The following is a 115,343-nucleotide window of genomic DNA, read 5'->3' on the forward strand; positions in this document are numbered from 1 at the left end:
AGCGCGCTGTCGCAGGCAGGGTCGAGGACGACGCCGGAGGGAAGCTCAATTTTCCCGCCGGAAAAAGACGCGTGGACTATCGGCTTCACGTTCTCGCCGGAAACTTCCTCAACCGTATCGATATGCGCGAGCAGCGCGACCGGCTCGGCGTCTTCCATCCCGCTCGTGGCGGGAAGTTTTCCGTAGACGTAGCAATGCTCCGTGACAGCGACATCGGAAAGCCCGATTTTCTTCATCTCGTCCGCAAGCAGATTCGCAAAGTCGAACTGGCGGGCAGTTGACGGCTGCACGCCGCCGTCCGCGCTCTCTGAATCAGACGTGGACCAAATCCTCACATAGCGAAGGAAACGCTCCAAAAGCATTTCTTCCATTTCCATTTCTCCATAATTAGTTGTTTCGATTTCGGCTGCAAAGTATAGCACGGATTGGCTTTTTTGAAATCGCCCGCGCCCGTTCCCTTCCCGAGCGAAGCCGACGACGAATCAAAAGACAACAGGGCGGGGATTGTGGTATAATCACGGCACTATGCAAATAATTCCAGTCGCAAGCGGAAAAGGCGGAGTCGGAAAGAGCCTCCTGTCCGCAAACTTAGCAATCGCACTCGGCAAGGCAGGAAAGAAAGTCGTGCTTGCCGACCTCGATCTCGGCGCGTCGAACCTGCATCTGGTCATCGGTCAAATGTCGCCAAAAAAGGGAATCGGGACGTTCCTCACCGGAGAATCGAAATTCGAGGACATAATAGAAAAAACGGAGTACGAGAACGTCAGCTTCATCGCGGGCGACTCCGAAATCCCGGGCTTGTCATCGCTCAAATTCGCGCAGAAAAATTCACTGATAAAGCATTTCCAGAACGTGGACGCCGATTATCTCATCCTCGACCTCGGCGCGGGAACGCACCTGACGATACTCGACCTCTTCCTTCTTTCACCGCAGGGAATAATCGTGACCGCCCCGACCGTAACGGCGACGCTCAACGGCTACCTCTTCCTGAAGAACGCCGTGTTCCGCCTTATGGCCGCCACATTCAAGAAGGGAACGAAGGCGAACGAATACCTCGCCAAACTCAAGAACGATTCCGCGTCCCTCCAGCGCCTCTACATCCCGAAACTGATAGAGACGATTTCCGGAATCGACCCGGAATCCGCGGAAAAATTCAAGAACAGGATACGGAAATTCCACCCGCGCCTAATCATGAACATGATTGACGAGCCGAAGGACGCGGACAAGGCGCAGAAAATCCGCCGCTCGTGCCAGCAGTACCTCGGGCTTGAGGTCGAGTCGCTCGGCATAATGTACCGCGACACGATGCAGGACAAGGCTCTCTCGTCACGGCTTCCCGTCTCCGTCTACAAACCGAACGCCGTCCTGTCGCAGGCGATTTTCAGGATTGCGGAAAAAATCATGCAGAGCGAGACGATTGCGTTCGACCTTGAGTCGGCGGACGATTCGTTCGACATCGCAACGGAAGAGGCGAACGACGACTTTGCCTCGAAGATGTCGTTCGTCGAGGACCTCGTGGGAACGGGAGCGCTCAGCGTGAACGAGCTTGCGGAAGTCGTCAAGCAGCAACAGTACGAGATTACGACCCTGAAACGGGAAAACACGCTCCTGAAGTCGAAGATTGTCAAAGCGGCAGCGCTCGGCTTCAAGGTCTGACAGGAGAGAAAAGCGATGCCTCTCTATATCGACTACCCTTCTTGGATTCATCCGGAGATTTTCCCGAACGTTCCCGTGCTCGGACTTGTCCGCTGGTACGGGCTCATGTACATACTCGCGTTCTCGACGGCGTTCCTCGTCCTCAAAAAAGTCATGAAGGAGGGCGCGCTCGACTCGGACGGAACGAAGGCGACGGAAGACGACATCTTCTCGTTCATCGCGACAGGAATCATCTTCCTGCTTATCGGCGCGCGCGTCTTCTCGACGCTCGTATACGACACGACCGGCGACTACCTGAAAAAGCCGTGGCTCATATTCTGGCCGTTCAAGAACGGGCATTTCACGGGCCTTGCGGGAATGAGCTACCACGGGGGATTCATCGGCGGGCTTCTCGGCATGATTTTCTGGTGCTGGAAGCACAAACGCCCGACGATGAGATGGATTGACGCGATGTGCACCGCGATTCCCCTCGGATACACGTTCGGGCGCATCGGGAATTTCATGAACGGAGAGCTTTACGGAAGGATTACGACAATGCCGTGGGGAATCGTGTTTCCCGGAGTACCCCGCGCGGAACGGTTCTCCTCAAAAATCGAATGGGTTTCGGCCTTCATGGAAAAAATCGGAATGGAGGCGACGGGCGGGCTTGTAAACCTCCCGCGCCACCCGAGCCAGCTCTACGAGGCCCTTTTCGAGGGAATTCTCCTGTTCTGCATTATATGGCTCGTCCACAAGAAGAAGCCGTTCGACGGATTTATCGGCGGTCTCTACACAATCGGATACGGAACAGTGCGGTTCTTCATCGAATATTTCCGCGAGCCTGACGCGGACATCGGCTACCGGTTCAGCGTCGACGGAGCGCAGATTTACGAGAACACTTCGCTCTTGAACATCTCGACTGGGCAGATTCTCTGCTTCCTGATGATTCTCGGCGGAATCGGAGTCCTTGCGGTCTGCTTCCTCCTCGACAAAAAGCGGCGGCGAAAAACTGCCGGACAAAAATAGACAGATGAAAAGCGGAGCCGAACAGCCCCGCTTTTTTGTTCACCGGTACCGTATCTCGTATTTCGCGGAGAGGTTCTTACGCTTCATCCATTCCTCTATAACGCCCTTGTACCTCGGAAGAATCGGACCGTTGCAGGCTCCGCTCGCCTGGACAATCTCATACGCGAACGTCTCATTGTTCTGGCGGATTTCGAAGCACGCGCGAAGTTTTTTCAGATGCGAGAGGACGACAATCGCGCACTCCCCGGAAAGAACCTTGCTTCTGTAAAGATAGCCGACGCAATTCCTCAGCTCGGTGCTTATCTCGTACATCTCGTCCGTCGTCCTCGGAAGGATGAAGAAGAAGTCGCCGTCATTCCCCCGTTTCATGAGATTCGAGCCGAGCCCCGTCTTCCGCTGTATTTCGGGCAGCTCAAGCTCCGCCTCAAGAAAAGGCTCATCGTAGTCGTCGCCGTCTTCGGAAACGCCATCCTCCATCATGTCGTCGTCAAGTTTTTCCGCCATCCGCGCAGCCTTCGCCATCATAAGCTTGTTTTTCCGAACGTCCTCGCTCGTGTATTCGATATTCTCAAACCCTTCGGCAACTTCATCTTTTCGGATTATCTCCTCAAGCCGCTCCGTTTCTTTTCCGTATTTTATATCCTCGTTCACGACATGCGGCTCGTTGCTCGTGTAGCCGCCCCAGAAATCGGGCTGGAAAAGCTCGAGCATCTGGTCGTGCATCTGAGCGGTCATCCCCTCCTTGAGGATTCTCTCGTGGAGCGGAACGGGCAAATCGCGCGCGTTCTTGTCGTACAGCTCCACGGCGTCCTTCATAATGTCGAACGGCTCGGACGACATGAATTTCACGAACCGCTTCGCGACGACAATCTGCGTTTTGTCAGTGAGCGCGTTCTGAACCCAAAGCCGGAGCCCGTTGAGCATGTTGAAATTGTACGACACGCCGTGAACGGAATAGAAAGCGTCGCGCACGTAGACGCAGCGTCGGACGATTGAGAACCGGAGCTGCCCTTTTTCGGCGAAACGCTTGTACAGACTCTCGTTTCCCGCAATTACCTTGATTGCGTTCGCGTCCCTGAACCCGACAAACTGCGCCATCGCATGGAGGAGAATCGCCCGCGGTTTTTTCTGGAAATCTCGGCGGAGCTGCTTGCTCTCGCGGATTTTCATTATCGCGCAGAAATCCTTGAACAAATTTATGTCCGTCCTGAACGAAAATTTCCCGATTCCGTCAACGAGCGGCGCAATTTCCGAAAACTGCGGGCACGACGGAAAGCGCACGAACTCGGCAAAAAGACCTTTCGGGACGTGCAGCTTCACGCCAAAAAGCCGCGCGCAGAACGTCTCGAGGATGCACTCGATGCGCCGCTGGAGGAATTCCGGGATGTCGGTAAAATCGAAATCGCGCCGGTGATAAATCCGCCCGCTCATAAAATCGAAATACTTGGTGAACGAATTGTTTATCTGATAAATCCTGCCGTCGTGTATGTCCGAATAGCTCATCAGCTTGCTCGCGCTCAAAAAGAACGCGTCCGGATTCGACTCAAGAATCATCTGGTTGTCAGTCCACGCGCGAAGAAGGGAGAGATGCCCCGCCACGGGAAATCCGCATGAGAAAACGCTTTTTCCGCCGACAATCGTCACGATTTCCCATTTTCTGTGGACGGCACACCAGCCGCTTTTCCGAATATTGTCGAACGGAACGAACGCCTGCGGAACGGCGATTCCCGCGACCGGCTCGTTCCATCTGTTTTTTTCGGTGTCGAAATTGTAGAACACGTTCATGATATGAATGATATGGCATTTTCGCGGAATCGTAAAAAAAATCCCGCCGAATCCGACGGGATTTTCCATCCAGCGAATCATCAAATGCGACGATCCGCCTTTTTTGTTTTACGACTCGATAAGCGAGGCGAGTTTTTCCGCGGTGAAGCCGAGCGACTCTGCGACTTTCTTTGCGGGGCCGCTCTCGCCGAACCTGTCGATTGTGAACAAGTCCTTGCGGTCAGAAACGTAGAATTCCCAGCCGTTTCTCACTCCGGCTTCCACCACGATTTTCCGCGACGACTTTCCGAGAACGGAATCCCTGAACGAATCGTTCTGGCGCTCGAAGAGCGTTTTGTCGAGAACGGAAACGACGCGGACGCTTTTTCCGGAAACCTTCGCGGCAGCTTCCAGCGCCATCGAAACCTCGGAGCCGGTCGCGATAACCGTCACGTCGGGGTTGTCGCCGCCCTTCTTCACGACGTACGCGCCGCGGACAGCATTCTCCTTCCATGACGAATCTTCCTTCGCGTAGACGGGAACGTTCTGCCTCGTGAGCGCGAACACGACCGGATGGTCTTTGGACGCCATCGCCATGTTCCACGCGACGACAGTCTCCTCCGCATCGCCCGGACGAAGAACTTGGACGTTCGGAATAGCGCGGAGTGAAGAAAGATGCTCTATCGGCTGATGAGTGGGGCCGTCCTCGCCGACGTAGATGGAATCGTGCGTCAAATCGTATATGACGGGCTGCTTCATCAATGCGGCAACGCGGATTGATGGGCGCATGTAGTCGGAGAAGACGAGGTATGTCGCGACGAACGGCCTGATTCCGCCGTGCGCGCTCATTCCGAGGGCGATGCTCGCCATTCCGAATTCCCTGATTCCGTACTCGATTGAGCGTCCCGCGCGGTTATCGGGCGTGTACGTTCCGCCGTCGCACTTCATGCCCGACTTGTTCGAGCCCTTCAAGTCAGCGGAGCCGCCGACGAGATATGAATAGCGGAGCCCCATGGCGTTTATCATGTCGCCGGAAGCGGTTCTGGTCGCAACAGACTTTCCGACCTCGTATTTCGGGTCATCGGCAGTTCCGTCCTCAGCCCCATCGAAGCTGGCCTTCCACTGTTTCGCAAGCTCCGGATTCTCTTTCGCCCAAGCGTCGAACTCTTTTTTCCAGTCTTCCTCTTTCTTCGCGAAATCCGCCTTCTTGCCTTCGAAATATTTGTACGCTTCCGGGTCCACCTGGAAGAATTCGTCAGGATTCAAGCCGAGGTTCTTCTTTGTGGCGGCAACGTCGTCGACGCCCAACGGCTCGCCGTGGACAGAAGGAGTTCCCTGCTTCGGAGCGAATTTGCCGATGACGGATTTGAGCATGATGAGAGTCGGCTTCTCGGTCTCGGCTTTTGCCTGCTCAACAAGCTTGGCGATGCCTTCGACATCGTACATGTCGCCCCTCAAAACCTGCCATCCGTACGCCTCGTATCTCTTTCCGATGTCCTCGGTAAACGTGATGTCGGTGGAGCCGTCTATAGAAATTTTGTTCTGGTCGTAGAATACGATAAGTTTTCCGAGTTTGTTATGGCCCGCAAAAGAAGACGCCTCGGAAGAAACGCCTTCCTCAAGGCATCCCTCGCCGGAAAGAACATACGTGTAGTGGTCTACAATCGTGCGCTTTTCGGTATTGAATTTCGCGGCAAGCATCGTTTCTGCGAGCGCCATTCCGACGCCGATCGCGATTCCCTGCCCAAGAGGTCCCGAGGTATTCTCGACGCCGTCAGTCCATCCGAATTCCGGATGTCCCGGGCATTTTGAGCCGACTTGACGGAACGACTGTATGTCATCAAGGCTGACTTTGTATCCGCTCAAGTGAAGAATCGAATACAAGAGCATAGAACCATGTCCCGCAGAAAGAACGAAACGATCGCGGTCTGCCCACTTTGAATCAGCCGGATTGTGTTTCAGGATTTCTCCGTACAAAACAGCAGCCAGCTCTGCGCATCCGAGCGGAAGTCCAGGGTGGCCTGAGTTCGCCTTCTGGATGGCATCGATTGACAGGCTGCGGATAGATTTTGCAACAGCAGCAATTCCATTCAAGTCCATAAAAAACTCCATAAAAACAAAAATAAAACCGCAGAGAAGGCGGAAGCTCCGCCCCCGAACGGCTTTTTGCATGAGGAAGCACACGCATTGCCCGAAACCCGCGTTCCGGGATGGATTCACGACAAAAGGGAAAATCTTCCGCGTCTCACGCGCTCATACGATTCAAGAAGGACAGGGCGGATGTCGTAGAATGAAAATTCCATCCCCTCCAAAGAAATCTGCGCGGAGCTCATCTCCTCATCCGAAGGCTCTTCCCCATCGGGATCGCCCGCCTCGTCAATCAGGTCGAGCAAATCCATCGTGTGCGAGTACAATTGGGCGAGCATCACGAATTCATCGCGCGGGAACGACTCGAATTCCGATTCGGTGCAATCGAAACTGAAAAACAAGTCCCGAATATCGGAATACAATGCGATGGAACGGTGCCGGAACTCACCAAATGCGAAATCCGCAAACCAATTGTAAGATTTTCGTAGTTTAGCACGTCTATTTTCGATTTGCAACGAATATGTTGACTGCATCCGCGGCGACAAATCCATCGATTCCGGTATTATCCGCTCGATAAGCTCCTTGTCGGAAATGTTCTCCTTGCTGAAAAGCGAATCCATGATGAACGAATCTATGACGAAATCCGGGACATCGTAAAACGGCGTGACGATGCTGTTCACGTCGATTTCCACAATCTCCCCTTTCCGCCACAGACGCCTCTCGACGCCGTAAAACTCGATTCCAATCTTGTCGGTCCATTCCAGGAATTCAGCAATCGAGCCGCCGAGCGGGACGCACAGCCTGTTCGCGTTCTCAAAGAAAACGAGCATAAGCTGCATGTCGATGCTCTCGCACGGCCCGTGCCTGTCGAAGCTTTCAAGAAGGAGTTTTTCCAGAAGCTCGAACCACGACTTTTTCGCCAGTTCCAAATCAATCCGGCTCACGTTCCCCATGCGCCGCTCGAAAAAAATCTTGAGAGGAAGAATTTCGACGATACCGCGATCCCAATCGCTGACGTACGCGAGCATCCTGTCGCCGGGCCGGAATTTCGTAATCCTGAAAATCTCGCCGAAATCGAATCCGGTCATGCCGAAATTGTACGGCAACATGTAATCCATGTCGGCGATATGGAGATTTCTGTTCACGGGATCCGCGTCGAGATACTGCGAGAATATGTCGATATCGGTCAATGAAAAATAATCATAGACGGAATTCGCATCGACTTCGAGTTTCTTTTCCGGAAGGACGTTTTTGTTGAATGAGAAGATTATGTCGCACGGAAAAAGCTTCTGGTCTACAAACGGGATGCACCTATCCCCGGGAACGACGACCCCCTGCTCTATTTCCTGCACCGTCGGAACGAAAGTAAAGAACTGCCCGGAAAAAGCCCCCGCACGAGTGATATACTGACCGTCCTCAAGGGGAATCGAATAGCAATCGGACTCAAGGCATTCCTCAACTTCCTCCGACGTCGTTCTGATACCGCCTTCACGGAACATTGCGACGACGTCGCTGACAGAAAAAGTCTCCAGATAGTTGCGCATGAACCTGAGATATGCGCTGTCAAACAAATCTGTTGAATACATGCCGTCAAATATAACACAAAAAGAGAACCTCGCCCTTAAAATGGACTGCGCCCCGACGGCAACGACACCCGCAAAAAAAATAAAGCCACCCTTGAAAAAGGGTGGCATGAACAAAACAAAATGCGATTACGCCTGTTCTGTTGCAGCAGCTTCGGCCTTCACGGCGCGAGCTTCTTTCCTGGCAATATTCTTCAATGCGGCATTGCAAACCTTACAAATCTTCACAGAATTGCCATCGATTTCTTTTTCATAGAGAACTTTTACGTTCTCGTTTCCACAGCGTGGGCATTTTCCACGACCGTGATTGACTTCGCTACGAATACCTGTTCCGCGATGTGCCTTAGACATTTCTCACCCCTTATTTTGAAGCTTCAGCTGACTCTGCTTTTGGCGCAGCCTTCTTTGCCTTCTTAGCAGGCTTCTTCTCTGCCTCGACATTCTCATCAGACGGCAACTTGTAGTCAACCAACTCAAGGATGACGACATCAGCCGCATCGCCCTGCCTGAAGCCGAGCTTGAGGATGCGAGTATAACCACCGTTGCGCTCCTTCATGCGAGGACCAACTTCCGTGAACAATTTGTTCAAGATTTTCTCGTCCTGTATGAATTTTGCAACGATGCGGCGGTTGTGAACACTGTCAACCTTCGCACGGGTAATCAGCTTCTCAGCTGCTTTGCGAACTTCCTTAGCTTTTGAGCTTGTTGTCGTGATGCGTTCAAATCTAAGGAGTGAAGTAACCATATTACGCGACATAGCACGGCGGTGTGCTGTTGAGCGTGAAAGTGGATTAAAACCATTCTTATGATTCATTAGAGTTTTCCTTTTGTGCAGGTTTTGAATTGACGATGCTCTTCAACTGGCTGTAGTCAGTCATGCCGAGCGACAATCCTTCCCTAGCAAGTCTCTCCTTGATTTCCTCAAGGCTTTTCTTACCAAAATTACGGGTTTTTGCAATTTCCTCTTCTGTTTTCTTCGTCAACTCGCCAAAAGTGCGGATATTCGCATTTTTGAGACAATTCGCGGAGCGAACAGAAAGCTCAAGTTCCTCGACGGACCTATTGAGGAACTGACGAACTTTCTCATCGTCCTCATCCAAGTCATCGCTCGACGAAACATCAGAGTCGTTGAAATTGACAAAAATCGAAAAATGCTCTTTTGCAATTTTCGCGGCTTCAGCCAAAGCATCTTCCGGCTTTATCGTTCCATCAGTCCAAATCTCAAGAACGAGCTTGTCGTAGTCATTTCTCTGACCGATGCGGCAAGGCTCAATCTGATACTTGACCTTATGGACAGGAGTAAAGATTGAATCCATGGGGATGGTACCGACCACCTCGCTATAGTGCTCATGCACCTCAGCGGGAACATACCCTCTTCCCAAATCAACCTGAACCTCGATATCCAAACGAGCGTTCTCCATCATAGTGAAGATAGGAACATTCTCGGAAAGAATCTCAAGCTGACCTTCTTTTGCGAAATCATTGCTGCAAACAGTTCCCGGACCCTTGAATTCGAAATCAAACGTACCGTGTTCCGCATCGTCAGCAAGGCGCAAACGAAGCAACTTCAAGCTGTTCAAAACTTCCAAGGTATCTTCTGAAATATCCGGAATCGCTTCGAATTCACTCGAAATGCAATGAGGAACCTCATCCGCATCATACCAAGTAATTCTCACCGCAGATATAGCATACCCCTGAATCGAGGACAACAATACGCGACGGAGAGTGTTCCCAATCGTCGTACCGAATCCAGTCTCAAACGGAGAAGCTTCAAATTTCCCGTAGTTAGGATTATTTTCAAGATGATCAAACTGTATGCTCTTCGGCTTTTTGAAGCCCTTGAGCAGATTTTGACGAGCCATCCGAACCCCTTTTATGTTGTTATAAAACCAAAAATGAATGAAGACAAAGTTGCAATCGTCCGCATTGCATGCGAACGAGAGACTTCGCTACATACGGCGAGTCTTTCTTGGTCTACATCCATTATGAGGAATAGGAGTTACATCCGAGATGGATTTCACCTTCAATCCCAAAGCGCCCAATGAGCGAACAGCATTCTCGCGACCGACACCAGGTCCCTTCACGAAAACATGAACCTCGCGGATACCATAGCTGACAGCCTTCTGAACAGCAGTTTCCGTAACGGTCTGAGCTGCGAAAGGAGTTGACTTCTTAGCGCCGCGGAATCCAAGTCCACCTGATGACGCCCAAGAAAGCGCATTTCCTTTCATATCTGTAATGGTCACAATGGTATTGTTGAACGTAGCCTGAATATAAACGTTACCTTCGTATACGCTCTTCTTTTCCTTTCGTTTCTTTACGTTAGGCATTTACTCTATCCTCCAACTACTCAGACTGCCTTTTTCTTGTTAGCAACAGTCTTTTTCTTACCCTTGCGAGTACGAGAATTCGTGCGAGTCCTCTGTCCACGAACAGGGAGACCCTTGCGATGCCTCAATCCTCTGTAACATCCGATATCCATAAGTCTCTTGATATTGAGACCAATCTCACTTCTCAGATGTCCCTCAACCTTGTACTCCTCATCAATGATAGTACGAAGTTTCGCCTGCTCATCCTGATCCAAATCGTTCAACATTTTGTTCGGATCAATTTTCGTCTTCTCGCAAATAAGTTTTGCAGATGACCGACCAATTCCGTAGATGTAGGTCAACGCAATAACAACATGCTTATTCGGAAGATCAACTCCTGCTATACGAGCCATCAATCACTCCTCAACCCTGTCTCTGTTTATGCTTCGGATTAGTGCAAATGATACGAATGATACCATTTCTCTTAATAACCTTGCATTTATCACAGATGGGCTTAACACTTGTACGAACTTTCATAAAGTCCCCCAGATAAATAAAAATACAACCAAACCATAGCGACTTGCAATAAGTCACAATTTGGAAGTTTAGTTTACCATAAAACGAGAGATTTGTTCTACACTTATCATGCAAAACAAATCTCTTTTCTTAGTCAGAATAATGAAAAACACGCAATTTTACAATCGGTGAGATTTCAAGCTACCCTTCTTCACCAATCCATCAACATGATGCATTTTCAAAACAGCATCAACCTGATTCATCGTATCAAGGTCAACACCGACAAGAATCAGCAAGGAAGTTCCGCCCATCAACATCGCTATCGACTGCGGGAATTCAAAAATATTCTGAATGATAGTAGGCAAAACCGCTATCAAAGCAAGATACAGCGAACCGGGAAGAATCAAGCGATTCAAGACGCGCTGCATATACTCTTCCGTTTTATCAATCCTGATACCGGGAATCGAACCGCCATTCTCGCGAATCTGCTTCGCAATTTCCGTCGGATTCAACGTAACCTGCGTATAGAAATACGCAAAGAAGATTATCAGAAGAACCAAAAGGATATTGTACCACCAGCCTGTCGGAGTCAAAATCACTGAAAGCTTTGAAATCCAACGAGCCGATGCCTGATTGTTACCGATGCTGGAAACAATCTGAAGCGGGAACGTCAAAAATGAAGATGCAAAAATAACAGGAATCACACCGGACGGATTAATCTTGAACGGTATGTACGTGCTTTGACCACCATACATTTTTTTACCGACCACGCGTTTCGCATAATGCACAGGAATACGACGCTCACCACGCTGTTCGAAGACAACCAAGGCGATGATACCTGCAAACATCAACAAAACGACAATAACGAAAACAGCATTGATTTCGCCCTTACTAACCTTGTCACCAAGCTCAATAACGGCATTCGGGAGACGCGCGACGATACCAGCGAAAATAAGCATCGAAATACCGTTGCCAATTCCGTGTTCCGTAATCAAATCTCCCAACCAAACTGTCACCATCGCACCCGTGGTCACAGTGAGCATTGCCAACAATCTGAATGCCAGATGATTCTCGATGATAATCGCACCGGGAATGCTGTCCGCATAAACAGTCACAGCGAGGGACTGGATAAGACATACGAAAACCGTACCAATCCGAGTCCACGCTGCAATTTTTCTCTGACCTCCGTCTTCTTGAGCAATCCTCTTCAAAGACGGAAAAATAATCAGTGCTAGCTGCAATATAATCTGTGTTGATACATAGGGCATAACCCCAAGCATAAACACAGAAAAATTAGAGAATGCTCCACCGGCAAAAAAGTCCATATAACTGGCAAACGCATTTTTATTCTGTTTTACGAGCTCATCAAAGTAAGTAATCAACGCGCTTGCATCTATGCCTGGAATGGTCAAGACGCATCCCAAGCGAAAGACTACAAAAATCACAAAAGTAAAGAACAACTTATTGCGAAGTTCCTTAATTTTGAAAATGTTTACTATAGGATTATTTGCCATCAGAATCCCCAACGCTACCTTTATTTGGCCTCGGTTGAAGAAACGACACTACCACCAGCGGCTTCAATCTTAGTTTTTGCAGATGCAGAAACCTTGTCGACATTAACCGTAAGTTTCTTTGTCAATTCACCGTTTCCGAGAATCTTCACGGCAACCTTAGCAGAGTCGATCAAGCCCTTTGAAACCAAAGAATCTTTGTCTACGGTCTCTCCAGACTCGAAAACCTCGTTAAGGATGCAGACGTTGATGATTGAGAATTCCTTCTTGAACGGGTAGTTAGAAAAACCGCGATGAGCGATTCTTCTGTAGAGCGGCATCTGTCCACCTTCGAAACCGACATAGGTTTTTCCACCTGAACGAGACTGCTGTCCCTTGTTACCCTTTCCTGCTGTCGTACCATTTCCAGAAGAAGAACCGCGTCCAACAATAAACTTTTTCTTGTTAGCACCCTTCGGCGCATTCAAAATAAAATCTGCCATTAGTTTGACTCCTCTACTTTCACAAGGTGAGCGACAGCCGCAACCATTCCGCGAATGACGGGTGTATCTTCCTTGACAACAGAAGAATTGAGCTTCTTGAGACCGAGACTGCGAACGGTAGCCTTTTTCTCCGGCTTCTGTCCAATCGGGCTCTTAACAAGCGTAACTTTAATCGTCTTTGCCATGATCAACCCCACATATCCTGCAAAGACTTGCCCCTGTTAGCAGCGACAGCCTTCGCATCCATCAACTTTGAAAGAGCGTCGAAAGTCGCCCTTACAACGTTGACCGGACTACAAGATCCCAATGACTTCGAGATGACATCAGTGATTCCGATTGAATCCATAATTGCGCGAACCGTACCACCAGCGATGATTCCCGTTCCAGCGCAAGCCGGCTTCAAAAGGATTGATGAGCTCTTGTAGTTACCGACCATATCGTGCGGCAATGTTCCGTTCTTCACGGGAACATTTATCAAGTTTCTCTTCGCACGATCAATACTCTTCCTGATAGCCTCAGACACGTCGTTTGCCTTGCCGAATCCGTATCCAACGCGACCTTTTCCATCGCCGACAACAGTCAACGCTGAGAAAGACATTCTGCGTCCACCCTTCACAGTCTTCGCAGTGCGATTCAACTTGACGAGCTTCTCGACGAATTCCTTCTGGTCTTCTTTTCTATCTCTATCGAATTTATTCTGGCGTTCCATAGAATCTCCTAGAAAATGATTCCCGCTTTGCGAGTTCCATCAGCAAGGGCCTTTACAACACCATGATACAGATAACCGTTGCGATCAAAAACGACAGTTGTGATGCTCTTATCCTGCAGGCGTTTTCCAAATGCCTCACCGAGTTTTGCAGCCCCTTCAGTGTTCGGTTTGATGTCGGCAAACTCTTTCTCCAATGTAGAGATTGAAGCGAGGGTCTTACCTTCCTCATCATTGATAACCTGAACATAAAGGTTTGTGTTGCTGCGAGTAACAGTCATGCGAGGTCTCTCAGCAGTTCCGTAAACTGACTTACGAATGTGAACCTTACGATGCAAACGCTTTCTAGCTTTATCATTAAGTTTCTTAAACATGTGTTACACCTTATTTTACGCCAGTCTTACCGACTTTGCGTCTGATAACTTCAGTCTCGTAACGAATACCCTTGCCTTTGTACGGCTCCGGCATACGCAACTTTCTAATCTGAGAGCTGAACTCGCCGACCAACTGCTTGCTGATACCGCTGATGGTGATTTTTCCCTGAGAATCAGCGACAACAGTAAGACCTTCGGGAATGATTGCGATGAATTCGGAAGAGTATCCAAGGTTCATCACGAGATTCTTTCCCTGAACTTCAGCACGGTAACCGACACCAGTGATGATGAGGGACTTTGAGAAGCCCGTCGTCACGCCAGTAACCATGTTCTGAATAAGGTTGCGGTACAAACCGTGAGCAGCATTCGCCGCCTTTGAATCGTTAGCAACCTTGACGCAAAGCTCACCGTCTTTTGTCTCGACAGTAACCAAATCTCCAATTGACTGCTTCAATTCGCCCTTGGGACCTTTAACAGTCACAAGACCAGAATTCACAGAAACTGTAACTCCTGCCGGAATAGCAACAGGAAGTTTTCCGATTTTTGACATCTTTTACTCCTATTACCACACTTTGCAGATAACTTCGCCACCGACCTGCTTCTCAGCGGCCTTCTTTCCAGTCGTTACACCGATTGACGTTGAAACAATCAGAGTACCGAAACCGTTGTAAACGCGGGGCAAATCTTTATATCCAGAATACACACGGCGACCAGGTTTTGAAACCTTCTCAAGACCGTGGATTACGGAAGCATTCGAATCATCGTATTTCAAAACGATACGGATGAGATTTTTATTCTCCTCCTGAACCTTCTTGAAATTCTTAATATAACCTTCTGTCTTCAGGATTTTAACAATTTCCAGCTTGAGTTTTGATGTCGGAACATCAACATTCTCGTGGCGAGCCTGAACAGCGTTACGAACCTTAGTCAGCATGTCTGCGATTGGGTCTGATACACTCATTTCTTTTCCTCCACTACCAGCTAGATTTTGTTACGCCTGGCAACAGGCCTTCACTTGCCAACTTGCGGAAGCAAAGACGGCACATTTTAAACTTGCGCAAATAACCGCGGGGGCGACCACAAATCTGACAGCGATTGTACTCGCGTGTCTTATACTTGGGAGTGCGGTTCGCCTTGATAATCATTGATTTCTTAGCCATGACTTCCTCACTACTTTCTGAACGGCATTCTGAACTTAGTAAGAAGAGCACGAGCTTCAGCATCTGTACGTGCACTTGTAACGATAGATATATTCATACCAGCAATCTTTGTGATCTTATCAAAATCAATTTCTGGGAAGATAATCTGTTCAGTAATACCAAGAGAGAAATTTCCGTGTCCATCAAAACCAGTAGCTTTGATTCCGCGGAAATCCTTTACACGGGGCAATGCAACATTTATAAGGCGGTCCAAGAATTCATACATGACATTACCGCGCAATGTAACCATTACACCAACTTCATTACCCTCGCGGAGCTTGAAGTTCGCAATGCTCTTCTTCGCTCTTGTTTTTACCGCATGCTGCCCAGTGATCTGAGTAATATCAGCAACTGCGGCATCAAGGAGTTTCTTGTTTGCGAGAGCTTCGCCGACACCCATGCTCACGACCACCTTTTTGATGACCGGAATCTGCATCACAGATGTGTATCCAAGTTCCTTAAAGAGCTCGGGAGCGATAGTTTCTTTGTAGACTTTCTTAAGCCGTGGTACGTAATTATCCATTACAGAGCTTCTCCACATTTACGGCAGACGCGAATCTTCTTGTCGCCGTCAAGTTTATAACCAACTCTTGTAGGACCGCATTTCTTGCACACGATCGCAACGTTAGAGATATGCAAAGGAGCTTCGATTTCGGCAATGCCGCCCTGCTCCTGCTGGCTACGTCTTTTCATCGTCTTCTTGACGATATTAACACCCGATACAATAACTGCATCTTTCTTGGTAAGAACGCGAACGACAGTTCCGCGCTTACCCTTATCTTTTCCTGCAATTACCTGTACCGTATCATCCTTACGGATTTTGAATTTTGTGTCCATCTCAAATCCCCTTATACGAAATACAGAAATTACAGAACCTCAGGAGCCAATGAAACAATCTTCATGTAATCCATATCACGAAGTTCACGGGCAACAGGTCCAAAGACACGTTTTCCCTTCGGGTTCTTATCTCCATCGACGATAACGCACGCGTTGTCATCGAAGCGAATATAAGTTCCATCCGGGCGGCGGTATTCCTTCGACACGCGAACGATTACAGCCTTCTCAACTGAACCTTCCTTTATTGTAGACGTCGGAATCGCTTCCTTGACAGCTACAACAACAACATCACCGATACTGGCATAGCGGCGGTGAGAACCACCAAGCACCTTGATTACCTGAACAAGTTTAGCGCCAGAGTTGTCGGCAACAACCAGATTTGACTGCATTTGAAGCATACTTAACTCCTAGCTTATTTAGCACGTTCAATAATCTCGGCAAGCCTCCAGCATTTATCTTTGCTGATGGGGCTGCACTCAACGATACGAACGGTATCTCCAATGTGAGCCTCGTTCTGCTCGTCGTGAGCTTTGCACTTCTTAGTACGTGTAACGTACTTCTTGTAAAGAGTGTCCATTCTCTTTGTATCGATGGATACAACAATCGTTTTATCCATCTTATCGCTTGTAACGATACCTACAAAGGAACGCTTTCCACCCTTAGTCTGAACAATCTGTTCTTCCACGGGTCAACTCCTATTTATCCAATCCCGAAATTTCTTTTTCGCGGATAAACGTATTAAGTTTTGCAATCTGGCGGCGCAACAAACGCTTCTGCATCGGATTATCAACATGTCCAATCACTGACTGGAAGCGAAGATCCATGTACTCCTGCTTCACTTTGTTGCGCTCAGCAATCAACTCGGCGTAAGACAAATCCTTTACATTCTTCTTCTTTGTATCAGCCATTTCTTACTCCTAGTCTTTCGTCGGTTTGAAGGCGATTCTCGTTTTGATGGGGAGCTTGCTTGCAGCAAGCTTCAAAGCCTGCTCAGCGAGATTGATATCAACTCCACCAACCTCAAAAAGAATCACGCCGGGCTTTATGACAGCCGCCCAAAACTCCGGTGCTCCCTTTCCCTTTCCCATGCGGGTGTCAGCAGGCTTCTTAGAAACCGGCTTATCCGGGAAAATCCTCAACCAAACATTACCTTTTCTTTCAAGTTTGCGGTTGATAGCGACACGAGCAGCTTCGATGTGCTTAGCGTTGAGCCAAACCGGTTCCATAGCTACGAGAGCAATATCACCGAAATCGATGTAATTCGCACGTGTTGCACAGCCATTAATTCTACCGCGCTGGACTTTGCGGTGAATAACTCTTTTAGGACTAAGCATTTACATTACTCCTTAGAAGTATTTTCTGCAACATCTACAGCACGATTTGTCTTTCTTGTTCTGCTCCTGTCGGAATCAGAACGATCATGGCGAGGTCTGCGAGCGAGCTGACCAGCATCGTCATTCTGCTCATGACCATATTTCATTCCGTTGTAGACCCACACCTTGACACCTATCTTTCCATAAGTTGTGTGAGCTTCGAACGTACCATAATCGATGTCAGCACGAAGCGTGTGAAGAGGAACCCTGCCCTCTTTGTGCTCTTCGCTGCGGCGCATATCCGCACCACCAAGACGACCAGACAAACGAATCTTGATTCCCTGTGCGCCGTTCTTCATAGCGTTTGAAGAAGCCTGCTTCAACGCCTTTCTGAAAGAACCTCTTCCAGCCAACTGACGACCAACATTCTGAGCAATCAAAGAAGCGTTGATGTCCGCCCTCTTGATTTCCTTAATCTTGATCTGAACTTTCTTCGTCAGCTTCGACTGAATCTCAGCAGAGATTTTCTCGATATTCGCACCTTTTACGCCAATGATGACGCCAGGGCGTGCTGTGTGAACGACAATAGTAACGCGCTGAGGATGCCGAACAATCTCGATTTCAGCGATATCAGCATTCTGGCATTCCGGCAAAGACCTAACCAACTCGCGAATCTTCAAATCTTCCAAGACCCAGTTCGCATAATCTTTCGGAGCCGCATACCAGCGAGACTGCCACGTTTTATTGATTCCAAGACGCAAACCAATAGGATTTACTTTCTGACCCACTTTATTCACCCGCCTTTTCAGCAACGATAACAGTAATGTGACACATACGGCGCAAAAGCTGATCAGCACGACCGCGCGCCCTGAACCACACTCTCTTCAGCCTCGGACCTTCGTCGATACGAATTTCCTTCACATACAGAGAATCCTCGTCGAGGTTCTTGTTCGCATACAACGCATTAGCAATTGCAGATTTCAAAGTATTCTTGATCAAAGAAGCACCTTTCTGGGGCATATTGTCAAGAATAGCCAAAGCCTCTGTACAATTCCTTCTACTTACGACGTGAGCTACAGGACGAACCTTTGTAGGTGACGCGATAAGGAATTTTGTAGTGGCTACATAACCTTTTACTTCAGCCATAATATCCACCCTCATTTACCAGCAGACTTGTCTGTTCCGCCATGTCCCTTGAAAGTACGGGTCGGAGAGAATTCGCCAAGCTTGTGACCAACGAGGTTCTCTGTTACGTACACGGGAATCCATGACTTTCCATTGTAGACCGAAATAGTGTTTCCAACCATTTCAGGAATGATAGTAGAGCAACGAGAATATGTTTTTATCATCTTCTTATCACTCTCCTTGTTCATCTCAATAACCTTTTTATAAAGGCTCTTCGCAATGAAAGGGCCTTTTTTAACAGATCTTGACACCGTTAACTCCTATCTTACTTCTTGCGACGTGAAACAATAAAGCGGCTAGAAGTCTTTCTCTTGTTACGAGTTTTGTAGCCCCTACACGGCTGACCCCACGGAGTAACAGGAACATGTCCCTTACCGGCACCTTCACCACCACCGAGCGGATGGTCAACAGGGTTCATAGCCATACCACGAACAGTCGGACGAATACCAAGCCATCTCTTGCGACCTGCTTTACCCAACTGAGTATTCATTCTCTCTTCGTTGCCAACGACACCAATCGTCGCATAGCACTTTCCGAGAATGCGCCTTGTCTCGCCAGAAGGAAGGCGAACGATAACGTAATCGCCATCTTTTGCAGCTACCAATGCGCTTGCACCTGCAGAACGAACCAACTGTCCACCGCGACCCAAAGTGAGCTCGATGTTGTGGATTGTGAATCCGACAGGAATCGTATCGAGCGGAAGTGCATTTCCGACAACCGGAGCAGCATTCTCGCCAGAGTAAATCTTCTGTCCGACAGTCAATCCTTTCGGAGCGATAATGTAGCGTTTCTCACCATCAGCATAGAAAATCAACGCGATGTTAGCGCTTCTGTTCGGATCGTACTCAATGGACTTTACAGTTCCAGGAATACCATGCTTGTTGCGCTTGAAATCTATCTCGCGATAACGCCTTTTATGTCCACCACCCTGATGACGAACAGAGATGCGACCACCCGCACCGCGTCCGCCCTGAGATTTCAATCCTGATACCAGACTTTTTTCGGGTTTATCAGTTGTTAGTTCATCTCTTACCAAATCAATACGAGTACGAGTACCCGCTGAATATGGTTTAAAAACTTTAAGAGCCATCTGGTTCCCCTTAATAAAAAGGCTTAAACGCCTTCAAATACCTTGATTACTTCACCAGGAGCGAGGCGAACAATCGCCTTTTTCCAGCTGGAAGTCTTTCCAAGCTTTCCACGAACCCTCTTGACCTTACCAAGGACATTGAGAGTTGTACAAGACAGCACTTTCACATTGAAAAGTTTTGTCACAGCATCCTTTATCTGAAGTTTTGTAGCGGAAGGCTGTACTTTGAAAACATACTTTCCTTCTTCGCGCAAAGCTGTTGCTTTTTCAGAAAGAACAGGAGCAATAATAATATCGTGCAAGTCAGTCATTACTTACTCTCCTCTTCAGACTTGAAAAACTCAGAAAGATTCTTTGCTGCACCTTCCAAAAGGATAACTTTCCTTCCGTAGTAAAGGTCATGAGCGCGGAGCCTGTTGTAAGAAAGGAACGACAAGTTCTTCACATTGCGTCCAGCTCTCTTAATATTCTTGTCATCATCTTTGAGGATGATAACGGTCCTCTCATCTTTTGCAAAAGCGTTAAGAATCTTTACCAAATCCTTCGTCTTGCCACTTTCAATCGTAAAATCCTCAACGACAGTAAGTCTGTCAGCCTGAGCCTGAAGGCTCAAGATAGACTTCATCGCAAGGCGTTTAGCCGTCTTAGGGATTGAGTAGCTGAAATCACGAGGTTTCGGTCCAAAAATCGTTCCACCACCACGAGTGATAGGAGACTTTTTGTCACCACGACGAGCGTGTCCAGTTCCCTTCTGCTTATACGGCTTTGCATTGCTTCCATGAACCTCAGAGCGAGTCTTGGTGCAAGCAGTACCAACACGTTTATTTGCTAATTCATTTGTGATGGCATAGTAAATAACATCTTCATTAACCGGAAGGCCGAAAACATTATCATCAAGAGTAATTGAACGCAGCTCTTTACCATCGATTGAATAGACTTTCTTTTCCATCTTATTCCTCGACCTTATTTCTTAACCGCGGACTTGATGACCAGCGTGCAGTTTTTATTTCCAGGAACAGCACCACGAACCATAATAACTTTCAGTTCTGGGTCAATCTTCACGATTTTAAGATTCTGAACAGTAACTCTTTCAAAACCCATATGTCCCGGCATCTTCACGTTTTTCAGACAATGTCCAGGTGTTGTAGAATTTCCTGTACCACCAGCTTCACGATGAAATTTTGAACCGTGAGAAGCACGTCCACCGTGGAATCCCCAACGCTTCATAACACCCTGAAATCCCTTTCCTTTTGAAGTCGCAGTCACATCGAGGAAGCCAACTTTCTCAAACAACTCAAGACCAATCTGATCCCCAATTGCAACTTCCTTCTCGAAATCCCTAAATTCTTTCAAATGCCTTTTCGGGGATACTGCTTCAGGAAACTGACCTTTGTATGACTTTGATATTCTTGTTTCTTTTACATCTTCCAAACCAAGAACAACAGCGTCATAGCCATTCGTTTCTTTTGTCTTAGTAGCGACAACGGTATTCGGTTCAACATGGATCACGGTTACTGGTGTCAGATTACCGTTTTCATCGAAAACCTGTGTCATTCCTACTTTTTTTGCAATCAGACCTTTCATTCTGATTCTCCTACATTTCTAGCCGCCATCTCTGATCCAAGAGACCGTACTATTTTTTAGCAATCAACTGCAACGCAGTATTATTGCTTAATTTCAACATCAACACCCGCAGACAATTCCAACTTCATCAGAGAGTCCATAACCTCTGCAGAAGGGTCAAAAATGTCTATCAAGCGCTTGTGAGTCCGCATCTCGAACTGCTCGCGAGACTTCTTATTGACGTGCGGTGAGCGCAAAACCGTCACCTTGTTGACACGAGTCGGAAGGGGAATCGGTCCCAAAACCTTTGCTCCAGCCTTCTGCACAGTCTGCACAATAGCCTTTGCACTCTGGTCAATAAGCTCCACATCAAAAGCACGAAGACTGACGCGAATTTTCCTGTTAGTCATCTTTCCTCCAAAATGGAGGAAAAGAAACCCTTCCCTTCCTCCATTTTCAATTCAATTACGAATTACTATTCGATAATTTTTGTAACCTGTCCAGAAGCGATTGTGCGACCACCTTCGCGGATAGCGAGTTTGAGACCCTCATCCATAGCGATCGGGTGGATAAGCTCACCGATAATCTTGACATTGTCACCCGGCTTTACCATGTCCGTTCCAGCCTCGAGCTCGACCGTACCAGTGATATCAGTCGTGCGGAAGTAGAACTGCGGGCGATAGCCAGTGAAGAACGGGCTGTGGCGTCCACCCTCTTCCTTAGAAAGAACGTAGATCTGAGCCTCGAACTTTGTGTGCGGGTGGATTGTTCCAGGAGCCGCGAGAACCTGACCACGAACGACGTCCTTCTTCTCAACACCGCGGAGAAGAATACCGACGTTATCACCAGCCTGTCCCTGATCGAGAGTCTTCTGGAACATCTCGATACCAGTAGCTGTTGAAGAAGCAGTCGGGCGGATACCAACGATTTCAACGGGGTCGTTGAGGTTGATAACACCGCGCTCGATACGACCAGTAACAACCGTACCGCGTCCAGAGATCGTGAAGATATCCTCGATCGGCATCAAGAACGGCTTATCAGCATCGCGAACCGGGTCATCGAACCAAGTATCCATAGCATTGAGAAGCTCATCGATACAAGCAGTATCAGCATCTGTAGCTCCATCAGCGAGAGCCTTGAATGCAGAACCCTTAATAATCGGAGTATCTTCAGAGAATCCGTACTCTTTAACAGTGTCCTTAACCTCTTCCTCGACGAGCTCGAGAAGATCGGGATCATCGACGAGGTCGACTTTGTTCAAGAAGACGATAATCTTCGGAACGCCAACCTGGCGAGCGAGGAGCAAGTGCTCGCGAGTCTGCGGCATGACTGAATCAGGAGCAGAAACAACGAGAACAGCACCATCCATCTGAGCCGCACCAGTAATCATGTTCTTGATGTAGTCAGCATGTCCCGGGCAGTCGATGTGCGCGTAGTGGCGCTTGTCAGACTGATACTCAAGGTGGCGAGTATTGATTGTGATACCGCGCTCCTTTTCCTCCGGAGCGTTATCGATTTCATCATACTTGAGAGCCTTGTCACCATACTTTTTAGCGCAGTGCATGGTGATAGCAGCTGACAATGTTGTCTTACCATGATCAACGTGACCGATGGTACCAACGTTCATGTGAGGTTTAGTTCTGACGAACTTCTCCTTTGCCATGTGTTTCTCCTTTGCCGACTTTCAATTCGGCATTCTTAATTATATATGTGTTGCACTTTAAGCCAGAACACAACCACATCATACAGAAGAAGATCGTGTTCGCAGACACCAGATTATAGAAAAATTGTTTATCAGGATTGGATTATTCAAGAAAAAAGGCATCTCATCTATTCAAGACACCAAACAACTCCTGGAACTACCAAAACCATCAAAAACAACCGATAGTAAAATGGCATCCAGAGCCTTTACCGGAACCCCTACCCCACAAAACGGGCAAAGATGCGCAAACCTGAAAGCGAAATCGCTGACTTTACGGTTCCCGCCAAACTTGACAAAGCGAAGTTCGTCCCTTCTTTCAAAGAACTCTGCTATGCTCTTTATATGTTCCCACTTTATACAATATTGAGAAATTAAATTCAAGGGGAATTCGAGCGTTTTTTTCATAAAAAAAGCCCCCGACCACAAATGGGCGGGAGCCTTCATAAGAGCGGGGAGAACTACCAGCGGTAGTGAGCGAACGCCTTGTTCGCCTCTGCCATCTTGTGCGTATCTTCCTTCTTCTTGTATGCAGAACCTGTTGAGTTGAATGCATCAAGCAATTCAGCCGCAAGCGTGTCAGCCATTCCGTGGCCGCTGCGAGAGCGAGCTGCAGCGATAATCCACCTCATTGCGAGAGCCTCTTTGCGGGCATCGCGGATTTCAACCGGAACCTGGTATGTCGCACCACCGACGCGGCGAGACTTAACCTCGACAGCCGGCTTCACGTTGTCGAGAGCCTTCAAGAAAACCTCGAGCGGATTCTTGTCTGTCTTAGCCTGAAGCTTATCCAACGCCTCGTAGACAATCTTCGTGCATGTATCCTTTTTTCCGTCCAACATCATTCTTGAGACGAACTTAGTGATGACCGGGCTGTTGAATTTTGAATCCGGCACAATCGGACGATTGATTGACTTCTTATGTCTTCCCATAGTATTCCTCGGTTATTGTATTTTTTTAACGGTTGCAATCAGGCAGGATTACGCCTTCGGCCTCTTCGCACCATACTTAGAGCGAGCGCGCTTGCGTCCATCAACACCAAGAGTATCCTTCGTACCACGAATGATGTGATAGCGGACACCAGGAAGATCCTTAACACGTCCACCGCGGATAAGGACGACAGAGTGCTCCTGCAAATTGTGTCCGATACCGGGGATGTAAGCTGTAACTTCAATTCCGTTGCTCAAGCGAACACGAGCAACCTTGCGAAGAGCCGAATTCGGCTTCTTCGGAGTGACAGTCATAACACGAGTGCAAACGCCGCGTTTCTGCGGGCAAGACTCAAGCGCGGGAGCTTTAGTCTGGTTTGCAACAGACTGTCTACCTTTTCTAACCAACTGATTAATTGTAGGCATCGCCTATTCTCCTATTTAACACCGGTCAGCACTACCGGTAAAATTGACAAAACCGACAGCATCCGACAGGCGAACACCCACCGAAATGCTATCGGAAATAGTATTAAATTTCCAAACACAATGTCAATGAATTCGACGATTTTCATTGAAATTCAATCGAATTCATTCCATTGCGAACCTGCTTACTCGTCGGAACCAGCGTTGTCGAGGAACGATTCCTCGATAATCTGCTCGGCTTTCTTCTCCTCGCGCTGCCTGTCAAGGATTTCCTGCATCTTCTCGTCGAGGTCGTTGTGCGCGTCGTCGAAAAGCTTGATGTCCTTGTAGTTGCGGATACCCGTTCCAGCCGGAATCCTGTGTCCGATGATGACGTTTTCCTTCAGACCGTGGAGGCTGTCCGTCGCGCCGGAGATAGCGGCATTCGTAAGAACGCGCGTTGTCTCCTGGAACGAAGCTGCGGAAACGAACGAATCCGTAGCGAGAGCTGCCTTCGTGATTCCCTGGAACATCGGGCGCGCAACAGCCGGCTGGCCGCCTTCAGCCACAATGCGGGCGTTCTCCTCATGGAAGTGGTATTTGTCAACCTGCTGCCCGAAGATGAACTTCGTATCACCGACAGAAACGACCTCAACCTTGCGGAGCATCTGGCGGACGATTACGCCGATGTGCTTGTCGTCAATCGAAACGCCCTGCGCAGAGTAAACCTGCTGGATTTCGGTCATAAGGTATTCCTGAAGGGCATTCTCACCGAGGATGGCGAGGATGTCGTGTGCGCTCGGAGCGCCGTCGCAGAGATGCTCGCCCGCCTCGACCTTGTCGCCGTCCCGCACGAGCATTCGCCTTGTCATCGGAACGAGATGCTTGAATTCCTTGCCGTACTCGTCCTCGACGATAACCTGCCTCTTACCCTTCACGACATTGCCGAATTTGACAGTTCCGGAAATCTGAGAAAGGACGCACGGAACTTTCGGCTTCCTCGCCTCGAACAGCTCGGAAACGCGGGGAAGACCACCGGTAATATCGTTTGTCTTCGCGGCAGCGACAGGCATCTTCGCAAGGATGACGCCCGCCTCGACCTGCTGGTTGTCCTCGACAGAAAGGACAGCCTTTGCCGGGAGGAAGTATGACGCGAGAGAGTTACCAGCCTCATCGGTGATGAGGATTTTCGGCTGCCTCGTGTCGAGGTGGAGGTCGCTTATGTAGCGCTCGATGTTTCCGTTGCTCTGGTCGACGTTCTCGACGAGGGTAACGTTCGGAATGACGTCCTCAAAATGGACGACACCGGAAACCTCGGCGATTATCGGCTCAGAGAACGGATCGAACGTTCCGATTACGTCGCCCGCCTGGACGACGTCGCCGACATTCACCTGAATCTCGGAACCGTTGCTGATTTCAACCTTGAGGTCGTTTCCGGCGAGATAGACCGTTCCGTTCTTCACGATGATGCGTCCGTTCGCCTTTGCAACGATGTCGCCGTTCTTTCCAGTCGCGATGACGGAACCCTTGGGAACCTTGTCACCGTCGTGAACCTTCACATCGCTTCCGTCCTCAACTACGTCGAGGATGCGCGTGACTTCCATGATACCCTTTCTCGTGAAGAGCCTGTTGCCCGATTTCGTCGGAACGTTCGTTCCCTCAAAACCGTTCACGAGAACCGGATACTTGAGCATGATGCGGTTATCCTCTGTCTCCTTCGAAGCCGTACCACCGACGTGGAACGTACGCATCGTAAGCTGCGTACCCGGCTGACCGATTGACTGCGCCGCGATTACGCCGACAGCCTCGCCAATCTCGACGAGCTTGTTGCGCGCAAGGTTCTTTCCGTAACACTTCACGCACACGCCGTGCTCGGCCTCGCACGTAAGGACGGTGCGGAGCTTGACCTTCTCGACGCCGGCATCCTCGATTTTCTTCGCGAGTTTGTCGTCGATATACCCGTTGACGTCGCAGAGAAGCTCGCCCGTAACGGGATGGACGACGCGCTCGCTCGTGAAATGGCCTGCGATGCGCACAGAAAGCGGAGTGATAATCTCGTCGCCGTTCTTTATGGCAGTGTAATCGAGACCGTTGATTGTTCCGCAGTCCTCCTCGTTGATGACGACATCCTGCGCGACATCGACGAGACGCCTTGTCATGTAACCAGCGTCAGCCGTCTTCAAAGCCGTATCGGTAAGACCTTTGCGGGCACCGTTCGACGAAATGAAGTACTCGATGACCGAAAGGCCTTCCTTGAAGTTCGACTTTACGGGAAGCTCGATAATCGCGCCGTTCGGTTTCGCCATAAGTCCGCGCATAGCCGCGAGCTGGGAAATCTGCTTCTTCGAACCGCGGGCACCGGAATCAGCCATCATGTAGATTGTGTTGAATCCGTCCTTGTCCGCCTTGAACTGCTCCATCATTATGTCGGTGAGCTTGTCGTTCGTGCGCGCCCAGATATCCGTGACCTTGTTGTACCGTTCCTCCGCGGTGATAGTTCCCTTGGAATACTGGTTCACGTACTCGTCGACGCGCTTGTTCGCCTCGTCGACCATCTGCTTCTTTTCCGGCGGGATGAGGATATCGTCCATCGAGAGCGTCGCGCCGAAGAACGTCGCGTTCTTGTATCCGACATCCTTGATGGCATCGAGCATCTTTATCGTGACCCACGCGCCCTTGCTGAGATAGACGGTGGAAATCATCTTCTTCAAATCCTTGTCGCCCATACCGGTCGTGACGCGCTTCTCGAGGTCAGCCTTCGTGACATGCGGATTGATGAAACCGACCTCGTCGGGCATCGCCGCGTTGAAGCGGATGCGTCCCGCAGTCGTGTCAATCCTGTCGCCCGCCTTGAATTCGCCTTCATTGAACGAATCCTTCGGCGCCGGAACCTTTATGAGAGCGCCCCATTCGATGTAGCCGTTTTCGGCAGCCATCGTAGCCTCGTCGGCGTCGCTGAACCATTTTCCCGTTCCCTTCGCGTTCGGCTTCACGGAAGTCATGTAGTAGATTCCGAGAACCATGTCCTGCGACGGGAGGACGATCGGATTTCCGTTCGCCGGGTCGAGGAGGTTGCGAGCAGAGAGCATGAGCGTCCAGCACTCCATCTGCGCCGCCTGCGTCAGCGGAACGTGGATAGCCATCTGGTCGCCGTCGAAGTCGGCGTTGAACGCCTTGCACGCGAGCGGATGGAGCTTGAGCGCCTTTCCCTCGACGAGAACAGGCTCGAATGCCTGGATTCCGAGGCGGTGCAATGTCGGGGCACGGTTGAGCATGACCGGATGCTCTTTGACGACCTCATCGAGAATGTCGAAAACTTCGGGGGCTTCCTGCTCGACGAGCGTCTTTGCCTTCTTGATATTGAAAACGACGTCCTTGTCGACGAGCTTCTTCATGATGAACGGCTTGAAAAGCTCAAGCGCCATCTTTGTCGGAAGACCGCACTGCCAGAGCTTGAGCTCCGGACCGACGACGATAACCGAACGTCCCGAGTAATCGACGCGCTTTCCCAGAAGGTTCTGGCGGAAGCGGCCCTGCTTTCCCTTGAGCATGTCGGAAATCGACTTGAGCGGCCTGTTCGAAGCGCCCTTGACGACCTTCTTGCGCTTTGAGTTGTCGAACAACGCGTCGACTGCTTCCTGAAGCATCCTCTTCTCGTTGTTGATGATGACGACAGGAGCCGAAAGTCCCTGGAGGCGGCTCAGGCGATTGTTGCGGTTGATTACGCGGCGGTAGAGGTCGTTCAAATCGCTCGTCGCGAACCGTCCGCCCTCAAGCTGAACCATCGGGCGCAAATCTGGCGGAAGGACGGGAATGACGTCGAGAATCATCCAGCTCGCCTTGTTTCCTGACGTGCGGAAATTGTCGACAATCTCAATCCTCTTGAGGAGGCGCTTGTCCGTCTTCGTTCCCTTCTCGCGCATCTTCTCGCGGAGATTCGCGGCAAGTTCGTCGAGGTCGAGCGTCTCAAGAAGCTTCTTTATAGCCTCCGCGCCCATTCCCGCCTCGAACGACTGGCCGTAGCGCTCCTCCGCCGTGTTGTACTCCTCCTCGCTGAGGAGCTGCATCTTCTTGAACTCGGTTTCGCCCGGATCGATGACGATGTACTTCTCGTAATAGAGGACGGAGCGGAGAGCCGCAACCTGAAGGTCGAGGAGCAGTCCCATGCGGCTCGGAACGGAGCGGTAGTACCATATGTGGCTTACCGGAGCGGCAAGCTCGATGTGGCCCGTGCGCTCGCGGCGAACCTTGAAGTGAGTGACCTCAACGCCGCAGCGGTCGCATATGACGCCCTTGTAGCGGATAGACTTGAATTTTCCGCAGTAGCATTCCCACTCCTTCGTCGTTCCGAAGATTCTCTCGCAGAAGAGACCGTCTTTCTCCGGACGGAGAGTGCGGTAGTTTATTGTCTCAGGCTTCTTCACCTCTCCATACGACCATGACCTGATGTCGTCCGGTGAAGCCAGCTTTATCTTTATAGAATCGAAATCCTGAATGTCGCGCATTATTACTCGTCCTCCTTTTCAAATCCGGCACTTGCCTTGTCGATGAGCTCCTGGTCGCGCTCGGTGAGGGCAATTCTCTTGCCCTGCGCGTCGTAAATCGTGAAGTCGAGCGCAAGACCGCGCATTTCCTGCACGATGACGTTGAACGATTCCGGAACGCCCGGCGTCGCCGACGGGTCGCCCTTGACGATCGCCTCGTAAATCTTCGAGCGTCCGTTCATATCGTCGGACTTTATCGTCATCATCTCCTGGAGCGTGTTCGCCGCGCCGTAAGCCTCGAGCGCCCAAACCTCCATTTCTCCGAGACGCTGTCCACCGAACTGCGCCTTACCGCCGAGCGGCTGCTGCGTGACGAGCGAGTACGGACCCGTAGAGCGCGCGTGCATCTTGTCGTCGACAAGGTGATGCAGCTTGAGGTAGTAGATTACGCCGACGAAAATCGGGTTGACGAACGGCTCGCCCGTGCGCCCGTCGCGGACAACCTGCTTGCAGTCGCGCGAAAGACCAGCCTTCTCAAGCTCGTCGGCAATCTGCTCCTGGCTCGGAGTCTGGAATGCCGGGCACTCGTAGTACTGGTTGAGATAGCGTCCGGCGATTCCAAGCTCGGACTCCATAATCTGACCGATGTTCATGCGCGAAGGAACGCCGAGCGGGTTCAGACAAACATCGAGCGGTGTTCCGTCCTCAAGGTACGGCATATCCTCTTCGGGAAGGATGCGCGCGACGACACCTTTGTTTCCGTGGCGTCCAGCCATCTTGTCGCCCTCGCGGAGCTTTCTCTTGTTCGCGATGAGAACCTTGACTTTCTCCTCGACGCCCGGATCGAGAGCCTCCTCTGCCGTGCGCTTCTGCCTCTGGACATCGATGACGACGCCCTCGACGCCATGAGGAACGCGCAGTGACGTGTCGCGGACTTCCTTCGCCTTCTCGCCGAAAATCGAGTTCAAAAGCTTGAATTCCGGAGTCGTCTCGGTCTCGTTCTTCGGAGTCGTGCGGCCGACGAGAATATCGCCGGTGCGGACTTTCGTTCCGATTTTTACGATTCCTTCCTCGTCGAGATTCCTCAAGTCCTTGTCGCTCGTGTTCGGGATGTCGCGGGTGATTTTCTCCGGCCCGAGCTTCGTCTCGCGGAGCTCCATCTCGAATTCCTTGATATGGATGGACGTGTACATGTCCTCCTTGACGACCCTGCGGCTGATAAGAACAGCGTCCTCGTAGTTGTACCCGTTCCACGGAACGAATCCAACAAGAAGGTTGCGTCCGAGCGAAAGCTCGCCGTTGAACGTAGCGGGACCATCGGCAAGGACTCCGCCCTTCTTCACCTTCTCGCCGACCTCGACAGTCGGGCGCTGGTGGTTGCACGTATCGTTGTTCGTGCGCTGATATTTGAGAAGCGGATACTCGTCGATTTTTCCGGTCTCGTCAGCCTTGACCTTGATGAGCGTGCTTGAGACGTATACGACCTCGCCGTCGTGCTTCGCCTTGATGAGAACGCCCGAATCGTAAGCCGCGCGCTGCTCCATACCCGTTCCGACATAAGGCGGCTCCGGGAAAAGAAGAGGAACGCCCTGGCGCTGCATGTTGCAGCCCATGAGCGCGCGGTTGGCGTCATCGTGCTCGAGGAACGGAACGAGGGATGCGGAAACGGAAATAACCTCGCGCGGAGAAACGTCCATGTACTGGATATCGTTCACGGAACGCGTAGAGTAGTCGCCGCAGTGGCGGCAAGAAACCATCTCCGTCGGGAACGAGCCGTCGGCTTTCATTCCTTCCGTAACCTGACCGATGTAGTATTTGTCCTCGTCCATCGCCGAAAGGTACTCGACCTCGTTCGTCGCCTTTCCGTTGACGACCTTGCGGTACGGCGCCTCAAGGAATCCGTAGTCGTTGATTTTCGTGTAGATTGCGAGGGAGACGATAAGACCGATGTTCGGGCCTTCAGGAGTCTCGATCGGGCACATGCGTCCATAGTGCGTGTAATGTACATCGCGGACCTCGAATCCAGCGCGGTCGCGTGAAAGACCGCCCGGTCCCAACGCGTTCAGACGGCGCTTGTGCGTCAGCTCGGAAAGCGGGTTGACCTGATCCATGAACTGGGAAAGCTGTGACGAGCCGAAGAATTCCTTCACCGCAGCGGTAATCGGCTTGTTCGAGATGAGCTCCATCGGCTTCATCGTCGCCGTTTCCTTGTTGCCCATGCGCTCCTTGGCGATGCGCTCCATGCGGAGGAACGCGGACTTGAGCTGGTTCGTCATAAGCTCGCCGACGGAACGGATGCGGCGGTTTCCGAGATGGTCGATATCGTCGAGCGGCTCAACGTTGTTGTAGACGTTGATGAGGTGCTTCATCGTCTGGATGATGTCGTCCTTTATGAGCGTGTGTACGTCGACGGGGTCTTTGTAGCCGAATTTTTTGTTGAGCTTGTAGCGTCCGACGCGTCCGAGGTCGTAGCGGCGGATTGTGAAGAACATTCCCTCAAGGTCTTTTATGGCATTCTCGATTGAAATCGGCTCGCCCGGCATGAGGACGTTGTAGACGGTAGAGATAGCGTCCTCGCGCGTCGGCTCCTCGTTCTCTGAACCTTCCTTGACGAATTTCATGTCCTCGCGCTCAAAGCAGTTGATGATAATCTCGCTGTCGAGCGACGGATTGACCTCGTCCTTGTTGTCCGGATCTTTTCTCGCGTTGAATTTGATTACGTTGATGCTCTTGACATCCTGCGCGATGAGGTCGTCGATGTCGTGAAGGCGGAGCTTCGTTCCCGCGCGGAAGAGGCGCTTCGTCTCGTCACCGTCGGAAACCTCGACAGCCTTGGCGAGAACCCTGTCAACGAGCGAATCCTTGTTTGCCGCGTCAATCGCGACGTCCTCTGTCACGTAGAAGCACTTTATGATTTCCTCGCGAGACTCGTATCCCAGCGCGCGGAGGAAAATCGTTCCGAGAATTTTCTTCTTGCGGTCGATTTTCGCGAAAATCAGCTCTTTTTTCTGGTCGATTTCGAATTCGAGCCATGAGCCGCGGTATGGAATTATCCTTGATGAATAGACGCCCTTCTCGTGGTTGAAGATGACTCCGGGCGAACGATGAATCTGGGAGACGACGACGCGCTCCGCCCCGTTTACGATGAACGTTCCGCGGTCTGTCATGAGCGGGATGTTGCCCATGAATATCTTCTTTTCCTGAACCGCGCCGCTGTCCTTGAACGTCAGGCTTATCCACGCCTGAAGGGGAGCCGCGAACGTCCTGTTCTTCTGCTTGCACTCCTGCTCAGAAAGAGCCGGCTCGTCAAGCTCGTATTTCTCGAAGTTGAGAATCATTCCGCCATCGGGGCTTTCAATCGGGAATGTAGTCTTGAAAACTTCCTGAAGACCTTTCTCCTCAAGAGGCTCACCGCGCTCCAGCTTCTCCTTCTGCAGGAAGGAATCATACGACGACGTCTGGATGTCGATGAGGTTCGGAATGTCCATGAAATTCTGGATGTCTTTTCCGTAGTACTTACGGTTAATCGTTCTGCTTTTGGCGAACATCAAATTCTCCCAATGGGTATGTTTTAGCCCTTGTATTCTGCTACATGACACGACAGTTCGTATGACATACGGAACGCTCGAACACAGCACAGAACCAACGGCGGTTCGGCAATGTATCGGGGCATCGCGGAAAACCTCTTCCGGCGCCCCCGCGATTCGCGCAAAGGACATTTGCGGGAATCGGAAAAACAAAAAACAGCTGCCTGCAAAACGGCAACTTCATCGTCCCGAGGGGAAGAAAATCAGCATAGGGAACAGTCCCGAACAAATCCCCTCGGAGAAAAATAATGCTTACGCCCAGAAAACCGAAAAGATAATCCGAAACGTAAGCATCCTGTGAACAATCGTCATGAAAAAATCAGATTGTTCAAAAGAGAACCTCTGATGAAAACCTCCTGACGGAACGTTCTCCGCAGACGGTTCCTTTTTTGTCGGCAGCGCGATTGCTCACGCCGCCATAGATATGTTTTCTGGAAAACCAGAAGGCTTATTTTGCAGAAGCCTTTCCACCAGCCGCAGCGATGTCGGCGATGATTTTGTCAGCGTCAGCCTTAGAAACACCCTCTTTGAGAGCTTTCGGAGCGCCTTCAACGAGAGCCTTAGCCTCACCGAGACCGAGACCAGTGATAGCGCGAACAGCCTTGATGACAGCGATTTTGTTTCCGCCAACCTCGTCGAGAGTAACGGTGAACTCAGTCTGCTCCTCAGCAGCAGCAGCCGGAGCCGCAGGGCCAGCCGCAACAGCGACAGCAGCGGTAACACCGAATTTCTCTTCCATAGCTTTGACGAGTTCAGAAGCCTCGAGAACTGTCATTGACGCGATTGCGTCGAGAATCTGATCATTTGTAAGAGCTGCCATATTATCTTCTCCTTGAATAGGCACGTCCGGAAAGATGATTTGCAATCCGAACTAAAAAAATTGTCATGCGGTCAGAACAAACTGAACTGATTTTTCCGCATTATATGATGTCGCGGGGACAATCGACAGCAATGAAGCTTGACCCCGCCTCACAAGCGCAGACCGATTACTCAGCAGCAGGAGCCTCAGCAGGGGCTTCAGCAGCAGGAGCGGCACCGCCTTCCTGTGATTTTTTATCCACGTAAGCCTGCAACGTAGCGGCGAGTTTCTGAGCCGGTCCGTTGATAGCAGACATGAGCATTGCGATGAGCTGCTTCTTTCCGGGAACCTTCGAGTAAGCCTCGATTTTCTTCTCATCGTAGATTTCATTCCCGATATAAGCGCCCTTTATCTTGAGCTTGTCGTTGTCCTTCGCGAAGTCGAAAAGAACTTTTGCAGCCTCGTTGGAATCCTCTTTCGCCATAACGATGGCAGTCGGTCCCTTGAGGTAGTCAGCGACGTTCTCAATCTTCATCTCGTCGAACGCAACGCGCGCGAAGTTGTTCTTCACAACCTTGAGCGGGGCATTCTTCTCGTAGAGCTTCTTGCGGAGAGCGGTAATCTGCTCAACCGTCAAGCCGCGGTACTCGGTGAAAATGAAGTCGTTGTAGTCCTTGAAAGACTCTTTTGTAGCCTCGATAGCCGCAGTTTTAGCGGGCTGGAGTTTTTTAGCCATGATAGCCATAGATTACGCCTCCTCCTTAACGTCAACCCAGACGCCAGGTCCCATTGAAGAGCTGACAGAAACAGAGCGAACGAAATCAGCCTTGGCATCAGCCGGCTTCTTGCGGTCAAGCTCGGTAAGGAGCGTCGTGATGTTCTCGGCGACCTTAGCAGGCTCCATGGAAACCTTGCCGACAGCGATGTGGATGATTCCAGTCTTGTCAGCCCTGAATTCCGTGCGGCCCTTCTTGAGCTCGTTGATTGCAGAAACGATATCATTCGTAACGGTTCCGGTCTTCGGGTTCGGCATCAAGCCTTTGCGTCCGAGAACCATACCGAGACGGCCGACGTCCTTCATCATATCAGGCGTAGCGACAGCGACGTCGAAGTCGAGCCAGCCGCCCTTTACCTTCTCGATGTACTCAGCCGCACCAGCGTACGCTGCACCGGCGTCCAAAGCCTCTTTTGCCCTCTCGTCAGAGCAGAACACGAGAACTTTCTTCTCAGCCGTGAACTGGTTCGGAAAAACGAGCGTGTCGCGGACTGTCTGGCTCTTTCCAAGGCGGAGAGCAACGTGAAGCTCAACCGTCTCGTCGAAATTGACGTAGTGAAGCTCCTTCACCAACTCACAAGCTTTCGCAACTTTGTAAGACTGCTGCGGATCGTACTTTTTGAGCGAGTCACGATATTTCTTGCCGTGTTTCATTAGTTAGCCTCCACTTCAACGCCCATACTGCGAGCAGTTCCAGCGATGATTTTCTTTGCAGCCTCAAGATCATTTGCATTGATGTCGGGCATCTTCTGTTTTGCGATTTCCTCAAGCTGAGCGGCAGAAAGCTTGCCGACCTTGTCGCGGAGAGGATTTGCAGAACCTTTTTCCAACTTCAAAGCCTTCTTGATGAGAACCGCAGCCGGCGGTGTCTTGAGAATGAAGGTGAACGACTTGTCTGCATAAGCCGTGATGACGACCGGGATGATGAGTCCCTTTTCCATGTTCTTCGTTCTGTCGTTGAATTCCTGAACGAATTTCGGCGCGGGAACGCCATGAGGTCCGAGAGCAGGTCCAATCGGCGGAGCAGGAGTAGCAGCTCCTGCCGGGCACTGAAGTTTAATTACTGCTGTAACCTTTTTTGTAGCCATAATAAGCTCCTTATTTGGTATAGCGAAACACTTTCATCCGACGGATATGTGTTTCTCCCAAAAATAAGACACACCGTCCAATCCAAAAAGAACTGAACGGTGCATCCTTATTGTTCATTTTACGAGTTTTTCCACCTGCGAGGCATCAACCTCGACGGGAGTGACACGGCCAAAAACCTGAAGAAGAACCTTGAGCTTGTTCTTCTCAGGATAAATCTCATCAATCGGCCCGCTGAAATTGGCGAACGGACCATCATTGAGCTTGACCTGATCGCCGACGGAATAGTTCTGCTTGATGCGGACATTCTTCTCGCCGGGCAAATCGCCTGTCCTTCTGAAGATATTGCGAACCTCGGCCGTCGAAATCGGACGGGGCTTCTGCGACGGGTTCGTCCCGACGAAATCGGAAACGCCCTGAATGCGATGGATGACGGAGCACGTCTCCTTCCATCCAACCTCGGGCAAATCCATCTCAAGCATTATATATCCGGGAAGAATCTTGTTCTTGACGACCTTTTTCTTCTCGATTTCCTTTCCTGTCTTCCTGTCTTTTGCTTTGACGAATTCTACGACTTCTTCTTTCGGAACTTTTACGCTGGTAACGATATCAGAACTGATTTCGCCACTCTCTATCTTCATATTGAGGAGTTTCTCGATTTTATCCTCATACCCTGCATACGTGCTGATAATGTACCAATTCTTTGACATAATTACCTACGTTTCTAACAAAAAATCAACCGGAAACTAAAAAACGAGGCGCATCGCCGACGTGAACAGAACGTCAAGCAACCCAAGAATAACAGCGATGATTACGGTAGAAATGAAAACGACTTTCACAGAGGCAACAACATCGTTGCGAGACGGCCAAACGACTTTTCTCAACTCGACGCCACATTCCTTGAAAAACTGAAAAATCTTTTTCATGTCAATCCTCTTTCTTCTAAATAAAAAAAACAGGCGAGGCAGGACTCGAACCCGCGACAACTGGTTTTGGAGACCAGGACTCTACCAACTGAGCTACTCGCCTAAAAATACAATCAAAAGTGAATAAAAAAGAACGGAAGTCAAACCGTTGCGCAAAACAACGGTTCAACCAAAGCGAGCATTATTTCGCTTTTGTTTCCTTGTGAAGAATTTCCTTGCGGCAGAACGGGCAGTACTTGTTCTTCTCAAGCTTGCCGGTTATGTTCTTGCGGTTCTTCGTCGTCGTGTAATTCTTGCGCTTGCACTCCGTACACTGAAGAGCGATTATGTCAATTGCCGTCTTCTTCTTGCTACCCATTTTATTTCATTCTCCTAAATTTTATGAAGTAAGCTAAAGCTCCCGAGCGGAATCGGACCGCTGACCTCCGCACTACCAATGCGGTGCTCTACCGACTGAGCTACAAGAGCGAATGTTTGCAAAATATACAGAAACGCGCGGATTACGTCAAGCGGAAAAAAAGAATTCATCGCAAAAAACTCATTCCGGATGGCGAAACCCGCGCGAAAAACAGCTGACGCCAGGCGGAATCAGTAGCTCGCAAACGCCGACGACACTGCCGATGCCTGCGGCGCCGAGCGCGAATTCACCACATCGTACACGAAAAGCGCCCAGAGACGCCCGTCACCCTGGTTGAAATAGAAGACGAGGCTTCCCGCCTCCGTGCACGAGATGTCGAAATCGGTGTTGTTCTTCAGCTCGCCGAGCGGAGAGCCGTTCAAATACGCCATAACGGACTTCCCGCTTGGAATCTTGAAATTGAAGCGGCACGTGTCGCCCACGACAATCTGGTCGCTCAGCTCTATCTTGTTCACCCTCACGCCGGCCTTTCCAGCCATCGTTATGACGTTGTCGTACGATTTCACGCGCCACGCCTGCGGATGCGACTTCGTGAAGTTGATTATGTCCTGACCGACGAATCCCGCGAGGATGTAGTTCATCTTCATGCCGGGAAGCGCGCGGAACATCGCCTCGGAAATAGGCTTCGACAAATGCTGCTTCTCGGGCTGCGGCGTCCTCGTCTGGTTCACGCTCGGCGCGGGGAAATGCGTGAAGACGAACGTTCCGGGATCGCAGTCGAACCAGCAGTCCTGGAGTTCGGGAACGCCCGTCCCGTCCTGCGACTCGGCGGCTCCCCACGTCACGTCTATGAGCATCTTGCTGTTCCCGACGGTGACCTCATTCCATCCGTGGCTTCCGAGTTTCGGGTCGGCGACAGTGTGCCCGCCAACCTTGCCGTATCCGCTGCAGTATTCGGAATGGAGCCCGACAGCCTCGCCCATTTTTATGAAGAGCTTCGAATATCCCTCGCAGACGCCCATGCGACGCTGGAACGTCTTGTCCGGATCGTAGATTCCAATCTCGCGCTTCTCCGAGGACGAAAGCGTCGTGCTGTAATACGTATCGTTGTCGTATGCGATGTTGTATCCAATCCACGCGAAAATGGCGCGCGCCTTCTCCTTGTCGTTCTTGGCCGTCTGGCAGACTTTCCGAGCGACGGTTTCTATCGAATCGGACGCGGGAATCGGCAGCGTGCGGACATATTCGTCCAGCGCCGAATAATCGGTCCGCGACGGAGCCTGCGACGAGACGGTGAATGCAGTTGCGGACGAGACCGACTGCGACTGCGGAGCCTGCGCCTGCTGCGCCTCCTGCTCAATCTCCTGGTCCTGCTGCGTCCTCCCCGCGGATGACGAGCGGGAAATTCCCCTGATGCGGACGAGGTCGGCAACGGAGCGCGACGACGTTATCTCCGAGACCGTGACCTTGCGGACGGCGACGACGTTCCCGAGAAGGCTCGCGGAGCGCTTCCCCTCAAGCGCGGCGAGCTTCGAATTCTTGCTGAGCTTCGCGTTCGAAGCGTCGAATCGCGCGGGAAGCTTTCCGAGCGTGCGCTTCTTCGTCTTTACGTCGAAGCTCATCCCGACGGTTTTCTTTCCGCCGGAGACGTAATACCGTCCGGGCGGAAGCATTCCCTTCGGGTAGCCGAGCGCGGAAATGAGCTCGTTCAAATCGGACTCGCCGGGAACGAACCAGTCGGATTTGTTTCCCGCGCGGAGCTTGCTGACGAGTTTCGCGCCGTCCTCGTACTTTACGTTGAACAGCTCATCAGACCAGTACGCCTCAAGATAGCGCCACCCGTCGCTCTTGTAGTTCTTGTTCTCCAAAAAGATGAATCCGCCGCCGGGACCGATATCGCCGACGTTGTAATCGCGGACGCGGCTCGCGACTTTTTTCGTGACGGCGGAAGCTTTTGCCGATTTCGCCGTCTTTGCCTTGACCGCCGATTTCTGCGCCGACGCGATTCCGCCCGAAAGCAGCCCGAATGCGACGAATGCCGCAATCAGTTTCCTCAACCTCATGGTATCTCCTTGGCAGTTTTTCCTCTTGCCGGAGGACGCAAAAAAGCAGGTTCAGAACCGGCGCTTTTGTGCGCATAGCCGAAAACAAAAAAAACACGACAAATCGATTCTATCAGCAAAAACGCGGAATTCAAAAACCAATCTTAAAGCACGGCGAAAAAAAATCAGGCGGGAACGGCGGAATCCCGCGTTTCCAAAAAAAAAGAAAAATGCTACTGTTTGCATAGGGAATCCGCGGAAGACGGAGTTTTCGAAATTCCATAAAGGAGACTGCCCCGGACGAGGCTGTTCGGGCAGTTCCTGTTTCAGAGGTCAAAATGAGCATAGACGAAACAATCGACAGGATACTCGTGTCCTACGAGGAGACGGGCGACATAAACAAGAACGGAAGCAGGGCGTTCCCGAACAAGGAGAACGTCGTCGAGGTTCTCCACGACCTGCAGAGCCTTATTTTCCCGGGATTCAAGAAGGCGGAGGACATCGACGCAGACAACCTGCGCTACATCACGGGGCAGAAGGTCAACAGGATAATCACGATGCTGACGAAGGAAATCCAGAAGGCGCTCGTATACGAATGCGCGTCGTGCGACGACAGGGGCGCACCCGAGAAATCGCACTGCTACGCGCTTTCGGAGAAGACCGCGGTCGCGCTCATCGAGGCCGTCCCCGAGCTGCGGAGGGAAATCCACCTCGACGCGCTCGCGGCATTCGCCGGCGACCCAGCCGCGAAGAGCAACGAGGAAGTCATCGTCTCGTACCCGGGGCTTGAGGCAATCGTCACGTACAGAATCGCGCATTTCCTTTTCGTGAACGGCGTCCCCGTCATCCCGAGGATAATGACCGAATACAGCCACAGCCGCACGGGAATCGACATACATCCGGGCGCGGAAATCGGCGAGAGCTTCTTCATCGACCACGGGACGGGCGTCGTCATCGGAGAGACGACCGTAATCGGAAAGAACGTCAAGATTTATCAGGGGGTCACGCTCGGCGCGCTCAGCGTGAAGAAATCGCTCCAGGACAAAAAACGACACCCGACAATCGAGGACAACGTGACGATATACGCGAACGCCACCATCCTCGGGGGGCAGACCGTAATCGGTGCGGGCAGCACCATCGGCGGAAACACCTGGGTGATGAGGAGCGTCGCCCCGAACACGATGGTCACGCAGTAATTCCCCGCCGGCCTACTTTGCGAAAACGGCGGCGAGCATCTCCTTCACGGACGAGATTCTGCGCGCCCCGTCCTCATCGTCGGGGGCAAGGACGTCGCGGAACCCGAGCTCGCGGGCAGTCTTCACGCGCTGCCTGACTCTCTGGACGGGACGAACCTCGCCCGCAAGCGAAACCTCGCCGATGATGACGGAGCCGTCGAGAATCGGGACGTCAGTGCGCGCGGAATACAAGGCGGCGGCAAGGGCGGCATCAATCGCGCTTTCAGCAAGGCGGACGCCGCCGGCAACGTTGATGTACAAGTCCATGTCGGAGAACCTGAGCCCCGTCCGTTTTTCGAGGACGGCAGCGACGCGGGCGACGCGCGCGGAATCGATTTTGTCGGAATAGACGCGGCTCATGCTCGACTTCGCGGGAACGGTCAGCGCCTGAATCTCCACGACGAAAGCCCGGCTTCCCTCGAACACGCACGTGTTTGCGATTCCGGCGGGCGTTTTTCCCGTGCGCTTCGTGACGAACATCGCGCTCGGGTCGCCGACGCACGAAAGCCCGTCCTCCCCCATCGCGAAAATCCCCAGCTCGTCCACGGAGCCGAACCTGTTCTTGCTCGCGCGCAGGAACCGAACCTCGTCGTCGTTCCGCTCGAACGAGATGACCGTATCGACCATGTGCTCGAGGCTTTTCGGCCCGGCAATGACGCCGTCCTTCGTCACATGCGCGGACATGACCATCACGCTGTCGCGCTCCTTCACCCATCCGATAAGCTCGTTCGCGCAGAATTTCAGCTGGTTGACTGTTCCCGGGACGATTCCCGCCTCTACGGAATACACGGTCTGAATCGAGTCGATGACGACGAAGACGGGATTCAGCGCGACGAGCGCGTCCTTTATGTCCTCAAGGCGCATCGTGCAGAGAATCTCGATTCCCGACGTGTCGAGCGAAAGCCTGTCCGCCCGCCCCTTCACCTGCCCCGCGCTCTCCTCGCCCGAGACGTAGAGAACCTTTCCCGGCGTCGCCTTCCGTATCGCGGCGCACGCCTGCACCATCAGCGTAGACTTCCCGATTCCAGGCTCCCCGCCAATCAGGATGGCGCTCCGCCTCATCGCGCCGCCGCCCAAAACGCGGTCGAATTCCTGGATTCCCGTGACGATTCTGGCATTCTCCTGCGCCGAGACGAGCGACAGCGGCACGGGCTTCACCTTCTCCGTCGCCGAATTCCCCGTGAACGCCGCCGTCGTCGAGTTCGGGTCGACGATACATTCCGCAAGCGTATTCCACGCGCCGCACTGCGGGCACCTTCCAAGCCACCTCGGCTGCGAGTACCCGCATTCCGAGCATTTGTAAACGATTTCCTTTTTCTTTGCCATGACTATAAATTACACGAAAACATGCGGGAATGACAAAAATCGGCGGAACAGTCACGCGAGAGCATCGACCGGGTCGAGCTTCGAGGCGCGACGCGCGGGGCTCAGCCCGAAGAACACGCCGACGAGCACGGAGAACGCGAACGACACGGCGCACGCGGGAAAATCGATTGCGAACTGGAGGTCGGGGACGACGTACTCGATCGCCAGGCTTATCGCGATTCCGATGGCAATCCCGAAGATTCCACCGAGGAGCGTTATGCACGCGCTTTCGACGAGGAACTGCCGGCATATCGCGAGCGGGCTTGCCCCGAGCGCCTTCCTGATTCCGATTTCCTGCCGCCGCTCCGTGACGGTCACTATCATGATGTTCATGATTCCGATTCCGCCGACGAGAAGCGATATCGCCGCGATTCCCGAAAGCATGAGCGACAGCGCGCCCATCACCGAGCTCATCTGGTCAATCATCGACTGCATCGAGAAAACGTAGACGGAGCCTTCCGTCCCCGAACGGTCCGTGCAGAACGACTCGACGTCCTCCGCTATCGACGAGCAGAACTTCTTGTCCTCCGCCTGAACGACGACCGTCTCAGCGGCTGGGTTCGGCTTTATTTTCTTCGAGTAGAATCCCCGCGGGACGTATATTCCCGTCGTCGAGGACTCCATCCCGCCTGCCTGCTCCTTGAGGACGCCGACGACGCGGAACGAGAACGGAACGTCGCCCGAAACGGCGACGACGCCCTTCCCCACCGCATCCCCGTCCGGGAAAAGCGCGCTCGCGACCTCGCTTCCGATTACCATCTTCTGCGCCCCGAAAACGTCGTCCGTCACGGTGAAATACGAGCCGTAATCGAGCGAAAGCCCGCACACGTCCAGATATCCAGGCTCCACCGCCGTCGCCGACGAGGAAACGCTCGTCTCGCCGTAGCTCACCGTGAAGCTGGCGGAATTCTTGAACCAGACCTTGCGGATATTTTTTACCGCGCCGAACAAATCGGAACGGAACTGCTCGTCGAACGAAAGCTGCACGGCGTTCCGGCTCCGGCGCATGAATCCGGACGATATGCTGACCAAATCAAGCCCCGTCGAGCCGAATTCGTCGCGGATTTTCCTTGTGGAGCTTTCTCCGAGGCTCGTTATGATTATCACGCTCGCGACGCCGATGATGACGCCGAGAAGTGAGAGGAACGTCCTCGTCTTTGCGCGTGAGAAATTCCTGAACGCGTCGATAAAATCCTCAAACATCTGCTCCTCCTGTCAGAACAGGACGTCGTCGGGGAGCCGGCTCACGTCGATTCCGAGATGGTAGTCGGGCGGAACCTCCTCGCCCGGCTTCCTGTCGTCTCCCTGAACGAGCCCGTCGAGAATGCGGATGCACCTTTTCGTGCTCCCCCCGATTCCCGGGTCGTGCGTCACGATTACGATGGTCGTCCCGCCGCCGTTTATCTCGTCGAAAAGCGCCATGACGTCCTTTCCCGTAGCGCTGTCGAGCGCGCCCGTCGGCTCGTCGGCAAGGATGATGCTCGGCTTCGTGACGGTCGCGCGGGCAATCGCGACTCGCTGCTTCTGCCCGCCGGAAAGCTCGTTCGGAAGGTGGTTCACGCGCCCGGAAAGCCCCACGCGGGAAAGCGCCTCCAGCGCGAGCGCGCGCCGCTCCTCCCGCTCGATTCCCTGATACCGCAGCGGGAGCATGACGTTCTCGAGCACGGTCAGCGCCGGAAGAAGGTGGTACTGCTGGAAGACGAACCCGACCGTCCTGTTCCTCAGCGCGGAAAGCTCCTTCTCCGACATTCCCGCCGTCTCGCGCCCCCCAATCCGCACGATTCCGGACGTCGGGCGGTCGAGGCACCCAATCATGTTCATGCACGTCGATTTTCCCGAGCCGCTCGGCCCCATTATCGAGACGAATTCGCCCTGCATGATGCTGAACGTCACGCCCCGGAGCGCATGGACGACCTCCTCGCCCATCGCATACGACCTCACGACGTTCTCCATCCGAATGATTTCCATTAGCGCGCCCCCATCAGAACGGGCGCGGAGGGTCGTTCCGCCCGCCTTTCTTGTCCGAGCCCTTCTTGAACGTCCTCATACGCCCGCTCTTCGACGCCTCGCTCTGCGCCGCAAGACGCTCGCCGCCGGAAAGCCCGCCGAGAATCTCGACGAAATCGGTTCCGTACGGCCGCACCTCGACGTCCACGCGGCGGATGTTCCCCAAGCGGTCGACGACATCCGCGAACGCGCCGCCCTTCTCGTGCCCGATTGCGTACCGCTCCACGACGAGCTTCTCCTCCGGCTCCGTTATCTGGATTTTCCCGGTGAACGAGAAATTCGGGAGGATGCCCTCGGGAACGTCGTCCAGGCGGATTTTTGCCTTCACCACGGTCGCGCCGCGGCTCGTCACAGTCCCGATTGCCGGATACGAGACGAGGAATCCCTCCGCAGACGACGAAGAGGCGGGAAACGAGAAGATGACCTTCTGCCCGACCGCAAGCTTCGACACGTCCGTCTCCGCCACCTCGACCTCCGCCGTAAGGTAGCTCGTGTCGACGAGCGTCCCTATCGAATCCTTCGCCTCTAGGTAGTCGCCCGTCTTCACGTCGAGGCTCGCGATGATTCCGTCGAACGTCGCGACGATTTTCCTGTCGCTCACCTTCCTGAGGAGCGACTTCCGCTGCGTCTGCATCAGCGAAAGCTTCCCCGCCGTCTGGTTCTGCCTGGCGACGCTTATCTCGTAGTCGAGGTTCGCGAGGTTGTAGAGCTGCTCGGAGTCGTCGAGCTGCACGATGAGGTCGCCCGCCCTCACGCTGTCGCCCTCCGACTTGAAAACGCCGACGACCGTGCCGTCGTTCAGGCTTTTGAGCGACTGGCTCTTCGCCGCGCTGACGGTCCCCGCAATCTCGATTACGTTCTCGTAGGACTCGGTGCGGACGGTGTAGAAAACAGCGTCGTTTTTTCCCGAGCCGACAACTTTCCTCGCAGCGACGACGGCAGCGCACAGAACGGCTGCGCTTCCCGCGGCAACTAGCCAGACTTTCCTCATTTTTTTCGGCACAGTCATTCCTCCACGAACATCAGCCTTATTTTGTCGTTCACAATCAAAAGCTCAACATCGCTGACAAGCTCGTTGAACCTCGCCTGCTCGCATGAATTTTTCGCGTCCAGATAATCCTTCTCGGTGACGCTCCCCTGCCTGAGCCACTGCTTCATGTCGGATTCGAGGCTCTTGTTCGTCAGGTATTCCTCGTGGCGGGCTTTCTTCTTCCATTTTGCGTCGGCAAGGGAGGTCGCGGCGTCGAGGACGGCTGAATCGTAGCCGTCGTCCGCGGAATCCACGCCGAGCGACTCAAGGCGCGCGGAAAGCTCGTCCTGCCTGCGGGAAATCCCGGCAAGGCGCCACTCGTCGGGGGAAAGCGAGAGCGAAAGCACGCAATACGGCTCGTTCTTCCCGCCCGATTCAGAATCCGCGCCGAGGACAGTCCTGCCGGTCGGAACGAAAACTCCCGCGCCCGCAGAAACGCCCCTCCACGAGAAAGACAGGCTTCCGCCCGCAGAATCGGAATTCCCGCCGTAGAACGAATCGTTCATCTTGTATTCGCCGGAAACTGAAAGCGTCATGTCCGGCTCCGCCTTCCTCGACAGCCCGCCGATGAACTGCTTCCAGCGCGCCTCCTCGCTTTCGGCGTACAGCGAGCGGTCGCGGGAGAAAACGTCCTCCGCGTCCTGCTCCGGAACGGACGACGGAAGGAACGCCAGGACGTCGTCGAACGTCGGCTTGGCGCCGTCCTGGCCGAACGCGGCGCCGCATTTCCGCGCGAAAATCGCCGTCTCCCGGACAAGCACGCGCTCCTTCTCGCCCACGTTGCGCCGGTCCTCCTCGACCTCGAGGCTTTTCCGGCGGAACGAGGCCGACGAGCGCGAATAGCCCTGCGCAGAAAGGACGCGGAGGTCGCTCTCGTCATCGTAAAGGTCGGAGCGCGAGTCGAGCACGGAAACGACCCTGCCGTAAAGCGATTTCAGCGACTCGTAGAATTCCTTCTCCGCCGAGTATGCGCGCATCCTCACGTCCCGTCGTGCCTCAAGGAGCGCGCGCTCCGCCTCGAGCACGGAGACCTTCTTCTTCAGCGCGCTTCCGGAAAGTATCCCCACGGTCGCCGAAACGGTCCCGTCGGAGAACGTCCGCCCGCCGTCCTCGACGGTCACGGGGAGCTTCGCGGAGACATCGAGCGCGGACGCGGAGGGAACGGAGACGCCGACGGACGGGGATGCCGTGATTTTCGTCTTTTTTCCCGACGAATAGACGCGGACGTTTCCCGTCGAAAGGCTCACGGAGACTCCCGCATCGATTTTCGCGGAAGAGAGCGCGAGCGATTTCGACTCCGCCGTGACAGAATATTTTTTGAGCTGGATGTCGTTCTCGAGATAGCCGGAAAGGAGCACCCCGGCATCCTCCGCAAAAACGGCGGCGGAAAAAGCGAGGACGAAAATCGGGAGAAATCTCATGCGCGGAATACTAGCAGAAACGGCATTTCGTTTCATCAAAAAAAAAGCCCGCGGCGAAAAACCGCGGACGAGAGAAAAAATAGCAAACCTGTTCGGAAACCGCAGTTTCAGAACAGGTCTATTTTGCTACGAGAAAAGCCCCGACACCGCCTGCGTTATCCCCACGACGAACTGCGAGCCTGCGACGAACGTCCCGACGGACGAGCCGAGCGACGAAAGGAAGAACACGAGCAGCACGCGGAGGAGCCTGTTTTTGTAGAACCCGCGGACGGACGATACGTCATCGAGGACGGCCTCCATGTCGGCGACCTTCGGCTTGCAGAAGAACGCCTGAGCCGCCCCGGAAAGCATCCCCACGCCGATGAACGGGCAGAGCGACGTGAACGGCGCGCCGACAACGGAGACGAGGATTGCCAGCGGATGCGCGAGCGCCGCGACGGCGCCTACCCCCGCGAGCACGCCGTTGCAGACGAACCACTTCACGATTGAGTCGATTCCCGCCTTCTTCCCGCCGATGAAGAACCCGGAAACGATGAGCGCGACGATGAGCGCGGGCACGAGCCATTTTGCGACGCGCGCCGAGCGCTTCTTCTCGGGGACGGAGCAAAGCCCCGAAACGTCCGTCGAACATCCGCCTGCAATCTCGGAGAGCCGCCGCTCGACGCCGGGAAGATGACCCGCGCCCAGGACGGCGACGACTTTGTTCCGGCTTCCGTTCTCGCCCGAGACGCTTTCCCAAATCTTCGCCGCGAGGTATTCGTCGCGCTCGTCGATGAGGACTTTCTTCACGGAAGGAAGCGCCTCCGAGACCTCGCCCATCATGTTGTCCATCTCGCTCGAATTCTTGAGCGCCTCGATTTCCCCCGTGCTGACCTCGTTCGTGTCGAACGCGCTCGAAAGGAGAACGGCAAGGAGCTTCATCCGGCTTCCCGCGGGAGCAGTCGCCCACGCGCGCCGGAGCGTCGTCTTTATCGGGCGGTCGACCATGACGGAGGGAACGCCCATTTCCGACGCCGTACGAATTCCTGCGCGCATCTCGTCGCCGGGGCGGGTACCCGACGGCGCCCCCATCCGCCTCTGGAAAGACGCCATGATGAGGTTCGCCAGAAGGAGGAATCCGTTCCCGTCCTTGAGAACCTTGACGATGTCGATATCCTTCCAGCCGTTCTCGTCGTCAAGGGACGAAAGCCGCTCCTCGTCAAGCTCGATGGCGACGCAATCGGGCATCTCCTCGCGGATTCCGCGCACGACGTCGTCAACGCTTTCCTTCGAGACGTGCGCCGTTCCTATAAGGACGAACGTCTTCCCGCACAGCTCCACAATTTTCTTCGTCTGGGACATCCGCTTACCCTCATTTTTTCCCGACTTCGCGCGCGGCCTCGTCGCTGTCCGGATTGAGCGACCATTTCGCGAGCCGGTACTCGAAGAACATCGGGCTTTGAATCGCGCAAATCTCCGCGTAGAATTTCTGCGCGAGCGAGACGTCGCCCTTTATGTCGTAGTAAAGCGCAAGATAGTAGAGGTATTTCCCGCGGTTCGACGTGATGTTCCCCTTCTCCGCGTTGTTGCCGAGCTTCTGCACCGCGAGCGTGACGTCGTTGTCGCCCATCTGGTCGTGGTACATCCTGAGCATCTTGTAGTCGACCGACGATTTGTCCTGAATCTTCCTGTACACGGACTCCGAATAATCGCGCGCGTCCTTCACCTTGTTCTGCTTGTAAAGGCATGCCGTCACCATAAGCGGATACGAGACGTTCTCCGCATTGTACTTCGCCGCCTCAAGGAATGCCTTCCGCGCGAATTCGAAATCGCCGGTGCGCCATGCGTGCATTCCAATCGACTCGTACGCGTAGTAATATCCGGGATTCTTGAGGACGACCTGCTTGTAGCATTCGAACGCCTTGTCCTCCTTCTCCTGCTCGTCGTACAGCCCCGCGAGGTACGCGTACCCGAGGAAATAGTTCGGGTCGAGCTCAACGGCGCGCTGCCATGCGCCCTCCGCCTCGTCGTACTTGCCGAGGAAGCGGTCGTACGTCCCGAGGTCGAGGTAGTAGTCGGACGAATTCGGGTTTATCGCGATGGCGCGGTCGATGTACTCCTTCGCGCTCTTGTACTTCTTGTTCTCGCCCTCAAGCTTGCCGAGATACGCGAGCGCCTGGTCGTTCTCCGGATCCATCGTGAGAATCCGCTCGAACGCCCTGCGCGCGTCCTTGTCCTTCGAGAGGTAGTAGTTCATCTTCCCGTACCCGAACCACGCCGTCGTGTTCGTCGCCTCGCTCATCCACGCCGTCCTGTAATAGCCGAGCGCGCGGTTGAAGTCCTTGCGGAGCGCCTGCTCGTCGCCGAGCTCGATGTTCGCGTCAGGATTCTTCGGGTCGAGGGCGATTATCTTCCTGAGGCACTGGTTCTTCTTCACGGTGTCGCCGGACTGCTTCGCCGTCATCACGTTGAGCGTCAGGATGTCGATGTCCTCGGGATTGTCCTTCAAGAGCTTCGACGCGAGAGCCGACGCGGACTTCACGTCGCCCGACGAAAGAAGAAGCGACGCCTTGAGGGAAAGAAGCCCGGGGTCGTCGGTGCTGTGGCTCTCAAAAAGCTTGAGCGCGTCCTCCGCCGTTCCGTTCTCAAGCGCGTTCCCGAGCTCGGCAGCGAACTGCGCGTCGGAAGGCGACGAAACAGCCGCGCCGGAGACGCGGTTTACGGTCTTCACCCCGCCCGACGAAATCGACGAGCTTGAATTCGATGCGCCGAACGCGCCCACTGCAAAAATACACGCGGAAACGAACGCCGCGCATGATTTCCTCACAATTTTCATACGAACCTCATACAAGAGCCGCCGGAAAAAACGATGCAATCCCGGCGCGCCTATTAAAACTGCCCGGAAGCCATTTTCCGGAACAGAATGTCTTGAAACGCAATGCCCGGAACCGCGGCAATCCCCGCCGTCCCGAGCCCGAAGCCGCCGTCACGGAAAAAAAATCTCCGCAGGGAAAATTTCCCCGGGAAATCATGCCTGTCATGGCGGCTGTCATATTTATTTTTTGCATGGGATTGATTACACTATCCGAATGTATTTCCATCCAATCCGAAAATCAATCGGGCTTCTTATTTTGTATAGTATAATCATTGTCGGCATATTCTTTCTTCAATTTAGAAACGAATCTGTCATCTCCCAGAATTTCGGGGCGCTGAGGATTGCATTGGCGCAGACGCAGGACAAGGACGGGGGAACATCCCTCAAGAATTCCATGCAGGTCTCGTTCAAAGGCATATCGTTCACCGCTGACGAAGTTCACCCCGCGATTCTGACAAAAAAATCGGAAGGAAACAACACAGTTACGGAAAATCTGTCGCTGCTTTCATACGAGCAGCAGGCGCAGGGAACCGTGACGTTCAAGTTCAGGACGGAGGGCGAGGACGAGGTTTCGCTCACCTTCGCGCACAATGAATCCGACGACGAGGCATCTCTTTCGATTTTCGCCTCGCTCCCGAAAGACGCGGAATCGGTGTCGTTCAGCTTCAAGCCGTCGACCGGGTATTCCGTGACGGAGCGGACGAACTCGCGGCAGATTTTCACCTCGAAGAATTCGACATACTCGTTCTCCGCGTCGAAGCTTACCGACGAGCAGATTTTCATCTCGCAGAAAAGCCCTTTCGCGACGTTCTCGCTCTACGACCCGTCGACGATATTCACGTTCGCCTCGCTCAGCCCGACGCTGGAGGTTGCAGGAGAGCAGCTCTACCAGGAAAAGATGCGCGAATTCCGGGCGAAGCTCGTGTCGGGCACGGCGGAAGCGATGAAGATGCCGTCGCAGCTCACGGAAAGCATCGTCGTCGCATACATGGCGGAGATGGACGCGCAGGGAAGGTTCGAGGAGGCGCTCGCGTCCGTTCCGGAATCGTTCAAGAAGGGGAACAAGCGGACGTACCTTTCCGCGCCGTATTTCGGCTCGCTCAGCACGATGCAGCCGAGCCTTTCAATGAAGCTCAGGAACATGGAGGAGATGATAGAGAACGCCGCGGGTCTCACGTCGCTCTCGTCATCGGCGCTCAACATTTTCACGATGGAGGACCTCGCCGAATTCATCGAGGTAATCGGTCCCACGGAAAGCGTGAAGAAGCTCCTCTCGATTCCGAGCGCCATCATGAGCGGAAACGCGACGAACGCGGACGGGACGGAATTCAAGGCGACCGTCGCGCAGGCAGCGGGAATCATCAGGACGTACATCGCGCTCTCAAAAAAGAACAGCCAGCTCGCCGAATACCTCGCGCCCGCAATGGAATCGTGCGTCTCCGCCATCGAGTCGTCGTGCTCGCTCGCCGCAGACGCAACCGTTCCCGGCGGACAGGCAATTCTTCTCGCAGAGAACGACGCGCCCGTCCCGCCCGTCACCGCGATTGAGGCAGGAGCCGCGCTCATCTCGTACGGGGAGCAGGTAACGTCACCGGAGATAACGACCGCGGGCCGCGCAATAACGTCATCCGCGCTCATCCGCGGGGGATTCGACCTTGCGACGGCGGCGGACATCTACCCGTCGGTCGTGAGCAACGTCGATTACCCGCACTGCTCGCTCATTCTCAGAGACGGCTCAATCTGGGCGTGGACGGTCGCGGACATCTCCTACACGCAGAGGAACAACGTCGGGACGATGCTCCTCAAATCGGACGTGGGGAACATCCACTACACAATCCTCATGAACATGCCGGAATTCAAGAACATGAACATCTACGGGCTGTCGTATCCCTCCGACCCGCGCTTCGAGAACTACAACTCCGCGGGCTACGTCTACCGGAAGCAGCTGAAGACGCTCTTCCTCAAGATGAGGAACAAAAACGAGACGGAGACCGTCCGGTTCACGTTCTAGCGCAGGAAAAAGAACCGGGGATTTTTACAAATCCGGACTGTTGAACGGTGAATTCCGTCCGATATTTAAATTCCCGATTTTTTTTAATAATTTCAATGTATTTTGTGGTATACTCATTCCGCTAAGGAATTTTTATTTCCAAAATTTGGAGTTTTTGTGAACAAGAAAGATTTTCCTAAAATCCATTTTTACGACCAGGATTTCGTAGACATCTACGACAAGACGTGGAACTGGATCGCATCGTCATGGCTTACACCAAAGGTTGCAGATTCGACGTCCCCCGAGGCGGTGTCGAAGGACGGATACTTTGTGTTTCCCCCGACAACTCCCCAAGAAAAACTCGTAATCGACCAGTTCGAGTCGATTTTCTCGTCGTTCTTTCTCGTATACTCTAACAAGAATTACGAGGCGAGCCAGAACCTGGACTACCTCTACGACAAGCAGGAGGAGAACGGCGCCATAAGATGGAAGTACGACCTCAAAACTGGGGAACCCATACTCGACGAATCGAACCCCGAGGGAATCGGGCTTCCCCTCTTCGCGTGGGCGGAATTCAACCTGTACCACAAATCCGCAAACAAGCGCAGGATTAAGGAGGTCATGCCCGTACTCCAAAAATACATGACGTGGATAGACGAGACGTTCAAGCAGCCGAACGGACTGTACGCCGCGCCGCACCAGGCTTCGACGATGTTCAACTCGCCGAGGGACGGGACGAAATTCCCGGTCGATTTCAACACCGCGATGGCAATCAATTCGCTCAACATGAGCTCGCTCGGAGACATCCTCAACGACAAGGAACTGAGCTTCCAGTTCAAGAGGAACTATTTCAGCCTCAAGACGCGCATAAACAACCTCATGTGGGACGACGAGACGGGGTTCTACCACGACCTCGACGAGGACGGGAACAAGCTCCCGCACAAGACAATCGCGGGATTCTGGCCGCTTCTCGCGGAAATCCCGAACGCGGACAAGGCTGACCTTCTCATCGCGCACCTGTCGAACCCGAAGACGTTCGGCACGGACCATCCGTTCCCGACGCTCAGCGCGGACAGCGCCGAATTCAGCGCGGACGGCGAGGGATTCCGCGGTGGAGTCTACCCGGAATTCAACTTCATGGTCATAAAGGGGCTTGAGAAATACCAGCAGTACGGGCTTGCGCGCGAATGCGCAATCAGGCACCTGTATTTCGTGCTGGAATCCCTCTCCCCTGCGGACGGGAGCAAAGGCGACCTCTACGAGTCGTATCTCCCGTGCAAGGAGGGAATCGCGCGCCTCACGGGAAGCGACGGGCAGCCGGTTCCGGGCTTCCCGAGAAAGCACTATCTCCTGTCAATCGGGCTCTCGACAATCGCGCTCATGATAGAGAACGTCATCGGGCTTGAGATTAGCCTGCCGCGGAAAACCGTCGACTGGATGATTCCGAACCTTGAGATAATGGGAATCGAAAAGCTTTCTCTCAAGCGGAACCTCATCACGATACTGAGCAACAAAAGCCCGCGCGGATGGGAAATCCAGATGGAAAGCGAGAAGCTCTACTACTTCACGATAAACATCATCGACCAAAAGAAGAAGACGCTCCCAATTCCGTCCGGAAAGTGCTCAATGCTTATAGACAAACTGTAGGGCTATGCCCTCCGGGGCGCAGCTCTTTTTCAGAAAAGGGGTTCGGCGGAGAGCCATGACACCAGAATCCCGCTCTTTTCTTCTTGTCGCGACCGCATTGCCCTCCTGCGGTCGTTTTCTTTTGTCGGAGACGCAGTTATGCCAAAAATGGAAGCAGCCGTCGAGATAGGCTCCACGGGAATCAGGATGCTGATAGCGGAGGAGCTTGACGACGGAACGAGAAACATCCTTGACCGCTCGGAGCTTGCGGTCTCGCTCGGGCGGGACGTGTTCACTACAGGCACGATAAGCCGGGAAACGCTCCTCCAGTGCCTTCTGATACTCAACAGGTTCAAGGAGCAGCTCGCCGGATGGAGGATTTCCGAGAAGGACACGACCGTCGTAGCGACAAGCGCGTTCCGGGAGGCGAAGAACCGCGACTCGGTTCTCGACCGCATCATGGTGAAGACGGGCTTCCGCGTGAAGGTCATCGACGGAATCGAGGAGAACAGGCTGATGTTCCTCGCCGTGAACGAATGCCTCAAGGGCGAGGACGGACAGGGGCTCATCGACAGGAACGGGAATTCGGTGATTCTGGAGGTCGGCGGCGGCTCGACGGAGATAATGCTCCTAAAGGACGGGAAAATCGCGGGCGCGCACAGCATGAGGCTCGGAACGGTCATCATCGAGCAGCAGCTCAGGCGGATGGGCTCGATGCCGGACGCTAAGCGGTACATCGACGAATTCATCAACAACACGAAAATCGCGCTCGACGACGAGCTTGATTTGGGCAAAGTGCGGAATTTCATCGCAATCGGAAGCGACATGCAGCTTGCGGCGCTCTTTTCCGGGCGGCCCGTCTCGGCGTTCCTGTGGGAGATGACGAAAGGCGAATTCGACGCGTTCATGGAGGAAGTTCAGAAATACTCGACGGAAGAAATCGCCGCACGGTTCAAGATTCCGTACAACGAGGCGGATTCCCTTTCGATGAACCTGCTCGTCTTCCAGCTGTTCCTCAACCGCACGGAGGCGGAGCGCATCCTCGTTCCCGAAACGTCCCTGAGAGAGGGCATCTTCATCTCGAACCAGAACATACAGAACGTCAGGAAGGAATTCTACTCGCAGATTCTCGCCAGCGCGCTCGCCCTCCTCAGAAAATACCACGGCGACGAGAAGCACGCCCAGCACGTCAGGCACATGTGCCTCACGTTCTTCGACTCGCTAAAGGACGAGCTCGGGCTTGAGGAAAGCAGCGCCCAAAGCGAGTCGCACTGCAGCCCGCGCCTCCTCCTCGAAATTGCCGCGCTCCTGCACGACATCGGCTCTTTCATACGGACGCACGACCACAACAAGCACTCGAAATACATAATCGAGCACTCGGAGATTTTCGGGCTGAACCGGGAGGACATACAGATTGTCTCGCAGATTGCCCTCTACCACAGGGAATCCAAGCGGATGAAAAGCGACAAGGAATTCGTGTCGCTTCCGAGGGACGCCCGGCTGACAATCCTGAAGCTGACGGCAATACTCAAAATAGCGGACTCCCTCGACAGGGCGCACACGCAGAGAATCGGGAAGTTCCGCCTCTCGTTCACGACGGACACGATGACGATTGTGACGGACGGCTCCCACAACAACGTCCTCGAAAAAATCGCAATCGAGGAGAAATCGGACTTGTTCGAGTCGATTTTCGGATACAGGGTTATGCTCCGCTAAAACCGGGAGGAACGGAAGATGAAGTATTTCAACCGCGACCAGTCATGGGTGGAATTCAACGCGAGGATTCTGAACGAAGGGATGAGGAAGGACAACCCGCTCATGGAGCGCATCAAATTCCTCGGAATCGTCTCCACAAATTTCGACGAATTCTTCGAGGTGAGAATCGCGTCGATGAAACGGGCAATCGCCGACGGGACTGCCGAAGAGGGCACGGAAAAAATTCTGTCGAAAATAAGCGAGCGTTGCCACAGGCTCATCGGGCACCTTTACGACGAGCTGCACCGAGACGTCATGGAGGAGCTTCCGAAATTCGGCGTCAGGTACATCTCCGTGAACGATTTTTCCGAGCAGCAGCGCGCGTTTGCCGGGACGTTCTTCCAGAACGAGATTTTCCCGCTCCTCACCCCGCTCCGCTCGGAGGGACGGTTCCCGCATTTTCCGGGAAACGAGGTTTTCATAGCGTTCAAAGTCTCGATGATAGACGGCGTGAAAAACCAGTCGGCGTGGCTCGACGGGGCGGAAAAAAGCCCGCGCGTCTCGTTCGTGCAGATTCCGCGGAGCCTCGAGCGGATAATCTGGCTTCCGAGCGATGGCGACGAGAAGCACTTCACGATGATTGACGACATCATCCTCGAATTCGGGACGAGCCTCTTCCCGGGATTCTCCGTCGAAAGCGCGATGCTTTTCTCGATAGACAGGGACGCGGACATGGGCGTGGATGAAGAATCGAGCCAGTTCATCGAGGCGATGGAGGACGTCATCGCCAGCCGCCACAACTCGTTCGCGGTGCGGCTCATCTGCTCGAAATGCTCGGAGGAGGACGAGGAGCTCATATGCACGCTCGCGGAAAACCTCGGGCTGTCCGACGAGGACGTGTACCGCATAAAAGGGCCGCTCCACCCGGAGGACTTTTCCGTCGTCGAGGAGACGGCAGCGAGAAACGCGCTCGTGGGAATTCCCGCCGTGTTCGAGCCGTGGAAAACGTTCAGCCCGATGAAGAAATCGAACAAGTCGGTCTGGGAGCTTGTCGAATCGGGCGACAGGCTGATATTCCTCCCGTACGAGTCGTTCGACCCCGTGACGAAACTCATAGAAAGCGCGGCGGACGACCCAAAAGTCCTCGCAATAAAGATGACGCTCTACCGGACGGAACGGAATTCCGCGATAGTCAAATCGCTCATCAGGGCGGCGCGGAACGGAAAGCAGGTCACGGTTTTCGTGGAGCTCAAGGCGAGATTCGACGAGGAGAGGAACATCTCTTGGGCAAGCCAGCTCGAAAAATCCGGCGCGATTGTCATATACGGAATCGTGAACCTCAAAGTCCACGGAAAGGCGATGATGATTATCAGACGGGAAAGCGACGGAATCAGGCGTTACGTCCACCTTTCGACGGGGAACTACAACGCGAAGACGGCGAAAATCTACTCCGACCTCGCCCTTCTTTCCACGAACCCAGAGATTGCGAACGACATCACGCTTTTCTTCAACCTCATCTCGGGATATTCGGCGCTCCAGACGATGAAGCAGATTGCCGTCGCCCCGATAAACCTGAAAAGCCGCCTTCTTTCGATGATAAAGCGCGAGGCAGAAAGCTCCACGCCGGAAAACCCCGGAATGATAGTCGCGAAGATGAACGCGCTGGGGCACGAGGAGATAATCGACGCGCTCTACGAGGCGAGCAGAAAAGGCGTGAGGATTCTGCTGAACATCCGCGGAATCTGCCAGCTCGTGCCGGGCATTCCGGGGCAGAGCGAGAACATAACGGTCGTCTCGATTGTCGGGCGGTATCTTGAGCACGCGCGCGCCGTATACTTCAAGAATTCGGGAAACGAGGAGATTTACCTTTCAAGCGCGGACTGGATGCCGCGGAACCTCGACCGGCGCGTGGAGCTTCTCTTCCCCATCCTCGACAAAAAGTGCTTCTCGGAAATAAAGGATGATTTGATGATGTATTTCGACGACGACACGCATTCGAGCATACTCCAAAGCGACGGAACGTGGCTTCCCGCACCCGCCGGCGGAAAATTCTCCGTGCAGAAGCAGCTTCACGAGAAATACCGGATGCAGAACGAAATCGCGAAGAAGAAGGCGGTCGAATTCAAGATTCGGCGGAAATAGTTTCGGAACAGGCCTAATCATCCGCCAAAAAGCGCGTTCCTGACCGTCATGAGCGCGTCGTCGAGCGACTTCATGTCGATGTTCGAGTACGCGAGTATGAAAAGATGCTCGCGCTCGCTTTTTCCGGAAAGGCGGTAATCGGAAACAGCCCTTATCCTGATTCCGCGCGACAAAAGGAGCGACTCGACCTCGGAATCGGAAAGCGCCGTCCGGAATTCTAGGAGGAAATGAAGCCCCGAGTCGTTCTTTATGATTGCGCACTCGTCCTCACCGAAAATGCTCCTCACGCTTTCGATTATGCGGCGCCGCTTCCTTCCGTACTGGAGGCGCATCCTGTTTATGTGCTTCTCGAAAAACCCGCGCGAGATGAATTCGGCGAGCGTGTACTGCTCGAACGTCGGGACCGTGCATGAATAGAACGAGAGCGTCCTGTAGAATTCGTTGGCGAGCTGCACGGGCAGGACCATGTAGCTGATTCGTATCGTCGACGCGAGCGATTTAGAGAACGTGTTCATGTAGATGACCTTCCCGCGCGAATCGATGCTCTGCAAAGGCGGCACAGGCTTCCCGTTCAGGCGGAATTCGCTGTCGTAGTCGTCCTCTATGATGAACCTTTCCTCATCCTCGAACGCCCATTCAAGAATCTCGTACCGCCGTCCTATCGGCATCGTTATTCCCGTCGGAAAATGGTGGTTCGGGCTTATGTGCGCGATTTGCCCGCCGCATTCCCTGAGCGACTGCGCGGAAATTCCGTCCGCCCCGATGTCGACGTCGCGGCACTGGATTCCGTTCGCCTCGTAAATCTGCTTTATCTTCCGGTATCCGGGATTCTCCACGCAGTAAATTTTGTCGCGCCCGAGGAGCTTTATCAGAAGCCCGTAGAGATATTCCGTTCCCGCGCCGACGATTATCTGGTCGGGGTCGACTTCCATCCCGCGGAACGAAGAGAGATGCCCCGCAATCGCGCGCCTCAGCTCGATTGCGCCCGAACAAACCGGCATCCTGAGCAAATCCTGCCCGCGCCCCGAAAGGACGCCGCGCATGAGCTTCGCCCAGACGGAGAACGGGAAATTCCTGCTGTCCATAATCCCCGACGAAAAATCGAACGCGCACGGCGGATTCTGCTCGGGAAGGACGACTTTCCCCAAAGCGCGCGGAATCGACGAATGCGCGACCGAGACCCGCTCCGGAATCTGCGCGACGAAATACCCGCGTTTCTCAATCGCGAAAACATACCCCTCGCTTATGAGCTGGTCGTACGCGCTCTCAACCGTTATCGTGCTCACGCCGAGATTCTTCGCGAGCGCCCGCTTCGACGGCAGCCGCTCCCCAGTCGAAAGCCGCCCCGAAACGATGTCGTCCCTCACCCGTTCGTAAATAAACCTGTACATCGGGACATCCGCCCCGCGAAAATCATACGTCAGCATACCGCCCTCTCCCCAGATTATAAGGAATCCCCGCCCCGCAATCGACCCACCCACCTGCGCAAAAAAAATGTCCCAAGCCCCACTAAGGAACCTGGAACACACCAATACAAAATCACGCCATCAGGGAAGGTGCGCACTCCCGCGCACCGGCGCACGCTTGCTCCGACAATGCCGAACTTAGAACGGGAAAACGGTCGGCAAGCGCAAGCGCTATTTCAGCCCCATCCTGTCCTTGAGCGTGGCGATGTTGTTGACCATGAGAATCGGCTGGCCGGTCGCGTCGAGGGCATCGCGCCAGAGCGAGCCTTCGGGGTCGACGGTGTTGCGCTTCCTGACGGCCTCCGTTATCGGAATGTAGACGTATTTGTCGTGGACGAGACCGACGACGCACTTCGTCTTTCCTGCCATCGCGGCGTGGACGGCGTTGTTTCCGAGGCGCTCGCAATAGATGGAGTCGTTCGCGGTCGTGACTGACGCGCGGACCTGATAGCTCGGGTCGACGTACTTGAGGTTCGTGTGGATTCCCTTCTTGTCGAAATACTCGTTTATCTTGTCCTTGAGGTAGATTCCGATATCGGAAAGCTTCTTGTTTCCGGAAGCGTCCGTCTCGTTCGTCGTCTGAAGAAGCTCCTGTCCGGCTCCCTCCGCGACGATTACGACAGCGTGGCCGCGGCTCTTGAGACGAGCCTCAAGATGCGCGAGGAATCCGTTCGGGCCGTCGAGGTCAAACGGAACTTCGGGAATAAGACAGAAATTCGTCTCGTGAGAGGCGAGCGCCGTAGCAGTGGCGATGAATCCCGATTCGCGTCCCATAAGCTTCACGAGTCCGATTCCGTTCACCTGTGAATGCGCCTCCATGTGGATTGCCGCGACAGCCTCGCGCGCGCGCTGGACGGCAGTCTCGAATCCGAACGAGCGGTCGATAAGAGTCAGGTCGTTGTCGACCGTTTTCGGGATTCCGACAACGGCGACCTTGAGACCGCGGCGGGCAACCTCGTTTGCGATGTCGAGAGAACCGCGCTGGGTTCCGTCGCCGCCGATTACGAAAAGCATATTGATGCTGAGCGACTCGATGCAGTCAACGATGTCGGAGACCCTGTTTCCGCCGCCGCGCGACGTTCCGAGGAACGAGCCGCCAATCTTGTGGATATCGTCGACAAGCTCCGGCGTAAGGTCAACAGTATCGTACCCGCTGTCGGCGAAGAATCCCTTGAAACCGAAGCGGAAGCCCTTGATTTTCTTGACGCCGTAGCGGTAGTAGAGACAGCGGACAACGGCGCGGATGACGTCGTTGAGACCGGGGCAGAGACCGCCGCACGTGCAGATGGCGGCCGTGACGTGCGCAGGATTGAAATAGATGAATTCGCGCGGTCCAGCCTTCTGAAGGAGGTTGTCGGGAGTAAGATTGTTCTCCCTGTAGTTATCCTCGAAGACATTAACCTTGTTGCGGACAAACGAAGTGTCCTTAACGTAGTTCGCCCTGAATTCTCCGTGCTGCTTCGAAAGCTCAATCGGGGACGGCACCTTGCATTCCCCGAGCTGCTCGATTGTAAAATCGATTTTGTCCGACATAAAAACCTCGCTTTAAAGACCCTCCACATGCGGTCAGCAAGCCCCGCAGAGGCGAAGGAAAAAAGATATGTCTCATTTTATGGATTTGCCACATGATTTTCAAATGGAATTCGACCAAAATGAAAGAAAATGCACGCACTTCCCGCCCGAATCCCGATTCAAAGCGCACGTCGCCACAATTCCGGACGTTCCAGCTCTTTTCTCCCACAAAAAGCCCGAACAACTTTGGCGCACGACCGGGAACGACATTCCTTCGCGCAAAAAATCCGGCAAACACACAAAAGAATCAGAACAACGGAGCCGCCGCATCATCGGCAGACGCGAACGGACCTGCGACAGCTCCTCCGAACCTCCGCCTGCCGAGGAAATCCTCGTCGAACACAATCGCGCTTCCGTCGCTGTTCTCGTAGCGCTGCTCAGGCTCAAACGCAGGCGCGATATCTTCCGTGCGGAGAATTTTCCCGGCTCGGTCAGGAACAAAGCCGTAGAGGTTTGTCCGGAGATGCAGCCTGCCGTCTTTCTCTTCCAGAGAGAGCGTCACATGATTTGTTCCGTCAACGTATGCGTCATGTTCCTTTTCCATTGGCCGCGCGCCGTTGAAGTAGAGGTTTCCGCACGCCCAGACAGGAAGCGGCTTGTAGTAGCGGTCGGAAGGGGACGAGCCCATTCCGCAGTAGCCGCCGAACGCGGATTTCCACTCATCGAACGACGGGCAGAAATCGAACGGGAACGTCCCTGCGCTCGTGTTCCCGTCGTCCCATTCGTTGTCGCGGCTCCGCTTCTCATGTTCAGAAAGAGCCGGACGGACGCTCTTTTGCACGAATATATTGGAGAGAAAAGTGAAATCCCCGTGGAGAATCGTCATAAAACCGGCGATTTCCGTGCGGTGCGGAAGATGGTACGGCGTGTATCGCGGAGACGGCATCGTCGGAGAACCGTTGTCCACGCCACGCCCCACGGTAGTAAAACTTCCCGCAATAAGATTGTGCACGAGCGCGACCCCCTGTGCGGGAAGCTTCATAGCCCGGTCGGAAAGGAATATGTTGTTGTCAACAAGCGTCGGCCCGTGCGAGACCTCGATGAACAAATCCTCGCCGCAGCCGCCCATGCTCGCCTCGTTCATGTTGCGCTCGTCGGGAAGCGTGTTGCTGTGGAAGAGATTCTGCGTAACGCGCGTTCCCTGCGCCTGCCAGTCAAGCCATATTCCGCGGGTGCAGTGATGGATGTCGTTCCGCCGAAACGTCACGTCGATTGCCGCGTGCAGTTTGATTCCGCCGATTTCAGCCCCGGCAAGATTTTGCTTGTTGTTGATATGATGGATGCGGCACCCCTCGATGACGGAAAACGCGCCGCCCATGTTTCCGGCTATTCCCGCCTGCCCGCAGTCGTGGATATCGCATCGCCGGATTGTATGGGAGCCGACCGTCTCGCGCGACCATCCGTCGATGACAGCACGGCAAACGCAGTCGCGCTGCGTCTGTGTTCCGTCCTTGAATTTCGTGATGAGCCACTTGTTGTCGTTCCCGCGCTGAAAATATTTTCCGAGGGAGATTCCAACGCACTTCGACTCGAAAATCTCGCAGTCCTCGATGACCCAGCCTTTAGACCAGCGCGGCGCGACCATTCCCTCCTGAAACGCAGTCGGCGGCGCCCATTGCGTGGCGGCTTTTGAAATCATGAACCCGCTCAGCGTGATATACCCGACGCCCTCCCTCGACGGAGAGAAGCAGAAGCTCCTCACGGAAATCTCGACGTTCTCGGAATCGGGATTCTTCCCGCGGAAATTCGCGTGTATTACGGTCTCGTCCGCGCGCTCGTCCTGTTCGGCAAACCACTTGAACACGGAGAAATCCTGCTCCCACGACGGAACGAACACCTCCGCCTTCCGAACTTCATCAAGGCTCCGCGCCTCGTACATCGACTTTCCGTTCAGAAAAACGTCCCCGATATGCGCGGCATCGGACGCTATGAACCAGTCGCCGCTCACGGACGTGGAAAACGGATTTCTCCCGCCGAAAATCCTGTTCGGGACGCGCGCGACAAAAACATCCCCGTCCTCGCGCTCCCACCCTTTCAGCTCCTCCGCTCCCGTAATGTGCGCGCCGCCGATTTTCTCCGAGCGAAAGACGACAGGCTTTCCCGGCTCCCCGCCGTTTTTCGGGACGACGGACTCACGGTAAATTCCCGGGGCGACGATAACCTCGTCGCCCGCAACGGCACTGTCTGCCGCACGCTGAATCGTTCGGAACGGATTTTTCTCGGAACCGTCCCCGCCGTCAGCAGCTCCGGCATCAACGTAATATTTCATGCAAACTCCTCCAAAATGAGCCGATTCTTGCGCAAAGGAAAAATAAAATCAAGGAAAGCGATGCCGCGAAAAAAAGCCCGCGCCTGATGAAGCGCGCCCGAAAGTCAGGAAACGATTTTCGGGATGCCTCATAAACGCGGGCTGTTCCGTATTCGGACAAAAACGATTTCTATCTCAAATCGGGCGTCTTAATCCAGTCCTGGTCGGTGTACGTCCTGTTCTCGCCGCCCATGCTCCAGATGAACGTGTAGTTCGACGTTCCGCATCCTGAGTGGATTGACCACGACGGATTGATGACGGCCTCGTCGTTGTGCATGACGATGTGCCTCGTCTCCTGCGGCTCGCCCATAAAGTGGAAGACGACCTGGTCCTCGGGGAAGTCGAAGTAGAAGTAGACTTCCATGCGCCGCTCGTGCGTGTGCGCGGGCATCGTGTTCCAGACGGAGCCGGTCTCGAGGTGCGTCATTCCCATGGAAAGCTGGCACGTCTCAAGGATGTCGGGGTGGATGTACTGGTTTATCGTGCGGTCGTTCGACTCGGCGGCGCTTCCCATGTGGATGTGGTTCGCCTGCTCGTACGTGATGATGCGGCTGGGGAACGTCTTGTGCGCCGGAGTCGAGTTCATGTAAAACTTGGCGGGCTTTGACGAATCCTTGCTCTCAAGCGTGACGTCCTTCGTGCCCGCGCCGAGATAGAGCGCGTCGTAGTGGTTCACCTCGTAGCGGACGCCGTCCGCGACGACGATTCCGTCTCCGCCGATGTTTATCATTCCGATTTCGCGCCTCTGGAGGAAGAAATCAACGCCGAAATCCTTCATCGCGTCGATGTTCTTGTCGAGCCTGACGGCTCCGCTCACGGGCATCGCGCCCATCGTGACGATTCTGTCGATGTGGCTGTAGACCGCCGTAACGTCATCCTTCTTGAAAATGTCCTTGACGAGGAACTCGTCGCGCATCTCGTCCGTCGTCATCGTCCTGAACGGGATTTTTCCCGTCGAATACCGTATGTCCATTCTGCGTCTCCTAAAAAAGAAAAAAAATGCGATTACCGCTTTGCCGGCAAAAATCCGCCGACGGTTTTCAGTATACCACAAGCCCAGCACCCGTTCGAGTTACAGTTCCGACGCACTTTAGAGATTAGCCGACATCGAATCCATTCCGTCCCCACCGTCATAAAAAGCGCCGGAGGCCGATACGATTGCCCGACATAGCAATACAATTTCCGATTCATGATAGAATCAGATTCGCAAAACAAGGAGATTACAATGAATTTCAAGAAAAACGATGTTTTCGTGTTCCTGTCGTATTTCAGGGGACACGCAGGGCTTTTTGCCGCCGACATCGCTTTTGCGGTCGTCATTTCCGCAATCGACATAGCGTTCCCGGTTCTTTCGCGGCACACGCTCAACGGGATTCTGCCGCGCTATTCGTCTGCGCCCGAGCAGACGGCAAAAGCGTTCGCAATCGTCGTCGCGGCAGGATTCGCGCTCTATTTTTTGAGGACGGCGGCGCAATGGTTCATAAGCTATTTCGGGCATCTGTTCGGGGTGTACGTCGAGGCGGCAATGAGGCGCGACGTTTTCACGCACATAGAGAACCAGGGCTTCGGCTTTTTCGACAAGAACAGGACGGGAAAGATAATGAGCCGCGCATCCACGGACCTTTTCGAGATTGCGGAGCTCGCGCACCACGGACCGGAAGACCTCATAATCTCAGTCCTCACGCTCGGCGGCGCGTTTTTCGTGATGATGAGAATACGCTGGCAGCTCGCGCTCATCGTCTTCGTCTCGCTTCCCGTGATGGTCCTGATGACGCATTTCTGCAAGAAAAGGCTGATGAAAACGAGCAAGGAAGTCAAATCTCAGACGGCGGAGATAAACGCCGCGCTCGAAAGCTCCATCTCTGGCGCGCGGATAACGAAAGTGTTCACGAACGAGGAATACGAAATCAAAAAATTCGCGGAATCGAACGCATCGTTCGTCTCGGCAAAGAAAATCTATTACAAGGCTATGGCGGGATTCAGGAGCGGAATGGATTTCGCGACGCACATCCTGAACGTGCTCGTCCTCGCCGTCGGAGGTTTTTTCATCATAAAGGGAAAGATGACAGTAGGCGACCTCGTTGCGGCGAACCTTTTCGTCGCGGCGTTCCTCCAGCCGATACGGCGGCTCACGAATTTCGTCGAGCAGTTCTCCACGGGAATGGCGGGATTCGCGCGCTTCCGCGAGCTTATGGAGACGCACGAAGAAATGGCGGAATCCCCCGACGCCGCCGAGATAAAAAACTGCCGGGGAGACATCGAGTACAAGAACGTCTCGTTCGGGTACGGAAGCGGAACGGACGTCGTGGAGAACGTCTCCCTTTCGATTCCCGCGGGAAAGACCGTCGCGCTTGTCGGGCTGTCCGGCGGAGGAAAGACGACGCTCTGCCATCTTCTTCCGCGCTTCTATGAGCAGCGTTCCGGCGAGATTCTCCTCGACGGGACGGACACGCGGAACATCACCCTCAAAAGCCTCCGGAAGCAAATCGGGTTCGTTCAGCAGGACGTTTTCCTTTTCGCGAGCACGATAAAAGAAAACATCGCATACGGAAAACCCGGCGCGAGCGACGAAGAAATCGAGGAGGCGGCTCGGCGCGCGGAAATTCTCGGCGACATACAGGAAATGAGCGGCGGGTTCGACACAATCGTCGGCGAGCGCGGGATAAAGCTTTCCGGCGGGCAGAAGCAGCGGGTCGCAATCGCGCGCGTGTTCCTCAAAAATCCGCCAATCCTTGTCCTCGACGAGGCGACGAGCGCGCTCGATTCCGTGACGGAGCAGAAAATCCAGGGCGCGTTCAGGGAACTTTCGAAGGGGCGCACGACGATTGTCATCGCGCACAGGCTCAGCACGATAAAACACGCCGACATCATCGCGGTCGTCGGCAACAAGGGAATCGTCGAGCAGGGAACGCACGAGGAGCTTATGAAAAAAGGCGGCGAATACAGCATGCTTTACAAAGCCCAGATGCACACTGAAATGGAGAACGAATTGTGAGAAGACTGTACAATGCGACAAGGGGAGCGGGAGATTCCGTGATGTCGCTTTCCGAAGACGAATGCTGCACGCTTGCCTTCTATCTCAGCAGGATTTTTGCGGAAAGCGAGAACGGCGACATCGTCGGCGATTACGCGGAGACTTTTTTCAAGATTGTGCGGCGGGCGAACAAAATCCAGTCGCTCGAATCAGTCGTCGCGGACGAGGTTTCGTCGATGGAATCGCGCGGGCTTTTGACGCCCATATCGAAGAACGGCGAGCGGACGACGGCAATCGCAGAGAACGGGACGGAGATTCAGATTGCGCTCCCGACGTTCCGCGGCACGAAGACGAAGTACAAATTCGCCGAGGACTCGGAAATAGACGACGAGATTCCGCACGAGAACATCCCGCACAAAGCCTACGAAATCAATTTCTACCGCGCGCTGCTTCTTTCCGACCGGCACGAGGGCATGTTCGCCGAGATAATTTCGCGCGTCTTCCAGTTCGGCGGCGGGAAGAAGATGTCGGACGGCGCCGTCAGGGCAGTCTGCGACACGAGCCCGGTCGCGTTCATAAAGGACGCGGTAAACCTTTCCGAGAACGAGTCGCGCGTGCTGCTTTTCATCTACAGGATGAACGCGATTTCGGAGATGAGGGACATCTACACCCGCGAGGTTTTCGACAGGCTGAACGTGGTCTGCGAGAAGACGCTCGACATCGGCGCGGCAGAGATGAACACGATACTGCGGATGGACCAGAAACTCAAAGCGTTCGGCTTCCTTGAGGCGGACTGCGACATCCCGCAGGAGACGCTCGAATGCATCCGCTCGGGGAACATGGACGCGTTCTTCGCCGAAATTCTCAAGGAGGAGGATGTCTCGCATTCGTTCAGCGCAGGAAGCTACGCAATCCCGCCCGAATCCATCGACATCGCGCAGATGCTCCTCAAGAACTCCAAGAACGTGAACATCCTGCTCTACGGAGCGCCCGGCTCGGGAAAGACGGAATTCGCAAAGACGCTCGCAAAGGAATGCTCCCTCCGCGCGTTCATTTTCAGGAACGACATGGAGCTGGACATGCTCGACAACCTGTTCTGCCGCCTCACCTGCCTTCTTTCGATAAACAAGGAGAATTCGCTGATTATAATCGACGAGGCGGACACGCTCCTCGAGACGCGGAAATTCCTCTTCTCCATGTTCATCGACGGAAGCTCCTCGGCAAGGAAGGGAACCGTCAACAAGATTTTCGAGAACTGCAACAACAAAGTCATCTGGATTGTGAACCACACGCAGCAGATTGAGGAATCGACGAAGCGGAGATTCACGTACTCGATTCTGTTCAACGAGATGCCGGAAAAAATGCTGCGCTCAATCGCGGACAACGCGCTCAGGAAAGCATGCCGCTCGCGAAAAATAAGCCGGCACATGCACGGCATGATTCTCGATTTGTGCAGCCAGTACCACGTCACCGGCTCCTCCATCGAGAACATCGCGAAAACGCTCGAATGCATACCCGAGGGCTGCTCCGACGACGAAATCCTGCACGACGTGCGCAACGTCCTCGAATCGAATTCCGCGCTTCTGTACGGGAAAGCGAAGATGCGGCAGTTCGTCACGCCCTCATACGACGAGACCGTCCTGAACACGAGCATCCCCGCGGAAAAAATCATACGCATGGTGGAGAACGCGCGCAAATTCAGCGAGCAGAACAAATCCGCGCAGAACGGAATACGGATGCTTTTCTACGGCGCTAGCGGGACGGGAAAAACGGAATTCGCGCGGTACATCTCGCAGAAAATCGGGAAGAAAATTCTCCTCAAGCGCGTCTCCGACATCTCGGACAAGTACGTCGGCGAGAGCGAGAAGAACATACGCGCGGCGTTCGAGGAGGCGGAACAGACGGAGCAGATTCTGCTGTTCGACGAGGCGGATTCGTTCTTCACGTCGAGAAGCGGCGCCGAACACAGCTGGGAGCGGACGCAGGTGAACGAATTCCTGACGCAGATGGAGGAATTCTCGGGAATTCTCATCTGCACGACGAACATGAAGGAGACGATGGATCCCGCGATGAACAGGCGGTTCCACATTTGCGTCCAGTTCAACCCGCTCACAAAAGAAGGAATCGTGCGCCTTTTGAAAACTTATTTCGGGAAATACAAATTCAGCGCAGGAGAAATCGGGCGGATTTGCTCGCGCGGCACCGTGACCCCCGGCGATTTCGGCTCGCTTGCCGGAAGAATCAGGTTCATGGACGAAGAGGACGTCGACGCGCCGTTCATCGCCTCGGAGCTTCTGAAAATCCAGGACGACAAGAACGGCTCGAAGAAAATCGGCTTTTAGAAGAAACGCCCGTCAGACTTCCTCAAGTTCCTCGACGGTCTCGGCCGGCTCGTCGGACGAGGAAGCGTTCATGCTCTGGCGGCTTTCCATCTTGCGCCGCTCCTCCTGCGCGCGGTGCTCAAGATACGACTCGATTTTCGGCTTCAGGTGCATGAACACATCGACGATGTCGGGATCGAAATGCGTCCCAGCCTCATCCGCAATCATGAGGAACGCTTTCTCGGCGGGAATCGACGGCTTGTACACGCGCCGAGAGACTAGTGCGTCAAAGCAGTCGGCGACCGCGAGGATGCGCGCGCTCAAGGGGATGTTCGAGCCGACGAGGTTGCTCGGATATCCTTTTCCGTCCCACCGCTCGTGATGGAACATCGCCACGTCGAGCGCCATCTGGAACGCGTCCTTGTCGACGACATCCTTGAAAATCTTCCTGATTATCATGCCGCCCTGAATCGTGTGCTGCCTCATGACCTCCATCTCAATCGGGTCGAGCTTGGAATCCTTGAGGAGGATTTTGTCGGGAACCGTAATTTTCCCGATGTCATGGAGCGGCGCGGAATCGCAGATATTCTTCACGAAATCCTTCGTCACGATGCCGGGGAACATCCGCTTGAGGTAGAGCATCTCCGCAATCCACTGCGAATAGACTTTCGTGTTCTTTATGTGCTCGCCCGTGTTACCGTCGCGCTCCTCGATGAGCGTCGCCATTCCTTCGATTACGCACGTCTGCATTGATATGAGCTTGTTCGACTGCTCGATGCTCTCCGCGTTCTTCGCCTCGACTTCCTTCTCAAGGCGCTTTCGCTTGTTGTACGAGACGATGCACGAATACAGGACAAGATAGATGATGATTACGATGCCGATTGCGTTCAGCACGATGCTTTCCATCAGTTTCCCGAAAAGCTCCGAATACGGAACGACGATAACGACGTACCAGTTGCTGATATCGACCTGGCTCGAAAAGACAATCGACCTTTCTTCGCCGAGCATGACATCGAAATGGACGCCCGATTCTGTCGTCTTCTTCGACGATTCGATTATCCGCCCGACGAGCGCGCGGAAGTTCTCATCCACGTTTGCATCCTTGAGGACATGGCGCCCGATAAGACTCGGGTCGCGGTGCGTTATGATGAGAGAGCTTTTGTCGAGGATGAAGCCGACGCCCCTATCGTTCATCGAAATGTCGCGCGCGATTTCCTGAATAGCCTTCATAGAAATGTCGATGCAGATGACGCTCGAATAATCGGAAAGGAGGCGCGACACGGAAACAATCAGCGAGTGCGAAATCGGGTCGATGTACGGTGACGAGATGACGGGCTTTCCGCCGGCACGCACCGCGGAGATGAACCAGTCGTCGTTCTTCGAGAAATAATGCTCGGGAACGTTTTCCTTGAGCCCGTTGACGAATTTTCCGTTGACGATTCCGTGGATGTTCAGGAACGAGCCCGACTCCGAGCTGAGGTTCGCCATCGTCATCGAGCGGATGTATTTTTCTATTGTGCCATCAGGCGCGCCGTTCCCGACCATAAAATCGACCGTGTTGCAGGTCACTGAAAGGACATTGAATCCTTTGAGGAGGAAATTGTTGATTTTCTCGCTGACCTCGTTGACGGTCTTGCTCCCCACAGAGATTGAGTCGGCGCGGGAAATGGAATAGAAAGAAAAGAACGTATAAAGGACGAGGAAAATCAGCGCCGATGCGAGCATCAAGAGCGTGATTACGAACGAGCGGAGGCTGTCCTTTTCGTTTCTTCCGCCCGATTTGTTTTTGGAACACTTTTTAAACATGCGCCATTATATCACCGTTTTCGCCCTATTTGAACAAACAACCGCCATCGAACAGGAGCAAAACGTCACGGAATTGTCAGCGCGGGGATTTGCAATGCGCGCATTTTCCCGATTTGTACGCCGCGCAGCCGCAGCAGCCGACGGGAACCCCGGAATCGCGGGCTTTCTTCTGGTCCTTCATGATGAGATGCACGGCGGCAAAAATCCACGCGGCGATAAAGGCGACGGCTATAGCGTTCGCGACCATAAAAACCTCCATATCATATTTCCCAAAAAAACGCGGGCGGATGATGGATTTTCCGCCCGCGATATCATGTCACACCATGCCGAAAAACAGCCGGACAGGTTACCTCAAAATGCTATCTGCACGTTTTTGAACCCGTCGACCTGAGCGATAACGAAATTATCGAACAGGTCTATTTATTATCTTTTTGAATCGACCTTAGCGTAAGGATTCGGCCTGAAAAGCATGAAGAGAATCGCCGCGATGAAGAGAATCGCCACGACGAGTCCCGCAGTAGAGGCGCCGCCCATGTTTCCGTGGCCCGCAATGACGGAGCCGACCTGGAAAACGCAGAACGTCACAATCCACGCGAAACCGTTCTGGAACAGGATTGCGAACCAGAACCACTTGCGGTTTTTCAGCTCGGAAGCCATCGTCGCGATTGCGGCAAGGCACGGAGAGTCGAGCAGGTTGAAAAGCAGGAAGCAGAATGCCGCGAGCGCGCTCGGGAACCATTCGGCGATGGCGTTGACCGCGTTCATGGCGTTTCCGCCCTCTTCCTCGTCTTCTGCTTCCGCGCCGTCTTCAGCTTCCGCCCCGCCGATGATGTCGCTAACGTTCTCGGCTTCTGCCATCGCGTCAACATCATCCTGCGAAACTCCCGAAAGGACGCCCATCGTTCCGGCAATCGCCTCCTTCGCCGTAAATCCCGCGATAGAGGAAGCCGCAGCCTGCCATCCGCCCTTCTCGTTTCCGAATCCGAGCGGAAGGAACACATAGCGCAGCCCGTTTCCGACCGTTGCCATAAGCGAATATTCCGACGGGTCGGCAAACGCAGACTCAAAACTGTCGCCCGCCTTCTCCGCATCCTCCGCCTCGAAATCCTCGATTATGGAAGCGCACAGACCGAACGAGCCGGAATTGCGCGCCTCGGGATTCTCCGTGTTGACGAACCCGTAGCTTGAAAGGAACCACATGACGAGACATGCGAGGAAAAGGACAGTTCCCGCCTTGATGATATACCCCTTAAGGCGCTCCCACGTGTGGAGAAGAACCGTCTTGAGCTGCGGAAGATGGTACTGCGGAAGCTCCATGATGAAGGGAGCGGCAGAACCGTGGAACGGCTTCGTCTTCTTGAGCATCACCGCAGAAAGAAGGACGGAGCAGATTCCGATGAGATACATGAGCGGCGCAACCCAGCCGCCGTTCGTGCCGGTAAGTTTCGTCGCGACGATTGCCGCAATCATGGCGATTACGGGAAGTTTCGCGCCGCAGGGAATCCATGTCGTCGTGATGATTGTCATGCGGCGGTCGTTCTCGTTCTCAATCGTGCGCGACGCCATGATTCCGGGAACGCCGCAGCCTGTTCCGACGAGGAGCGGGATGAACGATTTTCCCGAAAGCCCGAACTTTCTGAAAACGCGATCCATGACGAACGCGATTCGCACCATGTATCCGACATCCTCCACGATTGAAAGGAGAAAGAAGAGGACGGCCATCTGCGGGACGAACCCGAGAACCGTTCCGACGCCGCCGATTATTCCGTTGACGATGCAGTCCACAAGGACGGCATTCACGCCGACGCCGCCGAGGAATTCGCCGAATTTTCCAATCAGAAGCTCGCCGAAGAGCGTGTCGTTCGTCCAGTCCGTCATGAACGTTCCGACAGTCGAAATCGAAAGGTAATAGACGAACCACATGACGCCGAGGAAAATCGGGATGCCGAGGAATCGGTTCGTGACGACGGAGTCAACCTTGTCGGACGTCGTCATCTTCTTTCCGGATTTCACCACGACATCGCCGAGCAAATCCGTTATGTAATTGTATCGCTCGTTCGTGATTATCGACTCGATGTCGTCGTCGTTTTTCTTCTCAAGCTCCGCCGTGACCGACTCCGCCTTCGCCTTCGCCTCGTCAGTCATGTCGAGTTTTCCGAGAACGACGGAATCGCGCTCGATTACCTTTATCGCGGTCCACCGTTTGAGATTGTGCGCGACAGAGGACGGCAAAAGCTCCATAACGTCGGAAATCGCATTCTCGATTTCGGAAGAGAAGCATTTCTTTATCCCGCCGTCATTCTTCTTCGCCGCATCAACGGCAGCCTGGACAGCCTCCTTGACGCCCCTGTTGTGGAGCGCGACCGTCTCGACGATTTCGATTCCCAGCTTCTCGCCGAGCTTTTTCACGTCGATTTTGTCGCCCGATTTCTTGAGAGAATCGACCATGTTGAGCGCGAGGACGACGGGTTTCCCCAATTCGAGAATCTGCGTCGTCAGATACAAGTTTCTCTCGATGTTCGTGGCATCGACGATGTTTATCACGGAATCAGGCTCATCGCTCGCCAAATAATCGCGGCTGACGATTTCCTCGCTCGTATACGGAGAAAGCGAATATATTCCCGGAAGGTCCGTGACGACGACATCATCGAACCCCTTTGCCTTTCCCTCTTTTTTCTCGACCGTTACGCCAGGCCAGTTTCCGACATACTGTGACGCCCCCGTCAGGGAGTTGAACATCGTCGTCTTTCCGCAGTTCGGATTTCCTGCCAATGCAATCTTTATGCCCATTTTCTTTACGCCTCTATAATTTCAATGTTCTCAGCATCGTCCTTGCGGACGGACAACTCATACCCGCGGATGGTGATTTCGACAGGATCACCTAGCGGAGCTACTTTCCTGACGGAAAACGGGCATCCGTTCGTGAACCCCATGTCCATCAGGCGATGCCTGAGGGCACCTTCGCCATTGAGTTTCTTAACTTTGTAAGAACAGCCAACTTTTGCTTCTCGCAATGTCATTTTTTATATTCCCCCATAAATTAAATACGAACCGACAAAAAAAGCGGAGAATTCCGCCCGAAAAAAACACCGACCCCGCTAAAAGGGTCGGTTCATGAATCAAACCATGATTTTTGATGCCATAGATTTGTCTATGGCAATCCTTGATTCCTTCACTTTGACGATAAGCCCCGTGGAAATTTTCTGGATGACGGTTATTGAAGCACCAGCATTGAATCCGATTTCGTTCAAATGCTGCTTGACATCCAACGAGCCCCCAACATTTTTCACGACGACCTCATCACCAACAGATGCAAACAAAAGCGGCATAGAATGACCTCCTCCCATATATCCAAAAAGTTACCTAAAACTAACTATAGTAATTTACCAATAATGAACATCACTAGTCAATAACATATGTTGCACGCTGATAACAATAAGAGAAAAAAAAATTCAACAACCAGAAGGACAGGAAAACGGGAAGAGCGCGCGGAAAACAAGAAAGCCCGCCGCAAACGGACGAGCTTTTCTTTACAAGGCTAAATCAACAACGTTGATTTTTATAAAATTGTTTTTGGTAGAATTAAAAAAGCACTTCTACCGAAGTGCTTTTTGTGGCTCAAAGCCTTTGTGTCAAAGCACTAAACCGCAGCCTTAAGACTAGCGGAGGAGTGACATGACGTTCTGGCTTGACTGGTTAGCCTGCGCGAGCATAGCCTGTCCAGCCTGAGCGAGAACCTGATTCTTTGTAGAATCAACAACTTCCTTAGCCATATCTGTATCGCGGATGCGAGACTCAGAAGCCTGGAGGTTCTCAGCGCTGTTGTTCAAGCCAGCAACTGTCTTCTCGAGGCGGTTCTGATAAGCACCGAGGTCAGCGCGCTGCTTGTTGATCTTCTTGAGTGCCTCGTCGAGAGTTCCGATAGCGCGGTTAGCTGAATCCGGATCCTCGAGGGAGATGATTTCTTCATTTCCAACAGAGCGAACTCCGAGAGCAGCAGCAGTCATCGTGCCGATGAAAGCCTGGATTCTCTGATCCATGTTGGCACCAACGTGGAACCACATAGAAGAAGTAACGGTGTTCTCACCTGTAGACTGTGCGAAGCGGCCAGTAAGCATGTTCATTCCGTTGAACTGCGCCTGAGAAGCGATGCGGTCAACCTCAGCGACGAGAGCTGAAACCTCGACCTGAATCTGCATCCTGTCCTCATCCGTGTAGATACCGTTAGATGACTGAACGGCAAGTTCGCGGATTCTCTGAACGATGTCAGTTGTCTCCTGGAGGTATCCCTCAGTTGTCTGGATGAAGCTGATGGCGTTCTGAGCGTTCTCTGAAGCCTTGTTCATACCACGAATCTGAGCTCTCATTTTCTCTGAAACTGCGAGTCCAGAAGCGTCGTCTCCAGCACGGTTGATCTTCTCTCCAGAAGAGAGCTTCTCCAAGTTCTTAGAGTGGTTCAACTCCGTGACTCCACCCTGGCGCTGAGCAAACATTGCGCTCATATTGTGATTGATAACCATAAAATATCTCCTTATAAGATTGGTTAATTATCGACAGTTAATAACTGTGCAAGGTCGCACGAACCTTACATATATAATTTCGGCGGCAATGTGCAAAACTTTAAAATTTTTAAATTTATTTTCCAAGAAAAAATTCGGAAAAGGCAAGCGCGGGGCGGCTTCCGAACGATTTTTAAGGAAGGAAACGAATCAAGAGGCATGTCAGAAAGCGGCAGTTTCGGGACAACGGCGCCGGCGGACGGGCCTAATCCCTCGCGCGCGGGGACATGCACTTCGAGCAGCCGAGAATCATGACGTGCTTTTTATTGTCCGCCCTGTTGAAAAGGCGCGCGACAAGCTCGTCGTCAAGGGAAAGCGGCTTCCCGCATACCGGGCATCTCCGCGAAATTCCCGGCATGACGCGCGGGTAGCAGTGCGGACAGCCCTGAACCGTCATCCGCTGGTCGGGCGTCGTCATCGGGCGGAAAATCTTCGAGTGGAGGTTCTCCCCTTTTGAGAGCGGCATCCCGCACACCGGGCACGTCACGAATCCCGGGGCAGGCGGAGCGCTTTCATCCCCCGTTTTTCCCGCTTTCGTGAACCGGCTGAGAATCATGAACGCCAATACGAGAATCGCGATTCCGACAAGAAGAAAGAAATATTCCATAAACAAAAAGATGCGCCTCCACGCGGAGAGGACATACTATCCTCAATCCGTTTTTTTTAGAATCCGGATGCGCGGAAAAAACACCGGGTCACAGCGAAAATTCTAATTTGCCTTATGAAACTATATACCATATAATTTACACCAAAAATCGAAGAAGGATTATTTTGGAGCCATTCAACAGACGAAGAATAAGCGACGTCTCCTTCATAATAGACAAAGACCTGAACGCAAAAGAAGGAAACCGCAGTTTCATGAGGTTGTTCAATGTCACAGACCCCAAAATCTGCATTGCGAATTTCATGAGCGACGCCGACAGCGACACATTCCGACGATTCCTCACGAATTTTCCGTCTCAATACGTTGACGAGGCGGACGGGAATCCTTATTTCATTGCGCGGCTGGAATTCAAAGGGCGCGGCTCGCTCGTATTCGACACGAAACGGAATTCCACGGAGATAACAAGCAAAAACTGCCTCTTCCATGTCGAGAACGCCGAGAACGGGCTGTTCAGGGTGGACGTGAAGGAGCTTGCGTACTCGCGGCAGCTTCTGGACAAGGCGCTACTCCAATCGCGGGAATACAACGCGCTCCTGCAGAACTTCGACGCGAATTATTTCGTCTACAACGGGAAGACGATAATCCTCAAGAACACGCAGGACACGACGTACATCTTCGAGGGACGGCCGGACAAATTCTGGAATTTCTTCGCCGAGTATTTCAAAATCGACAAGACGAACGGCGATTCCGAAAAGCAGTTCTACGCGCTGATTGATGACACAAAGCGGTTCGTCTCGAACAAAATATACAAAATGCTCCAGACCGACTCAAACCTGATTACCGTCCACACGGTGAAAACAAGCACGAGAAGCAAACGGAGCCTCGTCGGAAGCATAACGCTGGGCGACGAGCGCACGCCGATGCACAACGCCTACGCGGAGACGAAGGACGGCCTGACCGACCTCTACAACAAAAAGGCGATTACGGAGCTTGCAATCCAGAAAATCAACGAGCGGAAAACGCCGACGACGCTGATAATAATGGACGTGGACAAATTCAAGGAATGCAACGACACGTTCGGGCACGCGTTCGGGGACAAGGTGCTTTCGGCAGTCGCATCGTGCATAAAGGATTCGATACGGAACGTCGGGATTGCCGGCAGAATCGGCGGCGACGAATTCCTCATCCTGCTCGACAAAACGGACGAGTCCGACATAAGGAACATCGCGCGGAACATCAGAATCGGAATCCAGTGGAGCATAACGGCGGCGGAACCGTCAAGCATCGTCACCTGCTCCATGGGAATAGCGCGCTTTCCCGCGAACGCGAAAAACTACGACGAGCTGTTCAACATCGCGGACAAATGCCTGTACATCGCGAAGGACAAAGGGCGGAACTGCTACATAATCTACAAGCCGGAGCTTCACGACGAGATAATCGTGAACAGGAAGAAGAACGAGAACGCGATTTCAAGCGGCGAATTCCTGAAAAGCGCGGCGAAATCGGAGCGGGAGATAATACGCGCCCTTTCCGGGGAAGGAAAAATCGACACGGCGATAGAGATGCTGCGCTCGTACATGGGCGTGAACAAGATAACGGTGTACGACGAGCATTTTTCGGTGACGCACGAATGCGAGACGCTGACGCAGGAATCGCAGGAAAAACACGGCGATATACGGGCGGAACGGCTCAAGGAACCGAAGGAATATTTCAAATTCTTCAATAAATTCGGTTTTCTGCACCTCGACAACACGAACACGTTCGAGACGCTGGACAAAAAAACGTTCGACATGTACAGGGGCGCGAGCATATCGTCAACGCTCGAAGTGAAATCGGAAAAGTCGCTCATCTGCATGGACCTCTACCATCCCGCGCGGACGTTCCCGAAGGAGAAAATCATTTTCGCCCTCCTCGCCTCGTCGCTCATCTGCGAGCGCATCGAAAAACCTAGCTCCGCCTGCTGACAATCCCCCGCGCTTCGGCCTCGCCCAGCAATAGGGGATGCGGAAACGGGGGGGAACATCGCGGAGAACGGGGACAACTTAATGACAAATTCGCAAAAATCCACCACTATTCTGCAACAAAACAAATTTTCTTGGAGAGAATATGAAAGTTTTAGTCATCGGTTCGGGCGGTCGCGAGCACGCGATTTCCCACAGGCTTGCGCTCAGCAAGAAGGTCGGCGAGGTCATCTGCGTTCCCGGAAACGGGGGGACGGCGCATGAGGAGAAATGCCGGAACGCAGTTCCGCCCGCAGGAATGACGCTCGTCGAAGGCGCTGTCGAAATCGCCAAAAAGGAAGGCGTCGATTTTGCCGTCATCGGACCGGAAGACCCGCTCGCGGACGGAATCGCCGACGCCCTTTGGGACAACGGAATCCCGACAGTCGGCCCGAAAGCGAAGGGCGCCGCGCTCGAGGCTTCGAAAGATTTGTCAAAAGTCTTCATGAAGAAATACGGCGTCGCCTGCGCCGATTCGGAAACTTTCACGGACAAGGAAGCGGCGCTCGCCTACGTCGAGAAAAAAGGCGCTCCGATTGTCATAAAGGCTGACGGCCTTGCCGCCGGAAAAGGCGTCGTCGTCGCGAAGACGAAGGAAGACGCGCTCAAAGCCGTCTGCGACCTCATGGACGGAAACGCAGTCGGCGACGCGGGAAAGAAGCTCGTCATCGAGGAATACCTTCAGGGCGTGGAGATTTCAGTCCTCGCGGCTGTCTCGGTGAAGTCGGGCGACGAGAAGAACGCGACAATCCGCCCGTTCCTTCCCGCCCGCGACCACAAAAGGCTCCTTGACGGCGCGCAGGGGCCGAACACCGGCGGAATGGGAGCCGTCTGCCCGCTTTCCGACGTGACCGCGGAGACGATGGCGCAGTTCGAAGAGAGAATCATGAAGCCGACGCTCAAAGGGCTCGTCGCGGAGGAAATGGATTACCGCGGGTTCATATTCTTCGGGCTGATGATTACGAAGGACGGGCCGAAAGCGCTCGAATACAACGTCAGGCTCGGCGACCCGGAAACGCAGGCCGTCCTCCCGATGATGGACTTCGACTTTGCGGACATGTGCCTCTCGATAATCGACGGCTCGCTCGGTTCGTTCGGCATGAAATGGAAAAGCGGGTTCCAGGTCGCGCCCGTCGTCGTCTCCGGCGGCTATCCGCTCAAATACGCGAAGGGAAAGAAGATTTCGCTCGACGAAAAGAAAATCGCGGAAGCCGGCGCGAAGGTGTTCATCGCCGGTGCCGTCGAAGATTCCGAGGGCGCGCTCGTGACAAGCGGCGGCAGGGTCCTCGCATGCTCCGCGCATGGAGAGACGTTCGACGACGCGTGGAAAAAAGCGTACTCCGCGATTGACGGAATCTCCTTCGAGGGCGCGTTCCACAGGAACGACATCGGACTTCCCGGCGCCGCAGAGTCCAACTGATTCGCGTTTTCCTTCATAAAAAAAGTGCCCTTTTTCCGGGCACTTTTTTTTGCGCCTATGGCATTTTCGCTCCGCCATTCAGAGCTTGTTTCGGAATACCCGGTCGCAAAACGACACGGATGCGTAACCGTGCTTCCTTACGAAAGCCGTTCGGCATCGACAAAAAAAAGGCTTTTCCATGAGGGAAAAGCCTTTTTTGTCAGGAAAAAATTCTCAGACTAGAAGTTGAATTTGAGTCCCGTTCCGACCTGATGTTTTGCCTGATCCTTGTCCGTAGAGATTGAGGCGAAGACGTGAGCCTCGGCACCCTGCGCGGGCTTGAAGTAGAAGGCAGGAACAATTGTGGCGTATGTCTTGTTGACATCTCCGAGTTCCTTCTCGTCCCAGTTTGAAATCGTGACGGTTCCCTCCAGAGAAGCCGCGAAAAGCTCGTTGATGTCGTAGCGGACAGCCGGGTTGATTGTGACGACAAGGTTGTCCTTCTTTCCCGTATTGTCGATGTCGCGGTCGTTGAGGAACTGGTAAGAAGCAAGTCCGAGCGTGAGGTTCTCGATTCCAGTGTACTCGACCTGCTCGACGAACGTGAGCTGGGCGTCATAGAGGAATCCGTCATCTCCGTCAGAAAGGGCGTCGAGCGCGTCGTCAGAAGCGTAAGAAGCCTCAAGAGCGATGAGCAAATCCTTCACAGCAGTGACGTTGACGTTTCCGTACAAAGCGCCGGCGAACTCGTATGCGGCAGCGACGGAGAACTGGTCGTTCGCATATTTCGCTCCGGCATACGCGGCGTTCTTGCTCGCGCGGTGAGCCTCCTTATCTCCAACTGTTACATCGTCAAGATAATCGACGACGGCACCGCCACCGATTACGAGGCCGTCAACAGGAGCGACTCCCGCGAAGAAGCCTGAGTTTCCGTCGAGGAAAGAGAATCCTTCCCAACCGTCAGAACCGATGTAGTTGTCCTGAATTTTTCCGGCGGCCATGATGACCTTTCCGTCGAAGCCCTTGAAATACACGTTCGCATACTTTACCGCAGCGATGTTCCAGCTCTCAGCCGCGCCCGTGTACTGAAGGCGGACGAATGCTCCCGCCGTGTCGTCGGCGTTTGACCATCCGAGGTTGAGACGGCTGCGAGTGTTTCCGCCGAAGTAGTCACCTGCTAGCCATTTTACGGTAGAAGCCTCAGCAGTGTCGCCCTTTCCGTCCGCGTCCGTGTCGAGCGCGTCGATTGTATTGCTCCAGCCGGCCCTCAAAAAGCCGCTGAGCTTGAAACCTTCCGCAAATGAAGACGAAGCAAGCGCGATTCCCGCCAATGCCAGTGCGATTTTTTTCATTTTAAATCTCCTTGTTTTTTTTTCATGCCCCTTTTCAGGGCAGTGTGATTTTTTTATGGGGACAGGAACGTAACCTTTTACGGCAAAGATTGTTCTGCCGCCTCCTAAAAAATTACGCGTATATATATGAAAAAAATGGAATTTTAGTCAATGGATTTTTTGCGCCTTTTTTCTCAATATCGCAAAAAAACAGGTTCAATTTGAAAAATATCGCGACGCAAAACAGCATCAGGCACCCGCCGCGACGCATTTTATGGAAGAATCAGACATTTTTTACAAGATTTTGACACCACGCGCCCCCGCCATCACCCGTTTCTCATGCGCGTTTTTTTTCAGAAACGGGATTTTCCAACATGCCAAGAACAACCATTCCGAGGGAAAACCGTCAGTCCGAACTTGTTCCGGAATTTACGTTCGCCAAACGACGCGGACGCTGAAACATGCTTCCTTGCGAAAAACGTTCAGCATGGAGGAATGGACGGGCTACAGGTATTCCATGATGAATTTCTTGATGACGGTTTCGATTGTGGGCTTGAAAAGCTCGACGAATTCGTCCTTGTCGTATTTGCTGTCGTACATCCCGTGGATTTTGACGCGCTCTGCAGACTCCGCGACGAAATCATGCGTGACGACGTTCTTTCCGGAGGCGTCGAACAGGCGGATTTTCATCTTGACGACGGCGACGACTTCCTTTTTTTCGGTGCGCTTGTCGAATTCGAATTCGGCGGAGACAAGCCCCTTCGCGCCGGTTTCTTCCATAAGAAGGCGGGCTTTTTTCGCGCCGAGCGCGAGCATGCCTTCTTCGTAGCCCGTCGCGGCGATGTTCGTGTTCATGAACGACAGGACGTTCATATTCGCGTATTTGTACGAATCGCAGCCGGCGACCGTCTCCATGTCAATCACCTCGATTCCCGCCAAATCCTCAAGGAGATGCCGGAGCGCATCCGCCGCGAAGTCGACCCTGTCCTGCGCCGTAACAATCTCGGGGTTCTTCCCGTCAAGCGCTTTGTTTATCGCGTTCGACAGAACGCCGCCCGCGTCCTCGTCCGTCTCGTTGTTGGAGTCCACTCTCAGGACGGTCGGGTTTCCCTCCACGCCGATGATTGCAATCGGCGAGAAATCGGAAATAGACGTACGCGTCGTCGAGGCGCAGCCCGTGATAACCGCCGGAATGACGAGCGACAATGCCAGAAGTGCTATTCTTTTCATATTTTTTCCTCATTTTTGTTACGAAAATTGCCGCATGATACCACAAATCACCGAGAATTTCTCCGGCAAACGATAAGCGAACTCACAGAGAGCGAGGACACAAACACCCGGAATTTTCATTTTTCCGAACAAAGGAGCGCCCCACCGAGGAAGCCCGCCATCGCAAAAAAGTCACTGAGAATTTTCAAAAAGTCACTGACTTTTTCAGCAAAAGTTACTGAGAATTTTTCCTGTCGTATTTTGGCGGCAGGGCTATGGCTCTTTGCCTGCATAAGCCCTGCCTCCTTGCTGGTGAGATTAAAGGCTCTGCAGTTCCGTTTCTGACAGCCCGGTCAGTTTAGAAATCTGCTCTAAAGGTATTCCAGTGGAGAGCATATTTTTTGCTACTTGTGTTATTCCCTGTTGTATTCCCTGTGTTATTCCCTGTGTCATTCCCTGAACAATTCCCTGTTGCAATCCCTGGGCAATTCCCTGTTGCAATCCCTGAGCAATTCCCTGTTGCAATCCTTGGGCAATTCCCTGCTGCATTGCGGCGTTGAGACCGGAGCGGATGTCGCGCTCAAAAGATTCCTGCTTCCACTGTGCTATCCATAGCTCTTTGTTCTTGCTGATGTTCGAAAGCGATTTCTTTGCCTGCATAAGCCCGTCCTCCTTGCTGGTGAGATTAGAGGCTCTGTATTTCAGCTGTTGAGAGCCCGGTCAGTTTTGAAATCTGCTCTAATGGTATTCCAGTGGAGAGCATATTTTTTGCCACTTGTGTTATTCCCTGTTGTATTCCCTGCTGCATTGCGGCGTTGAGACCGGAGCGGATGTCGCGCTCAAAAGATTCTTGTTTCCACTGCGCAATCCATAGCTCTTTGTTTTTGCTGATGTTCGAAAGCGATTTCTTTGCCTGCATAAGCCCGTCCTCCTTGCTGGTGAGATTAGAGGCTCTGAAGTTCCGTTTCTGACAACCCGGTCAGTTTAGAAATCTGCTCTAAAGGTATTCCAGTGGAGAGCATATTTTTTGCTACTTGTGTTATTCCCTGTTGTATTCCCTGAGTCATTCCCTGAGCAATTCCCTGTTGCAATCCCTGAGCAATTCCCTGTTGCAATCCCTGCTGCAATCCCTGGGCAATTCCCTGCTGCATTGCGGCGTTGAGACCGGAGCGGATGTCGCGCTCAAAAGATTCCTGCTTCCACTGCGCTATCCATAGCTCTTTGTTTTTGCTGATGTTCGAAAGCGATTTCTTTGCCTGCATAAGCCCGTCCTCCTTGCTGGTGAGATTTTGTATGAATTCCTGCTTTTTTGGGTTGTCGGCGTCTTTTAAGAACAATGCCCAATTTTCAAGTTTCGAGTTCGTGTCTATGGTTTTTTCACGTTTCGAGATTTTGGGAAGCTCTATAAAAACGACGTTCAGCGTGTTGGAAAGCTCAAGCCCGTCTTTCGTGCGCATTGCATAGCGGTTTATGGCATTTTTATTCTTTGGCGTGTAATGGAAGTTCAGGACCGTAATCTGGAAGACGACGGGCGCGGACTGCCAGTCATCGCCTTTTTCGAGGTAAGTGGTCTCAAGGCGGGCGACATGGTATTCGGCACGCTTTCCGTAGTCATATTGCTGGTCGAACGCCTGCATTTCAATCTCGGCGATTCTTCCGTCATCGAGCACGCAGGCAATGTCGTAGCTCACGTTACGCTGGCCGTTGTACGAAACCGGCGCGTCGTTTGCCGTCAGCTCGAAAGATTTTATCTTCTCTTCTGTAGCCGCTTCCAAAAACGAGTGCAGGGCCGCCCGCGACTCTTTCGTCGGCTGAGTGAAAAGCGCCTTGAAGGTCGAGTCGATTCGCGGGTTGAGCAGCGCGCCCGTGCGCATCTGCGAGACATATTCTTCTTCGGTTTTGAACTTTCCGATATCCATACCGCAATTCTACTTCAGTTTCCGCGATTTGTGGAGGTTCCGGAAAACCGGCATGAACGCAAAAAAAACGCCGCCCCAGAAGGAGCGGCGCCGTATTGCGTCAGGCTATGCCTGAATTACATCTTGATGCGGAGAACGACCGGGATGTCGAATGTTCCGGTTGTCTTTCCAGCATCTTTTGCAGCGTTCAAGACTGCTGTGTAGCGGAGAGCCGTTGTGATGGCAGCGTTCTTTCCAGCAGAGAACTTAGCGCGGCCGCTTGCAACGAATGACTGAGAACCGTCGTCAGCATCGTCGTTGTCGTCCAAATCGTAGTTGAAGTATCCGAGGTCGAGAGCGAGTGTCACAAGGTCGTTGAGCTTGTAGCTTCCTTCTGCCGCGACTGAGAGACCAGTCTCTGCGTCTGCTCCATCAGGAGTGATGGACTCATATTTTGCACCGAGAGCGAAGACTGCCTCAGGAGTGATGTTGAACTGAGCGCGTGCATCAACTGCGAATGCTGAATATGTATCTTTCTTTGTTCCGTATGTGAAACCGAGAACGACGTTCTTTGCGTTCGGAATCATCATCGGAGTGAGGTAGAGACCGAATCCGTAGTTCTTGTTGTAAGCCTTCTTGAAGATTGCGTCGACTTTGATGATTTCATCGTTAGCCCAAGCAGCCTCGAAGACATATCCTGCTGACTGCTGGAAAGTAGTGTTTCCGTCATCATCCTTAGTTGTGACAAACGGAGTCTTAGAAAGTTCAGTGTTTTTTGCTTCTGCATTGTTTTCTACGAGACCACCCTTGAGCAAGAGTTTTCCGCCGCCGATGTCATCGAGCGTATAGTCAGCGAGGAACGAAAGGTAGTTGCCGGCATCAACCTGGGAAACGTTGCCGAAATCCTTCAAGCCTACAGTATCCCACTTTCCGCTTGTTTTTCCGTCTGTCAATCCAACAAGGTTTCCTGAAAGACCGAGATTCTTTGCAAACTCCTTGTCGAGGATGCCTTCTTCCGTAGCAGTGTAGTTACCGCGGTTTGTGAAACGGCTGTCGTAAACACCGCCTGTCAAGTTGAAAGCGCCCCAAGTGAGCCATCCGTAGTAGTTGTCGATTGTGACAGCATCGTTTTCAGCCTTTGACTCTGCATAGTTGCCATTCTTTGTGATTCCAGAAGTCAAAGTCAAATCAACTTTGAAACCAGCGAAATCCGTCTTTCCTGCAATTCCGAGTGTGTCGCTGCAAGCACCGTAGCTGTCGAGGTCGCCGAACGTCGTCTTTGTGTAGGCATCCTTGTTTTTTGTTGCATCAGTTGCATTAACCGTTTTGTCGATTGACTCAACCTTCAACAAATCCGGTCTGAAACGAAAGTTCTGAGATACGGTAACTTCTGCAGTAGCCAATGAAGTTGCAGCAACTGCCAATGCAGCGGCACTAACGATTTTTTTCATAAAAATCCTCCTAGATTTTTTCATATGTTTTTTAAACCAAGTTTTTGTTGGTTCACTTTTTTTATCGGAGCGGCTTTCGCTCCGTTCAAGAAAATTATAACAATTTCTTCATAAAAATTACAACTTCATTTTGAATAGAACCGACAAAAACAGCAAAATCGCAAAAAAGCAACACAAATATTTATTTTTTCTTATTTTTCTCTAAATATACACTTATAAAATTCGGAAAAACGCGCGGCAAAAGCGCATATTCCGAGCCGGATATAATGGAATTATCCAATTTTTGTCGATTGCCGATAAAATCAGACAATCGTATTTTTGCAAAAAAGCGTTTTTACTGCGCGCAAGAGTCATTTTCCGAAACAGAAAAATTAGCTTAAAACGGGCAAGTTATTGGATTTATCGCGCTTATCATGATAGAATCGCTTCCATGGATTCATTCAGAATTTTACCAGGAAAGCCGATTTCGGGAGGGACAAGCGTCACCGCCCGCGGCGTCAACTTTTCAGTTTTCAGCAGGAATGCGACGAAAATATTCCTGGAACTGTTCGAGAACGAGGATTCATCGGAGCCGTTCCAAACGATAGAGCTGAGCCCGAAGACGAACAAGACGGGAGACATCTGGCACGTTTTCGTCGAGGGGCTCAAGGCGGGCGCGCTCTACCTTTACCGCGCGGAAGGGCCTTTCAATCCGTCACACGGGCACCGCTTCGACGGGAAGCAGCATCTTTTTGACCCGAAGGCGAAATGTTTTTCCGGAGGTTCTGTTTTCAGGCACCTGCTTTCCGACAAGACGGGGCCGCTCGAGAAGATGCCGAAAAACGTCGTAATCGACGACGAAGCGTTCGACTGGGGCGACGACATGCCGCTCAAAATCCCGCTCGGAAAAACGATAATCTACGAGGCGCACCTCAAAGGGTTCACCGCCTCCCCCACGTCGAAGGTGGAGCATCCGGGAACATACGCGGGATTCAAGGAGAAGATTCCCTACCTGCAGGAGCTTGGAATCACCGCGGTTGAGTTTCTTCCCATATTTGAGTTCGACGAATACGAGAACACGAACGTGAACCCGATGACGGGCGCGCGCATGAAGAACTATTGGGGATACTCGACAATCGGGTTCTTCGCCCCAAAAGCGTCGTTCGCGGCGGACAAGACGCCGGGCGGCGCGGTCAGGGAATTCAAGGAGCTTGTGAAGGCGCTCCACGAGGCGGGAATCGAAGTCATCCTCGACGTAGTCTTCAACCATACGGCGGAAGGGAACGAGCACGGAATCACGCTCAACTTCCGCGGGTTCGACAACTCAATCTATTATCATTTGGTAAACAATCAGAAACAGTACTACATGAATTTTTCGGGATGCGGGAATTCGCTCAACTGCAACCACCCCGTCGTCTCGGATTTCATCATCGACTGCCTCCATTATTGGGTTCTCGAAATGCACGTCGACGGATTCAGGTTCGACCTCGCGTCAATTCTCACCCGCGACGAGCGCGGGTTCCCCCTCCAGCAGTGCCCCCTCACGGAGAGAATCTCGGAGGATCCCGTCCTGCGGAACACGAAGATTATCGCGGAGCCGTGGGATTGCGGCGGCGCGTACCAAATCGGAGGCTTCCCCGGCGGCGCGAACAACCGCTGGTGCGAATGGAACGACAAGTACCGTGACGGGATACGGCGGTTCATCCGCGGCGACTCGCACCTTTCAACGGAGGCGGCGACGAGGATTTCAGGCTCGAGCGACCTGTTCGCGCTTTCGGGAAGGAACCCGACGCATTCGATAAATTTCATCACGGCGCACGACGGCTTCACGCTCAACGACCTCGTGACGTACAACCACAAGCACAACGAGCAGAACGGCGAGGACAACCGCGACGGGAACGACAACAACCTCAGCTACAACTACGGGTTCGAGGGCGCCGTCATCAACCCGAAGATAAACGAGACGCGCGAGCGGCAGATAAAGAATTTCTTCACGACGCTGATGATTTCACAGGGGACGCCGATGTTTGTCGCAGGGGACGAGGTAAGAAGGACGCAGGGAGGGAACAACAACGCCTACTGCCAGGACAACGAGATTTCGTGGTTCAACTGGGACGACGTGGCGAACAACGCGAAGACGCTCGACTTCTTCAAGAAGCTCATCGCGATACGGGAGAAGCATCCCGTCTTCCAGCGGAACAGGTTCTTCTGAGGCCCGTCATCGACCGTCTTCACGAACCCGCCGGACATCTCGTGGTTCAACTTCGACGGGACGGTTCCCGACTGGAAGAGCATGGAGAAATTCCTCGCGCTCAGGCTAGGCGGCTGCGCCACGAACATCGGGGACGCGAACGAGCTGGGGCTTGAGGACAACGATTTCTACATCGCGTTCAACATGGAGATGCACGACACGATGGTGACAATCCCCATGCCGAGCAACAACTCGGACATGACGGGGCGAAAATGGTACCGGCTCATCGACACTTCAATCGACGGGATGAACAGCGCGCTTGCAGACGGCGAGGAAGAGGATATAATCTCGCAGGACAAGTACGTCGTTCCCGCAAATTCAATCGTTGTCCTAATCTCCAAGTGAGGTTACGGAAAGACGGCCCCGGGGAAGAACGGGGCAATTTTTTGCTTGAATCAATTTCATTACAAGGAGAAGAAATATGAAATTTGACGCTGAGAAATTCAGAGAGAACCTTGCCGCGCGCCTTCGCAGGCAGTACGGCAAGGACATTTCCCAAGCGAACAGGCACGACCTTTTCGACGCGGTGTCCGCGTCCGTTCAGGAAATCATCATGCCTGCATGGATGGCGACAAGAAGCCAGTATGAGAAGAACCCCACGAAGCAGGTTTACTACCTTTCTGCGGAATTCCTCATGGGGCGCGCACTCTCGAACAACCTCATCAACCTGGGAATCAAGGACGAGGTTATCGAAGTTCTCAAAGGAATGAACATCAACTTCAACCTCATAGAGGACGAGGAGCCGGATGCAGGACTCGGAAACGGCGGTCTCGGACGCCTTGCTGCATGCTTCCTCGACTCGCTCGCCACGCTCGACTACCCGGGCCACGGATACGGAATCCGCTACCAGTACGGCATGTTCGAGCAGAGAATCGAGAACGGCTATCAGGTCGAGCATCCCGACAACTGGCTCAAGCACAGGGATCCGTGGGAAGTGAAGCGCTCAGACCTTGCCGTCACGGTAAAGTTCGGCGGCGAGATTAAATACGGAAAGACGCCCGACGGCCAGGACCGCTTCTACATCGCAAACGCGGAGGAAGTCATCGCGACGCCGTACGACATGCCGATTGTCGGCTTCGACACGAACACCGTCAACACGCTGCGCCTCTGGCAGGCGTCAAGCCCGGACGGATTCGACCTCCAGCTCTTCAACGATATGAGATACAACGAGGCTGTCTTCAAGCAGAACGAGGCTGAGAACGTCAGCCGCGTCCTCTACCCGAACGACAGCGGCCCGCAGGGAAAGGCGCTCCGCCTCAAGCAGCAGTATTTCTTCTGCTCGGCGTCGCTCCAGGACCTCGTGCACCATTTCGTGAACAACTACGGCACGGACTTCGCGAAGTTCCCCGAGCTGCACGCAATCCAGCTCAACGACACGCATCCGGTCGTCGCAATCCCCGAGCTAATGAGAATCCTAATGGACGAGTACGGCATGGGATGGAACGACGCGTGGTCGATTATCGAGAAGACGTTCGCATACACGAACCACACGATTCTCGCCGAGGCGCTTGAGAAGTGGGACATCCAGATTTTCCAGTCGCTTCTTCCGAGAATCTATCAGATTGTCGAGGAAATCAACCGCCGCTTCCTCATAGAGCTGCGCGCGAAATTCCCGAACGACTACGAGCGGCAGAACAGGATGTCAATCATCCACAACGGCAAAATCTACATGGCATGGCTCGCAATCTACGCGGGATTCAGCGTGAACGGCGTCGCGGCGCTCCACACGGACTTGCTCAAGAACGTCGAGCTCAAGGACTGGTACGAGCTGTACCCCAAAAAGTTCAACAACAAGACGAACGGAATCACGCAGCGCCGCTGGCTCTGCTCGTCGAACCCCGAGCTTTCCGAATTCATCACGAAGAGAATCGGGCACGGCTGGGAAAAGGACCTCACGCTCCTCAAAGGGCTTGAGAAATACGTCGACGACAACGAGTCGCTCGAGGAGCTCATCGCGATAAAGCGGCACAACAAGGACAAGCTCGTCGAGTATCTCAAGCACAAGCAGAACGAATTCCTCGACCCCGAGTCGATTTTCGACGTGCAGGTAAAACGTCTCCATGAGTACAAGAGGCAGCTCCTCAACGTGCTGCACATCATGTACCTCTACAACCGTCTCATAAAGGACCCGAGCTTCAACCCGCCGCCGCGCACGTTCATCTTCGGCGCGAAATCGGCATCCGGCTACAGAAGGGCGAAGTCGATAATCAAGCTCATCAACACCGTCGCGGAGAGAATCAACAACGACAGGCGCGTCGGAGGAAAACTCCGCGTCGTCTTCATCGAGAACTACCGCGTCTCCGTCGCCGAGAAAATCTTCCCGGCAGCAGATGTCTCCGAGCAGATTTCCACGGCAGGAAAGGAAGCGTCGGGAACGTCGAACATGAAGTTCATGGTGAACGGCGCGCTCACGCTCGGCACGATGGACGGCGCCAACATCGAGATTTTCGAGGAAGCGGGAAAGGAGAACGGCTTCCCGTTCGGTCTTTCCACCGAGGAAATCCAGAAGATGGAGGAAGAGCACACATACAACCCGCAGCAGTATCTTGAGCGCAACCCCGCCCTCGCCGAGGTCGTCGAGCAGCTCATCGACGGAACGTACGACCCGTCGCACCAGATTTTCAAGGAGCTCCACGATTCCCTCGTCTACGGTGTCGAAGGTCAGCGCCCGGACGTATACTACGTACTCGCGGATTTCGACCTCTACGCGAAAGCGCAGGAGAAAGTCGCCGAGGCATACAAGGACAAGATGAGCTGGGCAAAAAAGGCGCTCATCAACATCGCCAATTCCGGAAAATTCTCTTCAGACCGCACCATCGAGGATTACGTCCGCGATATCTGGAAGGTAAAGAAAGTCGTCGTTGCCGACGAGGACATAAAATAACGTCCTTCCGAACGCATTGATGACGCACGCGCGCAGAGCGAGAAAAAGCCTGCGCGCGTTTTTTTTTCTCAACAAGCGGGAAAAAAGGAAAAACGCGCAAAATGTTGTTGACCTAAAACATTTGTTAGTTTATCCTAACATCAGTTCAGCTTACTGAGGCAGCCGGAAAAACTCCTGCCGAAGCGTTGCTAACTAGTACCTCTGAAGAAGCCTTCTGAAAATCAGCTCTTTTCGGCAGGCGCGTGACGCGACGCACGAGGATGCCGCCCCGAAACCGCGGAGGCTGTCAGCCCACCGGGCAACGGGAATCCGACGGCGCGCATCACAGTAATGACGGAAGCAAAAACGTTTTAGACTGTTTCGCGGTTTTGCTTCCGTTATTTTTTTTTCACGGCGGTGAGCGAATGAGTTTTGACGAGACGATAATCCATTGTTCGGCGCCCGCGCTTTGCGGAATCAAGCCGGCGTCGCTTTTTTCGATGAATTCCGAATGTTACGACACGGGGCGCAGGAAGCTCTCGGAATGGCGCGGTGTTTTCGCGAAGTCGGGGCGATACCTTGTCCCGCTGAGGAAATCCGACGCCATGGTCCTTTTCTTCGTGTTCGACAAGATTCTCCTCGACGGCGTTTTAGGCAACGCGCGCACGGAATCGTACCTCAAGGAAAAAGGCTATCCCGTAGAGCGCGGAAGCGGGGCCGTCCTCGCCGAGCTTCTCCACCGGCTCGCCTTCCAGGAATCGTTCCCGCACGAAGTCGGCGTTTTCCTCGGGTATCCGCTCGGAGACGTAATCGCCTTTGAGCGCGGGGAGAAAAACTGCAAGCTCGCCGGGCTTTGGAAAGTCTACGGAGGCGAAAAAGAGGCGAAAAGAAAGATGGCGCTGTACAAATCATGCACCGAATTCTGCGCTGAGCTTATCAGAAGCGGCGTCTCCGTTCCGGCATCAGTCCAGAAATTCACAGGAACGCAAGGAAAATAAAAACGGGTAAGGCCGGACGGCGTTCCCGAATATAAAAACAAGGAGCTATAAATGGCAAAAGTTGCAATCGTCTACGCATCGACGACAGGAAACACGGAAGCGCTCGCAAATGCGGCAAAAGAAGCCGCCGGAGCTGACGCGTATTTCTCCACGGCTGACGCGGCGGATTCCGCGGAAGTCCTCGCATCAGACCTCATCCTCCTCGGAAGCCCCGCCATGGGCGCGGAGCAGCTTGAGGATTCGCAGGAATCATTCTTCTCAGGAATCGAGGGGCAGCTTTCTGGAAAGAAAGTCGGGCTTTTCGGCTCGTACGATTGGGGCGACGGCCAGTTCCTTTCCGACTGGGCAGACAGGGTAACGGCCGCCGGAGGAACAGTCGTCGGCACGGTAAAAGCCCAGCTTTCCCCCGACGAGGCTGCCCTTTCCGCGGTAAAAGAACTCGCCTCGCGCTGATTTCCGGGCGTCGCCTCGTAGAAATCAGCAGCTGCGGGGCGGAGCCGTCACTTTTTCAGCTCGAAAACGACGACGACTTTCTTTTCTGACGAAAGGATTCCGGGCGCGACGACGAATCCGGACGAGCGGTTCAGGCTCTTGTTTTGCGCGACGAGCCCGTATTCCGTCCCGTAGAACACCGGCTCATCCGCGTCCACGTCGGAAATGTAAAGCACGTCGCCGATTCCGACGCCCATCCGCTCCGCCATCTTCTCGGCGGCGGACTTCGCGTCGTCGAGGGCGAGCATGTTCGCCTCGCTCTCGAATTTGTTTTTTTTCGAATGGCTGTACTTCAAGTCGCCGAGGGAATACACCTGAAGCGCGAGGATTTCGCCGGTGAATTCCTCCATCCTGCCAAGCTCGCGGAACGTAATCTGCACGGACTGCTCCGAGCGGAATCCGACAAAAACCTCGCTCCCGTTCTTCCATTCGTATTCGCGTCCCGACTGCGCGAAGCTCGTCTTTACGTCCTCGTCGGAAACGGAATACTTTTTGCACAGCTCAAGAAGCTTTTTGCTCGTCGCGTTCGTGTTGGCGATTGCATCGCGCAGGACGGGCTTCACGTTCTTCACGTTCACGGTCATCGTCACGATGTCGGGAATGTACGTCACCTCGCCGCTCCCGAACACTTTTATCGTCCGTGCTTTCTCCGAGCACGAGACATTCAAAAAAAGCGCGCACGCGATAAGCGCGCCGGCAACCATCTTCCTCATCTTTCCCCCTCATAAGAAAACCGACAAAAAACAAAGGGAAAAACCGCCCGCGCGTGCCGGCATGATTTTTCCCTTCTTTTCTTTTTTCCCGGAATTACTCGATTGTGATTCTTCCCTGCGGAGCGGCATACTCGCTTCCGACGACGCCGCCGAGGAATTCGCTCATGTACGTCATCAGAACCTGATAATCGGACATCGCGCTGTCAACGAGAACGGGCGAATCCTTGAACATCGTGTGGCCGTCGCCGCTGTTGAGCAGCATGTAGTTGTGGCTCGCGACGGTGTACGTCTTCGCCGCGTCAATCGGAACCCATTCGTTCCCGGAAAGGACGAAGACATCAGAAACGCGCCTCTTTCCGCCGACTTTGACGAACATATTCTTCTCGTCAGTCTCGACGGAGCTTGGGACGGACGTATCGATTTTGAATTTCAATCCGGAAACCTGCATGAAGCCGCCGAACTCGCCGACTGCCTTTCCGTCTGCGGAGGCGATGTTCTGCACGCGGTGCGCCGCGAATTCGATGCAGTCGAGAATCTGCGCGCCCGTCGCCTGCACGACAGTGAGCATGTTCCCGAACGGATGGACGGCAATCACGTCGCTGAACGTTATGTCGCCCGCGTTGAGCGACTTCCTGATTCCGCCGCCATTCACAAACGCTACATCCGATTTCGCGACGGCGCGGTAGGCGTCGGCACACAAGTCGCCGATTGCGGTCTCGCGGCTTCTGACAAGGCGGATTCCGTCATCGCCGGCAATCGGAAGGGCGACTTCGCTTTTCGCGACGACTTCCTGCAATTTCTCGTTGTAAGACGACTGGATTTTCTCGATATACGCTTCGATTCCCGCGTCCTTGCCGGTGAATTCCTCGCCGACGAGAACCGTGGAGAATTTTCCGTCGCGGGAAATCGTCAGCTTTCCGAGCTTCTCGAATTTCGTACCCGTCGAAGAAAGAAGCACTTCCTGCCCCTTCTTGTTCGCGATTTTCTCGCATTCGATTACGCTGTGCGAGTGCCCGTCGAGGACGGCGCTGATTCCGTACGTGTTCTGTATGAGCGCGCGCGATGAAACAGCGTCAGGAACACCGTTGTCGCCGAGATGCGAGAGGACGACGACGAAATCGGCGCCCGCCTTCTGGCATTTCTTGACCGTCTTCTGCACGAGCGAATAGAGCTTCTTGCCGTCCTTTCCCGCGCCGAAATCGTAGACGACCTTGTCGTTCTCCATGAAATACGCCGGAGTCGAAGTCGTGATGCTTGTCGGCGTGCAAAGGCCGATGAATCCGACCTTGAACGCGCCGAATTCCTTCACGACGAACGGAACCGTGTCATCGACAAAGGACGTCTTATCCTTTCCTTTGTAGGAAATGTTCGTGTTGACGTAGGTGAACTGCGCCTTTTTGATGAGGGAGGCGAGCTGCGGCATCGTGTAGTCGAATTCGTGGTTGCCCACTATCGCCAAATCGTATTTCACCTCGTTCATAAGGTCGATGATGAACGAGCCTTTTGAAATAGAGCCCATCGCCTCGCCCTGAATCGCGTCGCCGTTGTCCACGGTCAGGACGTACGGCGTCTTCTCAAGAACCTCGTTCCGGTAAGCGACAAGACCGGCATACCCGATTTTCCCGCTTATCCCGCAATGAACGTCGTTCGTGTACAGGATGACGACATCGTTGTCGTTCGTCTTCGCCGACGCGCCCTTTGCGAACGAAGGAATCGCGGCGGCAACAAGAATCGCGGCGGCGACCTTCCTCAAAATTGATGATACTTTCATGAAACCACTCCTTGGATGTTCAAAATCCACGAATAATATCATCAACTCCGATTCTTATCACGCCCCCGCGAGGATGACGAATTCCCGTTTTGAAAACCTCACGACGCCGCGTCCATGATGAACATGTTCTGCATGACGCGCTCGAGCGCCGCGGAGAACGCCGTGTCGGAAAGTTTGAGTTTTCCGCCTTTCGTGACGGAGCGGACGACGCAGGGGAACGATTTCTCGATTTTCGAGATAAGGCTCGACTCGTCTTCCATCCCGCTTCCGCTGTGCGGCATCGGGCCGCAGATGATTCCCGCATAGCCGCCGAAATTCATCTGCGCCGCGATGCGCGGAATTTTGTCGTAGTCGAGGACAAACTCGAAATCATCCTCGACGAACCCGCGTTTTCGTGCGCGGAGGAGAAGCGGATTCTTGCTGCCCTCGCCGATGACGAGAATCTTCTGGTTCCGCTGGTAACGCGTCAAAAGCGAATGGCCGTTCGAGCCGTCGAACCCGGCATCGCCAGTTCCGCCCGCGCCCACCTCCTCGGCTGGGGAAGCCCCGCCCATCGCCTCGCCGAGCGCGCGCTGCAGCGACGATATTTCCGTGCGCAACTCCTCCACGAGCGAGGAAAGGCGCGCGTTTTCCGACGACAGCCGCGCGATTTCCTCGGAAAGCCCGGAGCCTGACGAGCGTTCCTTCCGGAGTTTGTCGATTTCGGAAAGAAGCTCCTCGATTTTCGCGTCCTTCTCGTACAGGAGCGACGACACGTCGCCTTCCCCGTCGTTCTTGGGGAACAGTATCGCATCGAATTTGTCTCCGATTCCGAACGATTTCGCGGCTTCCCTGAATTTTCTGACAATCTCGTCCGGCACGGAAAGCGGCTCCCCGCCGTTTTCCTCATTCTCGCCCATACGCCCGAAAAGCCTCTCCGCGACGTGCAGGACGATTTCGTTCCGGCGCGCGATTCCCGCTTCCCCGCGGATTTTCGAAAGGCGCGCGAGGAAATGCTTCGGCTGCCGCAGTATGAATTCGAAATGCTCCGGCGAAAGAACCTGCACGTACGCGTAGAACGAATGAATCCAGTCGGGGATGTCGTCCTCCGGGATGAGCTCGACGAGGTGCATCAGGTAGTTTATCGCAAGCTCGTACCTCCCGTATTTCACGTACAGCCGGGAAATCATCACCGACGCGTCAAGGAAAAGCTCCCTGTCGGAAGTGATGTCCAGCCCCTTCCGGAACGACGAGCGGAACGCGTCGATTATCACGTCCTCGTCAATCTCGTTCGGTTTTCCGTACACGTAGAGAATTTTCGCGCACCAGTACAAATCCTCCCACGACATCGCCTCGGAATCGCGTTCAAGAGCACCGGCGCATTCATCAAAAGAATCCCGGGCTTTTCCGCCGTCGTACAACTGCCTGTATCTGTTCATCACCATCACCGCCATTCGCAAAGCCCTCTGTTCTCCTTGAGTTTCTGCAGGAAATAGTTCCCGTCGTCATCCGCGTCCTTGTAGCAGATGTAAATGTCGCTCGTCGCGCGCGTCAGCGTCATGTAGAGCATGTTTATGTAGGCGTCGTCCTCGATTCCCGCCCTGCTGATGTTGTCGCCGACGACAATCGCGTCGAAATCGAGCCCTTTTATCATCCCGTAGGTGAAAAGCTTCACGCCCGGCTTGGCGAAATCGATTTTCGTGGGGTCGGAGTCCTTCTTCTTGTCATCATCCTTGCTGAACCGGTACTGGATGTACCGTCTTCCAAGTTCGTCGCTCAGCGCGTCGTACATTTTCTTTCCCTCGTCGATTCCGTTGACGAAAACGCCGATGCTCACGTTGTCGTTCTTGAAATTGTACTTCGCGGCGATTTCGGCAATCCTGCGAGTCCTGTCGCTGTCGTCACCGCAGCTCACCATCACCGGTTTCTGCCCGTGCCTGAACGATGCCGGATAAATGCCGCTCTCGTTCCAGAAAATGCGCGCGACCGCCGCCGACTCGCACGTGCTCCTGAAATTCACGTCTAGCGTGCGCGCGGATTCCACGTCGATTTCGTAAAGCGCGTCCACGAGCGACGTGTCCGTGTTGTGGATGGACTGGTTCGGGTCGATGAGGCAAGTCACCGTATCCGCGACGAGGCGGATGAAGCGCAAAAGGAGCGGCGGAAAATCCTGCGACTCGTCGATTATGACGTTCCCGCGGCAATCATCGGGAACGGAAATGCGATTCTCCTCAAAAAGCGCGATGATTTTCTCGTAGTCGTAGTCGTATTTGCTTTTTCCCGTCGGCGGCTCGAAACCGCTCACCTTGCAAATCCGGTACACCCACTGGTTGAACGTCCTGACGATGCAGTTCTCGATTTTCATCCGCGCAATCTCGGCGTCGATGTAGTTCTTCAGCGGGACGTTGTGGACGAGGATTACGGTTTTCAGCCCCTCCCCGCTCATTTTCTTGGCGCGATGAAGCGCGATGACGGTTTTTCCCGTTCCAGCCCCGCCCTGTATGACATAGCTCCTGTCGGAACGCAGGTTCACGATTTCCCTTTGCGGCTCCGACAAAGTTTCGAATTCGACCATAAAAGTCCCCTACTCTTTTTTCTCTTTCCCGCAAGCCCATCCTTCCGAAAGCGGAAGAACTGTTTTTCCGGGCGCGCCTATTATACAATAGAGAATCCATAAAAACAAAAACGCGATGCGAAAAGGAGGAATTATATGACGTTCGACGAGCAGATTCAGGCGCTTCAGAACATAATCGACAAATCGAGCAGGATAGTCTTTTTCGGAGGGGCGGGCGTATCCACGGAAAGCGGGATTCCCGATTTCAGGAGCCAGGACGGGCTTTATTCGCAGAAATGGAAGATGCCGCCGGAATACATGGTCTCGCGGACGTGCTTCGACAAGCAGACGAAGGAATTCTTCGAATTCTACCGCGAGAAGCTGATAATAAAGGGAGTCGAGCCGAACGTCACGCACATCCGCCTCGCACAGCTCGAGAAGGCGGGCAAGCTCCTCGCCGTCGTGACGCAGAACATCGACGGGCTGCACCAGGCGGCAGGCTCAAAGAACGTCTACGAGCTTCACGGAAGCACGCTCAGGAATTTCTGCATGAACTGCGGCATGCCATACGGAATCGACTTCATCGAAAAAAGCGCTTCCGCCCCCGACGGAATCCCGAGATGCGAGAAATGCGGCGGGATTATCAAGCCGGACGTCGTGCTTTACGAGGAGGGGCTGGACGAGAACGTCATCGATGGCGCGCTTGAAGCCATTTCTAGCGCGGACACGCTGATAATCGGCGGAACGTCGCTCGTCGTATATCCTGCCGCGGGATTCATCAGGAATTTCCGCGGGCAGAACCTCGTCATGATAAACAAGAGCGCCACGAACGCCGACTCGAACTGCGACCTGGTCATCCACGACTCGCTCGGAAAAGTCTTCGAGAAAATCCGCGCGTAAAGGCGCCCGTTCCGTTACGGGAGGGGGACGCGGCGCGTCACCGACAGCGAGACGCGCGAGCCTGATTCAAGCCCGTCGCAGGAAAGCGTCGGGACGTCGGCAATCACGGAATCGCCCGAATCAGTCCGCACGGAAAGACGCGTCGTTCCGCCGAGGAATTCCGCGCTGTCGATTTTTCCGCGGAGCGTCTCCCCGCATTCGCCCGCTCCGTCCAAGCCCGCAACGGAAAACCACTCTGGCCTGACGACGGAAAGCTCGCCGCCGACAGCGATGAAATTCGCCCTGCCCACAAAATTCGCGACGAACCTGTTCGCGGGGCGGAAATACACTTCCTTCGGCGAGCCGCACTGCTGCAGCACGCCGGAATCGATGACGGCGATTTTGTCGGAAAGGGAAAGCGCCTCGTCCTGGTCGTGCGTGACGTACAGCGTCGTGATTCCGAGCCTCCGCTGTATGTCCTTCAGCTCCGTGCGGACGCGCTCTCGCAGCAGGGAATCGAGCGACGAAAGAGGCTCGTCCATAAGAAGGATGCGCGGCTTCAGGACGACCGCGCGCGCAAGGGCAACACGCTGCTGCTGCCCCCCGGAAAGCTCCGACGGAAGGCGCGAAAGCAAATCGGAAATGCCGAGATTGGCAGCGACTTCCCCCACCTCCTCCGCAATTTCCGCGCGTGAAAGCTTTTTTATCTTCAGCCCGTAGGCGATATTCTTCTCGACAGAAAGGTGCGGGAAAAGCGCGTAATCCTGGAAGACCATCCCCACGGAGCGTTTGTTCGGCTCGATTCCGCGCTGGTCCGCTCCGTCTATGAATATGCCGCCGGAATCCGGCTCAAGGAACCCGGAGACAAGGCGGAGGAGCGTCGTCTTTCCGCACCCCGACGAGCCGAGAAGCGTCGTAAAGCTTCCTTCATCGACGTCAAGGGAAAAATCGCGCACGACATCGTCATGCCCGTATGCGAACCTCACGTTTTTTATTGAAAGAATGTGTTTCATAATCTGACTCCTGCACGGCCGGCGGCGCTTTTCCGGAATCCCGCCGCAGAAAGAGCGGCGTTCCCGAGCCCGACGACGGCAAACGTTATCGCAGTAAGGACGAGCGCGAGCGCGGCGGCATCCCCCCAGAATCCCTCCTCCGCGAGGTTCAGTATCTTTACCGAAGCAAGCGGCGTGCTGAACGAGACGAGGAAAATCACGGCGCTCATAGTCCCCACGCCGCGAACGAAATCATAGAGGAACGAATGGAACAGCCCGCCCGCGGAGACGGGAAGAAGAACCGTAAAAAGGACGCGGATTCTTCCCGCGCCGAGCATCGCGGCCCCGTCATCGAGCGACATTTTTATCTGGGCGAACACTGCCGACATCATCCTGTACGAGAACGGCATGAACCCCACCGCAATCGCGATTACGATAAGCGCGGCGGATGAGCGGAATTTGATTGAAGATGCCGCAAGGGAGAACGCAAGCCCGAAAAGAGAGCCGGGAACGGCGGCGGGAATCTGGCAGAGAACGTCAATCGCGCGGGAAAATCTGACGCCCGACCTTCCCACAAGAAAAGCCGCGACGCACGAGACAGACGTCGCAAGAAGCGCGCCGAAAAACGCGAACGCGACCGAATTCCGCATCTCCGCAGAAAAACGCGCGACCGCCTTCATGTGCTCAAGCGTGAATTCGGTGCGGATGCCCCACAATTTCTGAAACGCGCCGAACACAATCGCGGCGAACTGCATGAGGACGGCGAGAGAGACGAGCGCGCAGAAAAGCGTAAGGACGACGCGAGTTATTGGCGACGATTCCTTTGACGGAAGAAACTGCGCCTTTCCGCCAATCGTCGCAAAATTCATCCTGTTCTTTTTCATAATCGAATTCTGCAGGCAGAACAGCGCGACGCTCGGAACGACAAGCACAAGCCCCAAAACGGCGCTCGTCCCCGCGTTCAGCCATCCGGTAAGCTGCGTGTAAATCTCCACGGCGAGCACCTTGAACCGCCCCGCGACAATCATCGGGTTCCCGAAATCGCTCAGGACGGACACCGCTATGAACAAAAACGCGCCCGCCATTCCCTGCGCCGAAAGCGGCAGCGTCACGGTCATGAAAACCCGGAACCGGGACGCGCCCATCGCGCGCGCAGCCTGCTCAAGGTTCGGGTTCATCGAGCGGAGCGTATCCGCGCAAATCAGGTATGAAATCGGAAAGAAGCAGAGAACCTGCGAGATGAGAAGCCCCGGAAAGCCGTAGAGCGAAACATCCAGCCCGAGGAGCGTGCTCGTTATGAATCCGCGACGACCGACGAGCAGAATGAACGAAAGCCCCCCGACAAACGGCGGCGTGACGAGATGGATTACGGGAACTGCCGCGAAGAAATTCGACAGCGGAATCCTCGTCTTCACCACGGCATACGCGAAAACGTACCCCACGACGACGGAAATCGACGTGGAGCAGATGCATTCGAGCGCGGTGTTCGCCATCGTCCCGCACAGCGCGCCGTTCGAGAAGACGCGGACGAAATCGCCCGGGCGCACGGAGAACGCGACGCACAGAAGCGGGAACGCCACGCACAGCGCGAGGAAAAGCAGCACGAGCGCGTGGGCGGCGAAAAGCGAGCGGGAGCGGCTCATCTCACTTCTTTCGACCACAATTCCAGAACCTCGTCCTTCTGTTTTGCCGCGAGCGCGGAATCGTATTCGATGAGGTCGATTTCTGAAAGGGGAACGGAGCCGACGGCGCCTTTCGCATCGGGATTGACGGGAACGGTAAAGTCGATCGAGCTCATCAGCTCCTGCGCTTCCTTCGACAGCATGAAATCGACGAACGCCTTTGCGGAATCGAGATTCTTCGAGTTCTTCATTATCGATATGCAGTCGACGTCGCCGACCGATTTGGGCGGGGCGACCGCCTCGATGTCGAATCCGTCAGCCTTGTATTTCGCGAGCGCGTGGATGTACGAGACGCCGAGCGAATACTCGCCCGTTCCGATGAGTTTTGCGGGCGCGCTTCCCGAATCGGGGAACTGCCCGACGAGAGGCGCGAGCGTCTTGAGGTAATTCCAGCCGCCATCCCAGCCGAGGCGCTGGAGCTGGTCCTGCACGAAAAGATACGCCGTCGATGACGCGACGGGATTCGTAAGGACAATCTCGCCCTTGAACGCCGGATTGAGCAAATCGTCCCACGTTTTCGGCTCGGGGAGCCCGGGAAATTTCTCGGCAAAGCGGGATTTGTTCACGCCGATTCCGAGGGCAAGCACGCAGAAACCGGTGTACGCCCCGTCCTTCGAGCGCGCGAACGACGGAACGTTCTCGGCAAGCGGGGAATCGTAATGCTCGAGCGCGCCCGCCTCATCCGCCTGGATATGGTAGTTCGTCGCGCCTCCGAGAAGGATGTCTGCCTGCGGGTCGTCTTTCTCCGAGATGACGCGGTTCACAAGCTCGCCTGTTGACGCGCGGAGGAAAACCGCGGGAATCCCGGTCTTCTTCGTGAACAATTCGACGAGGGCGGCTGTCTCCTCCTCGTGGATTATCGAATAAATCTTAAGCTCGGACGATTTTTTTCCGTTGCATCCGACAAACGAGAACGCGAGAACCGCGCTGACTGCACAAGCGATTATTTTTTTCATAATTCGCAAACGTTAAATCAAATCTGGCGTCATCTCTATAACCACATCCGGCAATTATCAGTATGACCAGATTTTTTCCCAAATATCCCCTGGCGGGACAAAAAGAGGGGACCGCAACTGCTCGGGAGATTACTGAGCGGTGGCGGTCCCCAAATATTCCAATCCGCCGGTCAAGCGGAGGGAATGCGTTTTTTACGGATTACTCCTCGACGACTTCGTCGGCAAGCTTGTAATCGATTCTGTTGTAAGTTCCCGTGAGCGAGCCGCCCTTCGGAATCATCGCGTAGAAGCCGACCTGCTTGTCGCGGACTTCACCGGCTGCAGCGATGCCGAAATCGTTGATTGTGTTCTCCTGCCCATATTCGCTGGTGAATGGCGTCCCGTTAACGGCGTTGAATTCCGTAATAAGGCTTTCTCTGTGTCCGTCACCCGTTGTCCATACCTTGTTGTCGTTGAACCATGATGTTGCAGCAGTTTCTTCCGCGAAGATTCCGAATGCATAGCGACCGTCTTTGTTCGGCTGGCGGAATGCAACGTAAACAGTTGAATATCCTGTCGTAGAATCATATCCGAACGAATCCGCATCGAGCTTCTTGTACCATTTTGAGCCGCTGGCAGGACTTGTATAGCCGGAATCAATCAGCGTGAATTCATCACCGAAAGAAGTGCCGCTTCCGGAAAGCTCGGACTGCTTTACGTCGTTGAACCGAGAGAAATAGATTGACGGGCTTCCGGAAGTCGCCTTGAGGCCAAGAAGGTAGAATGAATAGTTCTTCTCGTTAGCGCCCTCCGGCGTTGCGTTCTCCTCATCGAAAATCCATCCGAGAACGCCACCTTCAGAATCCTTGCTGATTGTGAGCTTGTAGACGGCAGCCTTCCATCCAGTCGTTTTTGGAGTCTTGAAGCCGCGGATGAACGTCGCATCCGTAGCAACTTTTCCGTCAGCATCAGTCAAAGTTCCGTCATTTTTTCCTTCAACCGTGGCGTTGTCGCCGGATACAGTAATAAGATTGTACGGATCCTCGTCATCGCTTTTGCATCCGACAAAAGTTCCCGCAACTGCGAGAGCCGCCGCCGCACTGAAAGCGGCGATTACTTTTTTTGAAAGTTTCATTGTCAATTCCTCCATGTTGAACTGATTCTTTTTTGCGGGCGAGACACGTCCGCACCGGAAATCTTAATTCCAGCTAAAAATACTATATAAAAAAAAAAGTACTTGCGCAACTTTTTACCATTCATATTTCCGCTTTTTTCTTGATACGGAAATTCCCCCATGCGAAACCCGCGTTATCGGACAGACTTTTGGGGCGGGGTCATGTATAATTCGATTCATGGACAAGACTAACGAAATCGAAAACGAAGGAAATGACGGCGCAATAGAGCCGGCGGGAGAAAAGACCGCGCTCGTCACGATAATCGGGCGGCCGTCCGCGGGAAAATCGACGTTCCTGAACACGGCGGCGGGAGAGCCGGTCTCAATCGTGTCGGCAGTCCCGCAGACGACGAGGAACGCGATAAAGGGAATCGTCAACACGTCGCTCGGGCAGCTCGTTTTTGTGGACACGCCGGGATGGCACGATTCCGACAAGAAGATGAATTTGCGGATGAGGAACATCGTCTCCGACCAGCTCGACAACTCCGATTTGATTCTCTACATAATCGACGGGACGAGGGCGTGCGCGGAGGAGGAGCGGCTCATCGCGGAAATGCTCGAAAAGCACCAGGAAAAGCTCGTCATCGCGCTCAACAAAACGGACGAGAAGAACGCGGACATCGACGGCGCGAAATCGTTCGCAAGAAAAATGCTTCCCGCCGTTCCCGACGCGCGCGTCATCGCAATTTCCGCGAAAAACGACGAGGGGATAAACGACGTCCTCCGCGCGCTCTACTCGCTCGCGCCGGTCGCGCCGCATCTCTACTCGGAGGAATTCTACACCGACCAGGAAGTCGATTTCAGGATTGCGGAAGTCATACGCGAGCAGGCGATGAACAGGCTCGACAAGGAGCTTCCGCACTGCATCTACGTCAAAATCGCCGACATGGAGATGAGGACGCCCACGAAAATGTGGTGCCGCGCGTTTTTGTGCGTGGAGACGGAAAGCCAGAAGGGAATCGTCATCGGAAAAGGCGCGCAGATGATAAAAACGATACGCGTCGAAAGCATCAAATCGCTCAGAAAAATTTTCGACTGGAAAATCGAGCTTGACCTTCAGGTAAAAGTCGACAAGAACTGGCGACAGAAGGACATCGTCCTCGACCGGCTGCTCAAATAAACGCGTCTTTCGGTTCGAGCGGCATTCCGCCCGTAACAGGATGCGAAAGCCGTTCGTCATGACAAAAAAAATCCGCGCGGGATTGTCCGGGCGGATTTTTTGTTTCTACAGACGGAATCAGAGGACGACCTTTCTGAGGGCGTACTCGAGGATGTCCGTCGCGCCGAGCGACTGGAGGCGCGGCAGGAGCGTCGGAACCTCGCTCTTCTTAACGGCGATTTTCACGGCGAAACCGTCGTTTCCGTACAGCGGGCTGACGGTCGGGCTTTTCATCGCGGGGATTCCCTTGATGAGCGAGTCGATGTTCTCCTTCGAGACGTTCATCTCAAGCATGACGCGGCTCCTCGCGTTGAGGACGGACTCGAAAAGCATCTTCAGCTCCATGATTTTGCGCTTCTTCGACTCGTCCGCCATCGCCTCTTTCGACGCGTACATTCTCGTCGATGACGTCATGAGCGTGTCGACAATCTTGAGGTTGTTCGCGCGGAGCGACGAGCCGGTCGACGTGTTGTCTATGAGGATGTGCGCGAGCGAATCCTCGTTGTCCTGAACGAATCCCTCGCTCGTTCCCCACGTGCGGAAAATCTGCCCGTCGATTTTTCTCTCGGAAATCCATTTCTTCGAAAGGTTCTGGTATTCCGTGGCGATTGTCACGGGCGTCCTGATGAGCGAGTCGAAATCGACCGTGTTCGGGATTGCAGCGACGATGCGCACGGGGTCAAACCCGAGATCCATAATCTCGACGACATCGTTCTCCACCCCGTTCTCGTACACCCAGTCCTTCCCGCTGAAACCGACGTCCGCCTTGTTCCCCGCAAGAAGCGCGCTCGTTATCTGCGGCTTGACGACCTGAAACGAGAGGTCGTCCTGATTCGTCGTCGGAAAATATGTCCTGTCAGGAAGATGGATTGAAATACCGACATCGTTCAAAAGCGCGTACACAGATTCGTAGATTCGTCCTTTCGCAAGCAAAATTCTCAGTTTGTCCATTGCAGTCTCCAAAAAATTGATTCGTAAAGAGGCGCCCGGAATCACGATTCCCGGACAAACGACATTATAAAGGAATGGGACATCTTGTAGAATGCGCTTGCATTTCTTTTTCCGTTCTAAGATTGGCTTGGTTGGAGCAAGCGTGCGCCGGTGCGCGATGCGCACCTTCCGTGCCCGGGCGGGCGGTGAGCATTTCTTTTTCCGTTCCAAGTTCGGCTTGGCAGGAGCAAGCGGGCGCCGGTGCGCGATGCGCACCTTCCGTGCCCGGGCGGGCTGTGAGCATTTCTTTTTCCGTTCCAAGTTCGGCTTGGCGGGAGCAAGCGTGCGACGGTGCGCGATGCGCACCTTCCGTGCCCGGGCGGGCTGTGAGCATTTCTTTTTCCGTTCCAAGTTCGGCTTGGCGGGAGCAAGCGTGTGACGGTGCGAGAGCGGACTGGTGAAGGAATTAAAAAGGGCTGTCCAATACGTTCTTTGCCCAGCGTCATTCCGAACTTGTTTCGGAATCTCTGCACAATATGAAGCGTAGCTGCTGAAACAAGTTCAGCATGACAATACTTTTGGACAGCCCCATTGAGGAAATTAGACTTTGAAGACGTTGACTTCCTTGTCGATTTCCTGGATGGATTTATCCATTGCGGCAGAAATTTCTATGAGGATTTTCTTCGAGTCGTTGATTTTCACGGCCTCGCTGTTCATCAAATCCATCTCCGTCTGCATGTTCGCCGTCGAATTCTTCAACTCCTGGGCGTTGTTCAGGATTGAACGGCTTTCGCTGCGCATCGTTGACGACGCGTTTTTGACGTGGGCCGTCGAATCGTTGAGGCTTGCGAGCGCGTTGTTTATCAAATCGGAATTCTGCGCCTGCATTTTCATCGAATCGGAAATCTCGACGATGATTTCGTTCGTCATCTTTATGTCGCCGGAAACGTTGTCGAACGATTTCTGCGTCTCGCCCGATTTAATGACGATTTCGGAAATAGAATTCTCGATTGCCATGAGCTGCTCGCCGATTGTGCGCGACTGCTCAGAAGACGTTTCCGCGAGCTGCCTGATTTCGTCCGCGACGACGCTGAATCCCTTTCCAGCCTCGCCCGCGTGGGCCGCCTCGATTGCGGCGTTCATCGCCAGGAGGTTCGTCTGCTCGGCTATCGCGGAAATCATCGTGTTTGCTTCCTGAAGCATCGTGCTCTGCGCCTGAATCTCCTCGATTTTCCTGTTGACCTCGCTCTGCATCGTGATTCCGGTGCGCGCGTTCTCCTCCAAATCCTCGAACGAGCTTGTGAGGCGGCTGACGGACGAGTTGACGGTTCCGATAATTCCGACCATCTCCTTGACAGAATTTTCCGCGACGGAAACGTTCGAAACCTGCTTGTCGATTCTTCCGCCCAAATCGCCGATTCCGTTGAATATCCGCTCGATTCCGTCAACAGTCGAAGCGACCCGCCCAATCTGGAACGTTATCGTCCGCTCGAATTCCGCGAGGCTTTCGACAATCTGCTTTATCGATGACGAGGTGTTGTCTATGCTCTCATGGAGGATTCCGCCGTTATCGACAAGGCTGTCCTTCGAGTTTTTCACTTTCGACATTATCGTGTGGACTTTTTCTATGAAACAGTTGAATTCGCCGCAAAGTGTCCTCAGCATTTTGAGCGACTGGAATTTCTCGATGTCGATTCTGCGGGAAAGGTCCGCGTCGCCGCTCGAAAGGTCGTGCGTCATGTACGTAAGAGTCATGAGCGGGTTGAGGAGCCTTCTGTACATAATTACGAAAACGTTCAGGAGCACGAAAAGGAGGACAAGCGCGAGCGGAATAGCCGCATTGATGAAGAATTCCTTGAACGTAAGCTCCTTGCTGACGATGCAGTACCATCCGACATCGGGTAGCGGGCATATGGCATAGACCATATTGACCGTCGATATGAACGATATCGATTTCGGCTGAATTACATCGTCGCTTTTTCCGCGCAAAGCCGGGATGACCTCGAGGATATCCGCCTTCCGCTCCATCAGAGAAGTGTCGAGCGAGGCCGAGACAATCCTGTCGGAATTGTACATGTACATCTTGATGTCATTCGGAAGCGTCCCGTACATTGTCTTGACGAAATCAGAAACGGGAATTCCCGTTCCGATTATCCCGAGGAATTCCCGTTTTGCCCCGCGCACGATGGCGTTCACCCATGCGAACGTCGCGTTGAGCGCCATCTCGTAGTCGATGAACAAATCGTAGTCCTTCGTCATTTTCTCCGTCATGTTGTACCACGCCGACGAGGCGTCATTTTTGTCGAGGACGTACTGCTCCTTGTTGTTTATATAATAGATGAGGTCCTTGTCGTTTATCATAAAAGTCTGGTTCGAAGAGAAGGAAGTCTGGTAGGAGGCAATCTCGGCAAACGCCTCTTCCTTCAGAATCGGGTCATACGGATTCTGCATGTACGACTTTATGAGCGGGGATTTCGACATCTGAATTCCCAATGCGAGCTGGTCCTTGAACCCGACATCGAATTCGAGCCGCTTCATGCTCACAACTTTCTCCAAATCGGCCGAAGCTCTATTCCCGAAGGAAATTCTGGCTCCAAAATTGACTGCCATAATGGCGGCAACGATAGCACATGCAAAATACAACTTCTTGAGCCACGCATTCAGCCCGCTACGCATAAAGATTCTCCTTTTTGTATAACACTTTTTGATTCTCACTAATCGGCCATACGAAAAACATTCCGCATAGACATACCGCAACATGATAACATAAAAACGCCGATTTTAAAAAAATCACTCCAACAATTTTTTTCGCACAGAAAAAAAAACGCCGCCAACGGAAAAACCTGCTGGCGGCGCATGAAAAATCATCGGTATGAAACGCTGTCCGGCAACAAATTTACCGGACAATCATCCTTATTTCCTTCCCGGATAGATTACGGACGGAACGGGTATCTTCTTGGAGCGGACCGTTTTCGAGATGTCCTCGCCAAGATAGAAGCTGAGGCACGGCGGCTGGTTGTAGCCGTTGTTCTGCCATGCGACAGACAAGCGGTAAACGGGGTCGTGCATGAGCGTGTAGATGAGGTATTTCGTCGGCTCCGTCGTCGTATAGATGCGGAGCTCGGTGTCGTCATCGCTCGGAACGACGACCTCCTCACGCCAGTCGCCGAGGATGTCCGCCTGAAGCGACGGATTTGCCTTCGTCGAGTTGTTGCTGTGCGTTCCCGTAAAGCGGACCGTCTCCTTGAGCGTCCGGGAAAGCTCATCGAACTTGTAGAGGTTTATGCAGTCGAGCGGAGCCAAATCGTCGAGAAGCTCGTGGAGCAAATCGCCGTCCCAGTAAATCTTGAAGTTCATCGATGGAACGACGGAACGGTCGACGAGTGTTTCGCCGTAAATATTGTAGACGGAGCCGCCCTTCTCCGCGCCCGAACCGCCGGCACCCCAGAAATTGTAGCCCGGCTCTTTCGTGATGTTCGCCGCCATAGCGCGCCCGGCATCCTTCGCCGCGTAATAGACGAGCTTCGCCTCGCCAGTCGCCGCATCGTGAAGGACAAGGCTCGCGACGGCAGGTTCCTCGCGCGGCTGCCAGACGTAAAGCCCCTCGACTTCCGGGTCGAACTGCCCGATGTGGATTGCGTCGGCATGGGAGCCTTTCTCGCGGAGCATTTCGCCGTCCATCGCGTAGAGAATCGTTCCGTCATCGTCGAGCGTCAAATCGCCGGCGACAATCTCGTCCTTCCCGTCGTTGTCGACGTCCGCCACGGCAAGGTTGTGGTTTCCGAGAGCGCCGCCGCGACCTTCCTTCGCGGAATCGAACGACCAGCGGAGGCGGGCTTTCCCGTCAACGAGGTCGTATGCCGCGTAGGCCGTGCGCGCATAGTATCCGCGCCCGAGAACGGCGCTCGGTTTTGTTCCGTCCAGATATGCCGCGCAGGCGTTCCAGCGGTCGCTTCTGTTGTACCAGGTGTCGCCCCAGCTCGATACGTTTCCGACAGGGAATTCGTACTCCACGGTGTCGAGGATTTTTCCCGTCATTCCTTCAAAGAACGTGACGTACTCGGGGCCGCCCGTAACGTGCCCGCGCGATTTTCCCTCGCGGGAAATCCACTTTCCGTTGTCGGACGCGTTTCCGATGACGCCGATAACGTTGCTCGTGTCGATTTTTCCGTCGGTGACGCCGTACACGGTCGTCGCGTCTGCCGTCTTGAGAAACACCTCGCTCTTTCCGTCGCCGTCAAAATCGGCAACGACAATCTGGTTGTAGTGGGCGCCGGAAGTAAGGTTCAGCCCCATGTCGATTCTCCACAGCGGGGTTCCGTCGAGTTTGTACGCGTCGAACAAAGTCGGGCCGGTAAGCGTCGCCTTGCTCGAATCGATAGCGTCGCTCGGATACCACTTCACGATAATCTCGTACGAGCCGTCTCCGTCGAGGTCTCCGACAGTCGCGTCGTTCATGCTGTAGGTGTACGGGCCGTCGCCGTTCTCACCGCCCTCGGGCTTCTGCACTTTTATGGAAAGGTAGCTGTCCGCCGACGCCTTCGCCTCGGCAGTGTCGGACAACGCTCCGTCCTTGTACGTCTCGACCGTGTAGACGTCGCCCGGCTTTCCCTTTTTGTCGAGGTAATTCGCGACGGAAAGCTTCTTCGCCACGACCGTCCCGTTCTTGAGGACGTTGAACGAAAGCTTCTCCTTGAATTCATCGGCGCGGATTCTCCAGCTGACGAAAATTCCCTTGCCTGCCTTCACCGCAATGACGCCGCGGTCGAGCCATTCAGCCTGGCGCTCGGTTTCCGGGACGGGAAGCCTGTTGTAGACGTACTGGACAGCCTTCTTGTTCAAATCGTTGTCCACGATTCCTGAAGCGGGAATCGTTCCCTCGAACGTGTAAACGCCCTCCTTCTCGCAATCCCATTCCTTCCCGACGCTTTTCCACGACGATACCGTCGCGTCCGCCCCAAGCCCGTTCGCGAGCGTGACGGGAACTTTTTTCGGGAGGTTGAGGCCCTTCACGTCCTTTGCCGTTCCAGTGTAGACGCGCGCATACGGAAGCGGGGCAACGGTCGTTATCGAATTCTTCGAGATTGCCTCGACGGCAAAATTCACGTTGTCGAGGAACGTCGTCCACGTGATGTTGTTTCCGCTCGTCCGGATTCCGGTGAGGGTCATCTTCGCGATGACGCCGCTGAATTCACCGCCGGACACTTCCGCCGCGATGTCCGCGGAATTTCCGCTTGACGAATCCTTTACGGTGCCGGAGATTTTCCCGCTCCGCACGTCGAACAAAAGCGACACCGAATACCACACATCGTCGCGGGCAAACGGAAGCGCCACGGGCTTTCCGTTTCCGGCACGGTAGGAAAGGGAGCCGTTGTGCGTGAAGTCGAGCGCGAACGCCGTCTTCCCGTCGGAATCGATGAACGTCACCTGTCCGCCGTTCTCGTCCGGATTCGAGCCTTTGTCGTTGATTTTTCCCGGAAACCAGTCGAACGAGACGGAAATCGTCTTTCCCGTAACTGCGGGCGAGAATTTCTTTGTCGCCACGCGCCCACCCTTCTGGTTCTCCATGCCGAATTCAAGCTTCGGAGTCGCATTCCCCGCGACAGCCGATTTGCTCACTCTCAATACCGCCCCGCTCGTCGAAAATCCCCACGGCGCATCGGATTTCTCATCGGAAAAATCCGTCCCCATTTCAGCGGAGAATGCCGGAACGACCGACAGCGCGAACACGGACGCGGCTGCCAGAAGAAGTCTTCTTTTCATGGTTCCTCCTATAACTTTCGCGGAAGATTCCGCTTTTTCCACAATAAAATCCGGTTCCATTTCCGGAATATTTTTCATTTTTTCTCAGTATCCTTTTATCAGAAACAGCACAAAGCAAACTGAAAAAACGCCGTTTTCGCGAACAAATTTTTAGGATGCCGAAAAAAAATCCCCGCGCGCATATCGTATGATAGCACCAAAATCCACACAGCGAATTCTATGCGACAAACAGTTTCGCAATTAGCAGAACAACGTCATCCATCTTTACGATAACGTCTGTAAGCCGCATTGCTCCCGCGACATATTTTCCCGCGAGTCGGAGCGGCTTCGGCATCACGCGCGATGCGCGTGCGCCCTTGATTGATGTGCGCGCGATGTTTTGGGGAAAGGACGACAGTTTTTTTTAAGCAAAGAAAGCAGCATTGCTCCCGCGACATGTTTTCCCGCGAGTCGGAGCGGCTTCGGCATCACGCGCGATGCGCGTGCGCCCTTGATGGAAGTGCGCGCGATGTTTTGGGAAAAAGGCGACATTTTTTTTAAGCAAAGAAAGCCGCATTGCTTTTACGACATATTTTCCCGCGAGTCGGAGCGGCTTCGGCATCACGCGCAGGCGCGTGCGCCCCTGATTGATATGCGCGCGATGTTTTGGGAAAGGACGACATGTTTTCCTGCGGAAGGGGGAAGGCATTTTTCATTTTGTGGAAGGGAAAACCGGAAGAATGACAAATTCTTCGCGTCTGTGGTAGAATCGGGGCGCTTTTCAGAAAAATTAACGGAGGAAAAAATGGACGGAAAGGAAGAAATCCTCGATTTGCTGCGGGAGAACGCGAGACTTTCCGCGGAGGACATATCGGCGATGACGAAAAAGTCGGAGGCCGAGGTTAACGCTATAATAAAATCGCTCGAGGACGAGGGCGTCATCCTCAAATACGCCGCGATCGTCAATCCGGAAAAAGACGAGACATGCAGGGACAAAGTTTTTGCCGAGATAGAGATTCAGTGCGCGCCGGAACGGGAGCACGGGTTCGACAAAATCGCCGAGAGGATTTACCGGTTCCCGCAGGTGAAATCGCTTTACCTCATGAGCGGCGGATACGACCTCAAAGTCGTAATCGAAGGGGACAATCTGCGCGACGTCGCGTCGTTCGTCTCGAGCAAGCTTTCCACGCTGAACGGCGTCCGCTCGACAAAAACGCATTTTCTCCTCAAGAAATACAAGGAGAACGATGTCCTTTACGTCGAGGACGAGTCGGACAGGCGCGAAGGCGTGATGGCGTAAGCACGCAAAAGCTGGGCACACAATTAAGGAATCAGAATGAACACGAGAGAAGACAAATTTTCGCGGGCGATGATGGAAACACCTCCGTCGGGAATCCGCAAGTTTTTTGAGATGCTTATCGGGCACGACGACGTAATCTCGCTTTCCGTCGGCGAGCCGGATTTTCCGACGCCGTGGGTAATACGCGAGGAGGCATACTACCACCTCGAAAAAGGGCACACGTCGTACACGTCGAACTGGGGATTGATAGAGCTTCGCGAGGAAATCGCGAAATATATGGAAAAATACGGGATGTACTTCAACCCGAAGAACGAGATACTCCCCACTGTCGGGGCGAGCGAGGGCGTCGACGTCGTCCTGCGCGCGATTCTCAACCCCGGCGACGAGATAATCGTCGTGCAGCCCTGCTACGTCAACTACGTCCCGCTCGCGAACCTCTGTCAGGCAAAGGTCGTCCCGATTGACTCGAGCGTGAACGGATACTACCCGACGGCGGAGCAGATTTCCGCGGCGATAACGCCGAAGACGAAGGCGCTGATGATTTGCTCGCCGAACAACCCGACGGGAACGATGATTCCGAAAGAGGAGCTGAAAAAAATCGCCGATGTCGTAATCAAGAACCAAATCTGGTGCATCTCCGACGAAATCTACTGCGAGCTTGCGTACGACAACGCCGAGCACGTCTCAATCGGAAGCTTCCCCGGGATGAAGGACTACGCGATAATCCTGAACGGTTTCTCGAAAAGCTTCGCGATGACGGGATGGAGAATCGGCTACATCGCCGCGCCGTCCGAGCTTTTGGGGCAGATTGTAAAGCTCCACGGATACAACACGATTTGCCCGCCGATTTTCTCGCAGTACGCGGCGGCGGAGGGTCTGAAGCACGGATGGAAGGACGTCGAGAAAATGCGGACGAGCTACCAGCAGAGGCGGAACCTCATGTACAAGGCATTCTGCGACATGAACCTTCCCGTCCCCGAACCGACGGGCGCGTTCTACATGTTCCCCGACATCACGTCGACGGGAATGACGAGCGAGGAATTCGCGCTCGGGCTGTTCCAAGAGCACAACGTCGCGGTCGTTCCCGGAAACGTGTTCGGGCTTGGCGGCGAGGGGCACATACGATGCTGCTACGCGACGTCAATCGACAAGATAAAAATCGCGCTCGACAGAATCCGCGATTTCGTCGAGTCCAAGAAACGCTGACAAAACGGAAACGGAGATGAAAACATGATTCGCGATATCGTCATAAAAAACAGAAGCTACCGCGGGTTCGACGGCAGCACGAAAATTCCGCACAGGACGCTCGTCTCGTTCGTCGACACGGCGCGCCTCGTCGCTTCCGGGGCAAACGTGCAGCCGCTCAAATACCAGATTGCCGACTCGCAGGAGCAGGTCGGAAAGCTCAACGCGCTGACAAAATGGGCGAAGATGCTCAAGGGCGTGGAGCTTCCGCACAAGGGGATGGAGCCGACATCGTACATCGTGATATACGTCGACTCGAACATAAACCCGAACGCCGATGCCGCGAAAACAGATGTCGGAATCGCCGCGCAGACGATTCTTCTTTCCGCAGTGGAGGAAGGATTCGGCGGATGTATGCTCGGCAATTTCAACAAGGCTGACGTCACAAGCGCGATGGGCGCCGACGAGAGCCTCGTTCCAGCGCTCGTCATCGCGCTCGGAAAACCCGCCGAGACCGTAAAACTCGTCGATGTGGGCGCTGACGGAAAAACCGCGTACTACCGCGACGAGAACGACGTCCATTTCGTCCCGAAAAGGCAGCTCGACGACATTCTCCTCTCATAGGCGCGAAAAACGCAATCAGAAAACAAACGTATCAGAGGGGTTCGGAACGCTTCCCTGCGTTTTCGGGCTCCTCTTTTTTTGGCAGGCTGATATATCATCGGCAAGAGCCATGCGAAACGCGTTCCGGCATCCTTTTTTCCATCAGGATTTTCAGGACGGAGACGGATGGCGGATTTCCGGATGGGAATCAGTAATACATCCGGATGAAACGAAGAATCCTGAGCCCGAGATAGAAAACGACGATGAGCATTGAAACGAGCCGCATCACCTTCATGCTCATCCGCACCTTCGACTTGAACGCGAATACTGTCCTCATGATGAAATACAGCGAGAACAGTATCCATGACGCGATGATGAGCCATTCCTTCCTGAGGACGAGCGAGATGACCGCGGCTGCGGCTGCGGTCGAAAAATAGACGATTGAGAACGCAATCCTGATGCGGCGGAAGCGGATTACGTCATCAGTCAGGCTCTGTGCGTTCTGCATCAGCTTTTCGCGAATGTATTCGAATCCTTCCGTGTCGGCGGGAATGCCGATTGCCGTCCAGTCTGCTCCGCATACCTTGAGCGACGCTCCGTCCACGAAACTCCGGAACGGAACGACCGCCTTTATTTCCGAAAACGGAATCCGCACCGTAAAACCGCATGCCCGCCGTTCGATGTATTCGTCCGTGAGTTCGATTTCGAGAGAGGAATATGCCTTCCCGCTTTTGTGCGCAATGAAGAACGAGATGACTGCCGCCATTATCAACACCCACGCCGATTCCGCTGTGGCAATCGCAGCGAACGCCCGATGCGACCGCGTTCCGTCCATTCTCAGAAGCAGTTCCGTAAAGAGAAGCGCGAACGCCAGAAATCCGGAAAGGAGAATCAGATGTTTTAAGACGCATTTCCGGATGAACGCGCCGCATTTTTCGGGGTTCCGTCTGTAGACCATTTTTCCTCGCATTTCCGAAAAATCCGCCCGGTTTTTCGGTGGATACATGATTTTTATCATCGCCCCGAAGCCGTTCCGGGTTTATCGATGCCGATGCAGTCAGTGTTTGCGCATCCCGAATATCCGCCGGGCGTCGCGCCGCCGTCCTGCATCTTTATAGGAAATCGTCGCGGATTCGAATCGCCCTGCAATCTGCCTGACAAAGAAAAGAAAAGAATAGAACAGACCTGCTCCGAAACTGACATTTCCGAACAGGTCTCATGCCGGCGGAGCTTAGAAGAGCTTTTCGCCGAGAAGACGCGCAATCAAATCGACAGCGAACGATGCCGTCTGGTTCCGCACGTCGAGGACGGGATTGACCTCAACGACTTCGGCGGACTTCACGAGTCCCGAATCGCACATTTCCTCCATGAGAAGAAGCGCCTCGCGGTTCGTCATTCCGGCGGGAAGATGATAGCCCGTTCCCGGCGCGTACATAGGGTCGAGGCAGTCCATGTCGAACGAAACGTGGACCGCTTCCACCCTTCCCTTGAAGAACGCGAGAACTTTGCGGACGATTTCGTTGAATCCGAGCCGGTCGATATCCGTCATCGTGAACGCCGTAACGCCGGCTTCCCTCATGAGTTTCTTCTCGCCCGCGTCAAGGTCGCGCAACCCAACGTAGCAGACGTTCTTCGGGTCGACTTTCCGTCCCGCAAAATAGAGGTTCGTCAAATCTGGAAGACCGTATCCGCATGAGGCGGACATGCACTCGCCGTGTATGTTCCCGGAAGGAGACGTCTCGTCCGTGTTGAAATCGCCGTGCGCGTCCACATACAGGACGCCGAACGTCGTGTTCGTCTTCCGGTATGCGGCGGCAAGCCCCGCAAGCGAGCCGAGCGCAATCGAATGGTCGCCGCCGAGAATGAGCGGGAAGTCGCCGGAAGATGCGGCGCGCTCGACTTCCTCGGCAAGCTGGACGTTCGCCTTCACAATCGGGTTGAGGTATTTTGCCTTGGGATTTCCAATCGCCTCGTATTCCTGGGGATTTATCTGTATCGGTGAAAAATATTTTTCGATTTTGTGTCCGAGTCCCTCAAGCCTTTCCTTTATTCCCGCAAGGCGTATCGCCGAAGGTCCCATGTCGGAACCGTGCCTGCTCGCTCCGAAATCGAGCGGCATTTCAAGAATGTGAATGTTCATTTTCTCTACCTCATCACTGTGATTTCTCCCCCGGAAAGCAACGCTCCGAAAAACGGGGGATTTCTCATTTTCCCCATCGTTTTCCGATGGGTCGGAAAAAAATAACGCCGTTCGCCGAGCGGGTCAAGGCGCTTGCGTATCTTTTTTCGTTCTCAGTTCGGCTTTGGTTGGAGCAAGCGTGCGCCGGTGCGCGGGAGCGCACCTTCCTTGCCGGGGGAAGGCGGGCGCGTATCTTTTTCCGTTCCAAGTTCGGCTTTGGTTGGAGCAGGCGGGCGACGGTGCGCGGGGGCGCACCTTCCTTGCCGGGGAAGGCGGGCGCGTATCTTTTTCCGTTCCAAGTTCGGCTTTGGTTGGAGCAAGCGGGCGCCGGTGCGCGGGTGGGCAGTTGCGTGTCTTTTTCCTTTTTTCATGCGCAAACTGCGCGCGGACTGCTTTTTTTTTGTATAGGGTATGCTAAGATTTTTCTTACTTTTTGCGGAAATCTGGCTCTGTTCGACTTCCGCAAAAAACAAAAAAAAGAAAATCTTGGAGGATTTATGAAAAAACTTTCTAAACTTGCGGCAATTTTTGCGGCATTGGTTATGGCGTGCGCGGTCACTGGATGCAGTGATGACTCGTCAGATGAAAATGAGGGAAGAACGCTGACAACTCTTCCTGCTCCTACGAATCTTGTCATCAACTCAATGACGGACAACACAAGCAATTGCGCCGTGAACATCACATTCAACTACAGCGGAAAAACTGGTACTGAAGGCGCAACGACGGCAGTGCTCGGCTACTCGACTACAAATGATTCTTCGCAGGCAATTGCCTATGACAACATCACTTGCACCACTATTGAAGCTGGCTCGAACACACGAACAGTAAACATTCCTTCAACCAGCGCGCCATATCTTACACCTCGCGACGGAAGAAAATACTATTTCTGGCTGAAAGCGGAAGGTCCTGCAGTCAGAGAAAGCGCATGGAGCAATGTCGCTGAATTCACATACAGCGCAAACTAGAAATCTTGAAGGCTTTGTACAGGCGGGGGCAACTCCGCCGTTTTTTCGTGGCACAAAAAAAATGCACTCCCTATCACAAGTTCAGAGTGCATTTTTCGTTTCCAGAAAATTACAGCGTGAATGCAACGCCGAGTTTTGGCTGAACGATGAATCCAGACGTGCTGAGGTCATCAGAAACGGTTTCGTCGGCAGTTTTTAGTTCGACTGATGTTGAGCCAATCGCATAGAAAACTCCGAGATTTGCGAAAAGCCCGACATGCGGTGTGAAGCGATAGGTGAATGAAACTTCCGGTCCGAAATAGAACATCACAGGAATATAATCCACACTGTTGCCATCAGCAGACTCGCCGCCGCCCTGGATTCTGAGTCCAATATCACCGAGCAACGAGAGCGTCATTTTTTCGTCATGGATGAACGAACCGCCGAAGCCTGCCGAAAAATCCAAATCAAACCAAGTCAGATTGTCGCCTTTTGCGTCCTCAATGTCGCTCAGTCCAAAACCGTACCCAGCCCCAGCCTTGAAGGTAAAACCACAATCCGCCACGTGAGTAAAGTCAAACGCCGCGCCTGTAGTTTCCGCAACGACGCTCTCTCCGTCGATATCCAAAATTGTAACCGGGAAAAACGCCCCTACGTGGAACGTATTCTCAGCGAATGATGAAAGCGAGAGAAGGCTCGCAGCGACCAATGCAAGAATTTTTTTCATCTTATACTTCCTTTTATATAGTCTTTTTATCAGGCAGATTTGAAATCAACCCGATAAAAAGACTATACAAAAAAAAACTTGTTATGCAATGTCAAAACCTGCGAAATGCTTTTCGGCGCGGACGCTTTTTTGTATAGGCTATGTTAATTCCGGGCATCGTATTATCATTTTTGCATTGCTCCATTTTTTGGAAAACGTTCGGAAGGAAAAAATGAAACGATTTTTGCTGCTGATATATATTCTTTCGCTCGCTTTGTTTGCGCACGGAAACACGCTGGCAGAATATTCAGAAATAAAAGAATCGTCCTCTTTCAGAATAATGGGCGAAATAGATTTACGAACGGAAAAAGATTATTCGGCAGAAGTAAAATACAGGACGCTGAACCATGAAGGCGGAATGAAAGTAACCGTTCTGGAAATCCTAAAGCGCGATGTGCAGAATAACGAACCGGGAAACTGGTTTTATGTTTTGCTCACCTCCCCTCTGTGGGTCTATGGCGGCGAATGGATAGAAAAGTATCAGAAATTCTTGATTTTTCTTCCGGATGACACGCCTATTTGTGATTTTGAAGACTGAAGCAGCAAATCAACCAGAAAAAAATTGTCATGCCGAACGACTCTCATAAGAAAGCGGATTTTTGTGCAATCCTGTTTCGGCATCTCTTGATTGCAGATTCTGAAACAAGTTCAGAATGACGCGAGAAATCATGCATCGGCCGGAAAGCCGGACAGAGCAAAAAAATATGCCCGAAGCTCAAAAGAGTTCCGGGCATGAAAAAAT

General features: G+C 53.6%; 106 protein-coding genes, 2 tRNA genes and 1 pseudogene (2 of these 109 cut by a window edge). 22 read left to right on the forward strand and 87 right to left on the reverse strand.

Going from position 1 to position 115,343, the window contains the following annotated elements; all coding sequences use genetic code 11:
- Positions 1-371 carry the beginning of a peptidase T gene (gene pepT / locus TRESADRAFT_RS11835; protein ID WP_002705966.1) on the reverse strand. It extends 865 nt beyond the left edge of the window, so only the first 371 of its 1,236 coding nucleotides appear in the window; its start codon is at positions 369-371; its stop codon lies beyond the left edge, outside the window.
- Positions 372-525: 154 nt separating this feature from the next.
- On the opposite strand from pepT, the gene TRESADRAFT_RS11840 reads away from it, so the two are divergent.
- The gene (locus TRESADRAFT_RS11840) at positions 526-1,656 is read left to right on the forward strand and encodes a nucleotide-binding protein (protein ID WP_002705967.1); all 1,131 of its coding nucleotides are present in this window, start codon (positions 526-528) and stop codon (positions 1,654-1,656) included.
- Positions 1,657-1,671: 15 nt separating this feature from the next.
- The gene (gene lgt / locus TRESADRAFT_RS11845; protein WP_002705969.1) at positions 1,672-2,661 is read left to right on the forward strand and encodes a prolipoprotein diacylglyceryl transferase; all 990 of its coding nucleotides are present in this window, start codon (positions 1,672-1,674) and stop codon (positions 2,659-2,661) included.
- A 39-nt stretch (positions 2,662-2,700) separates the two neighbouring features.
- Here lgt and TRESADRAFT_RS11850 read toward each other — a convergent pair whose 3' ends face one another.
- From TRESADRAFT_RS11850 to TRESADRAFT_RS12075, 46 genes are all read right to left on the reverse strand, one after another.
- The gene (locus TRESADRAFT_RS11850; RefSeq protein ID WP_159100067.1) at positions 2,701-4,446 is read right to left on the reverse strand and encodes a PcfJ domain-containing protein; all 1,746 of its coding nucleotides are present in this window, start codon (positions 4,444-4,446) and stop codon (positions 2,701-2,703) included.
- 108 nt (positions 4,447-4,554) lie between these two features.
- Positions 4,555-6,525 carry a transketolase gene (gene tkt / locus TRESADRAFT_RS11855; RefSeq protein WP_002705973.1) on the reverse strand — a complete coding sequence of 657 codons (1,971 nt, stop codon included), beginning with the start codon at positions 6,523-6,525 and terminating at the stop codon, positions 4,555-4,557.
- A 116-nt stretch (positions 6,526-6,641) separates the two neighbouring features.
- Positions 6,642-8,099: a hypothetical protein gene (locus TRESADRAFT_RS11860; RefSeq protein ID WP_040843059.1), complete on the reverse strand. Its 1,458-nt coding sequence runs from the start codon at positions 8,097-8,099 to the stop codon at positions 6,642-6,644.
- Positions 8,100-8,225: 126 nt separating this feature from the next.
- Entirely contained in the window at positions 8,226-8,447 is a 222-nt protein-coding gene (locus tag TRESADRAFT_RS11865) for a hypothetical protein (protein ID WP_040843061.1), read from the reverse strand.
- Between the two features lie 10 nt (positions 8,448-8,457).
- Entirely contained in the window at positions 8,458-8,910 is a 453-nt protein-coding gene (gene rplQ, locus TRESADRAFT_RS11870; protein WP_002705977.1) for a 50S ribosomal protein L17, read from the reverse strand.
- On the reverse strand, positions 8,900-9,958 hold the full coding sequence (locus tag TRESADRAFT_RS11875; RefSeq protein ID WP_002705979.1) for a DNA-directed RNA polymerase subunit alpha: 1,059 nt from the start codon (positions 9,956-9,958) through the stop codon (positions 8,900-8,902). The genes rplQ and TRESADRAFT_RS11875 overlap by 11 nt, the downstream gene beginning before the upstream one ends.
- Positions 9,959-10,045: 87 nt before the next feature.
- A complete protein-coding gene (gene rpsK / locus TRESADRAFT_RS11880) occupies positions 10,046-10,426 on the reverse strand; it encodes a 30S ribosomal protein S11 (protein ID WP_002705980.1) in 381 nt (126 codons plus the stop codon).
- Positions 10,427-10,446: 20 nt separating this feature from the next.
- Positions 10,447-10,818: a 30S ribosomal protein S13 gene (gene rpsM, locus TRESADRAFT_RS11885; protein ID WP_002705981.1), complete on the reverse strand. Its 372-nt coding sequence runs from the start codon at positions 10,816-10,818 to the stop codon at positions 10,447-10,449.
- A gap of 10 nt (positions 10,819-10,828) precedes the next feature.
- Entirely contained in the window at positions 10,829-10,942 is a 114-nt protein-coding gene (gene rpmJ / locus TRESADRAFT_RS15735; RefSeq protein WP_081478566.1) for a 50S ribosomal protein L36, read from the reverse strand.
- A gap of 158 nt (positions 10,943-11,100) precedes the next feature.
- Positions 11,101-12,435 carry a preprotein translocase subunit SecY gene (gene secY / locus TRESADRAFT_RS11890; RefSeq protein WP_040843064.1) on the reverse strand — a complete coding sequence of 445 codons (1,335 nt, stop codon included), beginning with the start codon at positions 12,433-12,435 and terminating at the stop codon, positions 11,101-11,103.
- 20 nt (positions 12,436-12,455) lie between these two features.
- Positions 12,456-12,914, reverse strand: coding sequence for a 50S ribosomal protein L15 (gene rplO / locus TRESADRAFT_RS11895; protein ID WP_002705985.1), 459 nt, complete (start codon positions 12,912-12,914; stop codon positions 12,456-12,458).
- Positions 12,914-13,099, reverse strand: coding sequence for a 50S ribosomal protein L30 (rpmD, locus tag TRESADRAFT_RS11900; RefSeq protein ID WP_002705987.1), 186 nt, complete (start codon positions 13,097-13,099; stop codon positions 12,914-12,916). Before rpmD ends, rplO begins: the two co-directional genes overlap by 1 nt.
- 2 nt (positions 13,100-13,101) lie before the next feature.
- Entirely contained in the window at positions 13,102-13,623 is a 522-nt protein-coding gene (gene rpsE / locus TRESADRAFT_RS11905; RefSeq protein ID WP_002705989.1) for a 30S ribosomal protein S5, read from the reverse strand.
- An 8-nt stretch (positions 13,624-13,631) separates the two neighbouring features.
- A complete protein-coding gene (gene rplR, locus TRESADRAFT_RS11910) occupies positions 13,632-13,994 on the reverse strand; it encodes a 50S ribosomal protein L18 (protein ID WP_040843066.1) in 363 nt (120 codons plus the stop codon).
- A 10-nt stretch (positions 13,995-14,004) separates the two neighbouring features.
- Complete coding sequence (gene rplF, locus TRESADRAFT_RS11915) at positions 14,005-14,544, reverse strand: 50S ribosomal protein L6 (protein WP_002705993.1); 540 nt, start codon at positions 14,542-14,544, stop codon at positions 14,005-14,007.
- A 12-nt stretch (positions 14,545-14,556) separates the two neighbouring features.
- On the reverse strand, positions 14,557-14,955 hold the full coding sequence (gene rpsH, locus TRESADRAFT_RS11920) for a 30S ribosomal protein S8 (RefSeq protein WP_002705995.1): 399 nt from the start codon (positions 14,953-14,955) through the stop codon (positions 14,557-14,559).
- Positions 14,956-14,968: 13 nt separating this feature from the next.
- Positions 14,969-15,154 carry a type Z 30S ribosomal protein S14 gene (locus TRESADRAFT_RS15740; RefSeq protein ID WP_002705996.1) on the reverse strand — a complete coding sequence of 62 codons (186 nt, stop codon included), beginning with the start codon at positions 15,152-15,154 and terminating at the stop codon, positions 14,969-14,971.
- A 10-nt stretch (positions 15,155-15,164) separates the two neighbouring features.
- Positions 15,165-15,716 carry a 50S ribosomal protein L5 gene (rplE, locus tag TRESADRAFT_RS11925; RefSeq protein WP_002705998.1) on the reverse strand — a complete coding sequence of 184 codons (552 nt, stop codon included), beginning with the start codon at positions 15,714-15,716 and terminating at the stop codon, positions 15,165-15,167.
- Entirely contained in the window at positions 15,716-16,030 is a 315-nt protein-coding gene (rplX, locus tag TRESADRAFT_RS11930; RefSeq protein WP_002706000.1) for a 50S ribosomal protein L24, read from the reverse strand. The genes rplE and rplX overlap by 1 nt, the downstream gene beginning before the upstream one ends.
- Before the next feature lie 29 nt (positions 16,031-16,059).
- Positions 16,060-16,428 carry a 50S ribosomal protein L14 gene (gene rplN, locus TRESADRAFT_RS11935; protein WP_002706002.1) on the reverse strand — a complete coding sequence of 123 codons (369 nt, stop codon included), beginning with the start codon at positions 16,426-16,428 and terminating at the stop codon, positions 16,060-16,062.
- Between the two features lie 14 nt (positions 16,429-16,442).
- Positions 16,443-16,715, reverse strand: coding sequence for a 30S ribosomal protein S17 (rpsQ, locus tag TRESADRAFT_RS11940; RefSeq protein WP_002706003.1), 273 nt, complete (start codon positions 16,713-16,715; stop codon positions 16,443-16,445).
- 10 nt (positions 16,716-16,725) lie between these two features.
- Complete coding sequence (rpmC, locus tag TRESADRAFT_RS11945; RefSeq protein WP_002706004.1) at positions 16,726-16,938, reverse strand: 50S ribosomal protein L29; 213 nt, start codon at positions 16,936-16,938, stop codon at positions 16,726-16,728.
- A 9-nt stretch (positions 16,939-16,947) separates the two neighbouring features.
- Positions 16,948-17,364 (reverse strand): 50S ribosomal protein L16, encoded by a 417-nt coding sequence (gene rplP, locus TRESADRAFT_RS11950; RefSeq protein ID WP_002706006.1) that lies wholly within the window; start codon positions 17,362-17,364, stop codon positions 16,948-16,950.
- Positions 17,365-17,369: 5 nt separating this feature from the next.
- The gene (rpsC, locus tag TRESADRAFT_RS11955) at positions 17,370-18,131 is read right to left on the reverse strand and encodes a 30S ribosomal protein S3 (RefSeq protein WP_002706008.1); all 762 of its coding nucleotides are present in this window, start codon (positions 18,129-18,131) and stop codon (positions 17,370-17,372) included.
- A 1-nt stretch (position 18,132) separates the two neighbouring features.
- The gene (gene rplV / locus TRESADRAFT_RS11960) at positions 18,133-18,489 is read right to left on the reverse strand and encodes a 50S ribosomal protein L22 (RefSeq protein WP_040843102.1); all 357 of its coding nucleotides are present in this window, start codon (positions 18,487-18,489) and stop codon (positions 18,133-18,135) included.
- An 11-nt stretch (positions 18,490-18,500) separates the two neighbouring features.
- On the reverse strand, positions 18,501-18,779 hold the full coding sequence (gene rpsS / locus TRESADRAFT_RS11965) for a 30S ribosomal protein S19 (protein ID WP_002706010.1): 279 nt from the start codon (positions 18,777-18,779) through the stop codon (positions 18,501-18,503).
- Positions 18,780-18,793: 14 nt separating this feature from the next.
- Positions 18,794-19,618, reverse strand: a complete 825-nt coding sequence (gene rplB, locus TRESADRAFT_RS11970; RefSeq protein ID WP_002706011.1) for a 50S ribosomal protein L2 — start codon at positions 19,616-19,618, stop codon at positions 18,794-18,796.
- A gap of 23 nt (positions 19,619-19,641) precedes the next feature.
- Entirely contained in the window at positions 19,642-19,929 is a 288-nt protein-coding gene (locus TRESADRAFT_RS11975) for a 50S ribosomal protein L23 (protein ID WP_002706013.1), read from the reverse strand.
- Positions 19,929-20,567: a 50S ribosomal protein L4 gene (rplD, locus tag TRESADRAFT_RS11980; protein ID WP_002706015.1), complete on the reverse strand. Its 639-nt coding sequence runs from the start codon at positions 20,565-20,567 to the stop codon at positions 19,929-19,931. The genes TRESADRAFT_RS11975 and rplD overlap by 1 nt, the downstream gene beginning before the upstream one ends.
- Before the next feature lie 14 nt (positions 20,568-20,581).
- Entirely contained in the window at positions 20,582-21,202 is a 621-nt protein-coding gene (rplC, locus tag TRESADRAFT_RS11985; RefSeq protein WP_002706016.1) for a 50S ribosomal protein L3, read from the reverse strand.
- A gap of 80 nt (positions 21,203-21,282) precedes the next feature.
- On the reverse strand, positions 21,283-21,591 hold the full coding sequence (rpsJ, locus tag TRESADRAFT_RS11990) for a 30S ribosomal protein S10 (protein ID WP_002706017.1): 309 nt from the start codon (positions 21,589-21,591) through the stop codon (positions 21,283-21,285).
- Positions 21,592-21,656: 65 nt separating this feature from the next.
- On the reverse strand, positions 21,657-22,844 hold the full coding sequence (gene tuf, locus TRESADRAFT_RS11995) for an elongation factor Tu (protein WP_002706022.1): 1,188 nt from the start codon (positions 22,842-22,844) through the stop codon (positions 21,657-21,659).
- A 497-nt stretch (positions 22,845-23,341) separates the two neighbouring features.
- The gene (gene rpsG / locus TRESADRAFT_RS12005) at positions 23,342-23,812 is read right to left on the reverse strand and encodes a 30S ribosomal protein S7 (protein WP_002706024.1); all 471 of its coding nucleotides are present in this window, start codon (positions 23,810-23,812) and stop codon (positions 23,342-23,344) included.
- Positions 23,813-23,860: 48 nt separating this feature from the next.
- On the reverse strand, positions 23,861-24,235 hold the full coding sequence (gene rpsL, locus TRESADRAFT_RS12010; RefSeq protein WP_002706025.1) for a 30S ribosomal protein S12: 375 nt from the start codon (positions 24,233-24,235) through the stop codon (positions 23,861-23,863).
- Positions 24,236-24,417: 182 nt separating this feature from the next.
- Positions 24,418-28,716 carry a DNA-directed RNA polymerase subunit beta' gene (rpoC, locus tag TRESADRAFT_RS12015; protein WP_002706028.1) on the reverse strand — a complete coding sequence of 1,433 codons (4,299 nt, stop codon included), beginning with the start codon at positions 28,714-28,716 and terminating at the stop codon, positions 24,418-24,420.
- A 2-nt stretch (positions 28,717-28,718) separates the two neighbouring features.
- On the reverse strand, positions 28,719-32,243 hold the full coding sequence (gene rpoB, locus TRESADRAFT_RS12020; RefSeq protein WP_002706029.1) for a DNA-directed RNA polymerase subunit beta: 3,525 nt from the start codon (positions 32,241-32,243) through the stop codon (positions 28,719-28,721).
- 487 nt (positions 32,244-32,730) lie between these two features.
- A complete protein-coding gene (gene rplL / locus TRESADRAFT_RS12030) occupies positions 32,731-33,102 on the reverse strand; it encodes a 50S ribosomal protein L7/L12 (RefSeq protein WP_002706030.1) in 372 nt (123 codons plus the stop codon).
- 166 nt (positions 33,103-33,268) lie between these two features.
- Positions 33,269-33,826, reverse strand: coding sequence for a 50S ribosomal protein L10 (rplJ, locus tag TRESADRAFT_RS12035; RefSeq protein ID WP_002706031.1), 558 nt, complete (start codon positions 33,824-33,826; stop codon positions 33,269-33,271).
- A 3-nt stretch (positions 33,827-33,829) separates the two neighbouring features.
- On the reverse strand, positions 33,830-34,510 hold the full coding sequence (rplA, locus tag TRESADRAFT_RS12040; protein ID WP_002706032.1) for a 50S ribosomal protein L1: 681 nt from the start codon (positions 34,508-34,510) through the stop codon (positions 33,830-33,832).
- Entirely contained in the window at positions 34,510-34,944 is a 435-nt protein-coding gene (rplK, locus tag TRESADRAFT_RS12045; protein ID WP_002706033.1) for a 50S ribosomal protein L11, read from the reverse strand. Before rplK ends, rplA begins: the two co-directional genes overlap by 1 nt.
- Positions 34,945-35,058: 114 nt before the next feature.
- Positions 35,059-35,652: a transcription termination/antitermination protein NusG gene (gene nusG, locus TRESADRAFT_RS12050; protein ID WP_002706038.1), complete on the reverse strand. Its 594-nt coding sequence runs from the start codon at positions 35,650-35,652 to the stop codon at positions 35,059-35,061.
- Positions 35,653-35,688: 36 nt separating this feature from the next.
- The gene (secE, locus tag TRESADRAFT_RS12055) at positions 35,689-35,868 is read right to left on the reverse strand and encodes a preprotein translocase subunit SecE (RefSeq protein ID WP_002706040.1); all 180 of its coding nucleotides are present in this window, start codon (positions 35,866-35,868) and stop codon (positions 35,689-35,691) included.
- A 30-nt stretch (positions 35,869-35,898) separates the two neighbouring features.
- Positions 35,899-35,971, reverse strand: a tRNA-Trp gene (locus TRESADRAFT_RS12060).
- A 78-nt stretch (positions 35,972-36,049) separates the two neighbouring features.
- Positions 36,050-36,226 (reverse strand): 50S ribosomal protein L33, encoded by a 177-nt coding sequence (gene rpmG, locus TRESADRAFT_RS12065; RefSeq protein ID WP_002706041.1) that lies wholly within the window; start codon positions 36,224-36,226, stop codon positions 36,050-36,052.
- 37 nt (positions 36,227-36,263) lie between these two features.
- Positions 36,264-36,336 (reverse strand) — tRNA-Thr (locus tag TRESADRAFT_RS12070).
- 120 nt (positions 36,337-36,456) lie between these two features.
- Positions 36,457-38,289 carry a transglutaminase domain-containing protein gene (locus tag TRESADRAFT_RS12075; RefSeq protein ID WP_002706042.1) on the reverse strand — a complete coding sequence of 611 codons (1,833 nt, stop codon included), beginning with the start codon at positions 38,287-38,289 and terminating at the stop codon, positions 36,457-36,459.
- Positions 38,290-38,606: 317 nt separating this feature from the next.
- Here TRESADRAFT_RS12075 and epsC point away from each other — a divergent pair, with 317 nt between their 5' ends.
- Complete coding sequence (epsC, locus tag TRESADRAFT_RS12080; protein WP_002706043.1) at positions 38,607-39,464, forward strand: serine O-acetyltransferase EpsC; 858 nt, start codon at positions 38,607-38,609, stop codon at positions 39,462-39,464.
- A 12-nt stretch (positions 39,465-39,476) separates the two neighbouring features.
- On the opposite strand, the gene radA is transcribed toward epsC, so the two are convergent.
- From radA to TRESADRAFT_RS12115, 7 genes are all read right to left on the reverse strand, one after another.
- Positions 39,477-40,829, reverse strand: a complete 1,353-nt coding sequence (gene radA / locus TRESADRAFT_RS12085) for a DNA repair protein RadA (RefSeq protein ID WP_002706044.1) — start codon at positions 40,827-40,829, stop codon at positions 39,477-39,479.
- Positions 40,830-40,880: 51 nt separating this feature from the next.
- Entirely contained in the window at positions 40,881-42,071 is a 1,191-nt protein-coding gene (locus TRESADRAFT_RS12090) for an ABC transporter permease (RefSeq protein ID WP_002706045.1), read from the reverse strand.
- Positions 42,072-42,083: 12 nt separating this feature from the next.
- Positions 42,084-42,836: an ABC transporter ATP-binding protein gene (locus TRESADRAFT_RS12095; RefSeq protein ID WP_002706048.1), complete on the reverse strand. Its 753-nt coding sequence runs from the start codon at positions 42,834-42,836 to the stop codon at positions 42,084-42,086.
- A gap of 13 nt (positions 42,837-42,849) precedes the next feature.
- Positions 42,850-43,884: an efflux RND transporter periplasmic adaptor subunit gene (locus TRESADRAFT_RS12100; RefSeq protein WP_002706049.1), complete on the reverse strand. Its 1,035-nt coding sequence runs from the start codon at positions 43,882-43,884 to the stop codon at positions 42,850-42,852.
- Entirely contained in the window at positions 43,881-45,326 is a 1,446-nt protein-coding gene (locus tag TRESADRAFT_RS12105; protein WP_002706051.1) for a hypothetical protein, read from the reverse strand. Before TRESADRAFT_RS12105 ends, TRESADRAFT_RS12100 begins: the two co-directional genes overlap by 4 nt.
- A 126-nt stretch (positions 45,327-45,452) precedes the next feature.
- Positions 45,453-46,667 (reverse strand): TraB/GumN family protein, encoded by a 1,215-nt coding sequence (locus TRESADRAFT_RS12110; RefSeq protein ID WP_002706053.1) that lies wholly within the window; start codon positions 46,665-46,667, stop codon positions 45,453-45,455.
- Positions 46,668-46,677: 10 nt separating this feature from the next.
- Positions 46,678-48,141 carry a tetratricopeptide repeat protein gene (locus TRESADRAFT_RS12115; protein ID WP_002706055.1) on the reverse strand — a complete coding sequence of 488 codons (1,464 nt, stop codon included), beginning with the start codon at positions 48,139-48,141 and terminating at the stop codon, positions 46,678-46,680.
- A 253-nt stretch (positions 48,142-48,394) separates the two neighbouring features.
- Here TRESADRAFT_RS12115 and TRESADRAFT_RS12120 point away from each other — a divergent pair, with 253 nt between their 5' ends.
- The 4 genes from TRESADRAFT_RS12120 (at position 48,395) to ppk1 (ending at position 55,633) form a co-directional block, all read left to right on the forward strand.
- Positions 48,395-50,191 (forward strand): hypothetical protein, encoded by a 1,797-nt coding sequence (locus tag TRESADRAFT_RS12120; protein ID WP_002706056.1) that lies wholly within the window; start codon positions 48,395-48,397, stop codon positions 50,189-50,191.
- A 156-nt stretch (positions 50,192-50,347) separates the two neighbouring features.
- On the forward strand, positions 50,348-51,817 hold the full coding sequence (locus TRESADRAFT_RS12125) for an MGH1-like glycoside hydrolase domain-containing protein (protein ID WP_002706057.1): 1,470 nt from the start codon (positions 50,348-50,350) through the stop codon (positions 51,815-51,817).
- Positions 51,818-51,955: 138 nt separating this feature from the next.
- Positions 51,956-53,512 carry a Ppx/GppA phosphatase family protein gene (locus TRESADRAFT_RS12130; RefSeq protein WP_002706059.1) on the forward strand — a complete coding sequence of 519 codons (1,557 nt, stop codon included), beginning with the start codon at positions 51,956-51,958 and terminating at the stop codon, positions 53,510-53,512.
- 18 nt (positions 53,513-53,530) lie between these two features.
- On the forward strand, positions 53,531-55,633 hold the full coding sequence (gene ppk1 / locus TRESADRAFT_RS12135) for a polyphosphate kinase 1 (RefSeq protein ID WP_002706061.1): 2,103 nt from the start codon (positions 53,531-53,533) through the stop codon (positions 55,631-55,633).
- Positions 55,634-55,650: 17 nt separating this feature from the next.
- Here ppk1 and pdxR read toward each other — a convergent pair whose 3' ends face one another.
- The 4 genes from pdxR to kduI all read right to left on the reverse strand — a co-directional run bounded on the left by pdxR (position 55,651) and on the right by kduI (position 61,952).
- Positions 55,651-57,060 carry a MocR-like pyridoxine biosynthesis transcription factor PdxR gene (gene pdxR / locus TRESADRAFT_RS12140; RefSeq protein ID WP_002706062.1) on the reverse strand — a complete coding sequence of 470 codons (1,410 nt, stop codon included), beginning with the start codon at positions 57,058-57,060 and terminating at the stop codon, positions 55,651-55,653.
- Between the two features lie 210 nt (positions 57,061-57,270).
- The gene (locus TRESADRAFT_RS12145) at positions 57,271-58,632 is read right to left on the reverse strand and encodes an ATP-dependent 6-phosphofructokinase (RefSeq protein WP_002706063.1); all 1,362 of its coding nucleotides are present in this window, start codon (positions 58,630-58,632) and stop codon (positions 57,271-57,273) included.
- A 286-nt stretch (positions 58,633-58,918) separates the two neighbouring features.
- Complete coding sequence (locus tag TRESADRAFT_RS12150) at positions 58,919-60,940, reverse strand: right-handed parallel beta-helix repeat-containing protein (RefSeq protein WP_002706064.1); 2,022 nt, start codon at positions 60,938-60,940, stop codon at positions 58,919-58,921.
- A 169-nt stretch (positions 60,941-61,109) separates the two neighbouring features.
- A complete protein-coding gene (gene kduI / locus TRESADRAFT_RS12155) occupies positions 61,110-61,952 on the reverse strand; it encodes a 5-dehydro-4-deoxy-D-glucuronate isomerase (protein ID WP_002706065.1) in 843 nt (280 codons plus the stop codon).
- A 252-nt stretch (positions 61,953-62,204) separates the two neighbouring features.
- Here kduI and TRESADRAFT_RS12160 point away from each other — a divergent pair, with 252 nt between their 5' ends.
- Together TRESADRAFT_RS12160 and TRESADRAFT_RS12165 are read left to right on the forward strand one after the other, a co-directional pair.
- Complete coding sequence (locus TRESADRAFT_RS12160) at positions 62,205-63,974, forward strand: ABC transporter ATP-binding protein (RefSeq protein ID WP_002706066.1); 1,770 nt, start codon at positions 62,205-62,207, stop codon at positions 63,972-63,974.
- The gene (locus tag TRESADRAFT_RS12165; RefSeq protein ID WP_141607380.1) at positions 63,971-66,295 is read left to right on the forward strand and encodes an AAA family ATPase; all 2,325 of its coding nucleotides are present in this window, start codon (positions 63,971-63,973) and stop codon (positions 66,293-66,295) included. Before TRESADRAFT_RS12160 ends, TRESADRAFT_RS12165 begins: the two co-directional genes overlap by 4 nt.
- Positions 66,296-66,307: 12 nt before the next feature.
- Here the strand turns inward: TRESADRAFT_RS12165 and TRESADRAFT_RS15350 are convergent, their stop codons facing one another.
- The 7 genes from TRESADRAFT_RS15350 to TRESADRAFT_RS12195 form a co-directional block, all read right to left on the reverse strand.
- Positions 66,308-68,080 (reverse strand): HD domain-containing phosphohydrolase, encoded by a 1,773-nt coding sequence (locus TRESADRAFT_RS15350; RefSeq protein ID WP_002706068.1) that lies wholly within the window; start codon positions 68,078-68,080, stop codon positions 66,308-66,310.
- A 76-nt stretch (positions 68,081-68,156) separates the two neighbouring features.
- Positions 68,157-68,327 carry a hypothetical protein gene (locus TRESADRAFT_RS16095; protein WP_002706069.1) on the reverse strand — a complete coding sequence of 57 codons (171 nt, stop codon included), beginning with the start codon at positions 68,325-68,327 and terminating at the stop codon, positions 68,157-68,159.
- Positions 68,328-68,503: 176 nt separating this feature from the next.
- The gene (feoB, locus tag TRESADRAFT_RS12175; protein WP_002706070.1) at positions 68,504-70,870 is read right to left on the reverse strand and encodes a ferrous iron transport protein B; all 2,367 of its coding nucleotides are present in this window, start codon (positions 70,868-70,870) and stop codon (positions 68,504-68,506) included.
- Between the two features lie 5 nt (positions 70,871-70,875).
- Positions 70,876-71,100: a FeoA family protein gene (locus tag TRESADRAFT_RS12180; RefSeq protein WP_002706071.1), complete on the reverse strand. Its 225-nt coding sequence runs from the start codon at positions 71,098-71,100 to the stop codon at positions 70,876-70,878.
- A gap of 99 nt (positions 71,101-71,199) precedes the next feature.
- Positions 71,200-71,409: a FeoA family protein gene (locus tag TRESADRAFT_RS12185; RefSeq protein ID WP_002706073.1), complete on the reverse strand. Its 210-nt coding sequence runs from the start codon at positions 71,407-71,409 to the stop codon at positions 71,200-71,202.
- A gap of 330 nt (positions 71,410-71,739) precedes the next feature.
- Positions 71,740-72,600 carry a flagellin N-terminal helical domain-containing protein gene (locus tag TRESADRAFT_RS12190; protein WP_002706075.1) on the reverse strand — a complete coding sequence of 287 codons (861 nt, stop codon included), beginning with the start codon at positions 72,598-72,600 and terminating at the stop codon, positions 71,740-71,742.
- Between the two features lie 244 nt (positions 72,601-72,844).
- Positions 72,845-73,246, reverse strand: coding sequence for a hypothetical protein (locus TRESADRAFT_RS12195; protein ID WP_040843078.1), 402 nt, complete (start codon positions 73,244-73,246; stop codon positions 72,845-72,847).
- Positions 73,247-73,410: 164 nt separating this feature from the next.
- Between TRESADRAFT_RS12195 and TRESADRAFT_RS12200 the strand changes: the two genes are divergently transcribed.
- Positions 73,411-75,207 (forward strand): GGDEF domain-containing protein, encoded by a 1,797-nt coding sequence (locus TRESADRAFT_RS12200; protein WP_002706079.1) that lies wholly within the window; start codon positions 73,411-73,413, stop codon positions 75,205-75,207.
- Between the two features lie 142 nt (positions 75,208-75,349).
- A complete protein-coding gene (gene purD, locus TRESADRAFT_RS12205) occupies positions 75,350-76,663 on the forward strand; it encodes a phosphoribosylamine--glycine ligase (RefSeq protein ID WP_002706081.1) in 1,314 nt (437 codons plus the stop codon).
- 218 nt (positions 76,664-76,881) lie between these two features.
- On the opposite strand, the gene TRESADRAFT_RS12210 is transcribed toward purD, so the two are convergent.
- From TRESADRAFT_RS12210 to TRESADRAFT_RS12235, 7 genes are all read right to left on the reverse strand, one after another.
- Positions 76,882-77,994: a hypothetical protein gene (locus tag TRESADRAFT_RS12210; RefSeq protein WP_002706082.1), complete on the reverse strand. Its 1,113-nt coding sequence runs from the start codon at positions 77,992-77,994 to the stop codon at positions 76,882-76,884.
- 483 nt (positions 77,995-78,477) lie between these two features.
- Positions 78,478-79,203, reverse strand: a complete 726-nt coding sequence (locus tag TRESADRAFT_RS12215; protein WP_002706083.1) for a hypothetical protein — start codon at positions 79,201-79,203, stop codon at positions 78,478-78,480.
- Positions 79,204-79,319: 116 nt separating this feature from the next.
- Positions 79,320-79,475, reverse strand: coding sequence for a hypothetical protein (locus TRESADRAFT_RS16325; RefSeq protein WP_002706084.1), 156 nt, complete (start codon positions 79,473-79,475; stop codon positions 79,320-79,322).
- Positions 79,476-79,500: 25 nt separating this feature from the next.
- Positions 79,501-79,842, reverse strand: a complete 342-nt coding sequence (locus TRESADRAFT_RS12220; RefSeq protein WP_002706085.1) for an RpnC/YadD family protein — start codon at positions 79,840-79,842, stop codon at positions 79,501-79,503.
- Positions 79,843-79,867: 25 nt separating this feature from the next.
- Complete coding sequence (locus tag TRESADRAFT_RS12225) at positions 79,868-80,101, reverse strand: hypothetical protein (protein ID WP_002706086.1); 234 nt, start codon at positions 80,099-80,101, stop codon at positions 79,868-79,870.
- Between the two features lie 25 nt (positions 80,102-80,126).
- Complete coding sequence (locus TRESADRAFT_RS12230) at positions 80,127-81,101, reverse strand: Rpn family recombination-promoting nuclease/putative transposase (RefSeq protein WP_002706088.1); 975 nt, start codon at positions 81,099-81,101, stop codon at positions 80,127-80,129.
- 116 nt (positions 81,102-81,217) lie between these two features.
- Complete coding sequence (locus tag TRESADRAFT_RS12235) at positions 81,218-82,531, reverse strand: hypothetical protein (protein ID WP_002706090.1); 1,314 nt, start codon at positions 82,529-82,531, stop codon at positions 81,218-81,220.
- A 430-nt stretch (positions 82,532-82,961) separates the two neighbouring features.
- On the opposite strand from TRESADRAFT_RS12235, the pseudogene glgX reads away from it, so the two are divergent.
- The 4 genes and pseudogenes from glgX (at position 82,962) to TRESADRAFT_RS12255 (ending at position 89,075) form a co-directional block, all read left to right on the forward strand.
- Positions 82,962-85,106 (forward strand): annotated as a pseudogene (gene glgX, locus TRESADRAFT_RS12240) (glycogen debranching protein GlgX).
- Between the two features lie 76 nt (positions 85,107-85,182).
- Entirely contained in the window at positions 85,183-87,645 is a 2,463-nt protein-coding gene (locus TRESADRAFT_RS12245) for a glycogen/starch/alpha-glucan phosphorylase (RefSeq protein ID WP_002706097.1), read from the forward strand.
- 404 nt (positions 87,646-88,049) lie between these two features.
- Positions 88,050-88,622 carry a DUF3793 family protein gene (locus tag TRESADRAFT_RS12250; protein ID WP_002706099.1) on the forward strand — a complete coding sequence of 191 codons (573 nt, stop codon included), beginning with the start codon at positions 88,050-88,052 and terminating at the stop codon, positions 88,620-88,622.
- Between the two features lie 51 nt (positions 88,623-88,673).
- The gene (locus TRESADRAFT_RS12255) at positions 88,674-89,075 is read left to right on the forward strand and encodes a flavodoxin domain-containing protein (RefSeq protein ID WP_002706101.1); all 402 of its coding nucleotides are present in this window, start codon (positions 88,674-88,676) and stop codon (positions 89,073-89,075) included.
- A gap of 47 nt (positions 89,076-89,122) precedes the next feature.
- Here the strand turns inward: TRESADRAFT_RS12255 and TRESADRAFT_RS15355 are convergent, their stop codons facing one another.
- From TRESADRAFT_RS15355 to TRESADRAFT_RS12275, 4 genes are all read right to left on the reverse strand, one after another.
- Positions 89,123-89,827 carry an SIMPL domain-containing protein gene (locus TRESADRAFT_RS15355; RefSeq protein ID WP_002706102.1) on the reverse strand — a complete coding sequence of 235 codons (705 nt, stop codon included), beginning with the start codon at positions 89,825-89,827 and terminating at the stop codon, positions 89,123-89,125.
- Positions 89,828-89,921: 94 nt separating this feature from the next.
- Positions 89,922-91,598, reverse strand: coding sequence for a bifunctional metallophosphatase/5'-nucleotidase (locus TRESADRAFT_RS12265; RefSeq protein WP_002706103.1), 1,677 nt, complete (start codon positions 91,596-91,598; stop codon positions 89,922-89,924).
- Positions 91,599-91,696: 98 nt separating this feature from the next.
- Complete coding sequence (locus tag TRESADRAFT_RS12270) at positions 91,697-93,016, reverse strand: TMF family protein (RefSeq protein WP_141607383.1); 1,320 nt, start codon at positions 93,014-93,016, stop codon at positions 91,697-91,699.
- A 5-nt stretch (positions 93,017-93,021) separates the two neighbouring features.
- Positions 93,022-94,152, reverse strand: a complete 1,131-nt coding sequence (locus TRESADRAFT_RS12275; protein WP_002706105.1) for a DNA/RNA helicase domain-containing protein — start codon at positions 94,150-94,152, stop codon at positions 93,022-93,024.
- A gap of 135 nt (positions 94,153-94,287) precedes the next feature.
- On the opposite strand from TRESADRAFT_RS12275, the gene TRESADRAFT_RS12280 reads away from it, so the two are divergent.
- Complete coding sequence (locus TRESADRAFT_RS12280; RefSeq protein ID WP_002706106.1) at positions 94,288-95,031, forward strand: NAD-dependent protein deacylase; 744 nt, start codon at positions 94,288-94,290, stop codon at positions 95,029-95,031.
- Between the two features lie 14 nt (positions 95,032-95,045).
- Here the strand turns inward: TRESADRAFT_RS12280 and TRESADRAFT_RS12285 are convergent, their stop codons facing one another.
- The 4 genes from TRESADRAFT_RS12285 to TRESADRAFT_RS12300 form a co-directional block, all read right to left on the reverse strand.
- Entirely contained in the window at positions 95,046-96,023 is a 978-nt protein-coding gene (locus tag TRESADRAFT_RS12285; protein ID WP_002706107.1) for an ABC transporter ATP-binding protein, read from the reverse strand.
- On the reverse strand, positions 96,020-97,663 hold the full coding sequence (locus TRESADRAFT_RS12290) for an ABC transporter permease (RefSeq protein ID WP_141607385.1): 1,644 nt from the start codon (positions 97,661-97,663) through the stop codon (positions 96,020-96,022). The genes TRESADRAFT_RS12285 and TRESADRAFT_RS12290 overlap by 4 nt, the downstream gene beginning before the upstream one ends.
- Positions 97,642-98,640, reverse strand: coding sequence for an ABC transporter substrate-binding protein (locus tag TRESADRAFT_RS12295; protein WP_002706111.1), 999 nt, complete (start codon positions 98,638-98,640; stop codon positions 97,642-97,644). The genes TRESADRAFT_RS12290 and TRESADRAFT_RS12295 overlap by 22 nt, the downstream gene beginning before the upstream one ends.
- Before the next feature lie 199 nt (positions 98,641-98,839).
- Positions 98,840-99,754 carry a hypothetical protein gene (locus tag TRESADRAFT_RS12300; protein WP_002706113.1) on the reverse strand — a complete coding sequence of 305 codons (915 nt, stop codon included), beginning with the start codon at positions 99,752-99,754 and terminating at the stop codon, positions 98,840-98,842.
- A gap of 217 nt (positions 99,755-99,971) precedes the next feature.
- Here TRESADRAFT_RS12300 and era point away from each other — a divergent pair, with 217 nt between their 5' ends.
- On the forward strand, positions 99,972-100,913 hold the full coding sequence (gene era, locus TRESADRAFT_RS12305) for a GTPase Era (RefSeq protein ID WP_002706115.1): 942 nt from the start codon (positions 99,972-99,974) through the stop codon (positions 100,911-100,913).
- A 117-nt stretch (positions 100,914-101,030) separates the two neighbouring features.
- Here the strand turns inward: era and hisG are convergent, their stop codons facing one another.
- The 3 genes from hisG to TRESADRAFT_RS15365 all read right to left on the reverse strand — a co-directional run bounded on the left by hisG (position 101,031) and on the right by TRESADRAFT_RS15365 (position 107,645).
- On the reverse strand, positions 101,031-101,903 hold the full coding sequence (gene hisG, locus TRESADRAFT_RS12310; RefSeq protein WP_002706117.1) for an ATP phosphoribosyltransferase: 873 nt from the start codon (positions 101,901-101,903) through the stop codon (positions 101,031-101,033).
- Positions 101,904-102,482: 579 nt separating this feature from the next.
- Positions 102,483-104,558 carry a methyl-accepting chemotaxis protein gene (locus TRESADRAFT_RS15360; RefSeq protein WP_002706118.1) on the reverse strand — a complete coding sequence of 692 codons (2,076 nt, stop codon included), beginning with the start codon at positions 104,556-104,558 and terminating at the stop codon, positions 102,483-102,485.
- A gap of 237 nt (positions 104,559-104,795) precedes the next feature.
- Positions 104,796-107,645: a rhamnogalacturonan lyase family protein gene (locus tag TRESADRAFT_RS15365; RefSeq protein ID WP_002706119.1), complete on the reverse strand. Its 2,850-nt coding sequence runs from the start codon at positions 107,643-107,645 to the stop codon at positions 104,796-104,798.
- Between the two features lie 784 nt (positions 107,646-108,429).
- Between TRESADRAFT_RS15365 and TRESADRAFT_RS12325 the strand changes: the two genes are divergently transcribed.
- Genes TRESADRAFT_RS12325 through TRESADRAFT_RS12335 form a run of 3 tightly spaced genes read left to right on the forward strand, consistent with a single transcriptional unit; the run spans position 108,430 to position 110,733 of the window.
- Positions 108,430-108,924: an Lrp/AsnC family transcriptional regulator gene (locus tag TRESADRAFT_RS12325; RefSeq protein WP_002706120.1), complete on the forward strand. Its 495-nt coding sequence runs from the start codon at positions 108,430-108,432 to the stop codon at positions 108,922-108,924.
- A 36-nt stretch (positions 108,925-108,960) separates the two neighbouring features.
- On the forward strand, positions 108,961-110,130 hold the full coding sequence (locus tag TRESADRAFT_RS12330) for a pyridoxal phosphate-dependent aminotransferase (RefSeq protein ID WP_002706122.1): 1,170 nt from the start codon (positions 108,961-108,963) through the stop codon (positions 110,128-110,130).
- A gap of 24 nt (positions 110,131-110,154) precedes the next feature.
- Positions 110,155-110,733, forward strand: coding sequence for a nitroreductase family protein (locus TRESADRAFT_RS12335; protein ID WP_002706124.1), 579 nt, complete (start codon positions 110,155-110,157; stop codon positions 110,731-110,733).
- 187 nt (positions 110,734-110,920) lie between these two features.
- Here the strand turns inward: TRESADRAFT_RS12335 and TRESADRAFT_RS12340 are convergent, their stop codons facing one another.
- Both TRESADRAFT_RS12340 and rocF read right to left on the reverse strand, forming a co-directional pair.
- Complete coding sequence (locus TRESADRAFT_RS12340) at positions 110,921-111,670, reverse strand: hypothetical protein (RefSeq protein ID WP_002706126.1); 750 nt, start codon at positions 111,668-111,670, stop codon at positions 110,921-110,923.
- A gap of 273 nt (positions 111,671-111,943) precedes the next feature.
- On the reverse strand, positions 111,944-112,852 hold the full coding sequence (gene rocF / locus TRESADRAFT_RS12345; RefSeq protein WP_002706128.1) for an arginase: 909 nt from the start codon (positions 112,850-112,852) through the stop codon (positions 111,944-111,946).
- Positions 112,853-112,938: 86 nt separating this feature from the next.
- Between rocF and TRESADRAFT_RS15370 the strand changes: the two genes are divergently transcribed.
- Complete coding sequence (locus TRESADRAFT_RS15370; protein WP_050985099.1) at positions 112,939-113,856, forward strand: hypothetical protein; 918 nt, start codon at positions 112,939-112,941, stop codon at positions 113,854-113,856.
- Between the two features lie 109 nt (positions 113,857-113,965).
- Here the strand turns inward: TRESADRAFT_RS15370 and TRESADRAFT_RS12355 are convergent, their stop codons facing one another.
- A complete protein-coding gene (locus TRESADRAFT_RS12355) occupies positions 113,966-114,562 on the reverse strand; it encodes a hypothetical protein (protein ID WP_002706131.1) in 597 nt (198 codons plus the stop codon).
- A 211-nt stretch (positions 114,563-114,773) separates the two neighbouring features.
- Here TRESADRAFT_RS12355 and TRESADRAFT_RS12360 point away from each other — a divergent pair, with 211 nt between their 5' ends.
- Positions 114,774-115,139, forward strand: a complete 366-nt coding sequence (locus tag TRESADRAFT_RS12360; protein ID WP_002706132.1) for a hypothetical protein — start codon at positions 114,774-114,776, stop codon at positions 115,137-115,139.
- Between the two features lie 203 nt (positions 115,140-115,342).
- Here the strand turns inward: TRESADRAFT_RS12360 and TRESADRAFT_RS12365 are convergent, their stop codons facing one another.
- On the reverse strand, position 115,343 holds a 1-nt sliver of the coding sequence (locus tag TRESADRAFT_RS12365) for an amino acid ABC transporter ATP-binding protein (RefSeq protein ID WP_002706133.1). Its footprint extends 722 nt past the window's final position; only 1 of the gene's 723 nt is visible here; the start codon falls outside the window, past its right edge — the gene reads right to left on this strand; its stop codon straddles the right edge of the window (only 1 of its three bases is visible, at position 115,343).

The organism is Treponema saccharophilum DSM 2985 (genome assembly GCF_000255555.1).
GTDB lineage: Bacteria > Spirochaetota > Spirochaetia > Treponematales > Treponemataceae > Treponema_D > Treponema_D saccharophilum.

Coding starts and splice junctions, on each gene's coding strand:
- TRESADRAFT_RS11840 (WP_002705967.1), top strand. CDS start 526: ATGCAAATAATTCCAGTCGCAAGCGGAAAAGGCGGAGTCGGAAAGAGC.
- lgt (WP_002705969.1), top strand. CDS start 1,672: ATGCCTCTCTATATCGACTACCCTTCTTGGATTCATCCGGAGATTTTC.
- TRESADRAFT_RS11850 (WP_159100067.1), bottom strand. CDS start 4,446: ATGAACGTGTTCTACAATTTCGACACCGAAAAAAACAGATGGAACGAG.
- tkt (WP_002705973.1), bottom strand. CDS start 6,525: ATGGACTTGAATGGAATTGCTGCTGTTGCAAAATCTATCCGCAGCCTG.
- TRESADRAFT_RS11860 (WP_040843059.1), bottom strand. CDS start 8,099: ATGTATTCAACAGATTTGTTTGACAGCGCATATCTCAGGTTCATGCGC.
- TRESADRAFT_RS11865 (WP_040843061.1), bottom strand. CDS start 8,447: ATGTCTAAGGCACATCGCGGAACAGGTATTCGTAGCGAAGTCAATCAC.
- rplQ (WP_002705977.1), bottom strand. CDS start 8,910: ATGAATCATAAGAATGGTTTTAATCCACTTTCACGCTCAACAGCACAC.
- TRESADRAFT_RS11875 (WP_002705979.1), bottom strand. CDS start 9,958: ATGGCTCGTCAAAATCTGCTCAAGGGCTTCAAAAAGCCGAAGAGCATA.
- rpsK (WP_002705980.1), bottom strand. CDS start 10,426: ATGCCTAACGTAAAGAAACGAAAGGAAAAGAAGAGCGTATACGAAGGT.
- rpsM (WP_002705981.1), bottom strand. CDS start 10,818: ATGGCTCGTATAGCAGGAGTTGATCTTCCGAATAAGCATGTTGTTATT.
- rpmJ (WP_081478566.1), bottom strand. CDS start 10,942: ATGAAAGTTCGTACAAGTGTTAAGCCCATCTGTGATAAATGCAAGGTT.
- secY (WP_040843064.1), bottom strand. CDS start 12,435: ATGGCAAATAATCCTATAGTAAACATTTTCAAAATTAAGGAACTTCGC.
- rplO (WP_002705985.1), bottom strand. CDS start 12,914: ATGGCAGATTTTATTTTGAATGCGCCGAAGGGTGCTAACAAGAAAAAG.
- rpmD (WP_002705987.1), bottom strand. CDS start 13,099: ATGGCAAAGACGATTAAAGTTACGCTTGTTAAGAGCCCGATTGGACAG.
- rpsE (WP_002705989.1), bottom strand. CDS start 13,623: ATGGAACGCCAGAATAAATTCGATAGAGATAGAAAAGAAGACCAGAAG.
- rplR (WP_040843066.1), bottom strand. CDS start 13,994: ATGTTTAAGAAACTTAATGATAAAGCTAGAAAGCGTTTGCATCGTAAG.
- rplF (WP_002705993.1), bottom strand. CDS start 14,544: ATGTCAAAAATCGGAAAACTTCCTGTTGCTATTCCGGCAGGAGTTACA.
- rpsH (WP_002705995.1), bottom strand. CDS start 14,955: ATGAGTGTATCAGACCCAATCGCAGACATGCTGACTAAGGTTCGTAAC.
- TRESADRAFT_RS15740 (WP_002705996.1), bottom strand. CDS start 15,154: ATGGCTAAGAAATCAATGATTATCAAGGCGAACCGCACTCCCAAGTAT.
- rplE (WP_002705998.1), bottom strand. CDS start 15,716: ATGGATAATTACGTACCACGGCTTAAGAAAGTCTACAAAGAAACTATC.
- rplX (WP_002706000.1), bottom strand. CDS start 16,030: ATGGACACAAAATTCAAAATCCGTAAGGATGATACGGTACAGGTAATT.
- rplN (WP_002706002.1), bottom strand. CDS start 16,428: ATGCTTCAAATGCAGTCAAATCTGGTTGTTGCCGACAACTCTGGCGCT.
- rpmC (WP_002706004.1), bottom strand. CDS start 16,938: ATGGCTGATACAAAGAAGAAGAATGTAAAGGATTTGTCTTACGCCGAG.
- rplP (WP_002706006.1), bottom strand. CDS start 17,364: ATGCTTAGTCCTAAAAGAGTTATTCACCGCAAAGTCCAGCGCGGTAGA.
- rplV (WP_040843102.1), bottom strand. CDS start 18,489: ATGGCTGAAGTAAAAGGTTATGTAGCCACTACAAAATTCCTTATCGCG.
- rplB (WP_002706011.1), bottom strand. CDS start 19,618: ATGGCTCTTAAAGTTTTTAAACCATATTCAGCGGGTACTCGTACTCGT.
- TRESADRAFT_RS11975 (WP_002706013.1), bottom strand. CDS start 19,929: ATGACTGACTTGCACGATATTATTATTGCTCCTGTTCTTTCTGAAAAA.
- rplD (WP_002706015.1), bottom strand. CDS start 20,567: ATGGAAAAGAAAGTCTATTCAATCGATGGTAAAGAGCTGCGTTCAATT.
- rplC (WP_002706016.1), bottom strand. CDS start 21,202: ATGAAAGGTCTGATTGCAAAAAAAGTAGGAATGACACAGGTTTTCGAT.
- rpsJ (WP_002706017.1), bottom strand. CDS start 21,591: ATGACTAACAGGAAAATTCGCGTCAGTCTTCGTGCTTTTGATGTGGAG.
- tuf (WP_002706022.1), bottom strand. CDS start 22,844: ATGGCAAAGGAGAAGTTCGTCAGAACTAAACCTCACATGAACGTTGGT.
- rpsG (WP_002706024.1), bottom strand. CDS start 23,812: ATGGGAAGACATAAGAAGTCAATCAATCGTCCGATTGTGCCGGATTCA.
- rpsL (WP_002706025.1), bottom strand. CDS start 24,235: ATGCCTACAATTAATCAGTTGGTTAGAAAAGGTAGACAGTCTGTTGCA.
- rpoC (WP_002706028.1), bottom strand. CDS start 28,716: ATGCGCGACATTCAGGATTTCGATTCTATAAAGATAAAGCTGGCTTCA.
- rpoB (WP_002706029.1), bottom strand. CDS start 32,243: ATGTTCGCCAAAAGCAGAACGATTAACCGTAAGTACTACGGAAAAGAC.
- rplL (WP_002706030.1), bottom strand. CDS start 33,102: ATGGCAGCTCTTACAAATGATCAGATTCTCGACGCAATCGCGTCAATG.
- rplJ (WP_002706031.1), bottom strand. CDS start 33,826: ATGGCTATCATGGCTAAAAAACTCCAGCCCGCTAAAACTGCGGCTATC.
- rplA (WP_002706032.1), bottom strand. CDS start 34,510: ATGAAACACGGCAAGAAATATCGTGACTCGCTCAAAAAGTACGATCCG.
- rplK (WP_002706033.1), bottom strand. CDS start 34,944: ATGGCTACAAAAAAGGTTACAGCAGTAATTAAACTTCAGTGCCCGGCA.
- nusG (WP_002706038.1), bottom strand. CDS start 35,652: ATGTCAAAGAATTGGTACATTATCAGCACGTATGCAGGGTATGAGGAT.
- secE (WP_002706040.1), bottom strand. CDS start 35,868: ATGAAAAAGATTTTTCAGTTTTTCAAGGAATGTGGCGTCGAGTTGAGA.
- rpmG (WP_002706041.1), bottom strand. CDS start 36,226: ATGGGTAGCAAGAAGAAGACGGCAATTGACATAATCGCTCTTCAGTGT.
- TRESADRAFT_RS12075 (WP_002706042.1), bottom strand. CDS start 38,289: ATGAGGTTGAGGAAACTGATTGCGGCATTCGTCGCATTCGGGCTGCTT.
- epsC (WP_002706043.1), top strand. CDS start 38,607: ATGAGCATAGACGAAACAATCGACAGGATACTCGTGTCCTACGAGGAG.
- radA (WP_002706044.1), bottom strand. CDS start 40,829: ATGGCAAAGAAAAAGGAAATCGTTTACAAATGCTCGGAATGCGGGTAC.
- TRESADRAFT_RS12090 (WP_002706045.1), bottom strand. CDS start 42,071: ATGTTTGAGGATTTTATCGACGCGTTCAGGAATTTCTCACGCGCAAAG.
- TRESADRAFT_RS12095 (WP_002706048.1), bottom strand. CDS start 42,836: ATGGAAATCATTCGGATGGAGAACGTCGTGAGGTCGTATGCGATGGGC.
- TRESADRAFT_RS12100 (WP_002706049.1), bottom strand. CDS start 43,884: ATGACTGTGCCGAAAAAAATGAGGAAAGTCTGGCTAGTTGCCGCGGGA.
- TRESADRAFT_RS12105 (WP_002706051.1), bottom strand. CDS start 45,326: ATGAGATTTCTCCCGATTTTCGTCCTCGCTTTTTCCGCCGCCGTTTTT.
- TRESADRAFT_RS12110 (WP_002706053.1), bottom strand. CDS start 46,667: ATGTCCCAGACGAAGAAAATTGTGGAGCTGTGCGGGAAGACGTTCGTC.
- TRESADRAFT_RS12115 (WP_002706055.1), bottom strand. CDS start 48,141: ATGAAAATTGTGAGGAAATCATGCGCGGCGTTCGTTTCCGCGTGTATT.
- TRESADRAFT_RS12120 (WP_002706056.1), top strand. CDS start 48,395: ATGTATTTCCATCCAATCCGAAAATCAATCGGGCTTCTTATTTTGTAT.
- TRESADRAFT_RS12130 (WP_002706059.1), top strand. CDS start 51,956: ATGCCAAAAATGGAAGCAGCCGTCGAGATAGGCTCCACGGGAATCAGG.
- ppk1 (WP_002706061.1), top strand. CDS start 53,531: ATGAAGTATTTCAACCGCGACCAGTCATGGGTGGAATTCAACGCGAGG.
- pdxR (WP_002706062.1), bottom strand. CDS start 57,060: ATGCTGACGTATGATTTTCGCGGGGCGGATGTCCCGATGTACAGGTTT.
- TRESADRAFT_RS12145 (WP_002706063.1), bottom strand. CDS start 58,632: ATGTCGGACAAAATCGATTTTACAATCGAGCAGCTCGGGGAATGCAAG.
- TRESADRAFT_RS12150 (WP_002706064.1), bottom strand. CDS start 60,940: ATGAAATATTACGTTGATGCCGGAGCTGCTGACGGCGGGGACGGTTCC.
- kduI (WP_002706065.1), bottom strand. CDS start 61,952: ATGGACATACGGTATTCGACGGGAAAAATCCCGTTCAGGACGATGACG.
- TRESADRAFT_RS12160 (WP_002706066.1), top strand. CDS start 62,205: ATGAATTTCAAGAAAAACGATGTTTTCGTGTTCCTGTCGTATTTCAGG.
- TRESADRAFT_RS15350 (WP_002706068.1), bottom strand. CDS start 68,080: ATGTTTAAAAAGTGTTCCAAAAACAAATCGGGCGGAAGAAACGAAAAG.
- TRESADRAFT_RS16095 (WP_002706069.1), bottom strand. CDS start 68,327: ATGGTCGCGAACGCTATAGCCGTCGCCTTTATCGCCGCGTGGATTTTT.
- feoB (WP_002706070.1), bottom strand. CDS start 70,870: ATGGGCATAAAGATTGCATTGGCAGGAAATCCGAACTGCGGAAAGACG.
- TRESADRAFT_RS12180 (WP_002706071.1), bottom strand. CDS start 71,100: ATGACATTGCGAGAAGCAAAAGTTGGCTGTTCTTACAAAGTTAAGAAA.
- TRESADRAFT_RS12185 (WP_002706073.1), bottom strand. CDS start 71,409: ATGCCGCTTTTGTTTGCATCTGTTGGTGATGAGGTCGTCGTGAAAAAT.
- TRESADRAFT_RS12190 (WP_002706075.1), bottom strand. CDS start 72,600: ATGGTTATCAATCACAATATGAGCGCAATGTTTGCTCAGCGCCAGGGT.
- TRESADRAFT_RS12195 (WP_040843078.1), bottom strand. CDS start 73,246: ATGGAATATTTCTTTCTTCTTGTCGGAATCGCGATTCTCGTATTGGCG.
- purD (WP_002706081.1), top strand. CDS start 75,350: ATGAAAGTTTTAGTCATCGGTTCGGGCGGTCGCGAGCACGCGATTTCC.
- TRESADRAFT_RS12210 (WP_002706082.1), bottom strand. CDS start 77,994: ATGAAAAAAATCGCACTGGCATTGGCGGGAATCGCGCTTGCTTCGTCT.
- TRESADRAFT_RS12215 (WP_002706083.1), bottom strand. CDS start 79,203: ATGAAAAGAATAGCACTTCTGGCATTGTCGCTCGTCATTCCGGCGGTT.
- TRESADRAFT_RS16325 (WP_002706084.1), bottom strand. CDS start 79,475: ATGCAGGCAAAGAGCCATAGCCCTGCCGCCAAAATACGACAGGAAAAA.
- TRESADRAFT_RS12220 (WP_002706085.1), bottom strand. CDS start 79,842: ATGCAGGCAAAGAAATCGCTTTCGAACATCAGCAAGAACAAAGAGCTA.
- TRESADRAFT_RS12225 (WP_002706086.1), bottom strand. CDS start 80,101: ATGCAGGCAAAGAAATCGCTTTCGAACATCAGCAAAAACAAAGAGCTA.
- TRESADRAFT_RS12230 (WP_002706088.1), bottom strand. CDS start 81,101: ATGGATATCGGAAAGTTCAAAACCGAAGAAGAATATGTCTCGCAGATG.
- TRESADRAFT_RS12235 (WP_002706090.1), bottom strand. CDS start 82,531: ATGAAAAAAATCGTTAGTGCCGCTGCATTGGCAGTTGCTGCAACTTCA.
- TRESADRAFT_RS12245 (WP_002706097.1), top strand. CDS start 85,183: ATGAAATTTGACGCTGAGAAATTCAGAGAGAACCTTGCCGCGCGCCTT.
- TRESADRAFT_RS12250 (WP_002706099.1), top strand. CDS start 88,050: ATGAGTTTTGACGAGACGATAATCCATTGTTCGGCGCCCGCGCTTTGC.
- TRESADRAFT_RS12255 (WP_002706101.1), top strand. CDS start 88,674: ATGGCAAAAGTTGCAATCGTCTACGCATCGACGACAGGAAACACGGAA.
- TRESADRAFT_RS15355 (WP_002706102.1), bottom strand. CDS start 89,827: ATGAGGAAGATGGTTGCCGGCGCGCTTATCGCGTGCGCGCTTTTTTTG.
- TRESADRAFT_RS12265 (WP_002706103.1), bottom strand. CDS start 91,598: ATGAAAGTATCATCAATTTTGAGGAAGGTCGCCGCCGCGATTCTTGTT.
- TRESADRAFT_RS12270 (WP_141607383.1), bottom strand. CDS start 93,016: ATGAACAGATACAGGCAGTTGTACGACGGCGGAAAAGCCCGGGATTCT.
- TRESADRAFT_RS12275 (WP_002706105.1), bottom strand. CDS start 94,152: ATGGTCGAATTCGAAACTTTGTCGGAGCCGCAAAGGGAAATCGTGAAC.
- TRESADRAFT_RS12280 (WP_002706106.1), top strand. CDS start 94,288: ATGACGTTCGACGAGCAGATTCAGGCGCTTCAGAACATAATCGACAAA.
- TRESADRAFT_RS12285 (WP_002706107.1), bottom strand. CDS start 96,023: ATGAAACACATTCTTTCAATAAAAAACGTGAGGTTCGCATACGGGCAT.
- TRESADRAFT_RS12295 (WP_002706111.1), bottom strand. CDS start 98,640: ATGAAAAAAATAATCGCTTGTGCAGTCAGCGCGGTTCTCGCGTTCTCG.
- TRESADRAFT_RS12300 (WP_002706113.1), bottom strand. CDS start 99,754: ATGAAACTTTCAAAAAAAGTAATCGCCGCTTTCAGTGCGGCGGCGGCT.
- era (WP_002706115.1), top strand. CDS start 99,972: ATGGACAAGACTAACGAAATCGAAAACGAAGGAAATGACGGCGCAATA.
- hisG (WP_002706117.1), bottom strand. CDS start 101,903: ATGGACAAACTGAGAATTTTGCTTGCGAAAGGACGAATCTACGAATCT.
- TRESADRAFT_RS15360 (WP_002706118.1), bottom strand. CDS start 104,558: ATGCGTAGCGGGCTGAATGCGTGGCTCAAGAAGTTGTATTTTGCATGT.
- TRESADRAFT_RS15365 (WP_002706119.1), bottom strand. CDS start 107,645: ATGAAAAGAAGACTTCTTCTGGCAGCCGCGTCCGTGTTCGCGCTGTCG.
- TRESADRAFT_RS12325 (WP_002706120.1), top strand. CDS start 108,430: ATGGACGGAAAGGAAGAAATCCTCGATTTGCTGCGGGAGAACGCGAGA.
- TRESADRAFT_RS12330 (WP_002706122.1), top strand. CDS start 108,961: ATGAACACGAGAGAAGACAAATTTTCGCGGGCGATGATGGAAACACCT.
- TRESADRAFT_RS12335 (WP_002706124.1), top strand. CDS start 110,155: ATGATTCGCGATATCGTCATAAAAAACAGAAGCTACCGCGGGTTCGAC.
- TRESADRAFT_RS12340 (WP_002706126.1), bottom strand. CDS start 111,670: ATGGTCTACAGACGGAACCCCGAAAAATGCGGCGCGTTCATCCGGAAA.
- rocF (WP_002706128.1), bottom strand. CDS start 112,852: ATGAACATTCACATTCTTGAAATGCCGCTCGATTTCGGAGCGAGCAGG.
- TRESADRAFT_RS15370 (WP_050985099.1), top strand. CDS start 112,939: ATGGGTCGGAAAAAAATAACGCCGTTCGCCGAGCGGGTCAAGGCGCTT.
- TRESADRAFT_RS12355 (WP_002706131.1), bottom strand. CDS start 114,562: ATGAAAAAAATTCTTGCATTGGTCGCTGCGAGCCTTCTCTCGCTTTCA.
- TRESADRAFT_RS12360 (WP_002706132.1), top strand. CDS start 114,774: ATGAAACGATTTTTGCTGCTGATATATATTCTTTCGCTCGCTTTGTTT.